General features: G+C 42.4%; 83 protein-coding genes, 3 tRNA genes and 2 riboswitches (1 of these 88 running past the window's edge). Of the genes, 52 read left to right on the top strand and 34 right to left on the bottom strand.

Annotated features, from left to right (window positions below; all coding sequences use genetic code 11):
- The 4 genes from W7W_RS0120120 to W7W_RS0120100 form a co-directional block, all read left to right on the top strand.
- Positions 1-524 carry the 3' portion of a hypothetical protein gene (locus tag W7W_RS0120120; protein WP_148660945.1) on the top strand. The gene continues 157 nt to the left of window position 1, outside the view, so 524 of the gene's 681 nt are visible here — the last part of the coding sequence; its start codon lies beyond the left edge, outside the window; its stop codon occupies positions 522-524.
- 22 nt (positions 525-546) lie between these two features.
- On the top strand, positions 547-1,260 hold the full coding sequence (locus tag W7W_RS0120115) for a hypothetical protein (protein ID WP_010665422.1): 714 nt from the start codon (positions 547-549) through the stop codon (positions 1,258-1,260).
- 183 nt (positions 1,261-1,443) lie between these two features.
- The gene (locus W7W_RS0120110) at positions 1,444-1,935 is read left to right on the top strand and encodes a hypothetical protein (protein WP_010665421.1); all 492 of its coding nucleotides are present in this window, start codon (positions 1,444-1,446) and stop codon (positions 1,933-1,935) included.
- A gap of 230 nt (positions 1,936-2,165) precedes the next feature.
- Complete coding sequence (locus W7W_RS0120100) at positions 2,166-2,750, top strand: hypothetical protein (RefSeq protein ID WP_010665420.1); 585 nt, start codon at positions 2,166-2,168, stop codon at positions 2,748-2,750.
- Between the two features lie 260 nt (positions 2,751-3,010).
- Here W7W_RS0120100 and W7W_RS0120095 read toward each other — a convergent pair whose 3' ends face one another.
- Complete coding sequence (locus W7W_RS0120095; protein WP_010665419.1) at positions 3,011-3,472, bottom strand: hypothetical protein; 462 nt, start codon at positions 3,470-3,472, stop codon at positions 3,011-3,013.
- 257 nt (positions 3,473-3,729) lie between these two features.
- Here W7W_RS0120095 and glmM point away from each other — a divergent pair, with 257 nt between their 5' ends.
- From glmM to W7W_RS0120045, 7 genes are all read left to right on the top strand, one after another.
- On the top strand, positions 3,730-5,115 hold the full coding sequence (gene glmM, locus W7W_RS0120090; protein WP_010665418.1) for a phosphoglucosamine mutase: 1,386 nt from the start codon (positions 3,730-3,732) through the stop codon (positions 5,113-5,115).
- Between the two features lie 198 nt (positions 5,116-5,313).
- Positions 5,314-6,717 carry an efflux RND transporter periplasmic adaptor subunit gene (locus W7W_RS0120080; RefSeq protein ID WP_010665417.1) on the top strand — a complete coding sequence of 468 codons (1,404 nt, stop codon included), beginning with the start codon at positions 5,314-5,316 and terminating at the stop codon, positions 6,715-6,717.
- A complete protein-coding gene (locus W7W_RS0120075; protein ID WP_010665416.1) occupies positions 6,714-8,057 on the top strand; it encodes an ABC transporter permease in 1,344 nt (447 codons plus the stop codon). The genes W7W_RS0120080 and W7W_RS0120075 overlap by 4 nt, the downstream gene beginning before the upstream one ends.
- A 50-nt stretch (positions 8,058-8,107) precedes the next feature.
- Positions 8,108-9,637: a TolC family protein gene (locus W7W_RS0120070; protein ID WP_010665415.1), complete on the top strand. Its 1,530-nt coding sequence runs from the start codon at positions 8,108-8,110 to the stop codon at positions 9,635-9,637.
- A 24-nt stretch (positions 9,638-9,661) separates the two neighbouring features.
- Positions 9,662-10,879 (top strand): efflux RND transporter periplasmic adaptor subunit, encoded by a 1,218-nt coding sequence (locus W7W_RS0120065; protein ID WP_010665414.1) that lies wholly within the window; start codon positions 9,662-9,664, stop codon positions 10,877-10,879.
- Between the two features lie 230 nt (positions 10,880-11,109).
- On the top strand, positions 11,110-12,039 hold the full coding sequence (gene mdh, locus W7W_RS0120055; protein ID WP_010665413.1) for a malate dehydrogenase: 930 nt from the start codon (positions 11,110-11,112) through the stop codon (positions 12,037-12,039).
- Positions 12,040-12,406: 367 nt separating this feature from the next.
- Positions 12,407-13,150: a head GIN domain-containing protein gene (locus tag W7W_RS0120045; RefSeq protein WP_010665412.1), complete on the top strand. Its 744-nt coding sequence runs from the start codon at positions 12,407-12,409 to the stop codon at positions 13,148-13,150.
- A gap of 37 nt (positions 13,151-13,187) precedes the next feature.
- Here W7W_RS0120045 and W7W_RS0120040 read toward each other — a convergent pair whose 3' ends face one another.
- Positions 13,188-14,360, bottom strand: coding sequence for an AI-2E family transporter (locus tag W7W_RS0120040; protein WP_010665411.1), 1,173 nt, complete (start codon positions 14,358-14,360; stop codon positions 13,188-13,190).
- 322 nt (positions 14,361-14,682) lie between these two features.
- Here W7W_RS0120040 and W7W_RS0120035 point away from each other — a divergent pair, with 322 nt between their 5' ends.
- Both W7W_RS0120035 and W7W_RS0120030 read left to right on the top strand, forming a co-directional pair.
- Complete coding sequence (locus W7W_RS0120035; protein WP_234409008.1) at positions 14,683-16,137, top strand: hypothetical protein; 1,455 nt, start codon at positions 14,683-14,685, stop codon at positions 16,135-16,137.
- Positions 16,138-16,172: 35 nt separating this feature from the next.
- Positions 16,173-17,195: an endonuclease/exonuclease/phosphatase family protein gene (locus W7W_RS0120030; RefSeq protein ID WP_010665409.1), complete on the top strand. Its 1,023-nt coding sequence runs from the start codon at positions 16,173-16,175 to the stop codon at positions 17,193-17,195.
- Here the strand turns inward: W7W_RS0120030 and W7W_RS0120025 are convergent.
- The 5 genes from W7W_RS0120025 to W7W_RS0120005 form a co-directional block, all read right to left on the bottom strand.
- Positions 17,176-18,012: a CvfB family protein gene (locus W7W_RS0120025; protein ID WP_010665408.1), complete on the bottom strand. Its 837-nt coding sequence runs from the start codon at positions 18,010-18,012 to the stop codon at positions 17,176-17,178. The genes W7W_RS0120030 and W7W_RS0120025 overlap by 20 nt on opposite strands.
- Before the next feature lie 11 nt (positions 18,013-18,023).
- On the bottom strand, positions 18,024-18,899 hold the full coding sequence (locus W7W_RS0120020) for an ROK family protein (RefSeq protein WP_010665407.1): 876 nt from the start codon (positions 18,897-18,899) through the stop codon (positions 18,024-18,026).
- 4 nt (positions 18,900-18,903) lie between these two features.
- Positions 18,904-19,770: an ROK family protein gene (locus W7W_RS0120015; protein WP_010665406.1), complete on the bottom strand. Its 867-nt coding sequence runs from the start codon at positions 19,768-19,770 to the stop codon at positions 18,904-18,906.
- 104 nt (positions 19,771-19,874) lie between these two features.
- Positions 19,875-22,517: a glycoside hydrolase family 2 protein gene (locus tag W7W_RS0120010; RefSeq protein ID WP_010665405.1), complete on the bottom strand. Its 2,643-nt coding sequence runs from the start codon at positions 22,515-22,517 to the stop codon at positions 19,875-19,877.
- A gap of 250 nt (positions 22,518-22,767) precedes the next feature.
- Positions 22,768-23,787, bottom strand: a complete 1,020-nt coding sequence (locus W7W_RS0120005; RefSeq protein WP_010665404.1) for a LacI family DNA-binding transcriptional regulator — start codon at positions 23,785-23,787, stop codon at positions 22,768-22,770.
- Positions 23,788-24,235: 448 nt separating this feature from the next.
- On the opposite strand from W7W_RS0120005, the gene panB reads away from it, so the two are divergent.
- On the top strand, positions 24,236-25,054 hold the full coding sequence (panB, locus tag W7W_RS0119995; RefSeq protein WP_010665403.1) for a 3-methyl-2-oxobutanoate hydroxymethyltransferase: 819 nt from the start codon (positions 24,236-24,238) through the stop codon (positions 25,052-25,054).
- 80 nt (positions 25,055-25,134) lie between these two features.
- Entirely contained in the window at positions 25,135-25,824 is a 690-nt protein-coding gene (locus W7W_RS0119990) for an RluA family pseudouridine synthase (RefSeq protein WP_010665402.1), read from the top strand.
- 8 nt (positions 25,825-25,832) lie between these two features.
- On the opposite strand, the gene W7W_RS0119985 is transcribed toward W7W_RS0119990, so the two are convergent.
- The gene (locus tag W7W_RS0119985; RefSeq protein ID WP_010665401.1) at positions 25,833-26,306 is read right to left on the bottom strand and encodes a flavodoxin domain-containing protein; all 474 of its coding nucleotides are present in this window, start codon (positions 26,304-26,306) and stop codon (positions 25,833-25,835) included.
- Between the two features lie 200 nt (positions 26,307-26,506).
- On the opposite strand from W7W_RS0119985, the gene W7W_RS0119980 reads away from it, so the two are divergent.
- The 7 genes from W7W_RS0119980 to W7W_RS0119945 all read left to right on the top strand — a co-directional run bounded on the left by W7W_RS0119980 (position 26,507) and on the right by W7W_RS0119945 (position 36,947).
- Positions 26,507-28,198, top strand: coding sequence for a thiamine pyrophosphate-binding protein (locus W7W_RS0119980; RefSeq protein WP_010665400.1), 1,692 nt, complete (start codon positions 26,507-26,509; stop codon positions 28,196-28,198).
- A 184-nt stretch (positions 28,199-28,382) separates the two neighbouring features.
- A complete protein-coding gene (locus tag W7W_RS0119975; RefSeq protein ID WP_010665399.1) occupies positions 28,383-29,711 on the top strand; it encodes a 2-hydroxyacyl-CoA dehydratase family protein in 1,329 nt (442 codons plus the stop codon).
- Positions 29,712-29,780: 69 nt separating this feature from the next.
- Positions 29,781-31,712 carry a PAS domain-containing sensor histidine kinase gene (locus W7W_RS0119970; protein ID WP_010665398.1) on the top strand — a complete coding sequence of 644 codons (1,932 nt, stop codon included), beginning with the start codon at positions 29,781-29,783 and terminating at the stop codon, positions 31,710-31,712.
- A 139-nt stretch (positions 31,713-31,851) separates the two neighbouring features.
- Positions 31,852-32,793 carry a hypothetical protein gene (locus W7W_RS0119965; protein ID WP_010665397.1) on the top strand — a complete coding sequence of 314 codons (942 nt, stop codon included), beginning with the start codon at positions 31,852-31,854 and terminating at the stop codon, positions 32,791-32,793.
- A gap of 28 nt (positions 32,794-32,821) precedes the next feature.
- Positions 32,822-33,307 (top strand): RNA polymerase sigma factor, encoded by a 486-nt coding sequence (locus W7W_RS0119960; RefSeq protein ID WP_025007201.1) that lies wholly within the window; start codon positions 32,822-32,824, stop codon positions 33,305-33,307.
- A 32-nt stretch (positions 33,308-33,339) separates the two neighbouring features.
- The gene (locus W7W_RS0119955; RefSeq protein ID WP_010665395.1) at positions 33,340-34,206 is read left to right on the top strand and encodes a FecR family protein; all 867 of its coding nucleotides are present in this window, start codon (positions 33,340-33,342) and stop codon (positions 34,204-34,206) included.
- A gap of 254 nt (positions 34,207-34,460) precedes the next feature.
- Positions 34,461-36,947, top strand: coding sequence for a TonB-dependent receptor plug domain-containing protein (locus W7W_RS0119945; protein ID WP_010665394.1), 2,487 nt, complete (start codon positions 34,461-34,463; stop codon positions 36,945-36,947).
- A 129-nt stretch (positions 36,948-37,076) separates the two neighbouring features.
- On the opposite strand, the gene W7W_RS0119940 is transcribed toward W7W_RS0119945, so the two are convergent.
- Entirely contained in the window at positions 37,077-38,642 is a 1,566-nt protein-coding gene (locus W7W_RS0119940) for a methyl-accepting chemotaxis protein (RefSeq protein ID WP_081485211.1), read from the bottom strand.
- Between the two features lie 412 nt (positions 38,643-39,054).
- Here W7W_RS0119940 and W7W_RS23020 point away from each other — a divergent pair, with 412 nt between their 5' ends.
- From W7W_RS23020 to W7W_RS0119910, 5 genes are all read left to right on the top strand, one after another.
- Positions 39,055-41,196 carry a P1 family peptidase gene (locus W7W_RS23020; RefSeq protein WP_010665392.1) on the top strand — a complete coding sequence of 714 codons (2,142 nt, stop codon included), beginning with the start codon at positions 39,055-39,057 and terminating at the stop codon, positions 41,194-41,196.
- 229 nt (positions 41,197-41,425) lie between these two features.
- The gene (locus W7W_RS22565) at positions 41,426-42,439 is read left to right on the top strand and encodes a histone deacetylase family protein (protein WP_010665391.1); all 1,014 of its coding nucleotides are present in this window, start codon (positions 41,426-41,428) and stop codon (positions 42,437-42,439) included.
- 36 nt (positions 42,440-42,475) lie between these two features.
- On the top strand, positions 42,476-43,345 hold the full coding sequence (locus tag W7W_RS0119920; RefSeq protein WP_010665390.1) for a glucosaminidase domain-containing protein: 870 nt from the start codon (positions 42,476-42,478) through the stop codon (positions 43,343-43,345).
- Positions 43,311-44,411 carry a polysaccharide deacetylase family protein gene (locus tag W7W_RS0119915; RefSeq protein ID WP_010665389.1) on the top strand — a complete coding sequence of 367 codons (1,101 nt, stop codon included), beginning with the start codon at positions 43,311-43,313 and terminating at the stop codon, positions 44,409-44,411. The genes W7W_RS0119920 and W7W_RS0119915 overlap by 35 nt, the downstream gene beginning before the upstream one ends.
- Positions 44,412-44,605: 194 nt before the next feature.
- The gene (locus W7W_RS0119910; protein ID WP_010665388.1) at positions 44,606-45,202 is read left to right on the top strand and encodes a transposase; all 597 of its coding nucleotides are present in this window, start codon (positions 44,606-44,608) and stop codon (positions 45,200-45,202) included.
- A gap of 222 nt (positions 45,203-45,424) precedes the next feature.
- Here the strand turns inward: W7W_RS0119910 and W7W_RS0119905 are convergent, their stop codons facing one another.
- A complete protein-coding gene (locus W7W_RS0119905) occupies positions 45,425-47,881 on the bottom strand; it encodes a TonB-dependent receptor (RefSeq protein WP_010665387.1) in 2,457 nt (818 codons plus the stop codon).
- A 42-nt stretch (positions 47,882-47,923) separates the two neighbouring features.
- Positions 47,924-48,015: riboswitch (TPP riboswitch) on the bottom strand.
- Positions 48,016-48,729: 714 nt separating this feature from the next.
- A riboswitch (TPP riboswitch) is annotated at positions 48,730-48,823 on the bottom strand.
- Between the two features lie 209 nt (positions 48,824-49,032).
- On the opposite strand from W7W_RS0119905, the gene W7W_RS0119895 reads away from it, so the two are divergent.
- The 5 genes from W7W_RS0119895 to argS all read left to right on the top strand — a co-directional run bounded on the left by W7W_RS0119895 (position 49,033) and on the right by argS (position 58,982).
- The gene (locus tag W7W_RS0119895; RefSeq protein ID WP_010665386.1) at positions 49,033-52,062 is read left to right on the top strand and encodes a tetratricopeptide repeat protein; all 3,030 of its coding nucleotides are present in this window, start codon (positions 49,033-49,035) and stop codon (positions 52,060-52,062) included.
- Positions 52,063-52,113: 51 nt separating this feature from the next.
- On the top strand, positions 52,114-53,868 hold the full coding sequence (locus W7W_RS0119890) for a TonB-dependent receptor (protein WP_010665385.1): 1,755 nt from the start codon (positions 52,114-52,116) through the stop codon (positions 53,866-53,868).
- A gap of 164 nt (positions 53,869-54,032) precedes the next feature.
- A complete protein-coding gene (speA, locus tag W7W_RS0119885; protein WP_010665384.1) occupies positions 54,033-55,925 on the top strand; it encodes a biosynthetic arginine decarboxylase in 1,893 nt (630 codons plus the stop codon).
- 421 nt (positions 55,926-56,346) lie between these two features.
- On the top strand, positions 56,347-56,670 hold the full coding sequence (locus tag W7W_RS0119880; protein ID WP_010665383.1) for a nucleotidyltransferase domain-containing protein: 324 nt from the start codon (positions 56,347-56,349) through the stop codon (positions 56,668-56,670).
- 518 nt (positions 56,671-57,188) lie between these two features.
- Positions 57,189-58,982 carry an arginine--tRNA ligase gene (argS, locus tag W7W_RS0119870; protein ID WP_010665381.1) on the top strand — a complete coding sequence of 598 codons (1,794 nt, stop codon included), beginning with the start codon at positions 57,189-57,191 and terminating at the stop codon, positions 58,980-58,982.
- Positions 58,983-59,120: 138 nt separating this feature from the next.
- On the opposite strand, the gene W7W_RS0119865 is transcribed toward argS, so the two are convergent.
- The 3 genes from W7W_RS0119865 to trxA (W7W_RS0119855) all read right to left on the bottom strand — a co-directional run bounded on the left by W7W_RS0119865 (position 59,121) and on the right by trxA (W7W_RS0119855) (position 60,707).
- On the bottom strand, positions 59,121-59,624 hold the full coding sequence (locus W7W_RS0119865; protein ID WP_010665380.1) for a hypothetical protein: 504 nt from the start codon (positions 59,622-59,624) through the stop codon (positions 59,121-59,123).
- 191 nt (positions 59,625-59,815) lie between these two features.
- Positions 59,816-60,280, bottom strand: coding sequence for a thioredoxin (trxA, locus tag W7W_RS0119860; RefSeq protein WP_010665379.1), 465 nt, complete (start codon positions 60,278-60,280; stop codon positions 59,816-59,818).
- Between the two features lie 67 nt (positions 60,281-60,347).
- Complete coding sequence (gene trxA, locus W7W_RS0119855; RefSeq protein WP_010665378.1) at positions 60,348-60,707, bottom strand: thioredoxin; 360 nt, start codon at positions 60,705-60,707, stop codon at positions 60,348-60,350.
- Between the two features lie 510 nt (positions 60,708-61,217).
- On the opposite strand from trxA (W7W_RS0119855), the gene W7W_RS0119845 reads away from it, so the two are divergent.
- Both W7W_RS0119845 and W7W_RS0119840 read left to right on the top strand, forming a co-directional pair.
- A complete protein-coding gene (locus W7W_RS0119845; RefSeq protein WP_010665377.1) occupies positions 61,218-62,633 on the top strand; it encodes a CCA tRNA nucleotidyltransferase in 1,416 nt (471 codons plus the stop codon).
- A gap of 187 nt (positions 62,634-62,820) precedes the next feature.
- Positions 62,821-63,366: a TrmH family RNA methyltransferase gene (locus W7W_RS0119840; protein ID WP_025007132.1), complete on the top strand. Its 546-nt coding sequence runs from the start codon at positions 62,821-62,823 to the stop codon at positions 63,364-63,366.
- Positions 63,367-63,379: 13 nt separating this feature from the next.
- Here W7W_RS0119840 and W7W_RS0119835 read toward each other — a convergent pair whose 3' ends face one another.
- Complete coding sequence (locus tag W7W_RS0119835) at positions 63,380-65,755, bottom strand: TonB-dependent receptor (protein ID WP_010665375.1); 2,376 nt, start codon at positions 65,753-65,755, stop codon at positions 63,380-63,382.
- A 544-nt stretch (positions 65,756-66,299) separates the two neighbouring features.
- On the opposite strand from W7W_RS0119835, the gene W7W_RS0119830 reads away from it, so the two are divergent.
- The 5 genes from W7W_RS0119830 (at position 66,300) to xseB (ending at position 73,098) form a co-directional block, all read left to right on the top strand.
- Positions 66,300-67,739, top strand: a complete 1,440-nt coding sequence (locus tag W7W_RS0119830; RefSeq protein WP_010665374.1) for a monomeric [FeFe] hydrogenase — start codon at positions 66,300-66,302, stop codon at positions 67,737-67,739.
- 576 nt (positions 67,740-68,315) lie between these two features.
- A complete protein-coding gene (gene dnaK, locus W7W_RS0119825) occupies positions 68,316-70,235 on the top strand; it encodes a molecular chaperone DnaK (protein WP_010665373.1) in 1,920 nt (639 codons plus the stop codon).
- A 397-nt stretch (positions 70,236-70,632) separates the two neighbouring features.
- The gene (locus tag W7W_RS0119815) at positions 70,633-71,481 is read left to right on the top strand and encodes a toxin-antitoxin system YwqK family antitoxin (protein ID WP_010665372.1); all 849 of its coding nucleotides are present in this window, start codon (positions 70,633-70,635) and stop codon (positions 71,479-71,481) included.
- A gap of 12 nt (positions 71,482-71,493) precedes the next feature.
- On the top strand, positions 71,494-72,882 hold the full coding sequence (xseA, locus tag W7W_RS0119810) for an exodeoxyribonuclease VII large subunit (protein ID WP_010665371.1): 1,389 nt from the start codon (positions 71,494-71,496) through the stop codon (positions 72,880-72,882).
- Positions 72,883-72,897: 15 nt separating this feature from the next.
- Positions 72,898-73,098 carry an exodeoxyribonuclease VII small subunit gene (gene xseB / locus W7W_RS0119805; protein ID WP_010665370.1) on the top strand — a complete coding sequence of 67 codons (201 nt, stop codon included), beginning with the start codon at positions 72,898-72,900 and terminating at the stop codon, positions 73,096-73,098.
- A 9-nt stretch (positions 73,099-73,107) separates the two neighbouring features.
- Here the strand turns inward: xseB and W7W_RS0119800 are convergent, their stop codons facing one another.
- Positions 73,108-73,596, bottom strand: a complete 489-nt coding sequence (locus tag W7W_RS0119800) for a cytidine deaminase (protein ID WP_010665369.1) — start codon at positions 73,594-73,596, stop codon at positions 73,108-73,110.
- Positions 73,597-74,077: 481 nt separating this feature from the next.
- Here W7W_RS0119800 and W7W_RS0119795 point away from each other — a divergent pair, with 481 nt between their 5' ends.
- On the top strand, positions 74,078-75,010 hold the full coding sequence (locus W7W_RS0119795; RefSeq protein ID WP_025007133.1) for a glucosaminidase domain-containing protein: 933 nt from the start codon (positions 74,078-74,080) through the stop codon (positions 75,008-75,010).
- Between the two features lie 95 nt (positions 75,011-75,105).
- Positions 75,106-75,519: a PAS domain S-box protein gene (locus tag W7W_RS0119790; protein WP_010665367.1), complete on the top strand. Its 414-nt coding sequence runs from the start codon at positions 75,106-75,108 to the stop codon at positions 75,517-75,519.
- Positions 75,520-75,558: 39 nt separating this feature from the next.
- Here the strand turns inward: W7W_RS0119790 and fmt are convergent, their stop codons facing one another.
- The 10 genes from fmt to W7W_RS0119730 form a co-directional block, all read right to left on the bottom strand.
- Complete coding sequence (gene fmt, locus W7W_RS0119785; protein WP_010665366.1) at positions 75,559-76,506, bottom strand: methionyl-tRNA formyltransferase; 948 nt, start codon at positions 76,504-76,506, stop codon at positions 75,559-75,561.
- A gap of 231 nt (positions 76,507-76,737) precedes the next feature.
- Positions 76,738-78,000: a bifunctional 3,4-dihydroxy-2-butanone-4-phosphate synthase/GTP cyclohydrolase II gene (locus W7W_RS0119780; protein ID WP_010665365.1), complete on the bottom strand. Its 1,263-nt coding sequence runs from the start codon at positions 77,998-78,000 to the stop codon at positions 76,738-76,740.
- 125 nt (positions 78,001-78,125) lie between these two features.
- On the bottom strand, positions 78,126-79,613 hold the full coding sequence (locus W7W_RS0119775; RefSeq protein ID WP_010665364.1) for an LptF/LptG family permease: 1,488 nt from the start codon (positions 79,611-79,613) through the stop codon (positions 78,126-78,128).
- A 628-nt stretch (positions 79,614-80,241) separates the two neighbouring features.
- On the bottom strand, positions 80,242-80,631 hold the full coding sequence (locus W7W_RS0119765) for an START-like domain-containing protein (protein ID WP_010665363.1): 390 nt from the start codon (positions 80,629-80,631) through the stop codon (positions 80,242-80,244).
- A gap of 78 nt (positions 80,632-80,709) precedes the next feature.
- Positions 80,710-82,476: an ABC transporter ATP-binding protein gene (locus W7W_RS0119760; protein ID WP_010665362.1), complete on the bottom strand. Its 1,767-nt coding sequence runs from the start codon at positions 82,474-82,476 to the stop codon at positions 80,710-80,712.
- A 42-nt stretch (positions 82,477-82,518) separates the two neighbouring features.
- Positions 82,519-84,258: an ABC transporter ATP-binding protein gene (locus tag W7W_RS0119755; protein ID WP_010665361.1), complete on the bottom strand. Its 1,740-nt coding sequence runs from the start codon at positions 84,256-84,258 to the stop codon at positions 82,519-82,521.
- A gap of 36 nt (positions 84,259-84,294) precedes the next feature.
- On the bottom strand, positions 84,295-85,656 hold the full coding sequence (locus W7W_RS0119750) for a glutamate--cysteine ligase (RefSeq protein ID WP_010665360.1): 1,362 nt from the start codon (positions 85,654-85,656) through the stop codon (positions 84,295-84,297).
- Between the two features lie 213 nt (positions 85,657-85,869).
- Positions 85,870-86,880, bottom strand: coding sequence for a glutamate--cysteine ligase (locus W7W_RS0119745; RefSeq protein WP_010665359.1), 1,011 nt, complete (start codon positions 86,878-86,880; stop codon positions 85,870-85,872).
- A 678-nt stretch (positions 86,881-87,558) separates the two neighbouring features.
- Positions 87,559-88,299 carry a LytR/AlgR family response regulator transcription factor gene (locus tag W7W_RS0119735; protein WP_010665358.1) on the bottom strand — a complete coding sequence of 247 codons (741 nt, stop codon included), beginning with the start codon at positions 88,297-88,299 and terminating at the stop codon, positions 87,559-87,561.
- Positions 88,300-88,317: 18 nt separating this feature from the next.
- Positions 88,318-89,163 carry a LytTR family transcriptional regulator DNA-binding domain-containing protein gene (locus tag W7W_RS0119730; RefSeq protein ID WP_010665357.1) on the bottom strand — a complete coding sequence of 282 codons (846 nt, stop codon included), beginning with the start codon at positions 89,161-89,163 and terminating at the stop codon, positions 88,318-88,320.
- Positions 89,164-89,540: 377 nt separating this feature from the next.
- On the opposite strand from W7W_RS0119730, the gene W7W_RS0119715 reads away from it, so the two are divergent.
- From W7W_RS0119715 to W7W_RS0119700, 3 genes are all read left to right on the top strand, one after another.
- Positions 89,541-90,695, top strand: a complete 1,155-nt coding sequence (locus W7W_RS0119715; protein WP_010665356.1) for a DUF6051 family protein — start codon at positions 89,541-89,543, stop codon at positions 90,693-90,695.
- A 234-nt stretch (positions 90,696-90,929) separates the two neighbouring features.
- Positions 90,930-91,002, top strand: a tRNA-Gly gene (locus W7W_RS0119705).
- Between the two features lie 82 nt (positions 91,003-91,084).
- Positions 91,085-91,156 (top strand) — tRNA-Thr (locus W7W_RS0119700).
- Between the two features lie 33 nt (positions 91,157-91,189).
- On the opposite strand, the gene W7W_RS0119695 is transcribed toward W7W_RS0119700, so the two are convergent.
- A complete protein-coding gene (locus W7W_RS0119695; RefSeq protein WP_010665355.1) occupies positions 91,190-95,623 on the bottom strand; it encodes a M6 family metalloprotease domain-containing protein in 4,434 nt (1,477 codons plus the stop codon).
- Positions 95,624-95,767: 144 nt separating this feature from the next.
- Here W7W_RS0119695 and W7W_RS0119690 point away from each other — a divergent pair, with 144 nt between their 5' ends.
- On the top strand, positions 95,768-96,685 hold the full coding sequence (locus tag W7W_RS0119690; protein WP_010665354.1) for a DMT family transporter: 918 nt from the start codon (positions 95,768-95,770) through the stop codon (positions 96,683-96,685).
- Between the two features lies 1 nt (position 96,686).
- Here the strand turns inward: W7W_RS0119690 and W7W_RS0119685 are convergent, their stop codons facing one another.
- Together W7W_RS0119685 and W7W_RS0119675 are read right to left on the bottom strand one after the other, a co-directional pair.
- The gene (locus W7W_RS0119685) at positions 96,687-100,133 is read right to left on the bottom strand and encodes a sensor histidine kinase (RefSeq protein WP_234408936.1); all 3,447 of its coding nucleotides are present in this window, start codon (positions 100,131-100,133) and stop codon (positions 96,687-96,689) included.
- Between the two features lie 74 nt (positions 100,134-100,207).
- Entirely contained in the window at positions 100,208-102,712 is a 2,505-nt protein-coding gene (locus tag W7W_RS0119675) for an endonuclease MutS2 (RefSeq protein WP_029510689.1), read from the bottom strand.
- 189 nt (positions 102,713-102,901) lie between these two features.
- On the opposite strand from W7W_RS0119675, the gene W7W_RS0119670 reads away from it, so the two are divergent.
- Positions 102,902-104,065 (top strand): CD0519/CD1768 family membrane protein, encoded by a 1,164-nt coding sequence (locus tag W7W_RS0119670; RefSeq protein WP_010665351.1) that lies wholly within the window; start codon positions 102,902-102,904, stop codon positions 104,063-104,065.
- Between the two features lie 107 nt (positions 104,066-104,172).
- Here W7W_RS0119670 and W7W_RS0119665 read toward each other — a convergent pair whose 3' ends face one another.
- Together W7W_RS0119665 and W7W_RS0119660 are read right to left on the bottom strand one after the other, a co-directional pair.
- Positions 104,173-104,577, bottom strand: a complete 405-nt coding sequence (locus W7W_RS0119665; RefSeq protein ID WP_010665350.1) for a hypothetical protein — start codon at positions 104,575-104,577, stop codon at positions 104,173-104,175.
- 12 nt (positions 104,578-104,589) lie between these two features.
- The gene (locus tag W7W_RS0119660; protein ID WP_010665349.1) at positions 104,590-105,156 is read right to left on the bottom strand and encodes an RNA polymerase sigma factor; all 567 of its coding nucleotides are present in this window, start codon (positions 105,154-105,156) and stop codon (positions 104,590-104,592) included.
- A 126-nt stretch (positions 105,157-105,282) separates the two neighbouring features.
- Here W7W_RS0119660 and W7W_RS0119655 point away from each other — a divergent pair, with 126 nt between their 5' ends.
- The gene (locus W7W_RS0119655; protein WP_010665348.1) at positions 105,283-105,642 is read left to right on the top strand and encodes a DUF6249 domain-containing protein; all 360 of its coding nucleotides are present in this window, start codon (positions 105,283-105,285) and stop codon (positions 105,640-105,642) included.
- Positions 105,643-106,411: 769 nt separating this feature from the next.
- Here W7W_RS0119655 and W7W_RS0119650 read toward each other — a convergent pair.
- Complete coding sequence (locus W7W_RS0119650; protein ID WP_010665347.1) at positions 106,412-106,708, bottom strand: transposase; 297 nt, start codon at positions 106,706-106,708, stop codon at positions 106,412-106,414.
- A gap of 421 nt (positions 106,709-107,129) precedes the next feature.
- Here W7W_RS0119650 and W7W_RS0119640 point away from each other — a divergent pair, with 421 nt between their 5' ends.
- On the top strand, positions 107,130-107,837 hold the full coding sequence (locus tag W7W_RS0119640) for a cytidylate kinase-like family protein (RefSeq protein ID WP_010665345.1): 708 nt from the start codon (positions 107,130-107,132) through the stop codon (positions 107,835-107,837).
- A 3-nt stretch (positions 107,838-107,840) separates the two neighbouring features.
- On the opposite strand, the gene W7W_RS0119635 is transcribed toward W7W_RS0119640, so the two are convergent.
- Together W7W_RS0119635 and W7W_RS0119630 are read right to left on the bottom strand one after the other, a co-directional pair.
- A complete protein-coding gene (locus W7W_RS0119635; protein ID WP_010665344.1) occupies positions 107,841-108,698 on the bottom strand; it encodes a fructosamine kinase family protein in 858 nt (285 codons plus the stop codon).
- Positions 108,699-108,706: 8 nt separating this feature from the next.
- Positions 108,707-109,186, bottom strand: a complete 480-nt coding sequence (locus W7W_RS0119630) for a low molecular weight protein-tyrosine-phosphatase (protein WP_010665343.1) — start codon at positions 109,184-109,186, stop codon at positions 108,707-108,709.
- 254 nt (positions 109,187-109,440) lie between these two features.
- Between W7W_RS0119630 and W7W_RS0119625 the strand changes: the two genes are divergently transcribed.
- Both W7W_RS0119625 and W7W_RS0119615 read left to right on the top strand, forming a co-directional pair.
- A complete protein-coding gene (locus W7W_RS0119625) occupies positions 109,441-109,758 on the top strand; it encodes a hypothetical protein (RefSeq protein WP_010665342.1) in 318 nt (105 codons plus the stop codon).
- Between the two features lie 350 nt (positions 109,759-110,108).
- The gene (locus W7W_RS0119615) at positions 110,109-111,425 is read left to right on the top strand and encodes a sigma-54-dependent transcriptional regulator (protein WP_010665341.1); all 1,317 of its coding nucleotides are present in this window, start codon (positions 110,109-110,111) and stop codon (positions 111,423-111,425) included.
- Here W7W_RS0119615 and W7W_RS0119610 read toward each other — a convergent pair.
- Positions 111,422-113,899, bottom strand: coding sequence for an ATP-binding protein (locus W7W_RS0119610; protein ID WP_010665340.1), 2,478 nt, complete (start codon positions 113,897-113,899; stop codon positions 111,422-111,424). The two genes, W7W_RS0119615 and W7W_RS0119610, sit on opposite strands and share 4 nt — an antisense overlap.
- 150 nt (positions 113,900-114,049) lie before the next feature.
- On the opposite strand from W7W_RS0119610, the gene W7W_RS0119605 reads away from it, so the two are divergent.
- Together W7W_RS0119605 and W7W_RS0119600 are read left to right on the top strand one after the other, a co-directional pair.
- Entirely contained in the window at positions 114,050-115,009 is a 960-nt protein-coding gene (locus W7W_RS0119605) for a J domain-containing protein (RefSeq protein ID WP_010665339.1), read from the top strand.
- A gap of 226 nt (positions 115,010-115,235) precedes the next feature.
- A tRNA-Met gene (locus W7W_RS0119600) sits at positions 115,236-115,309 on the top strand.
- Positions 115,310-115,343: the final 34 nt, after the last annotated feature.

Genomic DNA, 115,343 nt, shown 5'->3' with positions numbered 1-115,343 from the left:
GGCCCGAAAAGAGTTTCAATATTACAGGTGTTGATACGGCTTTCAGCGCACAACCTGGTGGAAAACCAAATGGTTTTGCCGAAGCATGGCCTGCTTTTATGAGTGCTTTATCTTCTCTGTTCCAGGAAGCAACAAATGCAGTTAAGGAGTGGATGGTCAAAGAGCAAGAGAGTTTAAATAAGAAACGGCGTGAAACTGGTAATAACTTTGGGTTGCCATTAAAAGAGTTTGGATTCAGGCAAGATAGTATATATAATGATAATTTAGATTCAGCTCAGGTTAGGGGGAAGAGTGCGATGGAGATGGCGGGAATGAGGATGGATGTTACAAAAATCAATTCTTATTTGCCTGATTCAGCGGCTTGGCCTGTGACAAATTTTAGAAGGCTTATAGAAGAATATCGAATGGGATCACACTTGGATTATAAAAAGAATAAAGGCCAAATAATAACTAAGGAACAGAAGGATTCGCTAGATAGATTATATCCTCCCGCGAGAAATTCAAGTGTTAATTTCTGGAAATAATAAGATATTAATTTTTGCGATTATGAGGAGTGTTATTTTATTAGTTCTGCCTATAATAAGTGTTATATCGTGTTGTAATTCCAATGGAGGACCAGAATCTTATCATAGGGACTATACTCATAAAGAAAAGACTTACTATCCAAATGGAAATGTAGAGTATGAAAAACGATGGAATATTAGACAGGAAGGCGATGATTTTTTGGATGAAGAATTATTATATTTTTCAGAAGATGGGGATACGCTAAGTCGCCGCATTGAGTTTGTTCGACAGGGTGTTTTTCTTAGATATAATCAAGATACAATTGATTACCGTTTCTTTCGAGCGTGGATGCCCAATTTCATTAATGAAATGTTAACCGTTAATAGAAACTTAAAGGTATATCCTGATGAAAGCCTTTATATGTATGTTGCTGTTCTTGAGGACTCCTTAAAGTTCAGTTTTGTGGGGAGGGACATGCTATCTTATGAAATACAGTTGTTTGAAACAACAAAAGTCAAGTTAGAAGAACCTGATTTCGTATTTATGGCAGAAGATGCAAAACCATTATTTATTCCAAAAACCACTTTAAGCGATCATCAAATTATTAGGATAGAATATTTAAGGGATAAAGTTTTTGAAGGTGATACTGGAAAGGTAAGGCAAGGTTTTACTACCCTATTTAGCCTGTATGAAAAATTGGAGTTACAAAAAATGCTGGGAATGAAAGAAATATGTGAACCATATTTGTCAAATTAAGGTTGCTTAAAACATCTGTATTTAGAAAAAAACATAACCACTTTATCACATTAAGCTAAAAGTCAATTATAATTCTTAAACGTAGAAGTGTAATATATTTATTAGAGAGTTGTAATCAATAGCCTAAGTGCTTTAACCCTTTTACTACCAAATATTTGCAGGGATTTAAAGACAGATTCTCCCATGCGTGGCGCCGGCGATCAGGCTCCTTCGTGGATGTTCAACAAAGGCGTTTTCCTACCCCTCACATTATCGCGTGGCGGAAGTGGACCGGCCATACGGGCTAGCGGTGCAGTAAAAATAAGGTTTGTGGATGTAGATACACTGCCCGGGCTGCTTGGATTAAGCAGTAAGCGATTTCCGGCCGGTAAATATACTAAACGAAATGTTAACGTTTTAATAAACATGGTAAAAGAATCGACCCGGTTCCTGCATTCGCTTAATAAACTGGCGGTGTTCAGCACCAATGTATCGGAAGCCTGGCAATCCAACAAATCGGCCAAAGAGTTGGCCGGATGGCCCAACGATTTAGAATCCGCTCAGGTTAGGGGGAAGAGTACGATGGAGAAGGCGGGAGGTGTTAAAATTCATCAGGATTCTATTGATATATGGTATGATTGTGGGACTCTGAGAAAAGAAATCAGAAAACCTGTTAATGGTATATCGATTGATTAGAAAGGTGATACTATAAAATGGACTGGTAATGGTGGTCGACTTTTTATCTTTATTGCGTCTTGATAAAAATATTAATAGTGTGTTTAGTGCAGTTGAAAGTGCCGTAAATAGAAATAAATCAAGGGATATTGAAATAAAATTAAAATGGTATACTAAATATAAAATAATTAAAATACCTTAGTCTGTGGTATAAAATATTATGATAAAAGCATCTATAAAATTTTATTACCATGATTGATAAAAGCTCATCGAAGTACATCATTTTTCTTATAATGGAAATAGGGCTATTGATTAGGTGGCTATATATAATAACAATAGATGAACTTAAATCATCATTCTTTGTGGTTCTTCTTTTTCTTTCTTTAATATTATATACAGGAGATATTTTATACAAATCCTTGCTGCGTGGATTGGTTAAAAAAAGACTGAAAAAATCAGCTGTTATTTTTTCCGAAAGATTATGTAAGATTAAAATATTTCAACCTCCCGTGCAGACAAGTCCTTTAATGAAAAATGATAATGTAGTTGTTTTAAAAAGTCCGTACAGTCAACAATGTAAGTGCCTTGAAACAAGTGAATTGTTAATTCTGTTTTTTAAACTTAGATGTTGTTTCGGAATTTCTTATACAGAAGTCTCTCCAATAGTGTTAAAAAAAAATGGTAGCGCTGAAAACTTACCTTGGTTTAAAAAGCAAAGAGTGTTCAATCTTTCAGATACCTATTTTGAGAAAGATGATTTAGTTATTAGGGCTGATGTACATATCAACAATATTCATAAAATTATCATTATAAGTTATAAGAATATTTTTAATTGATTTTTTACCTGGATGGATGATTGGGAAATAATATCAAAATAAAATTAACATTTTTCCAGAATGCTTTTCAGGATGTAATGTGAAGGATATGGTTTAGTAATGATATTCTCAGTAAATGAATTCAGAGATGGTAATTTATATAATAAGGATGCTTCCAAAATGGAATTAATGCTGATGACATTCACCTGTGTATAAAAGAAACAGGGACTTACTTTATGTGAAAGTAAATCCCTGGCTCTTGTATTAAAATAAGATGCTATTTAAAAGACTACAAAGTCAATACCGATTATTAAGCTTTTCCGTTTAATCTTCTCATAATAAAAACCTTCATTGTTTGATTGCTGAAAATTATAGCCCAAATAAACGTTAAGTCCGGTTTTATCCGAGAATGTAATTTCTCTTCCAATCATAAGTGCATATACATAGCCAGCATCTGTACTTCCTCTGTTGTTTGTGGAGTTTTTGGCAAACACGATCTGTGTCCCCAGCTCTGCTGATGCAAAAAAGCTGTTCTTACTGGGGGTGAGATAGTAATTTCCCTGCACTACCAGAGGAGCAGTGTTGGCCCCAATTCCTTCGTACCTTTCGAGTCCAAAACCTGCGTTCAGACTTAGTTTTGGCGACACAAAGTAACCGGCATATAATTTTAAACTTTTACCATATTGGTTGTCAGGAAAAGAAGGGTTTTCATCATAATCCTCAATATTCTGCCAAGTCCTCATTGCGAGCGTAGTGAAGCAAACTTAATTATTTGACCGGAGACCAATGAATTAGAATCATGCTTTTTGCTCCCTCTGAAAAATCCAACCCCCATTCCGGACAATAGTTGTCTATCTTTTCATTGCAAAACAGTTTTATATTCTGCAATTTTGCAATTATATTTTAAGAGTCGATAATCTTATGACAATAATCTGTTAAGCTTTTTTAAGTCCCCCTTGGGGGGATTTAGGGGGCCTTAAAAATCTAACTATCTAATATTATGACTTTAATTAAATCAATATCAGGAATCAGAGGAACTATTGGAGGAAAGCCCGGACAAGGGTTGAGTCCGGTGGATGTGGTTCGCTTTACATCAGCTTATGCTGTTTGGGTAAAAAAACAATCGAAGAAAGACAAATACAGGGTAGTGCTTGGCCGTGATGCCCGGATTTCGGGGCCCATGGTGAAAAATCTGGTTGCCGGTACACTTCAGGGAATGGGCATAGACGTTATTCATATCGGTCTGGCTACTACCCCTACCACCGAAATTGCCGTGGTGAAAGAGAATGCTGACGGGGGGATTATTCTCACAGCCAGCCACAACCCTAAACAATGGAATGCTCTGAAGTTGCTGAATCATAAAGGGGAATTTCTGACTGCCGAAGATGGTGCTGAGGTGTTGAAAGTGGCAGAAGATGAGAGTTTTGAATATGCAGATGTGGATGAGTTGGGAACCATCACCGAAGAAGAGGATTATACTCAGCGTCATATCGACGAGGTGCTGGCGCTGGACCTGGTGGATGTGGAAGCCATCAAAAAGGCCGGTTTCAAAGTTGCTATTGATTGTGTGAATTCTGTAGGAGGAGTTGCGCTTCCACCATTGTTGAAAGCTTTGGGCGTAAAAGATGTTCTGGAATTATATTGTGAGCCCAATGGACAATTTCCCCACAATCCGGAACCTTTACCCGAGCATCTGACCGAAATTTCTGAACTGATACGTAAAGAAGGGGCCGATGTAGGTTTTGTGGTAGATCCGGATGTGGATCGTCTGGCAATAATTAATGAGGATGGCAGTATGTTTGGTGAGGAATATACGCTGGTGGCCGTTTCGGATTATATTTTAAGTCAAACCCCGGGAAATACAGTGTCAAATCTCAGTTCTACACGTGCTTTGAGCGATGTTACCAAACAACACGGGGGGGAGTATAATGCCTCTGCTGTGGGAGAAGTGAATGTGGTGGCTAAAATGAAGGAAACCGAAGCCGTGATTGGCGGCGAAGGCAATGGAGGGGTAATCTATCCGGATAGTCATTATGGCCGGGATGCCCTGGTAGGTATTACCTTATTTCTGACCCATCTGGCAAAAAAAGGAATAAAGACCTCTGATTTACGGAAAGAATATCCCGTTTATTTTATGTCGAAAAATAAGTTGGAACTGACGCCGGAAGTGGATGTGGATGCATTGTTGTTGAAGGTGAAGGAGCATTATAAGGATGAACAAGTGAGTACAGTGGACGGAGTGAAAATTGATTTTGCTGATTCCTGGGTTCATCTGAGAAAATCCAATACCGAGCCTATCGTTCGGATTTATTCCGAAGCCGGTTCTGTGGAACAAGCCAGGTCGCTTGCAGAATCTATGATGGATGTAATGAAGTCTTTTATCTGATTTTCAGGAATTGAATTTTATCGTTTTTGAAATTATTTAGCCGCCGGAGATACCTGTTTTCGGCGGCTTTTTTGTAGTTTTGGTTTGTTTTTATGTTAGATAAAACATTGAGTGAGTTAAACCATCAAAGCTGAGGTCTGTCATATTATCCGGTTTGACTTGAAACAAATTACTTCTGAAATTTTTTTTTACAATCATATGAAGCGTTTTTTACGACCTGTTTATTATGTTCCCGCCATAATTATTGTTGCTGTTCTTCTAATATGGTCCATGGGACGATCGGTGGTATCCGATAATGTAATGATTACAGTACCTGTGCAAAAGGGGGCCTTTGTGGCTGAAGTAATATCAACCGGCCAGTTACAGGCCGAAAATGCCACCTCGATAGAGGTTCCCTCCGCATTATCGGGGCGGCGATTGGGTATTTATGAAATCCAGGTAACCGATATTGTTGAAGAGGGGACGGTTGTTGATTCCGGTGAATTTGTTGCCTCACTGGATCACAGTGCAGTAGAGGAACTTATGACTGAGGCAAAAGAAGAGTTGGAAAAAGCGATGGAAGGTTATGAGGATGCCAAGATTGATACCAACATCAATATGAGCAACCTGCGGGACGGTTTATTGGATGCTGAAGTATCGGTGGAGGAGAAAAAACTGGTGGTGGAACAGTCGGTGTACGAATCTCCGGCGGTTCAGCGTCAGGCACGACTCGATTTGGAGCGGGCAGAGCGCGATATGGAGCAGTCCATTCGAAATTATGACTTAAAGCAGCAACAGGCTAGTTATGATGTGGGAAGAGCATGGGAAGAAGTGCGGAAAAGTCGTGAGAGAATTGATGAGATTGATGCTCTTTTTGATGCATTGGAGGTTAAGGCCCCAAAACCGGGAATGGTTATTTACAGTTACGACCGGTTTGGGAATAAAATACAGGCAGGTTCTACCGTGAGCAGATGGATGCCTACCATCGCTGAATTACCTGATTTATCCTCAATGATATCCAAGACATACATTAATGAGATAGACATTTCTCGGGTGAAAACAGGGCAAAAAGCTGTTGTTGGAATTGATGCTTTTCCTGCCAAGTCCTTTGAAGGAAGTGTGATGTCTGTGGCCAATATTGGACAGGTATTGCCCGATGGGGATTCCAAGGTATTTGAGGTAATCATAAAACTCAATGAAACTGATTCTGAATTACGGCCGGCCATGACTACCAGTAATGTTATTACTACCGACTCCTTGTCAGATGTTCGCTATGTTCCACTGGAAGCCGTTTTTAGAAATGATTCCCTTCAATATGTTTTTCGCCGGGATGGGAACGATTGGGTAAAACAAATTATTGATCCCGGAAGCGAAAATGCCAATTATCTGGTGATAGAGCAAGGGCTGGCCGAGGACATGGAGGTAGCATTGACCCAACCGGGCGATGCTGAAGAATTGCCTTTTGAAGGTCTGGAAATTTATGAATTTCTGAAACAGGAGGCGCTTGAACGTGAAAAGGAGAGGGCCGAACAGCAAAAAGAAAAAAAGTCTGAAAGACGGGGGCCTCCTCCCGGGGTTGGCCCCGGGAATGAACGACCGATGAAAGGGGGGAATCGCCGATGAAAAGGTTAAAGTATTTATTTTCCAGGTATTTTCATGATGTGTTGATTGCAGTTGAGGCTATTTTGGCAAACAAACTGAAGTCTTTTTTAACAGCATTGGGCATTATGTTTGGTGTGGCGGCGGTTATCAGTATGCTGGCCATTGGTCGGGGAGCTCAGCAGGAAGTGCTGGAACAAATAAAGCTTGTTGGAGTGAACAATATTATTGTCACACCCTCCGAAGTTTCCATTGATGCGAATGCCGAAGGAGGAGGTGATAATACTACGCGGTATTCTCCCGGATTAACCCTCCAGGATGCGGAGTCTATAAAGAGAACCATCCCGACTGTTTCGGCCATTAGTCCGGTGGTTTCCATAAATTATCATGCCATCCTGGGAGGAAAAAGTTATCCTGTGGTTCTGGAGGGGGTGTCACCTGCCTATTTTGAGTTGTTAAATATCAATATTACCCGGGGAAGTGTTTTTAGCGAGCAACAGGCAGAGGGAGGAAAACCTGTAGCTATTATTGGTGACAATATCCGAAACAGATTTTTTAATACTAAAGATCCTATCGGAGAATACATCAAATGCGGCGAAACCTGGGTTCAGGTGATAGGTGTTATTGAACGTCGTGATTTTACAGCTTCAGCTTCCGATGAGCTGGGTATCAGTAGTACCGATAATAAAATAATTATTCCGGTAAAAACCATGTTGCGTCGTTTTAAAGATCGTGCACGGATCAACCCTCAGGTGCTGGAGCAGGCCTCAAGAGGCGGAGGAAACGGGGAGGACACGTCAGACGACTTTGAGTTGGACAATCAACTGGACAAAATTATTGTTCAGGTGGAGGAGACAGAGATGCTTAGCGCTTCGGCCGATGTGATAAAACGGATGTTGCTTCGCAGACATTCCGATATCTATGATTTCGAGGTAACCGTACCTGAATTGCTGCTTAAACAACAGCAGAAAACCAACGATATATTTAACATTGTCTTGGGGGCTATCGCCAGTATTTCCCTTATTGTGGGCGGTATCGGGATTATGAATATTATGCTGGCATCGGTGTGGGAGCGAATTCGTGAAATCGGTACCCGTCAGGCCATTGGTGCTTCCCGAAAAGATATTATTGTGCAGTTTCTTTCCGAATCGACTCTTATCAGTGTAACCGGAGGAATGATTGGTGTGATACTCGGGGTGGTGCTTGCGCACGCTATTCATGTGATGGCTGACATAGAGACAATTGTGACATTGTTTTCGGTGGTGGTAGCCTTCGGAGTTTCTGCAACCGTGGGTATTGTCTTTGGATATCTGCCTGCCAAAAGAGCTGCCGAACAAGATCCGGTGGAATCATTGAGGCAATAAGAATATCTGTCGGTTATGTTTTAATAATCTTACGAACTATTGAAAAAATTATGCGTTTTATCTTTTCCATTACTACCATTTTTTTGTTTGGACTGGTAACTCTGGTTTCAGCACAGGAACAGGAAAGTTTTGTTGACCCGGTGCCGGAAGATGCAGTTGTACTTCCCATGGCACTTGATGACGTGATCAATCTGGCGCACGAACAGTCGCTTTACAGCTTCAGATCTAAGAATATGTATCTGGCGCGATATTGGGAATTCAGGAGTTATAAAGCCGATCGCCTTCCGATACTCAGTTTGGAGGCTACTCCGGTTGATTATGACCGTTCGGTGGTAAACAGGTTTGATTCAGAAACAGGAACTGAGTATTTCAGTCAACGGTCCTATTTTACTTCTGATGCATCTCTTTCGTTGCGTCAGAATGTGCCACTTACAGGCGGTGTTTTTGATGTTACCTCCTCTTTGTCACGGTCCCAGAATCTTGATGACGAAGAAGATATTCAATATGCCTCGGTTCCGGTGAGCGTCGGGTTTTCTCAACCGCTAAACGGCTACAACCGTTTTCGCTGGGAAGCGCGGATTGAGCCACTGAAATTTGAGAAAGCTAAAAGAGATTATCTGCAGTCACTGGAAGGCTTAGCCATTCAGGCCACGGACTATTTTTTTGGTCAGGTAACAGCCGAGATTAATCTGAAAATAGCGGAAACCAATTATTCCAATGCAGATACTCTTTACAATATCGGTAAAGGACGTTTTGAAATAGGAACTGTGACTCAGGATGAACTTCTTGACCTGGAACTGAGTCTTTTGAATGCCAGTATGGAGGTGACCCGGGCTAAGGTTAATCTGAGACAATCACGTGCTGAACTTAGTTCTTTTCTGGGGTTGGAAGACAATGTGGTAATAGAATGTGAAATTCCTGATGAAATACCAGAGTTGAAGATTAATCCGGAAAAGGCAATGACCTTGGCCATCGAAAACAATCCTGACATACTGGATTTTCAACAACGAATGCTTGAAGCTGAGCAATCCATTGCCAGGGCCAGATCGGAAAGTGGTCTGAATGCCAATGTGCGTGCAAATTTCGGGATTAATAAAAATGCCGATGACGTGGGGGTGGCTTATGGTTCTCCGTTTGCTGACCAGCAGCAATTGAGGGTGTCACTGAGTATTCCGCTGCTTGACTGGGGGTTGCGGAAAGGGCAGATACAGATGGCCAGGTCGAATCGTGATGTTACAGAAGCTACTGTGAAGCAGGAACGTATAGATTTTGAGCAGGAGCTGTTTATTCAGATTATGGAGTTTAATATGCAGGAAAAACAGGTGGAGATATCCGCAAAGGCTGATACCATTGCCCAACGTGGTTATGACGTCACTAAGCAGCGTTTCCTGATTGATAAGGTGGATGTGATTAAACTCAATTCGGCCCGAAATTCACTGGATGCTGCCCGCAGGAATTATATATCTTCTCTTCGGCAGTACTGGAGAAGTTATTATCAGATGCGTCAATATACGCTTTTCGACTTTATTGAAAACCAGCCCTTGATGCAGGAGCTCGACTATTTGTTGCAACAAAAGTAGTCAGATTAGATAAATTTTATACGGATGAAACGAAAATTGTTATTACTCATACCACCGATCATTATTATCCTGGTTTTTCTGGGGTATCGCTTCTTCATGGCAGATTCTGTTGATAAGGATGAGCTGGTAGAAGTAGAAAAAGGACGATTTGAGTATTATGTGGTTTCAATGGGCGAATTGGAAGCTCATGAATCTAAAGATATTTTGATCCCGGATGTGTTGTTGGGCCAAACCGTTCGCATCCGTCGTATTGCCATAAATGACCTGGTGCGTGAAGGTACTGAGGTTGAAAAAGGTGATTACGTGGCAACGCTGGATCCTTCTGAAGTTGAAGAGCAGCAGAAAAGTACTCAGGAGACCCTGGATATGCTTTATGCAAATCTGGAAAATGCCAAAATGGATAGTTCGTTGAACCTTACCGATGCCAGGGATGCCATTCGTCGAAGTCATGACAATGTGCTGGACGCTGAGGTGAAGGTTGAACAATCGGTTTATGAAAGTAAAGCTGTGCAGCGACAAGCTGCAATTGAACTGGAAATGGCGCGCAGGCAACTGGAGCAAAAAAAGAGAAATTATCAGCAACAGAAAAGAAAGAATGAACTGAGTTTGCGACGTATTGAAGATAATGTCAGACAGGAAGAACAGCAGATGGTAACACTTCAGCAACTCAAGCAAGACTTGGTTATTAAAGCTCCTTCAGCAGGGGTAGTGGTGTATGTTCGGGAGTGGGACGGAGAGAAAAAGAAAGTTGGCGATATGGTAAGCCGTTGGGATCCCCGAATAGCGATACTTCCCGATTTATCTACCATTCTGTCGGTTACCTATGTGAAAGAAATTGATGTTAACGAAATTCAGGAAGGAATGCCCGTAAAGATAACCATTGATGCATTTCCCGGTGAGGAATTCAGTGGCATAGTTCGTACGGTTGCCAATATAGGACAAGAGATAGAAGGACAATTTCTCAATGGATTTAAAGTCGAAATAGAGGTGGATCCTAACGGTTTTGATCTGCTTCCGGGCATGACCTCTACCAACAGGTTTATTATTCAGGCCATTGATGACCAGTTGATGGTTCCACGCGACGTGGTTTTTGTGGAAAACAATGAACAGATTGTATATAAGAAAACTCCTCTGGGAATTGTACGGCAGAAAATTAAGATCGAAGGTGAGAACGAAAAGATGGTAAGAGTTACCGAAGGCCTTTCGCAGGGAGATAAAATATTGGAGCATCCTCCACAGTAAATGTACTGATCATCAACTTATGAACAAACCGTCATTGCCTGTGTTTTTTAGGTAATGGCGGTTTTTTGTTAATTTTTGAGGGCTTGTTTGGTTTCTTTCTTCTTTGATCTGAAGATTGAAAAAAAAATGAAGAAATTTTTCTGTAATCAGAAGGTCTTGTTTATATTTGCCCTTGAATTGAGCATGCATACTAGATTTGGATAAATATAAACTCTCAAAAGTTAGTTTTTATGAAAGTAACAGTTGTTGGCGCCGGAAATGTAGGCGCAACTTGTGCCGATGTATTGGCCTATCGCGAGATTGCCAATGAAGTTATTCTGGTGGATATAAAAGAAGGTGTTGCCGAAGGCAAAGCTTTGGATGTGTGGCAAAAAGCGCCTATTAATTTGTATGACACCCGAACTATCGGTGTAACCAATGATTATGAAAAAACTGCAGGTTCGGATGTAGTGGTAATCACTTCCGGTTTGCCACGTAAACCCGGTATGACTCGTGACGATCTGATTGAAACCAATGCAGGTATTGTTAAGTCTGTTACTGAGCAGGTTATTAAATATTCTCCAGATGCTGTTATTGTCATTGTTTCCAATCCTTTGGATGTGATGACTTACCAGGCTCATATTTCATCAAAATTACCCCGTACCAAAGTAATTGGGATGGCCGGTATTTTGGATACAGCCCGTTACCGTGCATTCCTGGCTGAAGAATTGAATGTGTCTCCTAAAGATATTCAGGCTGTATTGATGGGCGGACATGGTGATACTATGGTTCCACTGCCACGTTATACTACTGTTGGAGGTATTCCTGTTACGGAGCTTATTGATAAGGATAAATTGGATGCAATTATTGAACGCACCAAATTTGGAGGTGGTGAGTTGGTGAAACTGATGGGAACTTCCGCCTGGTATGCACCGGGTTCTGCTGCTGCCCAGATGGTTGAAGCCATCGTGCGTGATCAAAAACGTGTTTTCCCTGTATGTATCAAACTAGACGGAGAATATGGTATCGATGACTGCTACCTTGGTGTTCCTGTTATTCTGGGTAAAAACGGAGTGGAGAAGGTTATCGAACTCGACCTGGACAGTGATGAAAAAGCATTGCTGGAAGATAGTCGTCAGCATGTTAAAGAAGTGATGGCTGTTTTGGAGCGATTGAGCTAACCTGGATTATTGATAAATTAGCTATTACAATGTTCAATTACCTGCTAAATACAGGCCTCCTCAATAAAATTGATTTGAAAATAGTTCACTATTTCCTTCATTCATTTTTTTTGCGAGTGCCAGTATTTATTGTCAATTGAACATTTCATAATGAGAACTCATGAATAAACCAGGCTAAAAAATATCTCTTTATTGTCTGACCGGAATTCCCTGGAGTTCCGGTCTTTTTTTGTGCGTTTTCGTACACTGAGGTTTCGAATCCGCACAAATTTTTCAGTCAGGTTACTGCGAGCTGATATTTTATTGGCCAATATCTCAGCGTATTGTGTGCTTTGGCCCGCGTTGTGCTATAAGAAAATAAAAAAACATGGAGGGTAAAACGATGACACGTTATCTGATAATGATTGCAGCTTTTTTAATTCCGGCAGGGATGACCGGATGTTTATATGATTATTCTGATTCGGATAATCATTCCGAAAACCAGCTGAATATAAAGCATGAGACCGGAGATTTCTCTTCTGTCAAACTATCCGGAAACTATTTTGTACGATTGGAAAATGCTGAGGTCCCCTCTGTTGAGATAATTACGGATGAGGAGACGAGAAAGAATATTTTTCTGGACATTCATGAAGGCGTTTTGACGGTAAGTAATGTTGAAAAACGAAGATTCAACAACAGGAAAGAAGTTGAGTTAATTATTAAGGCACCCCGAATAATATCAATTGAAGTTAAAGAGGCAGCGACGATTACTTCTGAGCTTCCTTTCAGGTTTGATTCTCTGAATATTGAGAGTGCCGGGGCGCTGAAGATGGATATGGAACTCCTGGGTGATCGTTTAACCGGAACATTTGCCGGTGCCACCAACCTGAATCTTCGCGGATCAGTAGTTGAGGTGAAACTCAATATGCCCGGAGCCGGTAAAGTTAATGCCTTTGATCTGAAGACAGAAGAGTTGGACTTGTCCATGTCCGGTGCTGCAAAGGCAGAGGTTTTTGCCAGTAAACGTATTCATGTAGATGCTTCTGGAGCGTGTTCCATTGTCTATAAAGGGAATCCCGAACAGGTTTATACCAATGTCACCGGCATCGGAAGGGTGCATGAAGCCCGTTAAAGTGCAGAAACGGAGCGGTATTCCTTAATTACCGGCTTTAGGAATCCTCCTCCCCGGGAGGATTTTCTTTGGTTGCGAGCGGGCCTGAGTTGATCGGCTCTTTAATAATAAGTCTGCGGTAATAGGATATGAAGAGGGTAGTAAGTGGCAGGGCAAGTAACATTCCCAAAAGGCCCATGATGGATCCCCAGACAGACAAAGACAGCAAAATAATGGCAGGGTTCATGTTGTAGGCTTTTCCCATGATTTTAGGCACCAGAATGGTATCCTGAATTATCTGAACAATGGCTATTACGATGAAAACAGATAGTAATACTGACCAGAAACTGTCTCCTGTCTCCATCGATTTTAATAATGCAAGCAAAATGGCTGGTAAGAATCCAACCATTTGCAGGTACGGGATGATGTTTAACAGGCCAATAAGCAGCCCAAGGGTTATCCCCATGGGAAGGTCAATGATTTTAAACCCGGTGGCCATTAAAACACCCACCGTCATGGCAATTAAAAACTGGTTTCGAAAGTAAATCCGCATCGACAGTTTTAAATCTTCAGCTATTTCACGTGCCAGAGACCGGTATTTGAGCGGAACCAGTTTGGGCCATGAGGATTCCATCTTGGGATAGTCAATAAGGATGAAAATCAGGTATAAAAGTACAATCAGGAAACCTAATGTGCCAAAAAGAATGTTCAAGGATCCTGAGAAAACCTGTACGATTGGTTTGGAAATATCTTTTAGTGTTTCGGTAATGTCTGAGGTGTTCAGAATTTTCTGAAGATCCCGGCTTGCCAGCAAATCTCTTAACCATTCGTCGATTCTGGCCGGTAAGATATCGTGATATGATGTGTTTTTGAGGTAGGTTTTAATCAATTGAGCCATTTTATGCATCTCCTCCACAAATTGGGGGATGAGCCACCAAAGTATTAATGAAATGATAAGAGACAGAAAAAGAAGTGCAAACATTACTGAAAGTCCCCGATGCTTTATCCGCATTTTTTTCTGGATGAAGCAGACCAACGGGTCGATGAGGTAAGCCAAAAGGACAGCAATAAAAAACGGAACCAATACGTTACTTAGATAACGAACCAACAATATCATTCCTGTAATAACCAGTGCCGCAATCACCATTCTTGTGACTTTGTCGAACGTGTATGGTTTTCCGGAAAAGAAATTATCGATGTGTTGCCGGTCGTTACTTTGCTCTTTTTTCATGGTATGCAGTTAAAGATGCTTTTCCTTTTGTTGCCAGGCTCTTATGCCTGATAAGGAAATGTGAATAATCAGGGACTTTTTTATAGTGTAATTTGAAACTTAAAAGTAAAACAATCGTAGAATTTCATTGTTAATATATGTAAAAAAAAGTTTGACTTTAATAAAAAATTCTTTGTATTTTGAGTAATCCTTGCTTAATTTGCAGTATAATCCGGAGCGAAATGGTTCTTTTGAGTAGTTTGTGTTGTCAACCCGCTTTTGGAGAGGATTTTAAGGGGAGTAGATAAAGGTGATTTCATTGTAGTTGGATTGATTTGTTGATTTGAAAAAGAGAAAAAAAAATATTGTTACACGGGTTACATTTGTGCTCACTCTGCTTTCGGTATTATTGTTTGCCGGATGTGAGCGGGAGTATGTCTTTCGTGATGGGAATGAAACCCTGGCATTTAGTACCGATACCGTTGCTTTCGATACCATTTTTACCTCCGTTGGCTCCACTACCCAGAATCTGAGAGTTTACAATCCAGTTCAGGAAGATATGATGATTGAAGCCATTGAGTTGGCCGGTGGGGATAATTCTGATTTTCTGATGAATGTAAACGGAACAGCCGGCAGTATGGTTTATGATATTCCGCTGCGAGGGAATGACAGTTTGTTTGTTTTTGTAGAGGTTAACATTAATCCTACTTCCGAAAATGCTCCTTTTGTCGTTACTGATTCTTTGCTTGTTTATACTCGAAGCCGCATATACACTATACAGTTGATGGCCTATGGTCAGAATGTGGTGCCCCTCAGAAAAGAAAATCTGAAGACCACTACTTTTACCAAGGATAAACCTTATTTGATTTATGACTGGGTAGTGGTTGACAGTGCCGAAACACTCACAATAGAACCCGGAGCAAAATTGCATTTTCATAAGGATGCTTCTTTACTGGTTTTTGGATCGTTGCAAGTAAAGGGAACCCTGGAAGATCCGGTTACTTTTACAAGTGATCGTTTGGATGACTGGTATGCTGATAAAACCGGGCAGTGGGGGTATATTCAGTTGATGCCCGACAGCAAAGATCATATTATAGAAAATGCAACCATCCGGAACAGTACGATGGGGTTGGTGGTGGATTCTGTGGGGTATAAGCCTGATGACCAGCCTCTTTACCTTCGAAATGTGATTATAGAACATGTTGCTTCCCAGGGACTTATTGCTCAGCATTCTGCCATTGAGGCTTCTAATTCCCTGTTTGGTAATTGCGGAAGTGCTTCTGTAGCCCTGACACTTGGCGGCGATTACAATTTTTATCATTGCACCATTGCCAATTATTTTACGTTTAATTATCGCAGCACTCCTGCTTTGATTATTTCCAATTATTTTGTGGATGCCAATGATATGGAACAGTATTTCTCGCTGGATGCTGCTAACTTTTATAATTGCATTATAGCCGGACGAAACAACAATGAAGTTAAGTTTGATTTCCAGTCGGGCGACGATATGAAACTGGATGAACTGATTAACGTGAGCTTTGATCACTCATTGGTCAAGATTGATGAAGACCGGAAAGAGAACTATTCCGCATTTTTTGATGAGGGGGTGTTGTTCAATGAGAATCCCGGTTTTGTAGATGTTTCAAAATATGATTATCAACTCGATTCTCTCTCTGTTGCACGCGATGCCGGAAATGTGAATATCGCAAAAGAGTTTCCCGAGGATGCTTTAGGCATGAGCAGAATGGATGATAAAGCACCGGATATGGGAGCTTTTGAACGTATTGATGAGTTTTAATCAGTTGTTTTAGTTTCCTTTAACCGACCCTTATTATGTCTTTTCTTTACTTTCTTCGAGGTTTATTGTTGTTCTTATTTTTTTTAGTAGTTGTCTGTTTATTTGGTCAGAACCGGGATTCAGAACCGGCCGGAATTATGTTTTATAATGTGGAGAATCTTTTCAATCCGGAGCATAATGAGGGACAGAATGACCTTGAGTTTACTCCGGACGGTGATCGTCGATGGAACCGTTATAGACAGACTGAAAAAGAGAATAACATTTGCCGGGTAGTTCTTTTTGCAGGCCGGTGGAACCCTCCGGTGCTGGTTGGACTGTGTGAAGTAGAGGACCGAAAAGTGTTGGAAAGTCTGGTCTTTAATACCGGTTTGCAACATCTCGATTATTCCATTATTCACTTTGACTCTCCGGACAGAAGAGGGATTGATGTGGCATTATTATATCGAAGGGACCGTTTTTCGGTTCTGCATGCTGCTCCCCGACCGGTTATTTTTGATGAGGATAATCGTCCCACGAGGGATATATTGTATGTGAAAGGAATGCTGGATGAGAAAGACACGTTGCATGTGGTGGTGAATCACTGGCCATCGCGTTGGGGGGGTGAAATGGCTACAAGCAATAAACGAAAGGTGGCCTCTTCCAAACTGGCAAATATCTGTGATTCGGTTTTAAAAGAGTCTCCGGAAGCCTCAATTGTTGTAATGGGTGATTTTAATGACGGTCCGGAAGATGAGAGTATTGGTAGTCTGAAGGGGTGCCTTGTAAATCTTGCCGATAATGCAGATGGTGATGTGCCGGGCACCATAAAATACCGTCATGAATGGGACTACTTTGACCAGATTCTGGTTTCTGAAAGTTTATTGCCTTGTTATGAAGGGTGTAATTTGGTCCTTAAAAATGAAAAGATGAAAATTATAAGTGCCCCGTTTTTGTTGGAGGATGACCCGATGTACCCCGGAAAAATGTTGAACAGGACCTATCGGGGATTGAAATATCATGGCGGGTTCAGTGACCACCTGCCGGTATATGTGGAGCTTGTCAGGCCTCCTTTACCCTGATGCCATCTTTTTCCAAAACAATTTTCTTTTGCTTGTAGAGGGATCCAATCGCTTTTTTGAATGCTTTTTTACTCATTTTCAGCACTAACCTTATCTCCTCAGGTGAGGATCCGTCAGTAAGAGGCAGAAATCCATTGTTTTGGGTGAGTTTTTCCCACAACTGCTCCACATTGTCGTCAATACCTCCTGCTCCAATGGGAGACAAAGAAAGGTCTATTTTTTCGTCCTCACGGATGCGGACAATATAACCCGGCATTTTTTTGCCTGTTTCAGGAGACTCATGGGTTTGATTTTTGTAAATCAGTCCCAGATGTGTTTGGTTGATAATTGCTTTGTATCCTAATTCAGTGGCACCTGCAATGATGAGATCCACCTTGTCGCCCGGCTGATAATCATGAGAGATATTGTCCAGAAATTTTTCAATTTTGGCAGAGGCTACAATTCGTTTGGTCTCATCATCAAGATAAACATATATAAGGTAGCTGTTTCCTTCAACCATTCTTACCTTTTGCTCTCTGAAAGGAACCAGTAAATCTTTTGGAAGTCCCCAGTCAAGAAAGGCACCATAATTGGAGATGTCGTTAACTTTCAGATAGCCAAACTGACCTACTGTAACAAGCGGGTGGTCGGTGGTTGCAACCAGACGGTCTTCAGAATCCAGATAAATAAAAACTTCTATTTCCTCACCTGGTTTCAGGTCAGACGTTACATAGCGGTTGGGCAATAGAATGTTGCCAAGGTTTTCTCCGTCAAGAAAAGCCCCGAACTGAGACATTTCTGCAACCTTAAGTTTGTTGTAATGGCCAATCTGAATCATATATCGTTGTGTTAGTTTTTTCGTTGAGCGTCAAAATAGAGAGCCGCTGCTCCCAGTACTTCTATGTTCGGGCTGGAGCTGACTTCTATTTTTAGGTTTTCCACCGATTTTTCGAAAGGAAAACTGTTGAGGTTTTTTCTTAGGGAATCTTTAAAATAAGGAAAGAATTCTGCAACTGGGCCACTGATGACAATAAGTTCCGGATCAACGGAAAACATAACGGTCATGACGAAGTTGGCAAAATCAAAGCCAAATTGTTCCAGAATGGCCAGGGCAATTTTGTCTTGTTTTTGGGCTCTGGCCAACAGGGTTTTGGGTTTTATGCCGTATTTTACCTCAAAATATCCTGTGGTACAGTAATATTCGTAATTCCTGTCCTTGTAAGGAATATATCCGAATTCGCCCGCACCACAATTGGAGCCGCTGTAAAGTCGGTTGTCCATTATAATTCCCGCACCTAACCCAATGCCGGCAACAATGGCTGCCATATTTCGGTACCGGGTACCTTTCCCGTAATATTTCTCGCCAATAGCCAGACAGTTGGCATCATTGTTTACGTAAATCCCGGTCTTAAACTGCATTTTCAGAAGTTCGCCCAAGTGCACTGTTCGCCATGAGGGGATGTGTTCCACATTATACACAATGCCTTTGTGTACATCTACCAAACTGGGAACTCCTATTCCGATTCCGGCAATGTCGGGTGTGTAGAGTCTGGAAATTGCACCTATAAGTTGGTTTAAAACAACCTCTTCTTCGGCAGTGTTGTCAATTTCAACTTCCAGATATTGATCCACTTTGTCGTTAACAATCCTTCCGGCCTTGAGGTCTTTTCCTTCTAAAAAAACACCGATGACCGGTTCTTCCGGACGGGTTAAGTCTCTTATCATGACCTTATTGATTATGGTTTCTGAATTGTTCCTGTTCGTAATAGAGCGCCGCTGCACCTAAAATTGCAATGTCGGGTATTTGGGAGAGAATAATTTTCAGGTTTCTGATACTTCTGGCATACGGGAATGTTGCCAGTTCTTCCTTGAGCGTTTTCTCAAAAAAGCGATAAGAGCCTGAAACCGAACCTCCCAAAATTATAGCTGCCGGATCCACTGCAAAGATAATCGTTTTGATGGCATTCCCCAGATGATGTCCGAATTTGCTGAACAGTTCCGTGGCTTTTGGATTGTTTTGTTTGGCCAGTTGGGCAGCCTCTTTGCCACTTAAGTGGCCCTGATGTTCGAAAAACCTCCCACTGCAGTAGTGTTCATAACTATGATCCAGGTAAGGTATCATTCCAAATTCACCGGAACCGCAATTCTGATCCTGAAGAAGATGCCCGTTTTTGATTATACCGGCTCCCAGACCTGTGCCTATTATGAGACCCGTAAAATCGTCAAATTGTTTTCCCGCACCGAAAAATCGTTCACCTGCTGCAAAGCAATTTGCGTCGTTGTTGATGTAAACAGGAACTTTAAACTCTTCCTGAAGCATCTGCCCCAGAGGCACCTCTTTCCATGAAGGGATATTCTGAATGTCAAAAATTACTCCTGTCTGATAGTCCACAATTCCCGGAACACCAATCCCAATGCCAGAAATATGGGGGGTCCACACAGCTTTAATGGTTTTCCGAAGTTCCTCGTAAACCATTTCAGGATTGTCTGTTTTAGGAACAAGATTTTTGGCCACTTGCTCCATGTTGTCCCGATATACTCTGCCGGCTCTCATGTTGGTGCCGCCAAGATCTACGCCAATGATTGTTTTTTGCATTATTGCTTTGAGTTCTTTTTGTGTATTGAAGTCGGGAAATTCTCATTAATGAATTTCCCGACTTTTCTGCTAATCCCGGATGCTTGAAGTGAGATCAAAAAGGGCTATTTCCCGGATGTACTATTGATTGTGTTCAAATTTTTTAATTCTATGTTGATGTTTTCCAGTGTTAGGTTGTTTAGATCTACACTGCCCGATATGGTTCGTTTTTCACCCGGAAGCAATGTAATGTAGTTGTCTTCCCATAATACCGGGAGTATTACCTCCCCGGAGCGATTGTCAACGGCCATCAATTCATTGAAAAATGCCAGTTTCTTTTCCTTGTTCTCCAGTGTGCAATGAAATAATATTTTTTCCTTTACTTCTTCTTTCGTTACTTCAAGAGTCAATTCAGGAGTAGTAAGCTCATTGATCGCCGAGAAATCTGCAAATTCCGTGGTCGGGGTATGTACCCAGGTGGTGGCTTCGAAATCGGGAATATCCTTCTTTGTGGATAGCCAGTAGAAATTATTAGCCAGCTCTTTTCCGGTGTTATCCGTAATTCTCAGGTCCAGAAACCAGGTGGTGGACCGGTTGCTTATCTCAGGGAGTTCAAAAATCATATTCGTTTGGTTAGCTCCAATGGAGAAGGCGTGTTCTGCCGAAAATAATTTTTCGGATTCTGATGAAAAGATTTTGATTCCCAGAAACAAATCTTCAAAACCATTCAGATAGTCATTGTTTACATAAATGTTTTTGTCTTTGTAATTGTAAATTGGATGCAGTGGGGCACCGGCCTTTTTTGTGCCATAGAACGCGCCGTTGGGACGAAGGTAGTAATCGTAAAGTTGCCAGTACATTTCCGGCCAGGCTGAGTTCAGCATCCACTGAATAACGCCGGTGGCCTCGTATTTGTTAACTGCAAAGGCTTCAAACATTCCGCGTATTGCTTCGTAGCTGGATATCTGGTTTTTGAAAGCAAATTCTTTTAATGAATGGCTTTCTTCGTAGCGGTTGTTAAAAGCCCTGAGATATCTGTCTATCGTTTGAAATTCATTTCTACCAAAATGGTATAGCCACATGGAATCAACCGGCCAGTGGTGTTTTTCCGGCAACATCCTCTTGATGCTCTCGATGGGAGGGATTTGTGGTCCGGGGCCGGTTTCTGTATTAAAACCGTAGGCTCCTCCATAAAGTGTGTCAGTGTACCAGTAAACCGGGGGTACCCAGTCGTATGGTCCCAGCATTTTCACTCCCGACGGACCACTTACTTCACTGGTGTTCTGATGTCCACCAACTTCTACTCCCCGGCAGGTGGTCACAACGGGTGCACCGGGAGCAATTTCTGTCATGTGTTTATCGAGAATCTTTTCAAGATCGGGATGTGGCAATTTGTCACTTCCATAAGTCCACAAAAGCATGGCTGGATGATGACGGGTTCTTAAGACCTGCTGACGGTAGGCGTTGGATTCTCTTTCGTACTCTTCGGGATAGATGGACATATATGGTCCTTCAGGTCTGCCACAATAGCTTTCCCATTCCCATTGGCAACTCCATCCGATCATAAGCATGATTCCCTGTTCGTCGCAATAGTCGTATAAGGTGTTGTTGTTGCCCCAGAATCCTTCCAGTCTGATGGTATTCAGGTTCATGTGTTTTACATAGTCGATCTGAGCTTTTACTTTTTCATCGCTATCAGTTAACAACATGTCATCAACCCATCCGCCTCCTTTTACCAGAAATTTTTGGCCATTCACTTTAAAGCCTCTGTGTCCTTCTTCTGTGAAATAGTCCTCTACCTGGCGTATTCCGAAACGTATTTGGACCGCGTCTGAAATTTGATTGTTTTCGGTGATGTTGACTTTTAGCGAATGTAATGGTTGATCTCCCAGGTTGTTGGGCCACCAGAGCTCCGGGTTTTTAATTTGTAAAGAAGGGAAATCATCCGGGGTAAAGAATACTTCTTTTTCTTCTCCCGGAGCCAGTTTTATTTCTTTTGACAAGGTTTGATTTAAAAGTTCTGCTTTAAGAAGCCCATCCAGGGTGTCGGGCGTCAGATTTTCCGTAAAAACAGATATGGTGATTGCAGCTTCGTCCAGCGTTTCGGTATTCACTGATGAGCGAACATTTGGGTGGTTTAGGGAAATGTTTCCTGAGGTTTTAAGTCTTACCCCTCGCCAAAGCCCCATGTTGCCGTCGGGAGCTTCAGGATTCCAGTCCACAAATCCAAGCGTGAGGTCCCCTTTTTTGGGAGGAGATACTTTGAGGGCAATGATGTTTTTTCCCGGGGTGAGGAAGGGGGAAATATTGAACCGATAAATGCCAAAAGCGCCCTCTATCTGGTTGGATTTACTGATTTTTTCTCCGTTAATCCACAGGTCCGCCTTGTAATTAATGCCTTCCAGAATCAGCTGATGGTTGAGTTTTATTTCGGATTTGGAGATGGTCAGCTCTTTTCGGTACCACCAGGGCCGCTTAAATGGTTTTTTGTCTATTTTTTTCAGGGCCATGTTGAAATAAATATTCTCGTAATGGCCGTTTTGGCGAAGCCCGGAGAGTACTGTTGCCGGCAGCTTAATCTTTTCCGTTTTTTGGGGGGTAAAACTGCCTGTTGAAATGATGCTGTCGTTGCCGTTAGAGGTCGGGAAAAGTTCCCATCCTTCATTGATATAAACATCTTTGGTTACAGTTTCATTTTTATGGCAGGAGGAAAGAATGATGCCTGAGATTGTCGCTAGGGTGAGGATAATAACAGCTGTTTTCTTCATTTTTGCAGGATTTAGTTGAATGGTCAGTTTAACCTGATATTTAATTTTACAGAACTTCTTTTTTCAGTATTAATGTATTTTTGCCTTCGTTGCCTTTTGTTATGTGTTGAATTACAGTATTTAATATTATACAAACATCATAAAATTAAAAAATATATGCAAGCGTTTGCACTAAAATAATTGGTTTTTAACTTTTGTATTTAGGGTGCTGTTTAGTAATCCCTTATGGTTGGCGGATTGTAAGATTTAATTATTTATTTCTGAAAGAGCTGTTCCGGATGATGAGTTGATAGGGTTTAATGGTGGTATCGCTCTTTTGTTCTTTATGCTCAATCTCATTTAGCAGATAATCCATTGACGTTTTTCCCGTGTCCCGACCGGGAAGAGCGACTGAGGTGATTTGGGGTTCAACAAATTGCAGGGCCGGTTCAGAGGTCAAAGAGGACAGCGCAATATCTTCAGGAATTGACAGTTTTTGTTCTTTGATTAGCTTGGATACTACCAATGCCGCATAACTGGTTGCCGTAATGATAGCGTCCGGTTTAAGTCTGGAGGTTAGCCAGATTTTTATGGCTTCCATAATGTCCTCTTCGGTAAGATCCGTGGATAAGTGAAACTGAGTAAGCAGTGGAAGTCCCTCTCTTTTTAGTGTTTCCTTAAATGCTTTTGCATGTTCTGACGATATATTGCAGGTGATGGGACCTCCCAGATGAGCAATTTTCTTGTAGCCAGAACGTGCAAGATGCGCTACAGATTGTTGCATTGCGCTGTAGTTGTCGATGATGACTTTTCTGCAGGGGAAGTCGAAGCGAACCCTGTCAAACAGCACTAGCGGAATGTCATTTGCCGACAGTATTTTAAGGTGGTCAGTATTGGTGGTTTCGGTGGTTAGGCATGCAATAATTCCGTCAACTCTGGTGGCACTCATTGTGCGCAAAATTTCTTTCTCCTTATCAAAAGAGTTTCTTGTTTGGGCAATCAGAATCCGGTAACCTTTATTAAAAGCAAGTTCTTCAATGCCATTGACCACCTCGCTGTAAAAGAAGTTGTTAAGAAAAGGAATGACTACTCCAATGGTGTTGGTGCGGCTACGTGAGAGACTTGAGGCAACCATGTTCAGGTTATATCCCAGTTCTGCTGCCTTTTTAACAATTTTTTGTTTGGTCAGATCGCTTATTTTGGGACTATTGTTCAGGGCACGGGAAACGGTTGAAGGAGCCACATTTAGTTCTCGGGCGAGGTCGTTTATCGTAATTGGAGATTTTGCCATTGCTCTGTTTTTCAGATTGCTCTTATGCAAAAATAGCAAAACATATGGTTTTACAGATTGTGATTTATGATTGTCGGATGAAACTGAACGGTATTGGTTGTGACGGCATTGCTATTTGTCAATGGTTCAGCTGATATTATCTCAATGTCGGTTTAGAGTCTGTCCATACAGTACCACTTGCTGCGTTACGCTTGCCGCCAAAATACTCATTTACCCAAGTAAACTCCGTTTTTGGCGGCTTCGCAAGCCTTGCAATTGGCACTTTCTGATCAGACATATGACTTTTTACAAACTTTCCCGACTTTATAGACGCGCACTAGGCAATTTTACTTCTTTTTTGCAGGTAACGGGTTTTTGTGATTTCTTTTCCGGTGTTAATAATCTTGAAATTGGGATTTCTCTCAATTAAAGTGGTAACTTTGCCGATTGGATAAAAAATATTTTCATTATGTCAGCTGCAAATGAACGTCCCAGGAAGGTGACGACACACGTTTTAAGTGAAATGAAGATGAAAGGTGAGAAGATTTCCATGCTCACCGCTTATGATTATTCCATGGCCAGTATTGTTGATCAGGCAGGACTTGATGTGGTATTGGTGGGAGATTCGGCTTCTAATGTGATGGCCGGATGGGAAACGACCCTTCCCATCACACTTGATCAGATGATTTATCACGGAGCATCGGTCGTGAGAGCTGTCAAGACAGCCCTTGTGGTGGTGGATCTCCCTTTTGGTTCTTATCAGGGCAATAGCCGTGAAGCGTTGCACTCTGCCATTCGGATTATGAAGGAGACAGCAGCTGACGCTATTAAGCTTGAGGGAGGACTAGAGATTGTGGAGTCCGTAAAACGAATCCTTTCGGCGGGGATTCCGGTGATGGGACATCTGGGACTAACTCCTCAGTCCATCCATAAATTCGGAACTTACACCGTTCGTGCCCGTCAGGAAGAAGAGGCTCAAAAACTGATTGAGGATGCTCATTTACTGGAGGATGCGGGTTGTTTTGGGTTGGTGTTGGAGAAAATTCCTGCGAAACTGGCAGCTCAGGTGGCATCTGAATTAAAAATTCCTGTAATTGGCATTGGTGCCGGAAACGGAGTGGACGGACAGGTTCTGGTGATTCATGATATGCTCGGCATTAATCAATCATTCTCGCCGCGGTTCCTCCGTCGCTACCACAACTTGTTTGCTGAAATTACAGGTGCGGTTCAGAATTATATTGAAGATGTGAAATCGGGCGATTTCCCCAATGAGCGGGAGCAGTATTGATATAATGGGAGTAAGCAATTTTAGATTATTTATTCGGGCAGGATATTCGCGCGATTTTGATTAATAAAGAAAATTTTACCATGGACTTAGAAGTACTTTACGAAGATAATCACCTGATTGCTATAAATAAAACCGGATCAGACCTGGTTCAGGGCGATGAAACGGGCGATGAACCGCTTAGTGATAAGGTAAAGACTTACATTAAAAAGAAGTACAATAAGCCGGGGGATGTGTTTCTTGGTGTTGTGCATCGGCTCGACAGGCCCGTGAGTGGTGTGGTTTTGTTTGCCAGAACCAGCAAGGCGCTGAGTCGCATGAATAAAATGTTTCAGGAGAAAGAGGTCAAAAAAACTTACTGGGCTGTAGTAAAGAATTTACCACCTCAGGACGAAGGTGAATTGCGCCATTTTATGCTTAAAGACAGCAATAAAAACAAGTCTTATGCATTTCCGAAAAAGCGTTTGGGAGCCAAAGAAGGAATTCTCAAGTATCGCCTTATCTCCAGCACCTCAAATTATCATTTGCTTGAAGTTGATCTTCAAACCGGACGTCATCACCAGATTCGTAGTCAGCTGGCCAAAATTGGCTGCCCTATCAAAGGAGATCTGAAATATGGGTTTTCGCGTTCCAACAAAGGGGGAGGTATTTCGCTGCATGCCAGGCGTATTGCTTTTGTTCATCCGGTGAAGCAGGAGCCTGTTATGATTGAGGCACCTGTTCCCAAAGATGATAACCTTTGGCAGGAGTTTGAGAATGTGATGAAACGATAAGGGCATTTTTAACTTAACTCCTGAACCAGTTGATTGATCTTGTCGTGTTTTAGCTTTGAAACCGATTCGGTAACGCCTGTTATTTTGCGTGTCATTGTTTTTTCAATGAAATTCATTTCTTCGAAGAGGAATTCCCCTCCAACCCAATGACAGGTTTTGGCGTGGCTACGTATATCTTCGGGGAAGGCTCTGTGCATCTGTTCCTCTGCTTCCTCTTCAAACATGCAGCAAAGGAATAGTCCCAGTTGTTTTTGTAGCAGAAGGTTTCGGTTTGATTTTAAAAATTTTCTTAGTGCTTTACTGATGGTTCCTGCATGGATGGAACCACCGATGATTATTTTGTCATAGCTCCCGAGATCGGGCTCTTCCGGCTGTCCTGCCTTAATTAGTGTTACTTCATCCGTCGAAAACAGGTTGGCTATTTCTTCCGCTACTTTACGGGTTGTCCCATGCTTCGATGAATAGATGATTGCGGTCTTCATTTTCCTGAATGTTATGATTTTAAAGATGTCGATTTAATACCGGACTGATGAGGTTTGGCTGTTTCGGTGTATTCAGTTTCTTGTTCATACTAAAATAGTAAAGTTGGCCGGACTTCCTTTGTAAAGATAGTTTTTTTGTATTTACAACTCCGTTTTTTTGTGTAACTTATACCATCTAAGCCCCCTAAGTTTCTTGCTTTATGAAGAGGAGAGTTGTAAATGTTATTGCAGAGGTGCTGATCAGTAAAAAAATTGAATATGTTTTTGGTGTAACAGGAAAAACGATAGCCCCGTTTCTGGATGCCCTGCTTGATTATGAAGAAATTGATTTTATTGCCACCAAACATGAGAACGGTGGTGCTCTGATGGCTTACGGATATGCTCAGGGGAGCGGTAAGGTAGGCGTTTGTTGCGGCTCTACAGGGGGCGGCTCTACCAATCTCGCCACCGGTGTAGCTTCTGCCTTTATGAATTCTGTTCCTTTATTGGTTATTACAGGTCAGATTCCTACCTCAGACTTTGGCAGGGGAGCCTTTCAGGAATCCACCGGTTTGGGACAATCTATTGACACGGTGGATTTTTTCAGGTCAATAACTAAAGAGAGTTTTGCTGCGGTGGCCCCCGCAAAGATTGTTGAAATCATTGAGTATGCCATCAGAAGTGCCACTTCAGGCAGAAAAGGCCCCGTTCATGTCAATATTCCTTTTGATATTCAGCAGGCAGAAATAGAATATGAGCCCTTGAGCGACAATGATAAGTTACTCTCGGGTGGTTCGTTTGTGGAGAGTGCTGTACTGAAAGAGACGCTCCGGCTGATCGGTGAAGCTGAAAAGCCTGTTTTTCTTGTGGGGTGGGGAGCAGTGCAAAGTGGGGCCAGCACGGATATTTTGAAAATTGCCGAAAAGCTTAGGATCCCTGTAGCCACCACCATCCAGGGAAAAGGAGCACTTCCGTCGGAACATCCTTTGTGTTTGGGGGTGTTAGGGATTTGTGGTCACCCTGTTGCAGCGCATTATGTTTTTGATCAATCTGATTTACTTATTGCGGTGGGAACCAGTTTTGGCGAGTTTTCCACTTATGGTTGGGATCAGCGATTTTTGAAAGACAAAAAAATTATTCATGTGGATATTGATAAGCGCGAAATTGGGAAGAATTATCGTGTGGCTGTGGGGTTGAATGGAGATGCAGCGATAATTATGCACCAATTGCTGAAAATAGTGGAGCACAATGGTGTGCTTCCTAAACAATCAGGAAGAGATGCGGAGCAATTAATTGCGGAAGATGGACGATTGTTAAATCCTCACTTAATGAGGTATGAGGGACGACCGCTTAAACCTCAGAGTCTTTTTGGGGTGGTAAAGGAACTTGCTCCTGATAATACTTTATTCCTGGCCGATTCGAGTTCCCACTGGGCCTGGGCTATGCATTACCTGTCCATTGGTGAAAATGGGAACTTTTTCCCCACTCTTGGTCTGGGGGCTATGGGGGCCTCTATTAGTTCCGCCATCGGAATTAAACTTAGTCAGCCAAAGGCTCCGGTGATTTGTATTTGCGGAGACGGATCGTTTCTTATGGGAGGCAATGAGGTGGCTACAGCCGGCCAGTACCACATTCCTGTTATTTGGATTGTGTTCAACGATTCGAGATACAGTATGCCGGAGGCTTCCATCAAAAAGATGTTCAATCGTACCATCGGAGTGGAACTGGGAAGTACAGATTTTGCAAAAATGGCGAAGTCGATGGGAGTAAGAGGGTTCAAAGTGGATAATCGGGCTACTTTTTATGATGCGCTTTCGGAGGCAATCAAAATAAATGAGCCCGTTGTTATTGATGTACTCATTGATTCATCAGAAATCCCTCCCATCGGGCAACGGAAGCTTACGGCTGATTAGCATTTCTTTTGAGGTTCTGTCGCTACATACGACGGGGGGGGGAGCGCCTCTATCGGAATCTAGGCTCAGGAAGAGTCGAATAAGAGTTTTCACTACGTTCAAACTGACAAAAGACTTTAAATTCAAGACAATTTGGATGGTCTGAGGAGCTTTTTTATTGGACTTTAAAGCAAATATAATTTCCATGAAAAATTTTGATAAAGCTGATATAATAGCCGATGTAGCATACAATAAGAGTAAAACCCGCTTTCTGTTCAAAGATGAGCAGATGAGGTTGAACGATGCGATGAAAGAGAAAATCGTACGTTTTGCCAGTGAAATGATTACAGAAAAGGAGAGACCCCAAACCATGACGTTGTTTGATGAAATGATGAACGGTATGCATGGTCAGCGGGTCAAGGATCTTTACCAATACCGTCGTGAGGGGCATCACATTATGGCATTACTGTGTAATTCAATACCTCCGGAATTGATTTATGCCCTGGACGGTTTTATTCCTGTAAGTGTTTGTATGGGCGCTGGTGAGGTAGAACCTTTTGCCGATAATTATACCCGGGGTATGTGTTCGCTCACCCGCTCTATGATTGGCTTTCTACACACAGGAATGTGTGTGTTTTTCAATCTGGCTGATTATGTTCTGGGGTCAGATCTTTGCCCTTCCATTAGAAGAGCCACTGATCTGGTTGGCGAAACTTCCAATGACTTTGAGGTACATTGTCTGCAAATGACGAAAATGCCTGAGGGGAAAGTGACGTTTAATTTTGACGATTTCCATACATGGGTTATGAAAATAACAGATGGAAAAGGTCTAAATAAAGAAAAACTGGTTGGATATTCCCGTTTGTTTTGCGAAATTAGAGATGAATATCAAGCTGTTTTGGATTTTCGAAAGCATCCCAATCCTCCTATCAACGGAAAAAACAGTTTGTGGATTCAGCAGTTGGCTTTGGTTGAAGAGCCCCGAAAACTGCTTTCTGCTCTCAAAAAACTGAAAGGTGAACTTCTGTTTCGACTGCAACAGGGCATGGGTTATGATTCGGAGATGACCAAAAAAAGAGTGATGCTCATTACTCCGCGGGTGATGCCTCCTTTTGGACAAATATACCGTCTCGTCGAAAAGACGGGTGCGCTCATTGTGTGTGAGGAATCAGACATGGGAATTACCAATATCAATTATGACTTCAATACATTCCTCGACCTGGCTGGTCAGGATGAAGATCCGGTTGCGCAGGCCGTGACTTATATGATGGAGTGTGTTGATCATAATTCAAGTTCCTGCCTCTCCGGGATTGATGAAGAGCGTTTGATGCAAAAAATAAAGGAATATAAGATTGATGCTGTAATAAACTATTCTTTTCGAAACTGTCCGGTGATGGAGGAGAAAACAAACAGAATTGATTATTTGTTAAAAGAAAAAGGGATAGCATCTTTTCGACTGGTCACCGATTATATGGAAATATATGAGAAGGAAGCATATTATATAAATGAATTAAACCGTTTTTTATATACTTAGCCTGATTATTTCGCTCATTTGTTTGCTGGCATTAATAATTATTCAGGTTATAACTTTAAATTCTTGACTATGAGCATCCGGGAAGAATTAATCGAGGCTCAAAAGAATATTACCGATCTAAAGAAGCAACTTACCGGGATGCAGGCCCGCGAGGATGATCTTCTGAATATCTTAAGTAAACTGGACAACCATATTTATCGTGTTGTCAAAAAAAACGGTGAATATTATCCCCTGTTCAGTGAGGGAAGAATTGCCCTGACCTATAAATTTCAAACGCATCAACTGGAAGGAAGAACATTGAGCCAGTTACTGGGTGATGAACTATATTCTCAGTTAAAACCATATTACGACAGAGCATTCAGCGGTAAATCGTCAGAGTTCAGAGGTTTTTTGCATGATCAACGTTTTTTTTCCGTAAAATTGGTGCCTTCCCTTGAAAACGCGGATGGCGAGGTGATTGAGGTGGTCGGAATAACTCAGGATATTACCGAAATTTATCAATCAGAGGCAGAGGTTCAAAAAACGTCTGATGTTCTGAACCGAATTATTGAACACAACCCATACAGTATTCAGATTTTGGACGACAAAGGCTTTCATGTTCGAGCCAATAAAGCTTTTTTGGATCTATTTAAAACAGAACCCGACAAAGACTGGTCGATTTTAAAGGATGCTCAGATTGAAGGCGGGGGCCTGCAGGAACAGCTTGCAAAGGTTTTCAAAGGTGAGGTAATTCAAACACCCCCGATATGGTACAATGCACACCTGGTAGATGTAAAATATCCCGACAATCCTATATGTATCGGGTCTGTTATGTTTCCGGTTTTTCTGTCCGACGGAAAACTTGAGTACATCGTGTTGATGCACGAAAATATTACAGAAAGGATCAATGCTCAGGAAAATCTGAGGAAGAACAGTGAGCGAATGCGGCATATGTTGTCTTCAAACCCTGCTGTTATTTATACTTCCGAAGCAAATCCGCCGTTTCAGTGGACTTTTATTAGTGAAAATGTTTTTGTTCTTACCGGGTTTTACCCTTCCGATTTTCTGGGCAATGATAATTTCTGGACGGATCATTTACATCCGGATGATCAAAAAGATGCATTGCCTTCATTGGAGAAGTGTATTGATAAAGGGCATTGTGTGACTGAGTATCGGTTTCGGTGCAAGAATGGAAAATACATCTGGATACTGGATGAGACGCGACTTATTTTTGATAGGAATGGCGACCCTGTTGAACTGATCGGATACTGGGTGGATATTTCAAACAGGAAAAAAGCGGATCAGGAGTTGTTGCTCGCTAAGGAAAAAGCTGAAGAGTCGGATCGTCTGAAATCTGCTTTTCTGGCCAATATGAGTCATGAAATCAGAACTCCTATGAATGGTATTCTGGGGTTTACTGATTTGTTGAAAGATCCGCATCTGACAGGTGATGAGAAAGAAGAATATGTCGGAATTATTCGAAAAAGCGGGCATCGGTTAATGGGGATAATCAATGATTTGATAAATATATCCAAAATTGAATCGGGTCAGATGGAATTGAAGTTTGAGCCGGTGAATATTCATCAGCAGATTGAATATTTGTATAAGTTCTTTTCGGTAGAAGCGACAAGTAAAGGACTGGAGTTTATAAGATCCCTTCCGGCAGGGGATGCTGAAGTTATTATTACTACAGATAAGGAAAAACTGTATGCCATCCTGACCAATATGATTAAAAATTCCATCAAGTTTACCGATAAAGGAAGCATCAAATTTGGCTATACAAGGAAGGAACGTTGTTATGAGTTTTTTGTTAGGGATACGGGAATCGGGATCAGCAAAGAGAATCAACAGGCGGTGCTGGAGCGTTTTATTCAAGTTGACTCTGGCTATTCAAGTGGTTATGAAGGGGCCGGACTGGGATTGTCTATTTCCAAGGCTTATATTGAAATGCTTGGGGGAGAAATGCGAATTGAATCAGAATTGGGTAAAGGCAGTACTTTTTTCTTTACTGTTCCTGTTTGATTGTTTTTAAGTCTGTTTGAGTTTTTTTAATCATCCAGGGATGTTGAAAAAAAATGGTAAAAAAAAGGTAGGGTAAAAACTATTTCATGCGGTATCTCTATAAAAGCTATTATTAAAAACAGATTTTAAAATTAAAGCCATGAAAAAGTTGTTATTTAGCTTGATGTTGGGAACCGCGATGATTTTCACGGGATGTAATGAGGATGATGAGATCATTCCGGCAAGTGATTTTGTAACTCCTGATTTTTCTGTTACGGTTGAATCAGTGATTACCACAGATGTGGCTATTCAGGATGCCATTGAATCGGTTGATTATGAGGTGGATTTGTTTTCCGGGACAGCTGAAACCCTGGATGGTCTGAGTGCTGATGCTGGAACAATTGATGAACTGAAATCAGGTACCGGCGATCAATACCGGAACCGTTACAGATTGGGTGAGGCTCCAGATGTGAATGTGGACCAGAATGATGGTGATTTTCCCAAAACCATTACCCTTGATTATGGGGAGGAGACAGAATTGGAAAACGGAAGAATTATCAGTGGACTGGTTGAGATTGTTATCTCTGCACCCATGAATACAGAGGGGGCAACCCGTACAGTGACTTTTACCGATTTCAGTGTGGATTCTTTGATGATTAACGGTACCATCACCAAAGAAGTTGTAAGTCTGGATGATGGACGAGTGGTGCATATAGTGCGTGACCTTGTGGTTACTTTGCCTGACGGTACTGAGGTTGAATGTTATGCAGAACTGGAACGTACCTGGAATCGCGGTATGGGAACACCTTTTAATTTTGGTGATGATGAGATGAGCATTACCGGATTTGCCAACTGTGTGGATTCTGACGGAAATGAATACCGTCGTGAAATCCGTCAGGCATTGCAACTCCGAGGAGATTGTCGCTATATTGCTGCAGGTGAAGTGATGTACTCTGCCAATGGTCTTGCTTTTGGAGCGCTGAATTATGGTGACGGGACTTGTGACAATACCTGTGAAATGACTGCATCCAGAGAGCAAAAAAGGTTTGCAGTGGGTAAACGTGTCAGAGAACAAGCCAATAAAGGCAGTCAGAATCAATAAGGGGAATAATATTAATTCAATTCCGGGTGTGACACGAGAAGACTTTAAATTCTTGTTTGATGCAAATTTCGAAGGATTGCGCAACTATCTTTATTACCGGTCGGGGAACAAAGAGCTTGCCACTGATATTGCACAGGAGACTTTTCTGCGCATCTGGGAAAAACAGCCTAAAGGAGACCCTGCCAAATTAAAGGGTCTCCTCTTTAAAATAGGACACGACATTTTTATTAGTGAATACAGACACTCCAAAACTGTAGCCAATTTTGCTTTTCAATACAATGGGTACCAGGAGGAGGTGTCATCTCCACTGGCTGAATTACAGCTTCAGGAACTGGAAGCAAAATATCAGCAGGCTTTACAATCTATGTCAGATAAATTGAGGGTAGTTTTTCTGATGAGTCGTGAAGAAGATCTTAAAAACCGAGAAATAGCAGAACGATTGGGCGTTAGTGTTAAAGCGGTGGAGAAAAGCATGACCAAAGCACTTAAATTTCTTAAGGAAACACTTTTATGATACAATTACAGGTGGATTTCTAAATTTAGAACATGCAAAAGCAAAACACACATATCAGTCCTGAGAATTCCAACCGATTCAATCATCTTCCCGGGCTGGATCTCTCCTATGATAAATCTGCGGATGAGGTATGGAGTGAACTTTCGCAGGCTATCCGGTTGGAGCGAAGAATAAATTCAGAGCCGGTTTCCTGGGGTTTTTCGCAAAAGATCTGGTGGGCGGCGGCTGTTTTTATTGTATTGCTTGGAACAGGGGTGTTCATGAAACTTTATACCACTGATGTAGCGGCACCTTTGGGAGAGCACATTACCGCACAGTTACCGGATGGATCTTCGGTGGAACTGAATGCCGGTTCTGAAATAGAATATCAGCCATTTTGGTGGTTTGTGAATCGCGAAGTAGCGTTGACAGGTGAAGCTTTCTTTGATGTAAAAAAGGGGGATGAATTTAGTGTGAAATCTTCGGCCGGAACGACTTCCGTGCTGGGTACCAGTTTTAATATTTATGCCCGTGAGGGTGATTATCAGGTGACCTGTTATTCCGGGCGTGTACAGGTGGAGGCTTTCGAAAGCGGGCATTTACTGGAAATAGCACCTATGGAACAAGCAACTCTGACCAAAGAAGGAGGCTTGCGCTTGTCGACCTTGAAAAACAGAGAGGAAGTGGTATCGTGGAGAAATGAGATGTTTATGTTCACCGCTACTCCAATTAAAAAAGTATTTGCCGAAATTGAGCGTCAATATGCAGTAAAGATTCAGACAGAAAATCTTCCGGATTACCTTTATTCGGGGAACTTCTCGCGTAATCAGCCATTGGATCGGGTACTGAAAATGGTTTGTCGCCCATACGGGTTGAATTTTCAGAAAACCAGTCAGGGGTATCGAATTGTGAATGATTAAACTTGCTTTATTGACTTCGTTGATCTTCGATTCATGAATTGTTGTAATGAGATGTTCAAATATCAGGAAATACAATCAACCTCAAATAAAATGGATGCAGGAAATGATGAAACGAGCAAACTTGTGGGTTCAATACGACCATCCGAAATATTAATAGCCGTATTAATTATTTTCAAATCCATTTTGTTGAGAACGGTTGTGTTTTGCAGATAGTTGGGCGTCGGAATAAATTATTTGTTAATAAAGCAGGTAAGATGGCGGTGAGTAAAAAAGGGGTTTTGATTCTTCTTTTGATGGTTTTCCTTTGTTTGTCCGGCATGCAGGGGCAGGAATACAAGGTGGAGTTCACGGAAAAGCCGCTGAACAAGGTGCTAATTGAAATTCGTCAAAATTATTCACTTCGTTTTTCCTTCGATGACCGTCATTTGGCTGAGTATTCTGTTTCTGTTTCCGGAGTGTTTTATTCTGTGGATGAATTGCTGAATGCTCTTTTGGCAGGATTACCGCTTCAATGGGAGTTAATGGGAGATGTATATGTTATCTATCGAGATGAGAAGATTGTTCTGCCATCCCGATTTTTATTTGTCGGTCAGGTGCTGGAAAAAGGGTCGGGTGAACCTCTGGCTTTTTCGCATGTTCAGTTAGGTGATCATCGTCTTGTGACGGATGTGAAGGGTTCTTTCAGTTTTGTTTCGGAAACGGATTCTGTATTTAATCTGAAGGCATCTCATTTGGGATGTTTTGTTGTTGATACGCTTCTTTACCCGGGCAGGAATCATAAGATTTTCCTAATGCCCTTTTCTTACGATTTGCCTGAAGTGATTGTCAGGGACAATATCATTGCCCGATCGGTTCAGGTGGGAGAACGTCCGGGCCTGACCAGTCTGAATACTTATATTGCAGATTATCTGCCGGGTAATGGCGACAATTCGGTGTTTAATCTGTTACGTCTTCAGCCCGGTGTGGTGGCTGCCGGTGAACAAGCCAGCGATTTGATTATCTGGGGTAGTTATGAGGGAACCAGCCGGGTTAAGTTTGACGGAATAACTATATGGGGACTTAAGAATTTTAATGACAACATCAGTGCCATCAACCCTTTTATGACAAAAAGTGTGGAGGTTTTTAAGGGAGGCTATGATGCTTCTTTTGAGGATGTTGCCGGAGGAGTGGTGAATATTACAGGAAGAACCGGAAGGAGGCCTCAACCGGGCTTTCGTTTTTTTATTAATAATGAAACCCTAAACGGAATGGCGGAAACTCCCCTGTCTGAGAAATCATCTTTAACACTGGCATACAGACAGACATACTACGACTTGTTTGATGCGACGGATGTTGATGCTGACAACCTGCAATATCGGATAGCAGTGAAACCGGATTATCGTTTTCGGGATTTTAATGCCAAATATGCTTATCAACAGGATGACGGGAGTTTGTTTTATCTCAGTCTTTTGGGAGGAGATGACGATTTTGCATACACTGCGGAGCAGGAGCGACAACGAAATACCATTCACCAAAGTACTTCAGAAGAAAACCATCAGCTGGGAGGTGCTGTGTATTGGGGGAAGAACCGGAACAACGGTGACCGTTATCAGATTAAGGGAGCATGGTCGGGACTTTTCTCAACCTATGCCGTTGAACGTAACATCTTCAATACCCGCTTTAATGGTCAGTTTACCGGAATTGATAAAGAAACCGCAACCAATGTGGGAGAAGGGAGTCTGAAATTTGATTATAATTTTCACTTTCTGAAAAATCAAAGACTCACATCCGGCATCGAAGGCATTAATAATACGCTTTCTGTTTGGGAAGATTCGGCCAATTTCACGACCCTGGATACCGATTTTTCCGGAGCTCGAATCACTGCTTTTCTTACCGATAAGATCTCTTTGCTACCAGGAGTAAGTGTGCAGCCCGGGTTAAGATATAATTATTCTTTTTATACCTCTTCGGGATACCCGGATCCCAGGCTGGAGTTGAATTATCATTCCGGGGGAACATTCTCCGCAAATGCTGCCTGGGGGAATTATCATCAGTTTCTGGTCAAGAGTTCTCTGTATGATGAAACGGGAAATTTCAGATATGTGTGGTCTTTGGCTGATGAAAAGAATATTCCGGTGCTGGATGCGCAACATTGGGTGCTGGGGACTTCCTGGAAGACGAAAGATTTTACCGCGAGTATTGATGCTTATTACAAAACAGTGAAAGGCCTGACACGGTATGTTCGCTTTAATCAATCGGAGGAAAGTGTATATCGTGGAGATGGGCACAGTTACGGGGTGGATCTGTTTTTGAAGAAGGATTTCAATGCCAATACGATGTGGGTCTCTTACTCTCTGGCTCAGGCAAAAGAACGGTTTACTTATTTTGTGAATGATGATTATCATCGCGCACCGCATGATCAGCGTCATGAGATAAAAATAGCCGGTCTGATGAGGTTCCTGAAGCGCTTTCATTTTTCAGCTGCTTATGTTTATGGCAGTGGATTTCCGTTGTATGCCAACTATATGAGCGAGGAATATACCGAGCCCGATTATTCGCGTTTGGATGTGGCCTTGGTTTACAGGCTTAGAAAGGAATCTGTGATTGCTGAAGCCGGAATATCTTTGCTTAACGCACTTGATCATTACAATATAAAATACATTAGTTTTGAGCAGATACCACTGGAGCAGCTCTACACGGCGTATATCGATGCTGAGGCAGTGACATTTACTCCCTTGTTATTTCTGAAACTTGAGTTTTGAGAAAGAGAAGTGACAACCTGTTTCTTAGGAGTGAGTTCGTATTTTGAAAAAGCCCCCCCGGGAATGCTTATCAACACATTACCGGGAGGCTCTATTTGATGAGAACAGCTGTTTTGTCAATCAGCGTCTTTATAATTTAAAGAATTCCACCAGTTCATCAAGTGCTTTAGCCTGAGCCGTTAATTGCTCTGCGCTGGAGGCCAGTTCTTCAGATGCAGCAGCATTTTCCTGGCTCGATTCATTCAGCTCCTGCAGGGCATTGTTGATTTGCTGTACCCCGATGTTCTGTTCCTGGCTGGCACTATTGATTTCCTGAACCAGCATATGCGTGTTGGTAATTTCAGGTGCCAGATGTTGAATGATGTCCGCTGACTCTTCGGAGATTGTGTAAGTTGATTTTGATAATTTGGCGATTTCGTCTGCTGCATTTTTGCTTCGTTCGGCGAGTTTGCGAACTTCAGCAGCAACAACGGCAAATCCTTTCCCCGCCTCTCCTGCTCTGGCCGATTCTACCGCTGCGTTGAGGGCCAGAATATTGGTCTGAAAGGCAATGTCGTTGATAATAGTGATTTTTTCGGCAATATCCTGAATGGCGCGAATACTTTCCTTTCCGGCAGTTTCCATTTTGTTCATACTTTGCGTTGCTTCCAGGGCTATACGCTGAGCTTTACCTGAGTTATCTGCGTTTTGTTGAATGTTGGAAGACATCTCCTCAAGGGAAGCCGATACCTCTTCTGATGAGCTGGCTTGTTGCTGCGCTATTTGCGAAAGTGATTGTGAACTGTCGCTGATTTGGTTACTGGCACCGTTGATGTCTTGTGAAGCTCGCGAAATATTCAGAATTATCTCTTTAATCTTGATGGCCATCTGGCGCATGCTTTCAGCCAGCTGGCCCACCTCATCGTTTGAAGAATTGGTGATTTGTTCTTTCAGATTTCCTCTGGCAATTTCCCCGGCTGAGCGGGTGAGATTAATGATAGGGTTGGAGATTCTTTTTCCCATAAACCAGGCCACCCCGACACTTAAAACAATCAGGAGAGTAATTATTCCCATTATGGTGAATAGAAGTTGCCTTGTGTGCACTCTGTTTTTGGCTGCTATTTGATTAACAATTTCATTAATATCATCTATGTAATTACCGGTACCAATAACCCAATCGAAAGGTTCAACTAATATACTGTAGCTTCTTTTGGGCAGGGGCTCATTACCTCCTTTTTTCGAAAACCAGTAATCGGCGTATCCACCACCCTGGATACCCACTTTAATGATGTTTTTAATCAGATAATTTCCTTTCTCATCCTGCAGCTCATACCGGTTTGTCCCTTCACTTTCGCCACCAAGCAGTACAATATTTTGTCCTTCGCGTGTATCTGCCCAGAAATAACCCTCATCACCGTACCTTAAGTCGCGCAGAAGTTCTTGTGCAAGAGTGTCTCTTTGTCCCTTTGAAATAACCTTGTTTTTGCTGAGTTTATCAATTTTCAGAAGCATACTTTCCGCAGTCTCAACTTCGTATTTGATTAGCTGATCGAAGTTTTGATAGAGCATTGTTTCTATCTGCTCCAGATCAGTATTCTGTTTTTGGTTTAACAAGTAGGTTGTGACCAGTCCAATAGCCACTCCGATTATTAAAGCTACGATGATTGCAAGTGTGATAATCTTATTGGAGATCTTCTTCATTTTTTTTTTTTGCATGAATTATTCAGGTTAGTACCGGCTGTTAAAAAAGGAGGGACGAGGGAAAGAGTTTTATGATACGGAAACCGATGAAAGAAGATGCACTAAAAAACAGAAAAATGGTTAAATAGTATAGAACGGTGACGTGTAAACCATTTGAGAACGGGACGCAGAGTATTGACTTTTTACTCAAAAAGGGCTTAGCTTTAATTAGTGCCCGTCAATGAAGTCGGGAAAAATGGTAATTGGAGCTGTGTCGGTTCAGAAAGTTGCGTTTGCAAAGCCTGCCCCGATTTTTCTTCGGGGGCTTGGCATTCCCGAAAATGCGGAGTTTACCTGAGTAAATAAGTATTTTGGCGGCAAGCGTAACGACGCAAATGGTACTTTATGGATAGACACTAATTATGTAAACACTAAAAGGCCCTTTCTTATGCGTATCACCATTGCTTACAATCTGCGTAGCGACGATTCAGAAGCTACTGCGGAACTGATATCTGCCGAAGATATCGACCGGATATACAAAACCATCAGCAGTCTGCAACACACAGTCACTGTTGTGGAAGTGTCAGGCAAACCCAATGAGGTGATTGAGCGGCTACTGGACAGTGAGCCTGAGCTGATTTTTAACCTGGCCGAAGGGACCATCGGCAGTTCCCGAGAGGCCTTTTATCCGGGACTTTACGAGCAGATGGGGGTTCCTTTTACCGGAGGAAATGCCTCGCTGTTGCACCTGAACCTCGATAAGCATTTGGCTAAAACAGTATTGGCTTCACGAGGAATTCGTGTTCCCCAGGGTGTTTTGCTTACTCCAAAAGATAGTATTTTTCCTGATGGACTCAACTACCCTCTCATCATTAAACCCAACTCCGAGGGATCGAGCATCGGTATTTCACAGGATTCAGTGGTGGAGGCCCCCGAGGCAGCTAAAAAACGCATTCGGGAAATGCTGAACCATTATCCGGCAGGGTTAGTGGTGGAGGAGTTTATCACTGGTCGTGAGCTCAGTGTTCCTTTTTTGGAAAACTATCCCGGAAAAATTCTCGATATTGTAGAACATACCTTCGACTTGAACAAGACTGGAGGCAAATACAATATTTACGATTATGGATTGAAGCAGGGAACTTCGGCGGCTGATTCAGTCAGTGTTATTTGCCCCGCACGTATCAATGTGCAGGAAGAAAAGGTTGTGTTGGAAATGGCCCGGCAGGTGTTTGATATTATGACATGTCCCGATCTGGGGCGGGTGGATATCCGTCTGCATTCCAACGGTCAGCCCTATTTTATCGAGCTAAACCCGTTACCGAGTCTGCATCCGGATGCATCTCTTATGGTGGCTGCCAAAACCTGCGGGTTGGAATTCCGGGAGGTCATCAGGTTAATTATTCGTTCAGCTGCCCGGCGTTACAGGATTCCGTTGCGTCAGCCACGGAAAAGTGCGAAAAGTGATTATCGTGCCGGTGAACAAAGACCCACGGCCCGTGAGTTGGGGATCCAGGTAGGACGGCTGCAACCCGGAATTCAAAATGCCATTACAGATGTAAAAGGGGTGCGCGTGGGGCATTTTACACGTATAGAGGACAATGTGCAGCTCCCGGGACAGCCGGAAACGACCAGTGTGCGAACCGGAGTGACAGCCATTCTGCCTGCTGGTCATGCTTATACCAACCGACTGGTGGCCGGAGGTTTTATTCTCAATGGTGTGGGCGAAATGGCCGGATTGACACAGGTTATTGAAACCGGATGGCTCGAAACTCCTATAATGCTAACCAACTCGCATTCGGTGGGGAGGGTGCATTCAGGGGTCATCAACCAGATGATCAAAAAATATCCTCATTTGGGAACGGAAACAGATGTGGTATTGCCGGTGGTCGGGGAGGCCGATGATTCTTTTTTGAATGATGTGCGGGTAGGGAGTTGCAGTGCTCAGGATGCCTCCAAAGCAATGGAAGCCGCCACCGAAAAAATTGTCTTGCAGGGCTCTGTGGGGGCGGGTGTAGGGATGACCAGTTTCGATTTTGCGGGTGGTATCGGGACTTCCTCACGCATTATTGATATGCCGGAAGGTGGTGGTTTTACAGTGGGCGTGCTGGTGCTGTCAAATTTTGGAAAGATGCGGAACCTGACCATTGACGGGGCTGTGGTGGGGAAACAACTGGACAGTGAGTTTGATTATGCAGGACGCCGGGAAATGTCTGAGGGTTCCGTGATTGTTGTGGTGGGCACCGATGTGCCGTTGATCAGCAGTCAGTTGAACCGCCTCTCCAAACGGGCTGCCCTGGGATTGGGAAGAACAGGTAGTTATGCAGCTTCCACCAGTGGGGAGATTATCGTGGCGTTCAGCACCGGAAACCGAAAACCGAGGCCATCACCTTCAAGCAGTAATTTTATTACACTGAAATGTATCTCAGATTATCACATCAATCTGGTGTATGAGGCGGTGGTGGAGGCTACGGAAGAAGCGGTGCTTAATGCCATGTTTTGCTCGGGAGGAATGGGTGGCAGATTGCAACGCTGGTGCCCCGCCATTCCACACGATCGTGTGCTGGAGACTTTGCGCAAAGGGAGCGGGTAAACCGGGCTAAAACAAGTTGGGGTGTTCAGCAATAGAATTCTTCAGGATAGCTTGTTTTCCGACCAGGTTTGACGGATTCTGTAATCTGTAAAGTCGTGAAGAATCTCTTTGTGATTAATACTGAAGATTTCAATACGCACAGCGTTTTTTTTAAGACACTTTTGCCTTACTACTCATTATCTAACTTTAAATCTCTGACATCTATTCTCTAATTTCTAACATCTATTTCATGCTCGTCATCGAAAAATACAACGATAGCCTTCACAATCCTTACTGGAAATTTCAATTGGGACCTGAAGCTTATGAAATAAAAGATACCCCTAGGCGGGTGGAGGCAATAAAAAAAGCGCTTCGGGAAGATAAAAGGTTTCGGTTTGTTACCGCCAAAGAGTTTCCCGAGCGGTACATTACGAAAATTCATCCCTATCACGACTACATCAAAAAAACGGCTGCATCGATGAAGGAGGGTGAGGAATTTTATCCTGATTTGTTTCCGGGAGAAGGTGCCCATCTGCCCAAGGTAGTGGATTCTCCGCTGTGGGGAGGTATCTGGTGTACCGATGCGGTAACGCCCATCACTAAAAAGACGTATGATGTTGCAAAGGCTTCTGCTGAAACTGCCCTCACTGGAGCAGAGCTGTTACGTGATCAGATAGAAAGCAGGGTTTATGCTTTGTGTCGTCCCTCCGGACATCATGCCGGTCCGCGGGTGTTTGGCGGTTACTGCTATTTTAACAATGCAGCCACGGCAGCTGAATTTTTGTTACCTTCGGGTACTGTGGCGATTGTGGATTTGGATTTTCACCATGGAAACGGGACGCAGGAATTTTTTCAGGAAGTGAAGTCGGTTTTTACGGCCTCTATTCATTGCGATCCTTCCATTGAATATCCCTATTTCTGGGGTTATGCTGAAGAGAAAGGGAAGGGGCAGGCTATCGGGACCAATCACAACGAGCCGCTGCCAAAAAAAACGGAACTACAGGGCTATCTTGAGGCGGTGAAGCGAATTGTTGAAAAAATCAGGGTCTTTAATCCTGCTTATTTGATTATTGCTGCCGGTTTCGACACACATGAAGACGACCCTATTGGTGGATTTAATCTGCATACCGATGACTATTTTGAAATCGGGAAAGCATTAAATTGCCTGAATATCCCTACCTTGATTTGTCAGGAGGGAGGATACAATACATCCGCTGTTGGAGAGTGTGTGAAGAATTTCCTGCTTGCGTTTGAGGAGGAATAAGTTGGGGAATAAAGTCATGAATAAATCTGACAACAAATGCTAAATAAAATACTTAAAAATCTCTCGGGACTGAAAATTCTGTTAGCTCTGGTGTTAATTGGAGCTATAACATTTATCCTGGTCAAAATTTTGGAGACATCTGCAGGCAGCCCCGTTATTATTGCTCATATTAATACTTCTGATTCTATTGTGATTCATTCAGACAGTCTGGTGAAACCGGTACTCTATTCCAAATTGCCTGACCTGTCGGAACTGGCTGTAAAAGATCGCAAGAAGAAATTTATTCATCTGATGCTGCCTGCTGTTCTTCTAGCCCAGGAAAAACTTGCAGTCGAACGGGTTCAGGTTGAGCAGCTTCTTAAAAAAAAGAAAGAGCAGAGTTTTTCTCAAAAAGACAGCATTGAGCTGAATCACTTTTTAGAGAAGTTTAATGCTAAAAACGAAAGCGATCTGCTCAATCGCCTGCATACGCACCCCACAAGTATTATCCTTGCTCAGGCTGCTATTGAGAGTGGATGGGGAAGTTCCCGGTTTTTTAAAGAAGCCAGCAACGCCTTTGGAATCTGGTCATACAACAGCAATGAGCAGCGTATTGTTGCTGGTGAGTCGAGAGGTGAGGACGCGATTTTTCTGAGAAGCTATGACACACTTTTCGATTCGGTTTATGATTATCTGTTGGTGGTAGCAAGGGGGCATGCCTATCGGGATTTTCGAAATGTAAGGAGAAAATCTCAAAATCCGTATCGGTTGATCTGGTTTTTAAGTAATTACTCTGAAAAGCGTCTGGGATATGTGGCATCCTTGAGAACCATTATCGAATTCAATGATTTTATTCAATACGACCATTACCTGTTGGAAAAAATTGATAAAAATGATGAAAACTGGAAGAAACTGCTGGATTCATAGACTCAGAATATTCATTTTTTTGCCATTTATTTCTGCGTGCGTCGGCAATACATCAGGAAACAGCTCTTCCGATAACTCAGGGGAGCCTCTTTGGCAAAAGTTAAATGCAGATTTCGAAGTTGTATGTCTGGTTTATCATCGCTTTGGCGACTCCCGTTATCCCTCCACCAATACCTCTGTATCGGTTTTTGAAGAGCATTTGAAATATTTGTCGGAAAAGGGCTTCAAATCCTATACAGTCACGGGGTTGCTGAACGATACTTCAGTCCTGACAGATGGCAGTAAAAAGGTGCTCATCACAGTGGATGATGGCTTTGCCTCTTTTTATGAACACGGAATGCCCGTTTTGGAGAAATACAATATGAAAGCTACGTTGTATGTCAACACCGAAAGTGTGGGATGGGGCGATTACCTCAGTTGGACGCAATTGAAAGAACTGATGGACAAAGGTGTTGAAATTGGCAGTCACTCACATCAGCACAATTATTTTGTGAATGAACCCGATTCTTCAAGGGCAGGGGTTTTTGAAGAGGATTTGCTGAAAGCAGAATCTCTGTTTCAAGAACATCTGGGAATGGTGCCAAAAACCTTTGTGTATCCTTATGGAGAATTTTCTACCGAAATGGTGGAGGTGGTGAAAAATTATGATTACCTGATTGCTTTTGCTCAGAATTCAGGTGTATTGAGCAATGCATCTCATCCCTATGGGGTCCCCCGTTTTCCGGTGGCCGGCAGCCATGTTTCCATGGAGCAATTCATCAGCAAAGTTAATATGCATTCGCTCAAAGTTGGCAAGGCCGAACAGTTGCCTCTTACTGTAGCTTCAGGAGAACAAATAGATTATTCAATACAACTTATAGGGGATGGCCTCAGCGGACCGTTTAATTGCTTTATCGGTGGGCAATCCTCTCCTGAGGCCGTAGTGCATGGCGGAGGTCAACTTTCTTTTTCCTTCAAAGCGCCGGCCAACCGAAGGCGAACCCCGGTTACCATTACCACTCGTGACAGTGACGGGCAGTGGCATTGGTTTTCACGATTGCTGATAAATCCGGAGGTGGAGGAGTAGGGGTTTTTTCTGAACCATATAAGGCATATAGGAGAATGTATATAAGTACTTGCATGCGAGTTCTAGCCGGCCTTGATAAACTAATTTTATACGAATGAAACGAGCATGGCAAGGAAACCACAAAGGATCATGTATAATATTCTGACATGTGAGTTCCATCAAGCCAATAACTTAAACAAATTTTATACTGATGAATGGATACTTTCCAAAACAAATATCGTATTCCTTCTGCCCGGATGCAAAATTGGGATTATGGGTGGAATGCAGCCTATTTTGTTGCCATTTGCACGGCCAACAGGGATTTGTTTTTTGGGGATATTGTACATGGGAAAATGAGATTATCTGAAATTGGTGAAATGGTCCATAAATATTGGTTTGAAATATCGGAACATTTTCCATTCGTGAAATTGGATGTCCATATTGTTATGCCAAACCATGTACATGGAATTGTTTTAATTGACAAACCGGATGATGGGCGAAATGATGAACGTAATGGGGGACGCAACGATGAACGCGTTGTGGGACGTAACGTAGAGATGCAAAATTTTGCGTCTCTACAACCACCATCACCCCCAAAAAACAAATTCGGATTCCAATCACAAAATTTGGCATTCATCATTCGTGATTATAAAACAGGGGTTACGAAATATGCACGGAACAACAATGTTCATTTCGCCTGGCAATCCCGTTTCCACGACCATATTATCCGAAATGATGCAGAATATCAGCGAATAAAAAATTACATTATCCGCAATCCTACAAAATGGCATGATGATTCATTGAATACATAATGTAAAGACGCAGTGTGTTATGTCTCCTGATCAACCAAACTATAATGGCCGCAACCTATTGAAATTCGTAAAGAATTAATAAGAACAGTAGAATATAGATTAAAAATTGGGCTGCTGAAAATGTCAGCAGCCCCTGTGTAAACATTGCTTGAGGTAGCAAGAATTGAAAGTGGACATCCCCAATTTTCTTTTGAATTAGCTACGAACTAAGAGCTACGAACTTTAGAACTTAATGACCACCTGTCCCATAAAATACCTCCCTGCCATGGGGTAGTAATAGGCCCAGGTTTTTTCATCGCCCTGCTCGTACCAGTTACCTCCGTACGCATTACTTTCGTATTCATGATCCAGAACATTATGGATGGTCAGTTGCAAATCCAGTTGTTTGAAAGATTTTGGGAACAGTGACCAACCAAACTTCAGGTCATTCACAAAATAGGCATCCAATTTTCTTGCTTCGCTCTCGGTGTTGTCGAAGTATTGTTCACCCACATATTTGCTTAATACTGAGATGCTGAAATCTTTTAGTGGTTCAAAAGTAAGATTGCTGCTTCCTGTTATGGGTGGAGAATAGGCAATCTGGGTATCTCCATGTTCTTTGGTAATGATCTCTGAGTCCCAGACCTGCTCGCCATCTTCCATTAGGATTTCTCCGTTCACCATTACCGGAAAGCTGTTTTCAGCCGTTTCCACATAGTCACTGATAATATTTCGGCTGAGGGTGACATTGATATCCCAGTTCAGCCAGGAGGCTGGTTGGATGGCTGCCATCAGTTCCACTCCGGCACGATAACTGTTTTCCACATTGGTCATGATATCGTACCCCACACTGCTTTTTTCTCCTGTGGGCACCAGCTGGTCATTGTAGTGCATATAGAAAAGATTGATGCCACTGCTGAAAACAGCCGATTGAAAAGTGTGTCCCAATTCAATGTCCATGAGTCGTTCGGCTTTGGGTGTCGCATTGGGATCATTTTTGGCATCCTTGAAATTGGTGCGGGTTGGCTCCCGGTTGGAAATACCAGCAAAGATGTACAGACTGTTTTGCTGATTGGGAGTGAAGTAAAATCCTGCTTTGGGATTTATAAAACTGAAATCATGCTCCTGAGTCAGGGACATCAGGTCATCATCTTCACCCGACATTTCGTAATTGATGTTTCTGTATTGCAGGTCAGCAAAGGCACGTATTGCAGGACTAATCTGCCAGTTGAGTTTGGAGAAAACATTAGATTCGGTTTTCAATCCATTGTTGTAATACCAGGTGTGTTCTTTTTCGGTATTGCCGGCATAGCGCATCCAAATCAGGCGACCAAAGTGATTTCCGTCGTACCGGCTCCATCCTCCGCCGAAGGTAAAATCCAGCCCAGGCAGGAGAGACGCATTTCCCGAAAGGGTGACGCCATAGAAATCATTGCCCATCCATTTGCGGCGGATCAGATCGGTGCTTTCAATGCCGGCATTTTCAATATTGATGTTGGAGAGGGCATAATCAGCGAAAGCCTCGTCTTCTTTGTACTGCTCGTAATAGCCATCGCCACGGGTGTAGTGAAGGGCTGCAGTAAAGTGGAGCCGATCGCTGGGTGCAACGCTGTAAAAAAGCTGAGAGTGCGTTTGTTTGTAATTGTCGGTCTGGTCTTCGTAATACTGCTCCTGCCCAGACTCATCAGTGTAAACGCCGGCCGGATTGTATTTGCGGTTGGTTTCGAGCAGTTCCTGCGGTACACCCCACCAACTGATTCCGGTTTCCTGATCTCCATGAAGAACGATCATCTTCAGAAAGCTGTGATCAAAGTGCATGGTTCCGCTCAGATAAAGTGACTGATGGTCGGAAAAAGCATTGTGGATGTATCCGTCGCTTTTCAGACGGGAGTAGCGGCCTTCAAAAGAGAATCTGTCGTTGATCATACCGGTTCCCATTCTCAGGCTGTTTTTGAGGGTGTTGAATGACCCGGCAGTGGAGGACAGTTCGGCATAAGCCCGGGGCTCGCTGGTGGTGGTCTGAAAGTTGACACTTGCACCAAAGGCTGCTGAACCCTGGGTTGATGTGCCTACCCCCCTCTGAATCTGAACATTTTCCACCGAGCTGGCAAAGTCAGGCATGTTGGCCCAGAAAACACCCTGACTTTCGGCATCATTCACTGGTACTCCGTTCATGGTCACATTGATACGTGTAGGGTCAGTTCCCCGGATGCGAAAAGCAGTATATCCCAAACCTGTTCCACTTTCGGAAGTGGTGATTAGTGAGGGAGTGAGCTTCAGTAGAGAGGGAATGTCATTTCCTGCACCTGCTTCCTGCAGCTCTTCACGTCCCAGGTCGGTATGAGCTACCGGTGATTTGTTGCCGGCACGGTAGGCTGTGACTACCACTTCCTCTGTCAGATGTGAACGGGGTGTCATCGTAACTTTGATGAAGCCGGTCTCAGAAAGATCGATACTTTGCTGCCGGTTCTCGTATCCCAGAAAGGAAACTGTTAATGTTACCTGTTGTTGCTGAATGTTTGAGAGCTTAAACTCCCCTTTTTCATTGGTGACGGTTCCATGGTTGCCTGGATTTACAAGCACCGAAGCACCCGCAAGCAACTCCCCTTCGGGAGTGGTCACCATACCACTTAAATTGTTTTGTGAAAACATTTGGGTCGAAAAGAAAATCAGACCCACGATCAAAAATAATTTTTGCATGACAAAGCAGTTAAAGTTTAAAATAAAACTGAACTGCAATGAGGAAAAACATCATACATTCCCTTGTCGGCATTACCCGGCCAGGTTCAGAGGGTATGATCTCAGCCTGATATCAGGCACCCCATTGTAGTTGTATTAGTGTCTGTCCATAAAGTACCATTTGCTTCGTTATGCTTGCCGCCAAAATACTCATTAACCCAAGTAAACTCCGTTTTTGGCGGCTTGCGCCACCGCTAAAGCTTTAGGCGGCACGCGGTCGCAAGCCTTGCAACTGGCACTTTCTGACCAGACACATGATTTTTTACAAACTTACCCGTCTTTATAGACAGGCACTAATTAGTGTCAGTTCATAAGGCACCATTTGCTTCGTTATGCTTGCCGCCAAAATACTCATTTACCCAAGTAAACTCCGTTTTTGGCGGCTTCGCAAGCCTTGCAACTGGCACTTTCTGACCAGACACATGATTTTTTACAAACTTACCCGTCTTTATAGACAGGCACTAATTAGTGTCAGTCCATAAGGCACCATTTGCTGCGTTATGCTTGTTGCCAAAATACTCATCCGATTGTGCTTTTTGTTGTTTTTTTGTTCAAAAAACCTTACAAAAGCTTCTTCGGGACTTCGTCTTTTGCGACTTCGTAAGTCTTGCAACTGGTACTCTCTGAACAGCCACATAGAATTGTACAATTGCTGCTAACTCTATTCACAGCATTTTATTAGTGATTAGTTTTTAGTCAGTAGTCAATAGAATTTTCAGGCAGATGAGTTTAATCATCTATTCTCTACTGTCATTCACTAAAAACTAAACGGCCTATTCACTAAAAACTAAAACAACCGGGAATGATTATAAAAGGTGGGAACATCTCCCTGCGCCGGCATTATCCGTCTCAGGTTCAAAGGGTCTGTTCTCAGCCATTGAATGGGCACCCCCGATTTGTTGCTGCAAATATAAGCAGGTTTTTGAGAATAGAAAAGGATTCACGGGTCTGAAATCCGGAAAATCAAAACAAATCAAAAAACAATCAGGATATACACCAAATTTTCTCTATTTTCGTTGTTTAAAACAATAATGAAAACTCCTGTAAGGGATTGGTTTGTAATATTTGATTTGCTTACGAATTAATCTGATTTGAATAATCTTAGTGATACCATGATAAAACGATACATTTTTTCGGCTTTTATTTTGTTTTTGGTTGCGGTAACATATACTTCGGCACAGGAATCGTATGATGTCCGGCAGCCGGAACGGCTTTTTGATGAGGCCCTGGAGCATTACCGGAATGAGCGCTATGGAGTAGCACGATCATTGTTTGAAAATCTTGAACATAAATTTGCCCCGGGGCAGAGTAATCTGAAAGCTGAGTCGGCCTATTATGCTGCCATGTCGGCTTCCTTGCTCGAAAATGAGGATGCTGAGGATATGCTGGAGGCCTTTTTGATTGATTATCCAGAAAGCGGCATGCGCCCTTATGTCTATAAGCGTCTGGGCGACATGGAGTATGAAGATGGCAAATATCGTCAGGCGGGACGTCAGTATCGTTATGTGGATGCCCGGAAGCTGGATCGTGAAACGCGTATCGATTTCAGGTTCAAGTCCGGTTACTGCCATTTTATGGAAGGCGAAAATGAACAGGCACTATCCGCATTCTCAGAAATCCGGAATGTGGATTCAAAATGGTGGGGGGCTGCTAATTATTATTATGCACATATTCAGTATGAGCAGGGCAATTACAATACAGCATTATCCATCTTTGAGAAGTTGAAAGATGAGCCCGGTTTTGGTTCTGAAGTGCCCTTTTACATTACTCAGATTTATTATCTTCAGGAAGAATACCGGAAAGCTATAGATTATGGTGTGCCTTTGGTAAAGGATGCCCGTGGAACCCGAAAAGGAGATATGGCCCAGGCCGTCGGAAATGCTTATTATGCTGTAAATGATTATGACAAAGCCGCTGAATATTTGAGTATGGCTGTGGACTTGGTGAAAGAACCGCCACGTCAGGATTATTATCATCTGGGAATGAGTTATTACCATCTGAAGCAGTATGAAAATGCAGCCACTGCTTTTTCGCAGGTTACAGGTAAAAAGGATGTGATGGCTCAGAATGCCTTCTTTCATTTGGGGGATTGTCACCTGAAACTGAATGATAAAAAACGGGCCCGCGTAGCTTTTGAGGCTGCCTCGGAAATGGAGTTTGATTTGTTAATCACCGAGGAGGCAATGTTTAATTACATAAAGTTGAATTACGAACTTTCCTTTTCACCGTTTAACGAGATTATTGACAGTTTTACCGGTTTTATTGATCGTTTCCCCGAAAGCAGATACATCGATGAGGCCTGGCAGTACCTTGGGCAGGCATTGCTGACCAGCCGGAATTACAAGCAGGCACTGGAAGCATTGGAGCAGGTGAAGAATAAAACTGCCGATAATTATCGTGCATTACAGCGGATTGCCTACCACAGAGGTCTGGAGTTGTTTAATAATTTAAGGTTCGATCAGGCGATTGATATGTTGCAATACAGTCTTCAATACGGAGAGTATGATCGTGATCTTAAGGTAAAAGCACGTTACTGGCTTGGGGAGGCTTATTACCGTCAGGCCAGATACAATAAGGCCATCGAGAATTTTGATATATTCATTCGTACCCCTGGATCTTATGGTCTGGAGGAGTTTAATACAGCGCACTACAATATTGGGTATGCATGGTTTAAGCAAAAAAAATACGATCAGGCAGCTTCCTGGTTCAGAAAATATGAAAACCTGATGGGGAATCAGCAGAGTCCGATGTTGGGTGATGCATTGAACCGAATTGGGGATGCCTTTTTTATGAAGCGCGATTTTTCAAGGGCCATCAATTATTATGAGCGAGCCACCAATGTGCCGGGAGCCAATGCTGATTATGCGATGTACCAGAAAGCTTTTGCCATGGGGATCGATCAGGACCATCGGGGGAAGATAAATCAACTGGAAGAACTGGTGGATCGCTTTCCGGAATCATCTTATGTTGATGATGCCTATTATGAGATGGGGCGTTCTTATGTGGCGCTGAATGATCTTACCTCAGCCATAAGAATGTACAAAACCATCAAGGAGCGGTATCCGCGAAGTAATTTTTCGAAGAAAGCAATGCTGCAACTGGGACTGGTTTATTACAACAGCGACGACCTGAATCAGTCTTTGGCTTTCTATAAGCGGGTGGTGAATGAGTTTCCGGGCACACCAGAGGCGGAAGATGCCTTGCTGGGAATCAGGAATATTTATCTTGATCGTAATGATGCGGATGGTTTTATTACTTATTCACGTCAGGTTGGCGGATTTGCCAGTATTGATGAGCGTCAGGAAGACTCCCTCTCGTATGTGACCGCAGAGAAACTCTATATGCAAAATAAGTGTTTGCAGGCGATCAATCAGTTTGAATCTTATTTGAGGAAATATCCAAACGGACGTTTTGCCGTGAATGCTCATTTCTACAAAGCCGATTGTCAGTTCCGTAATGAAGATTATGAAAATGCCCGTCAGTCATTTGAATTTGTGGCTTCCCGCCCGGGTAATATTTTCATGGAAGACGCCCTGATTGGCGTGGCACGAATAAGCTATCATCAGGAACGATTCGAGGATGCTTTGGGATATTATGAGCGGCTTGAGCTGGAAGCAGAGAAAGAGGAGAGTCGTCGTGAAGCTTTAATTGGCCAGATGCGTTGTCTTGGAAAACTTGGCGATCGTCCGGGGTATGTTACCCGGTTGGCAGAACGAGTGCTTGCAGATGCCAAAACATCGCCTGAAGTGGCTAGGGAGGCTCGTTATTTAAAAGCTAAAGCGCATACAGAACTGGGAGAGAAAGATCTGGCTTTTGAGGAGTTTCAGAAATTAAAAGTCAATCCCAGTTCACCCGAAGGGGCTGAAGCCCGTTACCGGGTGGCGGATATCTTGTTTCAACGCAATAATATTGATAAGTCGGAGGAAGAAATTTTTGATTTTGTGAATGTGGGAACGCCTCATCAATACTGGATTGCCCGTTGCTTCCTGCTGCTTGCAGATATTTATGAGAAACGCGGTGAATTGTTTCAGGCCCGTCAGTACATAGAAAGTTTGCTGGAAAACTATAAGGAAACGGACGATGATATTCGCGATCGTGCCAATAAGCGGCTGAAAGAACTTGAAAAGGCACAATCAGAATAACTTTGGTAAAGCAATAATGATTAATTGATCAGGAATATTAGCAAAGAACTTATGAAGACCATCAATATTTTTACCCTGTTTGCAATATTTTTTATAGCTGTTGGTATTAATGCACAGGAGCCTTTGAGTCAGGACGTAAGAGTTGTGCGTGAGTTTGATCCCACGGTGTCGGATGCTATGAAAATCAATAGTATGCCTGACAGGGAAGATACGCTGGAAATAAATCCGCAGTTCAACTACCGGGTGGTGGGTCAACCATTGTCAGGGACTCCACAGGTGGAGTCTTTAAGTGCTGCAAGGCTGGCTGGTCAGCGCAAAGGTGAACTCTATCCCTCCTATGTTCGTGCCGGTATGGGGAATTATGAAACCTTGTTTGGTGATATCTTTTACAATATTACCCGCAACGAGAAATTTGCTTTTGCATTGGCGCTGGGGCAGGAATCGTCTTGGGGCGATATTGAACTGGAAGATGGAACTTCATCGGATGCCCCTTTGCATAAAACCAATGGAGGACTCTATCTGCGTCACTTCTTTGATGATAAAACACTTGAGTTCGATATGGATTTTAACCGCCGGGCTTATGAATATTATGGGCTTCACACCATTGATGCCGCAGAAGGCTCAACGGTTTTTTATGAAACCGAAGACGGAAGTCTGACTCGGGGTAGTGCCCTTATTCCTGACAGGAAGCAGCGACAGACTGCCTTTGATGTGCATCTGGGCTTACTCGGACAACAATCGGATGTGGACGATACCCGTTATCATCTTGGACTTGACTACGGAGCTTTTGATAATTATACAGGGGTTGGTGAAAATCGTTTTTCTTTATGGGGCAATGTTAAGCTGCCATTTGGTGGACTGGCTTTGCATATGGATGGCGATGTCAGCTATAACCAGGTGAATGCACCAAAGGGAGAGAATGAGATGCCTGCACTTCTGACTTTTGAGGAAAGGGAGCAGATTTATGTAACGCTCAATCCCAAAATGGTTATCCCCGGGGAGAAGCTAAGTGTGGAAGTTGGTGTGAATGTAACAGGAGAATTCTCAGGAACGGAAGAGTTTTTTCTTTCACCTCATGTTTTGGGAGACCTGACCATTGCAGAAGGAATTGTTTCAACTTTTCTCGGAATGACCGGAGAAGTTCGTCCGGGGTTTTATCGCGACATGATGGAAGAAAATCCTTACCTGTCACCTGATGTTCTGGTGGAGACTGCTCATTCCAATATCCGGGGATTTGCCGGTGTGAAAGGTAACTTCAGCAGTGCCACCTCTTTTACTGCTCGTCTGGATTATGAATTTATTGAAAATGAGCATTTTTATGTGAACAGATTTTTTGGTCAGAATGCGACCTCCAATTATGGGATGAGCAATCTGTTTGATGTGGCTTACGACGATGTTACGTTACTTACACTAAGTGGTGAGTTGCTGGTACGCCCCGTCCGTGAACTTGACATTGTGCTCAAAGGGGCTTACTATGGCTGGGAGATGGATGTTTTGGCTCAGGCCTGGCACAAACCGGAAATGGAAATTGGCTTGCGGGCCGGATACCAGTTTAACGAAGAGTTGAGGCTGGATGCTGCTTTTAATCTGTATGGTGATCGAAAAGCATACAATCCAAATGAAGTCAACGGAGTGAAGATGCTTAAATCGGTTCCTGATTTTAATTTGGGTGGAAATTATCAATTAAATAAAAGAATGCATTTTTTTGCCAGAATTCAGAATATATTTGCAGCCAAGTATTATCAGTGGTCCGGTTACCCCATGCAGGGTATCAACTTTAGAGTGGGCGCGGGCTATTCGTTTTAATTTAATAGGTTAGTTGTTTGCATGCAAAAAGTTGTTTTTTTGTTAAAGTACAGGTTATTAAGGCTATATGATTCTCTAATCTTTAATCTTAGCCTTTTTAGTCCCCCTTGGGGGGATTTAGGGGGCTCCAATTATTAACAATAAAAATCTATATCGCTGTCGAAATGAGAAAATGGCGTACCGAAGATTCTGTCGAACTGTATAACATCAGTGGCTGGGGAATCAACTATTTTTCTGTAAATGAGAAAGGAAATGTTGTTGCAACACCTCGGGGCGAGGGAGTTGAGGTTGATTTAAAAGAACTGGTGGATGAACTGACGCTGAGAGACGTGGAAGCTCCCATGCTTGTTCGTTTTCCGGATATACTGGACAGTCGTATTGAAACAATGCAGAGTTGTTTCACAAAGGCTCGTAATGAGTATGAATTTAAGGGACAAAATTTTATCATCTACCCCATCAAGGTAAATCAGATGCGTCCGGTGGTGGAAGAGATTGTAGGGCATGGAAAGAAGGTTAATATCGGTCTGGAGGCAGGCTCAAAACCCGAATTGCATGCTGTTATTGCTACCAATACCGACAGCGACTCCCTGATCGTGTGTAATGGATATAAGGATGAAGCGTATATAGAACTCGCTCTGCTCGCCCAGAAAATGGGGCGGAGAATTTTTCTTGTGGTTGAAAAGCTGCATGAATTGAGGATGATCATCCGCATTGCCCGGCAGTTAAAGGTTAGACCCAATATAGGAATACGTATTAAACTTGCCAGTACTGGTAGTGGTAAGTGGGAAGATTCCGGAGGTGATGTGAGCAAGTTCGGACTTACTTCCAGTGAACTAATTGAAGCACTCGATTATCTGGAAGAACAAAAGATGAAAGATTGTCTGCGTCTGGTTCATTTTCATATTGGCAGTCAGGTCAACAAAATCCGCCGCATTAAGAGTGCCCTCAAAGAGGCGGCTCAGTTTTATGTGGAACTCTATAAGCTGGGATTCAGCGTGGAGTTTGTGGATATCGGAGGTGGACTGGGAGTCGATTATGACGGGACACGCTCCGCCAACAGCGAAAGCAGTATCAATTACAGCATTCAGGAATATGTGAACGATGCCGTTTATACCATGGTGGAAGCCAGCAACCGGCACGAAATACCACATCCCAATATTATTACAGAGTCAGGACGTTCGCTCACAGCGCATCATTCTGTGCTGATTTTTGAAGCACTCGAATCGACCTCGGTACCTCAGTGGGATGAAGAGGAAGAGGTTCAGGAAGATGACCATGAGTTGGTGAAGGATATGTATGCCCTTTGGGATACGCTGAATCAGCCACGTATGCTTGAAACATGGCATGATGCCCAGCAAATCAGAGAGGAAGCGTTGGACCGTTTTAGCTTTGGTTTGATTGATCTGCGTACACGTGCCCAGGTAGAGCGGCTTTTTTGGTCCGTGGCCCGCGAAGTACAGAGTATGGCCTCAAAACTGAAGCATATTCCTGATGAACTTTGGAATCTTCGTAAGCTTCTGGCGGACAAATATTTTTGTAATTTTTCGCTGTTTCAGTCGTTGCCCGACAGTTGGGCCATCGATCAGATATTTCCGGTGATGCCCATACACCGTCTGAACGAGAAACCCGAGCGCGTGGCTACCTTGCAGGATGCTACCTGCGACTCCGACGGAAAGATTGATAACTTTATATCTACACGCAATTTCTCTTACTACCTGCCGGTACATAAGTTGAAGAGGGGAGAATCTTACTACATCGGTGTGTTTCTTGTTGGGGCCTATCAGGAAATTTTGGGTGATATGCACAATCTTTTTGGAGACACCAATGCAGTGCATGTTTCCGTAAATGAAAATGGCTACAACATTGACCAGATTATTGATGGGGAAACGGTTGCCGAGGTATTGGAATACGTGCAGTACAGTCCTAAGAAAATGGTACGTGCAGTGGAAACCTGGGTGACGTCTTCGGTTAAGAAAGGCGTAATCTCAGCGGAAGAAGGAAAAGAATTCTTGTCCAATTACCGGTCAGGTTTGTATGGTTATACTTATTTGGAGTAAGAGATAGTATTTGCTATAAAACACCAACTACTGCGTTATTCTCATTTTTGAATCAGTCATTTATCAAAAAGTAAACTCCTTAAATTCAAAAACTTCGAAAGCCTTGTGTTTGGTGCTTTATTATCAAAGACTATAGTACATTAGTTTGCTTACCTGTATTAGATAGTTTCTGTCCATAAACTAAGCGTTTTTCACGTGTTTGAGCTAGAAAGTTCAAATTCAAGGCGTGTGAAAAATCTAAACCGCAGAATACTAATGTATTTGAGGATTTAGATTTTGAGCAACAACGCAGAAGTTGGACTTTATAGACAAACACTAGATAGGGCTGGGCGTATGGTGCACTGGAGAATGCGGGTGTCTCCTCCCGGATCAAATTAAGTACAGCGGGGTTTGGTGAAAATTTATTTTGTATCTTTAGAATATGAATTCCAAAGATCAACATATTGCAAATCTGATAAAGCAGCGGATTTTGACAAAAAATCCTGATGCTCAGGTGGTGTTGTTTGGTTCTCATGTCAGAGGACAGGCAACTGCAGATTCAGACTGGGATATTTTGATTTTGTTGAACGGGTTGAAGATAGGTCGGGAAACGGAGAAAGAATACAGAGAAGAATTGTTTGAGTTGGAGTTAGAAATAGGTGAACCTATTTCAATTTTTGTTTATTCGAAGAATGAATGGGAGTCCAAATTTTCGATGACTCCTGTCTACAATAATGTTAAAAAAGAGGGTGTTCTGCTGACATGACCGGAACTAAAGAAGACTACATTAACTATCGGATAGCAAAATCAAAAGAGATTTTCTCAGATGCGCATTTGTTGGCTGATAATCGGAGGTGGAATTCTTGTATTAGCAGACTTTATTATTCTTCTTTCTATCTTGCCAGTGTTTTGTATGTTTTTCTTTTTTGCATCCTGTATAAGAGTGAAATAACTTCCGACTAATTCGCATGCAATAACTTATTATTATTTTATTGTGATTCCTGTTCCATGCTCCTTTCATCATTCTTTGCGTTTTGTTATCTTTGCACTCACTTTTTTGGCTGTAAGCATTAGCTGAAAGTCAGTTAAAATAGTGTCTGTCTATAAACCAAGCGTTTTTCACGTGTTTGAAATAGAAAGTTCAAATTCAAGGCGTGTGAAAAGTCTAAACCGCAGAATACTAATGTATTTGAGGATTTAGATTTTGAGCAACAACGCAGAAATTGGACTTTATAGACAAACACTAAATAATCAAAACCGGAACAAATAAAATAATTCATCATAATGGGAATCGAACAGCAGATCAGGGAGGCCGTAGCCCGGGCCATAAACGAATTGTACGGGGCCGAATTTGACGCCAATAATGTGCCTCTGGAACTTACACGTAAAGATCAGAACGGAGATTTTACAGTGGTGGTCTTTCCTCTTTTGCGCATTTCACGCAAAAAACCCGAAGATACTGCCAACGATATCGGAGAATTCCTGAAAAAAGAGCTCTCTTCAATTTCCTCTTTTGAGGTAATCAAAGGGTTTCTGAATTTGTCACTGTCTCACTCCTACTGGCTTAATATTCTTGAGCAGGTGGTGGGTGATGAAAATTTCGGTTTTAACCGATCCGATGAAGAGAGTCCATTGATGATGATTGAATATTCATCACCCAATACCAATAAACCGCTCCACCTGGGGCATATTCGGAATAACCTGCTCGGATATTCTCTTTCCCGCATCGGAGCGGCGACTGGTAAAAAAGTAGTGAAAACCAACATCGTGAATGACCGGGGAATCCACATCTGCAAGTCGATGCTTGCCTGGAAGAAGTGGGGAGAAGGACAAACACCTGAGTCAACCGGGAAAAAAGGCGATCACCTGGTGGGAGATTTTTATGTAAAATTTGACCAGGAGTTAAAGAAGGAACTCAAAGCATTGCAGGAAGATGGTCTCTCCAAAGAAGAAGCTGAGAAGGAATCGAAGCTGATGCAGCAGGCACGTGAAATGTTGCTTGCCTGGGAAGCGGGTGACGAAGAAGTTGTCACCCTTTGGAAAAACATGAATGACTGGGTTTACGCTGGGTTTGATGAGACTTACAAAGCCCTCGGTGTTGATTTTGACAAAATATATTATGAGTCTCAGACTTATACTGTTGGTCGCGATATGGTCCTGCAGGGGCTGGAGAAAGGTTTGTTTTACCGGCGCGACGACAATAGTGTCTGGGCCGATTTATCTGAAAACGGACTGGATGAGAAGATTCTGCTTCGTTCTGACGGTACTTCTGTTTACATGACCCAGGACATCGGAACGGCCAAAATGCGTTTTGAAGATTACAAAATCGACAAGATGGTCTATGTAGTGGGAAATGAACAGGACTACCACTTCAAAGTACTTTCTATCCTGCTGGACCGTCTCGGTTTTGAGTGGGGAAAAGATCTGGTGCATTTTAGCTATGGAATGGTTGAGCTGCCCGAGGGCAAAATGAAATCGCGTGAAGGAACTGTTGTGGATGCCGATGATCTGGTAGCCGGAATGATTGATACTGCCAGGGAGATGTCCAAAGAGCTGGGCAAATTGGATGGATACACCGATGAGGAGGCAGAGCGGATCTATCGTACCATTGCTTTGGCTGCGCTCAAATACTTTATTCTGAAAGTAGATCCCAAAAAGAATATGACCTTTGATCCACGCGAATCGATTGATTTTAATGGCAATACAGGGCCTTTTATACAATATACCTATGCACGGGTTCAGTCTGTTTTCCGCAAAGCGGGAGAGAAGGGCATCGATACTTCTTTAAAAGTGGATGCTGATATGGCATTGACTGAGAAAGAGTCCGGTCTGATTAAGCTGATTGGGAATTTCCCCAACGTGGTTAACGATGCAGGAGAATCCTACAGTCCTGCCATTGTCGCCAACTATGTTTACGATCTGGCCAAAGAGTTTAACCAGTTTTACCACGAATCGCCCATCGTTTTTGAGGAAGATGCAGCCAAGCGGTCATTGCGTCTCACATTGAGTTATGCGGTGGGACAAACCATAAGACAGGCTATGTGGCTCATGGGTATTGATGTACCGGAAAGAATGTAATTATTACTGCTCTCCTGCAAGACATTGAAGCAGGGGAGCAATCTTTTTGCTTTTCGAAATTTCTTTTTTCTCTTTTATTTCTGCTCCTTACATTATCTTCAATTCGTTGTTCATCCTTTCGGATTGTTTATCCTTCAATTATTTGATAAATTGTTTCAGGATTTTTGCCAGGAGAGCAGTTTGATACTTAGGAATTTTCTCCGAAATAATTTTCTGAATCTGTTCCTCTTGTGCCATTGCAGGGACTTCACTATTTGCAATTTTTTCAATGTCTGTCAATGTGGCATGATCCAGAAACTGGTTAATGATTTCATTTAATTGTTCTGGTTTTGCGTCTTTGGGAGGTATCTGATTGGTCTCCTTGCTGTGTTCAGCGTCTGTAAGACAAATGTTTAGAAGTTCCCGCACGCTTGCTTTCACCGGATCTTCACTTCCTGCAGTATCACGAAGTGACCAGCTGTTGTAGTGATAGTCGGTGTTTTCCAGCTCTTTTACATATAAACTCTCTTTTCCGAACACTTTTTCAAGTACCAGCAAGGTGCCTTTTTTCCACGCCGACCAGTCAAAGCTTTTCTGGTCAAGTCGCTTCAGTCGTTCCTCTAAGAGCGCGTAATTGGCGGATTTGTTTGGGTTTTCTTCCATTTGTAAAAAGTGTGAGGTTGAAAATTGCGGAGAAAAATTTTCGTTTTTCTTCCGAAAACTTTTTCCGGTATTAAATTTAATATTTTATCCTGACTTTTGCATTCGTACATCCACTTTATACAATAAAAAAAGCCGGCACTTTACAGCACCGGCTTTTGTTTCGACAAATAATAATCAAATCAGGAATAAAATTATTGTGATACTTTTAAAATATCAGTAATCATTTTGGTGAGCTGTTCTTTCGGTACGTAGCCCAGTACAGCTCTTGGTTCTTCATTCATGGGAATAAAAACGATGGTAGGAAGACTGCGAATGCCAAAAGCGGCAGCCAGCTCCTTCGATTTTTCAGTATCTATCTTGTAAACCTGCAGTTTTCCTGAATATTCGCCCTGAATTTCTTCCAGAAGCGGGGATAGTTTACGACAGGGACCGCACCAGTCTGCATAAAAGTCTAATATGGCAGGCATGTCCCCCTTGTAATCCCAGTTGTTGTTATTTTCATAATCGAACACCTGAGCCACGAAGGCTGCTTTGTCTAATGTAATAACTCCACTTTCTGAAGTTTTTCCCTCTGCCGGCTCTGTGGCATTCATCTTTTGAATTCCGGCAAAAAACAATATTGCCGAAAAAAGAAATACTGATACTTTTTTCCTCATGTCTGAAAATCTCCTGTTTTTTTAAACCTGTTATATTCATGAATAAAACAGGTAAGAAAGCCGAAAATTACTTTTCTACTTTCAATACATCTTTAATAGCACGCTCAAAAGTGTCTTTTGGCAATGCGCCTTGTGCCATCTGGGGCTGTCCTTCGGTTGGAACGAAAAGCAATGAAGGAATACTCTGAATCCCGAACATTCCGGCAAGCTCTTGCTGAGCTTCAGTATCAATCTTATAAATATCCACTTTCCCGTCGTACTCTTCTGAAAGTTCTTCCAAAATAGGTGCTACCATTTTACATGGCTGACACCAGTCGGCATAAAAGTCTATAAGACAAGGCTTTTCACCTTCGAATTTCCAGTCTTTATTGTTTTCGAAATCAAAAACTTTCTCTTTAAACGTCTCTTTTGTCAAAAATTCAACCATAATTCTTGTGCTTTAAATATTGGTACAAAATTAATAATTCTCTCGATAAATTCAAAATATCTAAATTTGTAAATACATCCATACAATCCCCGTGCCAAAAAAAAAGAGTCTGGAGGTTGTAATGAAATAAGTTGACAGTTTTAAACGATGTGATTTTGTTCTTAAACAACTTGAAAATACTGCGAATAGCGGGCTATTTAATGTCTTTTCAAGGAAGTTTTAGGGCAAAAGAACAAGATTAAAGCGTCAGGTTATTTCGGCACAATCCCTTTGTCATCCCTTAGTCTTATTGGGATATAAATTGTAATTTTGTCACGTTCTTAACTGCACCTGCAATTTTGAAATTTTCAGGTTGGGCGTACTCAGACATTAGAACTTTCGGAGTGGGGTCAAAGTTTTTAAGAACCTTTAATTGATAAACATTCAAGTTACTAAGTTGTTTGAGTGTTTTCAACTTCTTATTAAATTAATTTTAATCTTACAATACCCTTTACGGGGATTTGAAGGCTTATGAAGAAACACTTAGAATCACCGGTTTTTAAAACTATTTCCAGGGTTGCTGACAGGAATGACAATGAGGCGTATGTCATTGGCGGTTTTGTCAGGGATCTTATTTTAAAGCGTCCGACAACGGATATTGATGTGGTTGTGGTAGGCAGCGGTATTGATCTTGCCAATGAGGTGGCAAGGGAACTGGGTGGTTTAAAGGTGAGCGTGTTTAAGAATTTCGGAACTGCCATGTTTAAGTACAAAGGCATGGACATTGAGTTTGTCGGAGCACGCAGGGAGTCGTATCAGCGCAACAGCCGCAAACCCATTGTGGAAGACGGAACACTGGAAGACGATCAGAATCGCCGTGATTTTACCATCAACGCTTTGGCGCTCTCTTTGAATGAGAAGAGTTTTGGAGAACTGGTGGATCCTTTTGGAGGGCTGAAAGACCTGGAAGAGGGAATTATTTGTACACCGCTGGATCCAATGGTCACTTTTTCTGATGATCCGCTGAGGATACTCCGTGCCATCCGGTTTGCTACTCAGTTGGGTTTCCGCATCGAAGATAAGACGTATGAAGGGATTTTGGCTCAAAAAGATCGTCTCAAAATAATATCAATGGAGCGGGTGGCCGAGGAGCTCAACAAAATAATGATGTCTGACCGGCCCTCTCTCGGATTTAAACTTTTGGAGAAAACAGGACTGCTCCCCGTTATCCTGCCCGAACTTCAGGATTTGAAAGGGGTGGAGAAAGTGAAAGGAGTTGGGCATAAAGACAATTTTTATCACACTCTCGAAGTCCTGGATCAGCTGGTTCCCTATTCCGATGATTTATGGCTCCGCTGGGCAGCATTGCTGCACGATATTGCCAAGCCCCGCACCAAGCGGTTTGATCCAAAACTTGGCTGGACTTTTCATGCGCACAATTTTGTGGGGATGAAAATGGTTCCAAAAATTTTTAAACGACTGCGGCTGCCACAGAACGAAAAAATGAAGTTTGTTCAGAAGATGGTGGAGCTCCACATGCGTCCAATCGTTCTGAGCGAAGATGAAGTGACCGATTCGGCCGTGCGTCGCCTTTTATTTGAAGCTGGTGACGATATAGACAGTCTGATGACACTTTGTGAGGCCGATATTACTTCCAAGAACGAAGTGAAAGTGCGTAAATTCCTCCGGAATTTTAAGATTGTGCGCCGGAAACTGAAAGAGATTGAAGAAAAGGATCGTGTAAGAAACTTCCAGCCACCGGTTTCAGGTGAAGAGATTATGGAAACTTTTAATCTGCCACCTTGTCAGACCGTAGGGGAAATTAAAGCTGCCATTAAGGAAGCCATCCTGGAAGGGGAGATTCACAACGATTATGAAGAAGCCCGGGCGTTTATGCTTAAGAAAGGGCAGGAGCTGGGGTTGGGAATTGAGAGTTCCGGGTTTTAATTAAGAGACAGTCTGGCAAATGCTTTCGAGACAGGTTATTTACATCTCAAACGGATGGATTTTGCCACCTCGAAAGTTAAAATATTCCTGCCAATCACGCGTGATAATTATTATTCATTGGATGAAGATGCCTAACTCAGAACACAAAACCCCGAACCCCGAACACAAAACACAAAACACAAAACTCTTGTACCAGGCGAACAAATTTTTTGCAGACAATCACTACAAACCTTTCTCCGAAGATACGGCTCCCATACTCATTGCGTGGCATCTTCAGACTCCTGAGAATGCCGGACACCTGCTTCGACTGGCTGCCAATGTGGGTTGTCGGTTGGTTTTGTTTGTAAAGAATGAAGAGGAAGTGACCTTTAAAACTTCCAAAATGAAATATGTGGCAGGTCAGGCAGCTAAAAATATTGACTGGCATTATTGTTTACCAGATGAGGTGGAGCAGCTGGTTCCTGCAGATTATACATTTTTCGCTCTCGAAACCTCCCCCGGTTCTTCTAATCTGTTTTCAGTAAAGCTGCCTGCCAAAATGGCTTTAATGGTGGGGAGTGAGCGTTCCGGAATTCCTTTAGGGGTAAATTTTCCTAATCAGCAGAATATTCATATCCCCATGCATGGAATGGTGAAGTCGATGAATGTTTCACATGCAGCCAGTGTCTGTTTGTTTGAGTGGGTGAGGCAGAGGGGCGGTTTCGAAATTTCTTCATCAGGATATACAGAATGAATTTCTTCGGTTTTTACTCTTTTGAAAAACGACTTACATCCCCCATATTACCTTTAGCTTTATCTTCTACTTTCATACCTCCTGAAAATTTGTACAATACAGATAGTTTAAAATTTCTGGATTCAGGAGAAAAGCGAATGTGCTTTGTTGTCCCTCCATAATAAAGGTGCTTTATCTCATCATCGGTGTCGAAGATGTTTTCAATATCCAGCGAAATAGTTAGGTTTTTATTTTTCAGGCCTGTATAAAATATCCCTAAATCCAGCGTTTCTTTCTTATCTATGGTATATTGCGGATGCTTTCTTTTTCCAATTAATTGTCCCCATGCATAAATAGAAAACCGATCATGGAATTCATATTGCAGAGAGACCTGAACCTTGTTGGAAAAAGATCCGTTTCTGTTTTTGAGAATATTAAAATCATTTTGACTTTTTGAGTACCAATGATAGGTGAATCGGGGTTCAATTTTTCCGCTTAAGGTTTTATCAAAAAATTCAAAAGGAATGCCGATACTTGCTGCAATATTGTGTTGATCTGCGTAATTGATGTAGCGGTATTCGGTCAATTCGTCTTCCAAATTAAAGGTAATTGTTCCAAATATGTCTTTATTAAGCTGGTAATGGCTAAAAATGTAGAAATATTGATGAAATATCTGATTCCAACCAAACCGGTATATTTTGATGGGTTTCACATCAACGGTTCCTGTGGATTGCAAAAATTCATTGACATACCGTTTGGCCGGTAATATTTTTTCATAATCGGGATATGAAATTCCTGATACCAATCCAAAGGATGTTTGATAGTTTTCTCCGTTATAAGTTGTGGTAATATGGGGAAACCAATTCCTGTAGTTTACATCAATTGTTCTGTCGTCCTCCCTTAGGATGAATTCATTATTGCTGAATTCTGCCCGAACTCCTACCTTGGCGCTCCATTTTTCTGAAAAGGAGTATTTTACTCTGAAATGACTTCCCAGAATGGCCTCTCTTCCGGTGAAATCACCGTTATCAATGGGAAACGATTGTTGACCTTGGGGTGTATAAGTGACCATGTCGTCTAATTTGCCCGATTTTGCAACGAGACCTGCATCAAACGTTGTTTTTCCTTCAGGATTATATTTAATATCAGCTCTGAAGGTATGTCGGTGTCCCACCATGGAGTAATCACTTTCAAAAGAGGTTAGATCATTCGTTTCGCCGAATTGATCGAAAGAGGACGAAGAACGCAATCCACCGTAGATGATTCCATAGGAAAGCTTTGTGGAAAATGGCAACGAGTCATTTGTCCGGTATTCAAGATGCGCTGACCACAAATCATCATGCAGATTTCCCTTGCTTATCTCTGTATAATGATTCTCTTCGGGAAGGTATGTACTTGTAGGTGTTTCACTGTTTTTATTTCCTTTTTCATAATAAACAAAAAAGTTGGCATTTAAGGTATTGTTTTTAAGTTGCCAGTTAAGGTTGGTCGTTGTTGTGAAAATGTTTGAGCGTGACTCAAAGGAGTTGAATAACCGGGTTTTGTTTCCGTTCTTATATAGAGTACTGTCTTCTGAAGTAGAATATTTATATGTATCGGCGTATGAGAGGCTGGTGTTGAAAACAAAGTTGTTTTTTTGAAATATGTAAAATCCCTGCATTCCTTCCTCTGTCTCTTTATTGTCGAAACGCTTAATATTTCCGGCAATGCTGGCATAATACCCATCAATATTTCTGGTTTTTGTCTGGATGTCGATAACAACTCCTGTTGATGCATCATAACCTGCAAGGTCCAGTGAATTTATGACAATATTCCGGATTGCATCGGACGGAAGAGATTTCAGAAAGTTTAAAACCTGTTCATCATTCATGTTCTGCTTTCTGCCATCGATGTAGATACTTGCTTTTTGACCATTGAATGAAATCCCCTGCCTGCTATTGGCCGTGACTCCTGGGAGTCTGTTCAGGATTTTTTGAATATCGGTAGATTGGAAGCCGGGGATTTTGGAAATATTCGCTATGATTTTTCCATCTTCCATACGTAACGGGAGTCTTCCGGCAGTGACCTCTACATCATCAATGACATATTGTTCCTGCTTCAATACCAGATTTTTAGTTTGAGATTCTTCTGATAGGGTGAGAGCGAGAGAGGTATCTGAATACGCAACATGAGAGGTGTGAAGTGTTATTCCTCCTGATGAAGAAGGGCTTTTTATAGATAATTGATATTCACCATCATTAGTAGAGATGGTGTATGCCAATAGCACACTATCCTCATTTGATGCAGAAATTAAAACGCCAGACAATGGTTGTTGGTCAGCGTCTGTGATACTTCCATAAATAGAATAAGTCTGGCTGAAAGATAGGAGTGGGACAAAACAGATGAAAAACAGGAAAAAGTTTCTTTGCATTGGTTTGGGTTAAGGTGTTGTTATGATTTTAATTAAAGCAGGAGCTTAATGTTTCCAAAGATTATAAAATATTCTTGTATTTGCAATTGGGCTTCTGTTGTGACTGGTTTTGTATGGTCTGTGAGTGTTTGGTAGAACTGGTGTTAAAGTTTTTTTACAGGAGGGTTTTTAACTTGTTTGATTTTCAATGTTACAATTCGGGAAAGTAATTAGTTTCTGTCCATAAAGCACCACTTGCGTCGTTACGCTTGCCGCCAAAATACTCATTTACGATTAGTAAACTCTGTTTTTGGTGGCTTGCGCCACCGCTAAAGCTTTAGGCGGCACGCGGTCACAAGCCTAGCAATTGGCACTTTCTGACTAGAAACAGGACTAAAAACTAATTGTGCTTAGTTTATGGACAGGCACTAATTAGAATGCTGTTTCTATGTGAGTAAGGAATTAAAGAAATTTTTCTTTTTTAACAGCAATTACAGAACCTTTTCTTTATTAATCTCTACTTTTGCGGCCAAGTTAGTTAACCAGAAAAACTCCTTAAGTATTTATGGCCTACATCCAAAACACCATGGTGATTCGTCGTGAGATTCTTGCGCGACTCACCCGGCTAATGAAAGAAGATCAGCTAATCGAAAAGATTGACCGCATCCCCCTGGAGATGGCTCCCAAAGAGAAAGGTGCTCAGCGAAGATGCTGCGTCCACAAAGAACGGGCAGTCATCAAATATAAAACTATGCCTTTGCTGGGCTTTAGTCCCGATGATGAAAATGATGAGCTGACTCCTCTTTCGGAGTATGCCGGTGTTGCACTTCAGCGCAAGGAGGCAAGCAATAGCAACACATTGACAGTGGTGGATGAGGCCTGTACAGGTTGTGTGAAGGTCAATTATGTTGTAAGTAATCTCTGTCGCGGGTGTGTGGCCCGTTCCTGTCAGATGAATTGTCCCAAAGATGCCATTATTATAAATGCTGCCGGAAAAGCGCAAATTGTGGAAGAAGATTGTATCAGTTGTGGAATCTGCCATAAAGCCTGTCCCTATCATGCCATTATATATGTCCCCGTTCCGTGTGAGGAAGCCTGTCCGGTAGGAGCTATCAAAAAGAATGAGCAGGGAGTGGAAGAGATTGATGAGGATAAATGCATCCTGTGTGGCAGATGTATCAATGCGTGTCCTTTTGGCTCCATATTCGAAATTTCTCAGGTGGTAGATGTGCTGAAGACCATAAAAGAGGGGGGCAACTTGACTGCCATGGTAGCTCCGGCCCTGCATGGTCAGTATGGGGTAAAACCCGGTCAGGTTATAAATGCCATCAAAGAAGTTGGTTTTGCCCATGTGGCAGAAGTGGCAGAAGGTGCCGACATAACGGCTCGTGAGGAAGCTGCTGAGTTTCGTGGGCGTCTGGAAGAGGGGTGTTCATTGATGACCACCTCCTGTTGTCCCAGTTATGTGGAGGCAGTCAACAAACACATTCCTGCCATGAAAAAGCTGGTGAGTGAAACACCATCACCGATGATTTTCTCAGCCCGTTTGGCCAAAGAGCGGTTCCCTGATTCTAAAACAGTATTTATTGGACCATGTGTTGCTAAGCGCAAGGAAGCTAAAGACTCAGGACTGGTAGACTATGTGCTGACCTTTGAAGAGCTGGATGCCATATTCGAAGGTATGGGCATCGATGTGAGAAAAATGCCTGAAGAAGCCGAACTGGTGAAAGTGCCGCGTGAAGCCCGTGGATTTGCAATGAGCAATGGGGTAACCAACGCAGTGAAAAAGGCAGGTGAGGATGTTTATATTAAAGAGGTGGTGATTAACGGGCTGGATAAAAAATCTCTGAATATGCTGAAAGCGTATGCCCGCGGAAAAGCTCCCGGGAATTTCATTGAGGTGATGGCTTGCGAGGGCGGCTGTCTTTCCGGCCCCTGTTCTATTGCTGACGACCGAAAGGGTAAAAAACAGTTCAATGAATCGCTTGATTCACTGTATGAGTAGGGATATCTGTACTATATCAACTTCTTTAATTAGGTTAGAGTAAGTTTTTTCTGATTAAAATAAATTAGCAACTTGCTGTTAATTGGGATTTTTTAGGCCTGAAGATCTTTTTCTATTTAAAAGGAGCGTTGGCCTGTCCGCTTTCCGGGCCGGCGGTTGGCGGAAAACCAAAATGGGCGACTTATAAGGCCTTGTGCAATGGCCGGAAATTTTGGCTTTCGAGGGCTGATAGGTTTAAGCGGACTAGTCTTTTTGGGTTCCTTTTTGGGGCAATGCCAAAAAGAACATTAATTAATGAAGAACTAAAAGGGGGGAGTGATTTATATTGATTGAATTGAGTGTGGCCCAATGTGGAGGTTGCAGTCCATAAAAAATAATTGTTTTGTTGATGAAATACAGGTCTCACGTATTTCATTACTCTGCCGATTTGTCACCCGAATTATGACACGATTCGGGTGTTTTTGTATCCTGTTGTGTCAGAATTACATCTTTTTCCGATGAAAGTGGATTGGCACAGGCTTTGATTTAGAAGATGCAGATTTTGAAAATATTTAGAACGAAAAAATAAATTACACAATGGGAAAAATAATTGGAATTGACTTAGGTACAACCAACTCATGTGTTTCAGTGATGGAAGGTAACGAGGCTGTTGTAATACCCAACAGTGAAGGTAAGCGTACCACACCGTCGATTGTTGCATTTGTCGAGAATGGTGAACGTAAGGTAGGTGATCCGGCTAAACGTCAGGCCATCACCAACCCCGAGAAAACAATATATTCTATTAAGCGCTTCATGGGCGATCTGTATGATGATATCCCCAATGAAGTAAAGAGAGTTTCTTACAAGGTAGTAAAGGGCGAGAACAATACTCCCCGCGTACAGATTGATGACCGTCAATATACCCCTCAGGAAATTTCGGCAATGGTGCTTCAGAAAATGAAGAAAACTGCTGAAGATTACCTGGGACAGGAGGTTACAGAGGCTGTGGTTACGGTTCCTGCCTACTTTAATGACTCGCAGCGGCAGGCAACCAAAGAGGCTGGTGAAATTGCCGGACTGAAAGTTCGCCGTATCATCAACGAGCCTACTGCCGCTTCGTTGGCTTACGGACTTGACAAAAAAGGTCAGGACATGAAAGTGGCCGTTTTCGACCTTGGTGGTGGTACTTTCGATATCAGTATTCTTGAGTTGGGTGATGGCGTTTTTGAAGTGAAATCTACCAATGGTGATACCCACCTGGGTGGTGACGACTTCGACGATGTAATTATGAACTGGCTGGCTGATGAGTTCCAGAGTGACGAAGGTGTGGATCTGAGAAAAGATCCTATGGCACTTCAGCGCCTGAAAGATGCTGCAGAAAAGGCCAAAATTGAGCTGTCAAGTTCAGGTAGCACAGAAATCAACCTGCCATATATTATGCCGGTAGATGGTGTACCCAAGCACCTTGTGAAAACTTTGTCACGTTCAAAGTTTGATCAGCTGACTGAAAACCTTGTACAACGTACTCTGGAGCCTTGTAAAATGGCATTGAAAGATGCCGGAATGACTGCTTCCGACGTGGATGAGGTGATTTTGGTGGGTGGTTCTACCCGTATCCCTGCTATTCAGAAGGTTGTTGAGGACTTTTTTGGTAAGAAGGCTTCCAAAGGTGTGAACCCCGACGAGGTAGTTGCTGTTGGTGCAGCTATTCAGGGTGGTGTTCTTACCGGTGAGGTAAAAGACGTGTTGCTGCTTGACGTGACTCCGCTGTCACTGGGTATCGAGACGATGGGTGGTGTGATGACCAAATTGATTGAGTCTAACACAACCATTCCGACTAAAAAGTCAGAAACCTTTACCACAGCTGCTGATAACCAGCCGTCTGTAGAGATTCACGTATTGCAGGGTGAGCGCCCCATGGCTAAAGACAACAAGACCATTGGCCGTTTCCACTTAGATGGTATTCCACCAGCACCTCGCGGTACGCCTCAGGTTGAAGTGACTTTTGATATCGATGCCAACGGTATCCTGCATGTTCGTGCTAAAGATAAGGCGACAGGGAAAGAACAAAGCATCCGTATTGAAGCTTCTTCAGGATTGTCGGAGGACGAAATCAAGCGTATGAAGGAAGAGGCTGATGCCAATGCTGAAACAGATAAGCAGGCCAAGGAGAAAATTGACAAACTCAATGCTGCTGACAGTTTGATTTTCCAGACTGAAAAGCAAATGAAAGAGTTTGGAGATAAGATTCCTGCCGAAAAGAAAAAGCCTATTGAAGATGCTTTGGCCAAACTGAAAGAAGCTCATAAGAGTCAGGATGTTGCTGCCATTGATAAGGCTACCGAGGAACTGAATACTGTTTTCCAGGCTGCATCGCAGGAGATGTACAATGCCAGTCAGGAAGCTCAGGGTGGTCAGCAGCCCGGCGGTGAACAACAGCCAGGTGGTGATCAGTCAGGTAAAAAAGGCGGTGACGATGATGAGGTGACCGACGTTGACTTTGAAGAAGTCAAATAATCCCCACATATATCTCAATGTTTTTGAGAGCTGTTTTAATCAAAAAAAGGCTGTCCGTTGGGCAGCCTTTTTTTGTTCCCATTCATTGCAACGCCATTGCTGCTAAACTGTCCTCCGGCCGGGCCGGACCATCATGAAATGGGAAAATCAAACAGTAATTTACTCCACCTATAAATGGAAGAATATATTGTCATGCCAAAAATCCAGCCTCAGTGAAAAAAGGAACTCAACTCTCAATTCTCAACCCTCATAAACACTGCCCCAAGCTCCAAGCTCCAACCCCTATGCCCTAAGCTCCAAGCTCTTTTTTAGTTTTTTATTCAGGAACAATTAATACTTTTGTGTCAGCAAGACTTCATTTGCACAATAATTGTAATTGGATTAGAAAAACAAGGATATGATTCGTCAATTATTAATAGCTTCTTTTATACTGCTGATGTTTCAGTCAGTTCATGCTCAGGTAGGACTTTTTGAGAAACCGGAGGCCGTTCAGACAAAGGAAGAGAGAGAACAGAAATATGAAAACCTTCGTGATGAAAAAGGACGGCGGCAGGGCAACTGGATGCGCTATCATCCCAATGGTACCCCGGCGTACAAAGCCCGCTTTGTTGATGACCAACCGGTGGATACGTTGATCAGGTACTACAAGAATGGGAATAAGTATGTGGAGATTGTGTTTGATGAAAACACCAATCGGGGAAAAGGGAAATTCTACTCTGAAGGCGGAAATCTGCTGGGCGAAGGATTTTACCTTAATATGCAAAAGGATAGTGTATGGCATTTCTACGATATGGAGGGCAACCTGAAAGCCAAAGAAGAATTTCAGTTTGATGAAAAAGCCGGAAAATCCGAAATCTATTTCGATTCCGGAGAACTTGCCGCTGAAGTGACCTATGAGAAGGGAGAGAAACAGGGAACAGAGAAGCGTTATTATCCCGATGGTAGACTTCGTGTAAAGATTAGTTACAACAATGGCGATTTGCACGGACCATACTCCGTCTATTTTGAAAATGGACAGAAAGAGATTGATGGTTTTTATAAAAATAATCTGCGCGACAGTACCTGGGTCTTTTATGATGCGTTGGGGAGAAAGAGTTTTACATTGCTCTACGAAGAGGGAATTGTTCAAAATGAACATCTCCTGACAGAGAAGGAAATGAAAGAGTTTCAGCGTTATGAGGAGAATCGGAAAAAATTGAAAGATCCGGAGAATTTTATGGGTAATCCGGAAGAGTATATGCGCTAAGAAAAAAAGAGTATGGGCCAGGAAGCCATCACTTTATTTCAGTTAAATCAGAAAATCAAGGGTGTTCTCGATGATGCCATGATGCATTCAATCTGGGTAAAGGCCGAGATTGGCGAATTGAGAGTCAATCGTACCGGCCATTGTTACCTCGATTTAATTGAGAAAGATGATGCCGGTGATCAATTGGTGGCACGTTCGCGTGCTATGATTTGGGCCCGGAATTACCGTATGCTTAAGGCTTATTTTGAATCCTCTACCGGTCAGGTGTTAAGTAGTGGACTCAAAGTTCTTGTGAAGGTGACGGTTCAGTTTCAGGAGGTTTTTGGGTTAAGTCTGATCATCACAGACATAGATCCTTCTTACACAATGGGAGATCTTGCCCGAAAAAGGAGAGAAGTGTTGATGCGCCTCGAAGAGGAAGGTGTTTTGGAGATGAATAAGGACCTGGAACTTCCCGCAGTCATCCAGAAAATTGCCATTATTTCTTCTCCTACAGCAGCCGGGTATGGTGATTTTATTAATCAGCTGGAGAGTAACCCTTACGGGATAAAGTTTTATCATCACCTGTTTCCTGCAGTGATGCAGGGAGAACGTGCCGAGCAATCTATTGCGGAAGCTTTTGACCGGATTTTTAATTACATTGATTTTTTCGATGCAGTAGTGCTCATCAGAGGGGGAGGGGCAACCATTGACCTGTTGTGTTTTGACAGTTACTGGGTGGCTTATCATATAGCCCAGTTTCCATTGCCTGTGCTTACCGGTATCGGTCATGAAAGAGATGAATCGGTGGCCGATCTGGTGGCCAATACGTCATTGAAGACACCGACGGCCGTTGCAGCGTTTCTCATTGAAAAGGCCGGAGAATTTCTGGCTGTGGTGGATGATAAGGCACTGCAGGTAGCAGAAGTGGCCAGAGATTTAATTCAGGCTGAAAAGCAGCGGGCTGAGCATATTGCTGCCTCTTATGTTCCTAATGTGAAAATGGACCTGCAGCGGCGAACCAATACATTGGAGCGGTTGGTAGGGAAATTGCCGGTGATGGCGTCCCGGAGGATAGGAATTGAGAACAATCTGCTGGCCCGGTTGAAGGAAAAGATCTTTGATTACGGAGGACAAATGGTAAAACAGCAAAGAATTGCGTTGCATCATTATCAACAGAGTCTGCTTTCTTTGCCCGGACGGAGGTTTGCTGCTGAAGAAAAAAGAATTAATTATCTGGAGAATGCTTCCAGACTTAACGATCCGGAAAAATTATTGAAGAAAGGGTATTCCCTGACTTATGCCGGTGGAAAACTGGTAAAAAGTGCGGCGGAAATGAATCCCGGAGATACGGTTAATACGAGGTTTTACGATGGGGAATTGACCGGAAAAGTGGAGAAGGTAAGACTGAACAAAAAGTAATTAATACAATTGATAATGGCACAGAAAAAACTGACTTATAATCAGGCACTTTCCGAGATTGAAGAAATTCTCGAAAAAATGGAAAATGAAGAACTTGATGTTGATGAATTGTCAGAAAAAGTTAAACGGGTATCCGAATTGGTGCGCTTTTGTCGCAATAAATTAAAAAACACAGAAGAGGAGGTGGAGAAAGTCCTCAAAGAGATGGAGGAATAGAACACCGGATTAAAGAAAGTCCGACTGAAAATTAAACGGTAACAGCCAGCTTGCCTTTTCAATTCTGATGATTTTTTTCTTTCCTGCCATCAGAACAACGAATGGTTGTTTGAATCGTTTCTCCCATTCCACAAAAACCTGGCGGCAGCTGCCACACGGAGGGACAGGCTCGTCAAGTGGTTGTTTGTTGCGCAATGCTGTTACTGCGATGGCTTTAACGGCCGTGTCAGGATATTGCGAAGATGCATAAAACAATGCGACTCTTTCGGCACATAGTCCTGATGGATACGCAGCATTTTCCTGGTTACTTCCTGTGACAATTATGCCGTTTTCAAGAAGTACTGCCGCACCAACACTGAAATTTGAATATACTGCGTAAGCATCTTTGGCTATTTCTTCTGCCTTCTCTACAAGTTCTTTTTCCCGGATGTTAAGTGCGGAGGATGATTCAAACTCTTCGAATGGGAAATTAAAGCTTTGAGGTGTTTTTAAAGACATAAAGTTTTTTCTTAAAAGTAGTAGTTTTTGCCCAACACACCAAGAGATGTTTTTCATAATAATTTGTGCCCGGCAATGGGATTGAATATGAAAGGGGAAAAGCAATGCTATGCCGGACACCAATGTAAAAGAATTAAGAGTTCCCCTCTCCCTCTCTTAAAAATGGTTCATTATAATAATGCGTCCCCCAAAAGTTTATCACGATGGTTCAGGAGACAAAACTGATTTAAGGCATTTCTTGTCTTTTTTATTCATGAAACTACTTCAAGAAGTGTGGATGACACCTTAAAAACATATTTTGTATGGATGAAACGAGCATGGAAGGGATGCTATAAACAGCAATGTATAAAATCTTTACATGCGAGTGCTGTCGGGCCAATAACTTAGACTAATTTTATACTGATGAATGTTTTTATATATTTGTTGCTATTATTTTTTTGGAAACAATAGTCCTTTCAAGGGTTTACGAAATTTATTGATCATGTCGTTAAGAGTATTTTTGAGTTGCTTATTATTCTTATTCTTTTTTTCTGGTTTGTCCGGACAATCTTCTTCCCGTCTCTCACCTCAGGACTATATCGAGAAATATAATGAATGGGCTGTAATGAATATGACACGAACCGGCGTTCCGGCTAGTATTACCCTGGCACAGGGGATGCTCGAATCGGGCAATGGCAACAGCCGGCTTGCTGTGGAAGCCAATAACCATTTTGGGATTAAGTGCCATGAGTGGACCGGCGAGAAAGTTTATCACCACGATGACAGAAGAAATGAATGTTTCAGGAAATACAACTCTGTTTATGATTCTTATGCTGATCATGCAAAATTTCTGACCGGGCGCTCACGGTATGCATCTCTTTTTGAATTAGACGCAACCGATTATAAAGGTTGGTCCAAAGGCTTGAAGAAAGCAGGTTATGCCACTGATCCCAATTATGCCAAGCGACTTATTGATCTTATTGAAAAATATCAGTTGTATTTGTTTGATGAGGAGGGTGGCAGTCAGACAACCTGGAGAAGAACTGCTGAAAGAGGAACTTCGGCAGGAACTCATGAGATTGACCCCTTTTCCAGGCATGAGGTACACTTCAACAACGGGGTGAAGTACGTGAACGTTAAACCTTCCGATACGTTTTCCGGAATTGCCGAAGAGTTTGGGCTCAGAGACTGGGAGTTGCCACGATATAATGATTTGGGTGCCGAACGCGGAAAGGTGACTGATTATAAGTATCTCTACATTCAGCCTAAAAGAAAGAATGGGCATCCCAATCATAAATCACATCTGGTACGTGAAAATGAAACCATGTTTGAGATTTCTCAAATTTATGGAGTCAAAATGAAAAGTCTCTATAAAATTAATGGAATGCCCGAGGGGAAAGAACCACGACCGGGGGACAGGATTAAATTGCGATAGCTTTTGTAGAGCAAATATTGTGATTTATTGAACAAATCTACTCCCAAATGGTTATCTAAATATATAAATAGATAACCTTTAAATGAAATTAGAATATGGGACGAATCAACATTCACCGAACCAAAGAGATTAAAGCAGAGATTGCCGAGAATCCGCAGAATGCACGAGAAATTATTGACTCAGAGGACGTTCTTGGGATTTGCGTAACGGATGATAAGGGCTATTATACGCATGTGAACCCACGGTACAATGAGATTTACGGTTATGAACCGGGAGAACTCCAGGGAAAACACTTTACTTCGGTTGTCCCCACTGAAATGCATGAGAAGTTACAAACGGCTCATGATATGTTTATCAAAAATGAGTATGAGATTGTCAGATACTGGGATGTGGTAAATAAACGTGGGGAGACTATTAAAATTCAGGCTGCAGCGGCTTTTTTCAACAATATTTTTAATAATCAGGGCAAGGGCCATAAAGTAACTTTTGTTTACCATGATGAAGAATAAAGAAAATTGGGGTAGAGAAATTTCTCTGCCCCAATTCTTTTATTCAAATCTTGCTCCGGCTTCCAATTTATGACCTCTGAGAAAATCTTCAGTTTTCATTCGTTTTTTTCCTGCTACCTGGAGTTCATGGATTTTTAAAGCTCCATTGGTCGTTCCTGCCAGAATGAGTTTCTTGTTATCGCTGTATATTTCTCCGGCTTTTAATCCGTCGGAGTCGTTTTCTTCTGTTTCAAAAATTTTAACTGATGTTATAGTGCCATCAGGCAATATCATGTCTGTCCATGCTGCCGGGTAAGGGCTGAGTCCTCTTATCAGATTATGAATCTTTTCACTTTCGGTATTCCAGTCAATGCGACAATCTTCTTTGAATATTTTTGGTGCCGGTTTTAATTCTTTTTGTGGCTGGGGGACCGGTTTTATATTGTCCGAAGCTACAGCTTCCACTGTTTTAACAACCAGTCGGGCGCCAACCTCCATTAACTTATCGTGAACTGTTCCGGCATTGTCATTTTTTGAAATGGAAACTTCTTCCTGAAAAATAATGTCCCCTGTATCTATTTCATGCTTTAGAAAGAAAGTGGTCACTCCGGTTTTCTTTTCTCCATTGATCACTGCCCAGTTGATTGGTGCAGCTCCCCTGTATGCAGGCAGGAGGGAAGCATGAAGGTTAAAAGTGCCTTTGGGGGGCATATTCCAGACGACCTCAGGCAACATTCTGAAGGCAACGACAACCTGCAGGTCGGCTTGCAATGACTTCAACTCTTCCAGAAATCCTGGATCTTTAAGTTTTTCTGGTTGCAGAACAGTTAATCCGTTTTCTACAGCAAAATCTTTTACCGGTGAAGGTTTTAATTTCCTTCCTCTGCCTGCTGGTTTGTCGGGTGCTGTGATGACACCTGCAATATTGGCTCCGGCATTCAGCAATGCTTTAAGACTCTCCGTTGCAAAGTCCGGAGTTCCCATGAATACGATTCTTAAATTCTGCATAGGTTCTGTGTTTTGAACAAAAGTACGAAAAATATCGCGGCTCTTCCCGGGCTTAAAAAGTGGGATAAAAAAATGCCGGCTAAAGCCGGCATTGTATAATATTTTGAGGGATGATCTTGTGTAAGTAATCAGCCATTCATTGAGCCTCTTCTCATTCTCCGGATTAGAATTTCCTAAGAATCTTTCTTTCAATTTACTATTCGCTACTGACTATCAATTGATTGCTATAAATTACTTCTTCTTTTTAAAATTAGCCGGATGATCCATGTATTTGAAAAATTTGAGGTTATGTCCCATTCGCTCTTTCTTTGTATGCATATAGAACTCGTTGTAGGGGTTGGGTTCCACTTCAATGGGTATGTTTTCTACAATGGTCAGTCCGTACCCTTCCAGTCCTATGCGTTTGATGGGATTGTTGGTCATCAGACGCATTTTTTTTACTCCAAGTTCCCTGAGTATTTGTGCTCCAACGCCATAATCGCGTTCGTCGGCTTCAAATCCAAGGTCGGTATTGGCATCCACCGTATCGCGTCCCTCTTCCTGAAGTTTGTAGGCTTTTATTTTATTCATCAGTCCAATGCCCCGGCCCTCCTGATTCATATATACAATAACTCCTTTACCTTCTTTTTCTATGGTTTCCATAGCTTTTTGGAGTTGTTCACCACATTCACACCTCAAGGATCCGAAGATGTCACCGGTGGCGCACGAAGAGTGAACTCTCACCAAAATGGGCTCATCTTCATCCCAGGTGCCTTTAATCAGGGCCATGTGCTCCAATCCGTTGGACTTTTGTTTGAAGGGGATGAATTGGAAGTCTCCGTGAGCTGTGGGTAAATGAACTTCCACTCCTTTTACTATCAGACTTTCTTTTTGAAGGCGATAAGTTATCAGATCTTTTATGGTGATGATTTTCAGATCAAATTTTTTGGCAATTTCCATTAATTGTGGAAGCCGTGCCATGGAACCGTCATCATTCATTATTTCTACCAGCACTCCTGAAGGGGAGAGTTCTGCTAATCTTGCCAGATCAACAGCCGCTTCGGTATGTCCTGACCGTCGAAGCACTCCTTTTTCCTTTGCTTTGAGCGGAAAAATATGCCCCGGTCTGCCCAAATCTTCCGGTTTGGTGGCAGGATCGCTCAGTGCTTTTATTGTTTTTGCTCTGTCGGTAGCAGAGATGCCTGTAGTGCATCCGTTTCCCAATAAATCAACAGAAACTGTAAACGGGGTGGCGTGAAGTGAAGTATTCTTTCCTACCATTAACTCCAGTTCCAGTTCATCACAACGCTCTTCCAGCAAGGGTGCACAGATAAGGCCACGACCATGCTTGGCCATGAAGTTTACCTTTTCGGGTGTTATTAGTTCGGCAGAGGTTATGAAATCTCCTTCGTTTTCGCGGTCCTCATCATCCACCACAATAACCAGTTCCCCTTTGCGGAATGCTTCTATGGCTTCATCGATTGTATTTAGTTGAATTTCGGAAGTGTTGCCCATGGCTTTGAATAATTGTCATTTAAAGATTACAAAATTACACAAATAATTATCAGCCACAATGCCGGATGTCATTTAACCCAGATAATGAAGTGTAAAAAAAGCTAAGAGATATTTTTATTCCGGAACTAATCCCATTTCTTTTTTCGTTTAAACCTGGCCAGGAATTTCTGAAAGAAAATTACGTAGGCATCAGAATTCATAATGGCTGAATCGGTGGCTGATTTATAGGTCAAAAATACGCCCAGTGGCAGCAGTATGGCCGATGAAAGCCACATTCCCTGATATACCAGCCACACTCCTTCGCGGGCCAGTTTGGCTCCCATGGTATCGATAATGTAATAAGCGACAAAGAAAAGAACAGATATTACCACCGGCATTCCGAGCCCTCCTTTACGAATGATGGCTCCCAGCGGGGCTCCGATAAAGAAAAATATCAAACAGGCAAAAGGCAGGGTGAACTTTCGGTGCATCTCCATTTTGTGTCTGCGTAAGTTGGTGTCCTGGCGTTCGATAAATTTCATGCGTTCATCAATCGTGCTTTTGGTATTTCTGGCCTGACGCAATGCCATATCATATACCATTTGTTGCCGGCTGTTGCTAAGTTCTTGAAAGACACTGTCAATATTTATTGCTGCTGTGGAGTCTATTTCCGAAAAATCCCGATTATTGCCCGGATTGGTGGATGTTTTACGTGTTTTATGCCTGACTTTGGAGAAGTAGAAGGAGCGGGAACGTGATTCCAGATTATTTACAAACTTATCTTTTTCTCCGTTTATGGAATCCAGATCGTGGTTGATCTGGTCCAGTGTTTTCATGCGGTCACTGTGCTTGAAGAGGTTCTCGTCTGTCTTGGAGAAGTCGAAACCTTTCAATGGAATAATGGCGGTCTGGGTTTCAAAATCGTCGGTCCGGAACAGATGGTCCTGTTTCTTGCGACTGTTTTTTTCGAGTCCTACTTTTTCATCGTATCGTACTCCATTGTAAAGAATCAGTTTCAGAAATTTTTTGTCGTCCGACATGAGGAGTTTTCCGGAGTCGGCAAGTGTAACATTGCTGTTACGGGCGTAACGATCCCGATGGTCGTAGATCATAACATCGTAAAGCATATTTTTCGAAGGGTCTTTTTTCTTCACTTTAATGCTGAAGTCATCAACTCCCTGATAGAATACATTTTCTTTGATGTCCAGCTCCAGGCGGGTCTCTTTGATTCCGTGAAGAATAGATACCAGTTTCAGGTTGGCAACCGGTAAAACATTGTTGGAGAATTTATATGCTCCAAACGATGTCAGGAAAGTAAGGATAATCAGTGGGAGCATAATCCTGGGTAAGGAGATGCCTGCTGATTTGAGAGCTGTCAGCTCATAATTCTCTCCAAGGTTTCCAAAAGTCATCAACGATGCCAATAGGATGGCCAACGGAAGCGCCATGGGTACCACCTGAAGAGAAGCATAAAACAATAGCTCCGACAATACATGCCATTCCAGTCCTTTTCCCACCAAATCATCTACGTACCGCCATAGAAACTGCATGACCAGTATAAACATGGAAATAAAAAAAGTCATCAGCAACGGGCCGAGATAACTTTTGAGAATAAACAGGTGGACTTTCTTCATCTGTGTTTACTTGTGTACTTTTTGAATACTTGTAACGGGTTGGGATAAATAATTTTTAGCCCTCCCCAAATGTAAAAGCAAAAAAAAAGCATTCAAAATATGTACCACATTTTGAATGCAAAGTTAATGAAACAAGTAGTATTTTTCAGCCTGCTTTGTAGATAATTTGAATACAAGTCTTCTATTCTCAGAGATTCTTCCAAATCGTTGAAGAACAGGTTGGGTTTATCAAACACAATCAGGAAAACTACTTAGAGTCTGTCCATAAAGTACCATTTGCTTCGTTATGCTTGCCGCCAAAATACTTATTTACCCAAGTAAACTCCGTTTTTGGCGGCTTCGCAAGGCTTGCAACTGGCACTTTCTGACCAGACACATGACTAAAAACAAACATTGCTTAGTTTATGGAAAGGCACTACTTAGAAGCGGTCCATAAACTAAGCGTTTTTCGCGTGTTTGAAATAGAAAGTTCAAATTCAAGGCGTGTGAGAAGTCTAAACTGCAGAATGCTAATGTGTTTGAGGATTTAGATTTTGAGCAACAATGCTGTATAGACAAATACTACTTAATAACAGAGGTAAAAGTCGTAATGCTCCTCTTTTATGTTGTTGTTCGATAAGTTGTTAAGTCAGGATGAACCCAGTCCGTGTTTCAAAACATCTACTTGTTGATCCCAAAGCTCAATGGTGTCTTCTTTATCTTCGGGCTCCACATTGTCGGTGATAATCAGCGCCACATCTCCGGTAAGTTCATCCACATTGATGTCGAATTCAAACCAGATGTCTTCCATCCCTTCATCCAACCACTGATACCTGACCATTTTGTTTTCTTTGCGCAGGGTTTGTTCGGCTTGTTGTTCACTTCCTTCCCATATAAATGTAAAAATTTTTCCTTTTACATTTACATTGTCGGCAAACCACTCTGAAAGGCCACTGGGGGTGGCCAGCCGGTTGAAAAGAATTGCCGGCGAGGTGTTGAGAATGTACTCAAGCTCAATTTTTTCTAAATTGTCTGCCATCGTAAATATAATTTTGGTTTTCTGGTTACAATATAGTGGAATTATCCATAAAAAAAAATTGGAGTGGGTCTATTCCGCTTAAGATGCATCTGATTTCTTCTCCTCCCATGTTTTTACCAGTCCGGCATATTTACCTCCCTGACTGACAAGTTCATCGTGGTTGCCGCGTTCAATGATTTGGCCTTGTTCCAGAACCAGAATCTGATCACTGTGCTTGATGGTACTTAGCCGGTGTGCTACGGCAATGACCGTGCGTGAGGAGAAAATATTTTCTATGGCTTTCTGGATGTAGTTTTCTGTCAGAGAGTCAACCGCACTGGTAGCCTCATCCAGAATGATGAGTTCATTGTTTCCACTGATGGCACGGGCAAATGAGATGAGCTGGCCCTGCCCTTTGGAAAGGTTGTCGCCATTGTCCTGAATGACATACTCCATTTTTCCGGGTAACTGATTGATAAAGTGATCAGCATAAACAAAAGAGGCTGCTTTCCGGATGTCTTCTTCTGTCAGGTATTCACGGCCCAGAGCGATGTTGAACCGGATGGAGTCGTTGAACATAAAGATGTCCTGTTGCATCAGCGACATCATATTCCTGATTTCTGCCAGGGGAATATCTTTCAGCTCTTTACCGTTTATTTTGATGGACCCGCGGTACCCGGTATAAGTCTTGGTTAGCAGTCGGATAATGGTGGACTTACCTGATCCGGTAGTGCCAACCAGCGCAATTCGGTCGCCTTTCCGGAGGGTAAATGAGATGTTCTTTAGTACATCGGGAGCATCTTCAGTGTAGCGGAATGAAACATTCTCAAAACGTATTTCCTTTAGTTCAGAGGGTGCTTCTTTTCCTGTTTCCTTACCATCCTCTTCTGTTTCCTGTTCAAAAAGGTGACTGATGTGGTCTAACGCCGAAAGGGCCCTCTGAATAGTTGATATTTGCTGGGCAAACTGTCGTACAGGAATGAACAAACGCCCAAGAGTGGTAATGAAAACCACCAGGACTCCCATAGTGTAGCCGTAGTCCCACACCTGAATGGCGCCGTAAAACAACACCATTGCTGTGGCCACCGAGGTGATGCCTTCCACAATGGAGTACAATGCCGAATCGTAAACATTGGAGCGATTCTGGGCATTGCAATAAGTTTGGTTGAGGTTGTTGTATTTGTCCCAAGCTTCATTCTCCGCATTGTAAAGCTGAATGGTTTTCATTCCGTTCAGCGATTCCTGAAGATAAGCGGCTGATTTGGCCAGACTTGTGCGCGATTCATCGAAGGCTGCTCTTATTTTTCTTCGCAGATATCGCATTACCAGAACAATTAATGGCACTACTATTAGTAAAACCAACGTTAAACGCCAGTTGAGGTAAAACAGGTAACCAATCAGGGCGGTTGTTTTAATGCTTTCTGATAAAAGTCCCAGAATTCCTGCTGCAAAGGATTCACTGATAGATTCCATATCGCTGGTAAGCCGGCTGAGGGTAACCCCGATGGGGTGTTTGTCGTAGTAACGCATGGGGAACCGGATGGCTTTGCCAAACAATTCACGTCGCATATCCACAATGGCCAGTCCGCCTGCTTTAGAAAAGGTGTAGCTGTACAAGCCGTCAAAAAGAAGGTTTAGCAACAAAACTCCGGCAAGCAGCATCGCAAAAGTCTTCAGTCCTGTGATGTCACCGGGAACGATATAGTCGTCGATAATGCGTTCTACCAACCATAAAAACAAAATACTTGCTGTCGTGGTGACAGGGATGGATGATAAGCTGACAATGAGCCATTTTTTATGTGGAACAAAATAACGTCCGAATTTTTTGATCAGGCTCCAGTCTTTATTTGATAATAATTTGGCCATAGTACAATTTTCTATTTTACTCAACCCTTATTCCTCGATCTCTCATTTCTGCAACTCCCAGGTTTCCCGGTAAAAATTCGATTTTTTGATCAGTTCTTTATGTGTTCCCATGGCTTCAATCCGGCCCTCTTCCAGCACAATGGTGAAGTCTGTTTTTTCCAGTACACTGGTCCGGTTCGATACCACCAGTAAACTTTCTGCAGGATGCTGTTCAAAAATCTGTTTTATTAAAAAACGTTCTGTATCGGTATCTACAGCGGAGAATACATCATCGAGGATAAGCAGTTTACTGGGAGTATAGAGGGAGCGGGCGAGGCTGATGCGCTGTTTTTGGCCTCCGGAAAGCATAATTCCTTTTTCTCCGACCAGGGTTTCTTCTTGTTTGGGAAAGCGGGCCAGTTCATCCGCAAAAGCACTCTTAAAAATTACATCCTCAAAGAGGTTGGTGTGGTTGGCTTTTTTTGCACCGAAAGTGATGTTGTTTCGGATGCTGTCTGAGAAAAGAAAGACTTCCTGTGTTACAGTTTTTGCCACAGTGCGGATGTCTTCGGCATGCAGATTCGCGGCATCCATCTCATCAAAAAAGAGCTGGCCCGGGCTTGGGCGGAGATAGCCGTTAATAAGATTGACAAGGGTGGTTTTGCCTGCTCCTACTTTTCCGGTTATGCCAACTACCTGTCCTGGTTTAATGCTAAACGAAATGTTTTTGAGTGTGGGATGCTCACCATTGTGATAAGTGTAAGTGAGGTTTTTGAAGGTGATGCTTTTTTGGAACAGGTTTTTTTGGTGTTCTGCAGGTAACGGTTTTTTGTTGTCATCGGTTCCTGTGCGGTCCATGATGGTCTGAAGACTGGAAATCCCTACAAATCCCTGCTGGAATACGGTAAGGACCCAGCCCAAACCCATGACAGGTTGTGTCAGGAGGGCTGAATAGGCGATGTATTCGGTGAGTTGACCAAGGGTGAATTTGCCTTCGATGACATACAAACCGCCCACGAACAGAACCACAATTTTAAGAATCTGTTCCAGGTTGCCCAGTAACGGAATAATGAAGGACCGAATCCATGTAATGCGCATGGTGTATTTGAACAACGACACATTCTCTTTTTCAACCTTATCTTCAGCCCATCGATGGATGTTGTAGCTTTTAATAACACTGTTGCCCGACAGGAAGGAGATGGTTTTGCCTGAAAGTTTTTGCAGGGCATCCATTCGCCTGTGGGTGTTTTTTACCATTATAACCATCCCCACGCGTACGATAATGAAAACCAGCACCATCGGGATCACACAATAGAGGGTGAGGGCAGGTGACAAATTCCACATTTTATAGGGGGTCAGCGATAAGGAGAAAATGATATTACCGGTTTGTAAAAGTCCAAACCCTGTTATCATCCGGACTCCGTTGATATCATTGTTGATACGGGAAATGATGGAGCCGGTGCTATTTTGGTCGTAATAATCTTTGCCAAATGAAGAGAGTTTCCGAAACATTTTTCCTTTTAGTTGCTTCTCAATCAGCCTTCCGGGGACAAAGAACAGAATCCTGGAAAGGGTGCGGACCAATATCAAAACCAATGCCAGACCCAGAATAATCAATACATAGTGGTAGAAGCTATCCCTGCTGGCAGGCTCTCCATCTGAGATGATGTCAATGCTTTTTTGAATAAACTCAGGAATGGTTACCGACGTCCAGATGGTCAGTCCCAGGAAAATGAACCCTCCTGTGTACCACCATCTGAAACGGTGCATGTATTTAATCAGAAATAGTAATTTCGAGCGCATACAATGTTGCTTATTGATTTTTGGCAATGGTTCTGCTTACTTTCCTTGAGTCGGTTCTGCCTGTGGCCAGCATTGCATCAGCCGGCTTAGGTCACCATTCCATTCGGTCTTGTATTTTTGAAGATGTCTTTCGGCCTGAGTAACACCCGACTCTGCAATTTCCATGATGGGGACAAGGTATTGTCCTTCATCTTCTATTCCCAGCTTTTTTGACCGGCGTGAGAGTCCTGTTTCAGATATTCTAAGCATTTGAAGTGCAATATCTCTTATTTTCAGGTTTTTTGCTGATGCGTTTAGCCCTTGCTTGGGGACCCCGGATCTCATTTCCCGAAGCGTTTCAATATCCCATTGCCTTATGATTTCGTAGCTTTCATTGAGGGCATCCTCATCGTAAAGGAGTCCGACCCAAAAGGCAGAAAGTGCCGCAATGTGTGAAACACAGCTGGCATCGGCACCCCGCATCTCGATGAATCTTTTTAACCTGATATCCGGAAAGACCGTGGAGATATGTGTTTCCCAATCTTCCATGGTTGGCCTTAACTTGTGTTTTCCTGCCATAAAGGCGCGAAAAGTCATCTTTTCACTGTCGATGTACTGACCGTCTCTTAGAATAAAATACATAGGCACATCCAGCAGGTAGTCCACCCACCGTTCAAAACCAAAATCCTGATCAAAAATGAAAGGTAGAAAGCCACATCGATCCGGGTCGGTATCTTCCCATACCTGAGCACGGTAACTCAAATATCCGTTTGGGCGGCCTTCTGTAAACGGGGAATTGGCAAAAAGAGCGGTGGCGGTGCTCTGCAATGCCTGACCTACACGCATTTTTCGGATCATGTCCTGTTCATTTTGGTAATCGAGGTTGACCTGAATCGTGGCTGTTCGTGTCATCATATCAAGTCCCAATCCACCTTTGGAGGGCATGTACTCTTTCATAATCCGGTAACGCTCCTTAGGCATCCATTGCATTTCTTTTCTGGAGCATAAGGGGTCGAAGCCCAGGGCCAGCGTTACAGCACCTGTTTCCTGGCATATCTTGCTCAGATCCTCAAAGTGTTTGCGGGTTTCACAATAGGTTTGATGAATGTTGTGAAAATTTTTCCCTGATAATTCAAACTGCCCCCCGGGTTCAATAGTAATAGAAGCCCCGTCTTTTTCCAGTCCTATGATATTGTTGGCTTCCCGGATGGTTGTCCAGCCTTCTTTGGCCATCAGTTGCATCACCTGACTTATTCCCGGGGTTGTGTTGTGGCCCAGTCGTTGACGACTGTCTTTCCGATAAAGAAATTTCTCATGTTCGGTACCAATCCCCCATTGATCAGGACTCTTGCTTCCCTGTGCCAGATAGTCTGTGAGTTGGTGTTTATTCAAAATAATGGTATCGCTTATTGTTGTCATTCAATTATTGGTTTATTTAGTGTCTGTCCATAAAGTACCATTTGCGTCGTTACGCTTGCCGCCAAAATACTCATTTACCCAAGTAAACTCCGTTTTTTGCGGCTTGCGCCACCGCTAAAGCTTTAGGCGGCATGCGGTCGCAAGCCTTGCAATTGGCACTTTCTGACCAGACACATGACTTTTTGCAAATTTTCCCGACTTTATAGACGGGCACTATTTAGAGCTAAAAATGACATCCAATACATATTTTTCCACCTGGCGATTTTTTCCGATGTAAGGAAAGTCATGCATGGAGAGCATTGCCGGGGCATTGAGTTCCACCACAATGTAATTCTGTGGGGAAGGGGCTGCCTGTGGATTTTTTATGATTATGTCGATGCCTGCAATTTTGAGTCCTGCCGCCTGGGCTGCTTCAATGGCCACTTCTTTGTATAAATCCGGCAAGTCGTCGGTGACATCAATGCTGTCTCCTCCTGTACTCAGGTTCGAGTTATTTCTCAGAAATATTTTTTGACCATTTCCCGGAACTGACTGCAAAGATAAATGTTGTTTTTCAAGGTGGCGCAAAACCTCTTCATCGGTTTTTATTTTTAGAAGCGGGTGGGTGTAGTCATCTCCACGGTTTTGGTTTTTTGTTTTAATCAGACTGTCAATGGTATCTTTTCCGTTTCCTGTGATGTTGGCCGGTTCCCTGAATGCAATAGCACGTACCTGCTCATCGATGACCAGAAATCTGTATTCCTGACCAGGGTGATACTCTTCAATAATTACTTTTTTTGAGTATTTGAACGCATTTTTTACTGCTTTCTGAATTTCTTTAATGTTACCAAGGTTGGTGCTTACAGCAATGCCGTGGTCGGTATCCATAGGTTTTACCACCAACGGAAACTTAAGATCGTTTATATTTTTTAACGCAGCTTCCGATTGGAGAAGGAATCCTTTGGCATGACTGATCCCCTTCCTTTGCAGAAATTGTTTGGTCATCCATTTGTCATTGGAAATCCAATAGGCAATGAGGCTGTTGGCATCCGAAATGGTGCCTTCGTGAATGATGTATTCTTTGTTGTTATGCTTGACTGCGATGAGGTTGTTTTGGGCATCCAGAATCTCAAAAGGGAGGTTGCGGGCAATTATTTCTTTCAGAATAATTTGTGTTGTGGCCTCAAAATGCTCATATCCTTTCAGTGGCTGAAAATTGTATCCTGTTTTGTGAATGTCTGCCATACATTTGCTATTGATGAATTGAACTGCAAAGGTAAGGATTGAGAAAGAGAAAATGTTCGCTTTTTTGTGTACTCTGCTTTTTTGGTAACCAGAGTGGGGGAAATAGGCAGATTTGCAGGGGAGAAATGGAATGAGTTTATAAACGAATCATCACAATGATGCGCATCTGAAAAAAGAGGTTCTGGGCAACTAAGCCTGATTTATGAAAAAATATGGTAAGAATCTTTACATGAATCTGAAAAGAAAAACCGGGCTGCTTTTGTTAGTGCTAAGATGTTTATACCCCATTACATACATAGAAGAAAGAAACAAAAGACTACCCGGTTTTTTTTAGGGTTGGGCTTGCGGTGCTGCAAATCCATTTATAGTTTTTATCAGTCATCAAGCCTGATAATGCTTATTGCCATTGGAACAGATTCAATTGTATGCTGAATAACTGTTTATTAGAAAATCCGGACAACACTTGCTGCTTTCCCTTTAAGACCATGTCCCCCATAATCCCCATTGGGATTCTGAAAGAAAAGAAATGAGCAGGTTGTCCGGATTCAAGGGCTGGGTTCTTGCATTACAGGAGTCAAAGATGACAGATTATTTTGAGTAAAAAAAGCCAAAAATCAGTGGTTTTCTGAATGGCGTGGTTCTTTTTCTGAATGGCAGGTTTGGCACAACGAATGAATTTTACCCAAAGTATTCTTCCAATACTTTCATCCCCGATTTGGAGATGCTTAATCCCACCTCTGAAGCACCGTTGTACATGATGCATTTTTTCTGGGTGCGGTTGACTTCTCTCAAAAAGGTAGTATTAATCACATGCGAACGGGAAATTCTGACAAAGTCTTCTGAATTGATGGTAGCCAGAATTTTTCCTATGTTCTGAGCTACGTAATGGTCGCTCTCTTTTTCCATTACAATTTTGGTATAAACATGATCGGCTTCTAAAAAAACAATATCCTTTGGGTTTACCAGTAAAAATCCGGATTGTGTATTGAATCGGATGAGTTGATGCTCTTTTTGAGCGCTGATGTTTTCCGTTAATGGTTGCTCATTGCTCCGTGAAGCAAACGTTTTTTCAATTTTTTCTATGCATTTTTGTAAACGATCAGGGCTTACGGGCTTTAGAATGTAATCAATAATGTTGTATTCAAACGCTTTAAGGGCATATTGGTCATAGGCGGATACAAAAACAATCTGGGTAGTACAACGGTTTTTGTATAATTCTTTGGCGATATCCACTCCCGATCTTGTGCCCAGGTGAATGTCCAGAAAAAGAATGTCCGGTCTTAATATGGCCAGTTCATCGACCAGATTTTCAGGGGAAGAAAATTTCCCGATGACTTCAAAATTAAAAAAATCATTTACCATTTTGCTTAAAACGGCTAATGCACCGGGTTCATCATCAACAATTACAACTTTGTACATTTGTTTTCAGGTTTCAGGTTATTTGTGTTTTTGGTCAAAGAAATCTTTTACCATGGTTTGGTATCCTCTTGAGACCGGTATCTTTTCACTGTTGGGACTCTCAATTAATAGCTTCATTGCAGTGCCCTCTTTCTTCACCATGCTCACCCTTTTGGTGTTAACAATGTAGGATCGATGACATCTGAGCAGGGTTGAATTTTCAAATTTCTTTTCAATATTCTTCAGCGTATTCCGGATTAGAACCGATTTAGGTTGATTGTTGTGAAGATATTTTATGGAAACATAATTGTCGGAAGACTCCAGATAAAGTAAATCTTCAAGTTTTAATGAGATTCGAAGGATTCCCTTGTCATCATGAAATGAGATGAAATTGGAGGAGTGCCTGACCTGGTTTAAAAGGTTGTTAAGGCTCATGCTCTTTTCTTTCCAGGCAAAAAACAACAATGATATTACATAAGGAATCAATAGTATAAGAGCTGTATTTTGAAGCGCCAGGTAAAAAAGAAAACCGAAACTTCGCGGATCATGCATGGTGAATTTTTCCAGGAAAGCATACATGGCAGCCATCAGAAGTATTTCTCCTGCAATCATCAGAATGTAATAACGAATGGTAACGGGATTTTTCTTTTTTATCAGGAACATCAGGAATATCCTGCTCAGCAAAACCACAAGCATTCCCGCTATTACCAGTAGTCCTGAATAAAAAATAAACTCAGCAGAACTGATGTTGTACCATTCTCCTGACCCAAATGGTCGGTATATGTTGATGAAAATGTATGCAAAAAGAGTTGCAAACAATACCTGCAATATGGTATTCTTTCTGGTGACAAAATAATCGGGTATTCGCTTTGGCCTCCTTTGCATCCGTTTAATATTTATTGTTTTACATGAAAACGGGAGGGCTAAATTAATGATATTTGTCAGACTTTATGCAATTGATTACATGAACCGCATTTTTGGATCCTCAAAAGCATCCATGTTTTTGATCTGTTCAGAATATTTTTTCAGCCCTTTTTGGTGATTCAAAAATAGTGATCTTTTTTCTACCAACCTTTTTTTATGGCAAGGATTTGTTTTTTAATTCTGTGTGTTTTCATTTATCCCATTTGTCTCGCATTCGCCCCACCGACATTGTCAATTATCCCAAACTGCTGTTGGTGGCTACATTGAAGGAGAAGATATTTTTTTTTAATGTTTATTTGTAGTCAGAAAATGATTGTGGAAAAACAACCTTTTTAATTATGGAATTGCTTTTTGAATTGCAGGAAACACTATTGAATAAGTTTGATCTCAGGCACGCTTTTGGGAGGTTGGATCATAGGGTGGTGTTTCATACTTTTCCTTTCGAATCGCAATATGAAGGTTCTTCTGCTGATGAGTCCTCCAGTGTCAATTTGGAGGGTAATTTCTTGTCTGGTAATAGTTGCAATCGTTACTTTAGATATGCTGTTTTTGAACCGGTTCATAAAAAGAAGGATGCCCATGCCATTGTGCTTTTGCACGGACTGAACGAGCGGAAATGGGGGAAGTATCTTGTCTGGGCTTACAAACTTGCAGATTGGACCGGAGCCCCGGTGATTTTGTTTCCTTTGGCAAATCACATGAATCGTTCTCCCGAAGCATGGGCCTATCCACGAAAGATGAGTGAGTTTGTTCGCCAACGCAAAACCTTTTTTGGGCCTATTCAAAACAGTTCATTTGCCAATGTTGCTTTAAGCAGCAGGCTTGACAAAACTCCGGAGGTTTTTATCTCATCAGGGTTGCAAAGCATTCAGGATCTTGTGAAACTTACCGGAGTGATTTCTGCCGGGAATCATCCGTTGTTTTCGGAAGGAACCGAAGTTGATTTTTTTTCTTATTCCATAGGTGCCCTGGTTACTGAAATTTTGTTGATGTCTAATCCTGATAATCTTTTCTCTTCCAGTAAGGCATTTCTTTTTTGCGGTGGTTCGACCTTTGATCAAATGGACGGACGCTCCAAGAATATTCTGGACAATAAAGCTTACGAATCATTGTCTGAATTTGTGAGGAGTTTTGAGATCCGAAAGTCCTCCGGTAAATTATTTGATGTACTCAAGCCCTTTGGGAACTCTGTTTTGGAGGTTTTCCGGTCTATGGTCTCTTTTAATTATCTGCGCTCGGAGCGCGAATGGAGGCTGAAATCACTTGCACACAGGATTAAAGCACTTGGGCTTTCTCTGGATAAGGTAATTCCCGGACAAGCCATATTTAATACTTTCTGTGGGGGACAATGCAGTAATGTTTCTGTGGCCGATTTTGATTTTAAGTATTCGCATGAAATGCCTTTTCCAATTAATGATTTTTCTATCAAAGAGAAAGTGGAAAATGCTTTTAACTCAGTTTTTGAAGATGCTTCCTTTTTTTTGAAGCGTTAACAATTCGCAGGGTTGGGATGAGAGGTAAGCTGTGGATATCCAATATTTTAAAAAAGAATTTTATTTCTGCTCTCCATAAATGAAAAACCGTTGCAAAAACGTTTGCAATGGTTTTTTTCTTTTTTGAGTAAATTTTAATGGTAAATCCATTTTGCGGAAAACATTTTTTTTATACTTTTGCACCGCCTGACAGGGAAAGCCCGACAGAAGGTTGTTAAAAATATGAATTAAAATGCGAAAATAGCTCAGTTGGTAGAGCACGACCTTGCCAAGGTCGGGGTCGCGGGTTCGAGTCCCGTTTTTCGCTCAGAAAATGGGACGAGAAGTCTATCCCGATTGATCGGGAAGTTCCGTTTTTCGATCAAAAAGAGTAATTGATAATTGATGTTGCCGATGTAGCTCAGTGGTAGAGCGCTTCCTTGGTAAGGAAGAGGTCACGGGTTCAACTCCCGTCATTGGCTCAAAAAAAGCCCCGCAAAACTGCGGGGCTTTTTTTATTCTCTTTGTTTGATGATTTTCAAACGTTGAACGTTTCCTGTTTCGGATCGGAGTATCATCATGTAAATGCCCGATTTATAGGTTGAGAAGTCCCACTCTGCCGGTTCACCTCCACGAATTTGTTTTTGATCAACCTGTTTTCCCGTCAAATCGAAAAGAGCTACATTAAAAACAGTGTTCGGAAGATGCTGAATAGTGGCCTTTGATTTTACCGGATTGGGGAAAACGGTAATCTTTTCTGCAGACCTCTGTTGAATACTTGAACTGGCTACCGCCATTGTCACGTTAATTGTACTGTTGGATGTAGTGTTCACTGTATCTTGATAATCATTAAATTCCAGGGCTGAAATTATGTATTCCATACCTGTCCTTTGCGGGACTTTAGTAAAGAGTACTCTTCCGTTTTCGTCTGTTGTCTTTGATGTATTATTGAAATTTACGATAGCTCCGTCAATCGCCGCTCCGGCATCATCTTTTACTTCAAATGTGATTGTATATCCGGTTTCTGCCCAAATTACATTTGAAAACGCTGATTCCATGCCTGTATATGGATACAAAGCTTTTACTTTATATTCATAGTCTGAGAGGCCATCCACCATCTCGCTGAAGGAGGTATTGGCAAATCCGGTTCGATGTCCGATCTCAACATTGTCTCTGTAAACAGCATATTCAATATTACCTGAATAAAACACGGGACTGGTTTCTGTGTTTGATTTTTGTGTTCTGTTGGCCTTATGATCTTTGTGGCTGATCCCGCCATTTGCCTTCGGTGTTTTACTGATTTGGGCTGATGCAGGGAAGACAGGCGTTGGATCTGTATTCAATGCACCTTGTTCGGGCCCTACAAAAATGTCGTCAAGGAGTAATATGAATGTATCTGTTCCTTTGTTTTGAACAGCTATTTCAACGGATTGTCCGATGTAGGCAGCAAGGCTGTATTCAAAGCGGGTCCAGGAAACCGGTACCGAAAAGTCTGTTCCGGAAAGAGATGTCCAGGTGGATTCGCCGACAGGTCTGATTTTGATTTCAATAACCTCATTGCCCCATGTGTAGCCATCTGATGAGTTTGCCAGTGTTCTGGCAACAAGTGAGAAGAAATCTCCCTCCTTAACTTTAAACGGAGGAGATATCAGCCAGTCATCGCTTTGTACTTCTTGTGCGGCAAACGCGGCAAGTACTTTACTGCCCGACCATGCAGAGATGTTGTACTCCATCTGCAACAGGTTTTCATCATAGACATCTAGTACCATATATGCCATGGGGTTTTGTTCATTGGGCCAGGTAAGGGTGTAAATACCATAGGTAGGCGCCTGATCCCGATCTTCAAAAGTCCATCCGGTAATACTGTTAGAAAAATCCTGATAATTCTCAAAGTTTTCATTAATGACCGGTTCCCATTGCAAATTGACAGTTTTATAGTCAATCGTTGCTGTCAGGGATGCAGGGGCCAAGGGGTTGAAAGGCAACAACTCCAACGTGATGGTCTGTGACGAAGATGGAATAAACCGGGTTGCTTTTCCGTGGTAACCATTTGCGATTACATCCACGTGTGTGAATTTATTATCGTGTTTTACCTGTCGGGTGATTTTACCGGTTGCGTCCGTGAGAATGGTGTCTCCTTCAAATATTACTTTGGCATTGGGCAGTGCATTGGCTGCATCATCATTAACCTCAAAAGTAATGTCGTAAAAGACATCTTCCGTGGAAAGAATATGAGTTGCCGGATTGAGCTGATAACACAAATTATTTTCATTGTATTCATAAAACTGAAGATAATAATCTGTGGTGTGTTCCAGTCCTGAAAGGGAGACCTGATTTCCCGATCCGTTGTAAAGGACATAAGTGTTGTTTCCGATGTTGTCGCCGGCGCCGAACGCTGCACTTGGGTTGTAAATGGTTCCATTGGCTGGTAAGTCAACAATATCAGCGTCTTTGCGTGCAAGTATAAGCAGGGCATCTCCATTTCCGCTTGTCCAGGAGAGGTCGGCAGAAACTTTGGTGATATTGGATGTCTCGATGTTCGCAGGGGCAATGTCGGGTTTTGCCTGGCAACTTGTGCTGTTTATCACTTCCACCATGTCGATTCCAATTCCGTAACCGTAATTTGAGGTTCCTTCAAAGGCAATTTCACATGGTTCGGAATAGGGGAGTTCCAAGGCACGGGCTGTCCACTCTCCAATGTCATCGGTGTAGTGAACCAGTTCTTCCCAAATACCTGTACTCAATGGTCTGATAAGAACTCTAAGTTCGTCCTGATCCGGTGCCCATAGCGGCTGCAGGTGTCTGAACTTCAGGGTGTAAGTTTCTCCGGGCTCCAGATTAAAAACCGGAGATATGAGACGGGTTGTTTTGGGGATGGAAGTCCCCTGAAAAAAAGAAGCATAAACACTTCCGGAGTAGGCTGGTACCGTTACTTCTTTTACGGATAGTGTGGTTGAGCCCCAACTGTTGGTCCCGGAAATAAATTCCTGTCTCCAGTTCTGAAGTCCGGTTTCGAAATCGTCCTGCCAGGGAAATGTTGAAACAGGAGCAGACTTTGTGGAGGCACTGCTCCTCAGACTTTGCGAATAGGTACTGCCTTTGTCCGTCCAGATGGCATAATGGTAGGTGGTAGATGGATTCAGGTTATCATGGATAAATTCCTGAACCGAGTTGCCGTAATAAAGAACTGTTCCTCCTCCGTCAATGGCATCGCCGGAGTTGTATGCGGTGCCATCTACCGGTGTTCCAAAGGTGTCGGCTGTGTTCCATGCCAGTAAAACCGGTAACTCAGAATTGTCCTGTATGCCGGGAGTCCAGCTCAGGTAAATACTCTTTTCATCTGTCCCCTGTGCAGAAAATGTAAGTGGAGAGCCATCCTGGAAGGACATGAAATCAAAATGTATGGTTTCGCTGACTTGAGTAATTGCCGTGATGCTTCGGTTGAATCCTTCGCCGCTCCATGTGGTCATGGACGGATCGCTGGTATCTGTGAGTTCTGTAACATTGGCTGTTCCGGGAAAAGGACAGGAGACATCATTTATAATGTGATTTGCAGCAATGGGATAAAAGCCCTGATGCTCATCTATATTGATGGTGTTTGAGTATCTTCTGTCAGCAATCAGGTTGCCATCGGCATGATAAACCAGCATTCCTTCTGAATAGAGGTATGAATCAAAGCCTGTTTTCCGACGATTTTCAATGAGCAGGTATTCATTTTCTACCGGGCTGTTGATCCGCAACACCTCATTGGAGGAGATAACCGGTTCCAGGGAGATGGATTGGGGGGATTCGATAACGGTTACATTTACCCATCCCAAATCGGCTTTTGAAAAGGGATTGTGATGGGCAGGTGAGGAACCGTATGGGGAGCCGTTGTAGGTTCCGCCGGCCATTATATCCCAGCGACCGGTCCCGTCATATTGTCCGTCGGTGTCTTCGTTGATGTCGTAAAAATCAGGAAGTCCCAGGTTATGTCCGAATTCATGACACATCACCCCTATGGTATTCATTTGTCCGTCCGGAGATTTTAGTTCGGGCTGAACCGTGTATTGGTCCACTATGACACCGTTAAATGTCCGGTCTGTTGTTCCTATTCCTGCTGACGAAAAGGAGTAAGAGTGTGACCAGATATCATCTTCGTTGCCTGTTACTTCTTGTCCGGGTCCCTGATGCATGATGGCAATACCTTCAACAACACCGTCTCCGTCATTGTCAAACTGTGAAAAATCAACTCCCTGATTTGCTGCTGCCCTTATGGCATGTAGTGCAAATTCACTCCATTTGGTTTCCGGACCGTAATAGTCATGGTTCCCGGGCACAGTAACCCAGTCGGTTACTGTGGTGGTGATACTTAGAGCGCCCCCGCTGACTTCCTCGTAATAATCTTTAAAACTTCCGGTGCCATTGTATCCCGGCAGGTTCATGAAATCATCGAAAGAGGATTGCAGATAGGAGGGAGAAGTGTCAGAAAAGTTGACCAGTATCAATAATAGCTTGGGGCTTCCTGTGGTAGGGAAGTAGGTGGTCATTATAGAGCTTTTTAACGCTCCGGAGTATTTGGAGGATTTCTTTTCCAGATATTTTTCCCGGGAAATACCTAAGTTTTTGGGGGTGGATGAGAGAAAGTTGATTTCTGATGTTGTTCTCTTATCCGGATTGGAGGCTTTAACTCCGGAGGCTGTAATTTCACCCGATTTTAATTGTGTTGCATACTCAAAGATTCCTTCTTTATTTCTGACAATATGAAATCCGTCTGCGGTGGTTGTCCAATTATACCACTCATCGCCATGCTGTCGGATGGTAAGCACCGAACCATCGGGTTGCGTTATTTCCTGCGGATAAGGGAATGCCCCGACAGCCAGGGCACCAGATGAAATAAAGAATAATTGAAGAATTATCAGTATTGGTGTTAAAAAGAAAGTTTTTTTCCCGGTAAAAATCGCCCCCATGTTCTTTTGATTCTTAGCTGTTTAAAAAATCATTCCCACTATTTGTTGAAGAACAGATATTTTGTGGAACCTTATAAAAAGCATCAAATATATACCTTTGTAAACGATTTAGGGCAAAAAAGGTTCCAAAACAAATTAAAGCGAATGTTATCAAAATTAAAGAGTACCACTTTTCTGGCCATCCTGGCCTGTCTGCTATGGTCAACTGCATTTGTGGGGATCAAAATAGGGCTGGAATATACCACACCGATGCAGTTTGCGGGGACCCGATTCTTTCTTTCGGGTCTGATGATTTTGCCATTGGTGGCATCGTGGAAAAGATTGTGGAGGGATTTAAAGAAGCACTTCCCGGTATTTTTGAAGATTGCTTTTTTTCAAACCTTTGTGTTGTACACGCTTTTTTACCAGGGGATTAATCTGGTGGAAGGAGCTACAACTGCCATTATTATCGGCTCGCAACCGCTCTTTACGGCTCTGGTGGCACATGTAACCATGAAGAATGATTTGTTGACCATGCGAAAGTTCAGAACCATTGCCATTGGAATAATCGGAATCGTTCTGGTGGCTCTGGAAAAGGGATTGAGTTTCTCAGGCAATACACTGTTTGGGCAGTTGGCAGGAATCGGGATGCTGATATTGGCCAATGTTGCTTCCGGATATGGGAATGTGTTGGTTAGTAAGCAAAGCAGTTTGAATATCTCACCGGTAGGATTGAGCTCTGTTCAGTTGATTATTGGTGGTGCCGCACTTTTTCTGGTCTCTTTATTGGTTGAACAGCCTTTTAGCGGTTTTTCCTTCGAATGGCCATATTATGCATCCCTTTTTTGGTTGAGTTTCTTGTCTGCCGCAGCTTTTTCTTTGTGGTTTACCCTCCTGAACCGACCGGGGGTGAAAGTTTCTGATCTGAACATCTGGAAGTTTATTATTCCTGTTTTCGGGGCTTTTTTTAGTTGGCTCATTATTCCTGATGAGGCTCCCTCTGTATTACAAATATCCGGGATGCTTTTTATCGGTTTATCTTTGGTTCTGTATAATTTTCAGAATCAAAAGAAGCAAGTGTGAGTTAACCTCTTGTGTTATAGGGGATGTAAAAATAAAAAGTGGTTCCCTGTCCCGGGTAGGATCGCAAAGTGATGTCACCCCCCAGTGCAGGCAGAATGCTTTTGACAATACTTAATCCAAGTCCCATCCCTCCATATATTGATTCGGAGGTATTTTCTGCTTTGCGGAATGGTTGAAAAATATTTTTTTGTTCCTCTTCTGTAATTCCGATGCCTGTATCTTCAACCATGAAAATTAACACACGGTGCGGCGGGTCCTCGATTTCCAGATTTGGAATAAAAGAGGTTAGTTCTTTACCGCTGAATTTTCCAACAGATAGCTTTATGTAACCTTCGGGGGTGAATTTTAAAGCATTGCCCATGAGGTTTACGATTACCTGACGCAGCCTGTGTTCATCTGTGAAGACAGCTACTTCTTTCAGAGATTCGGGGATGTCGAGAACCAATTGTAAGTCTGGGCTTTTTCTGGGTTGGAATTCCAGAGTCTTCATTATGTTGTTCAGGAAAGTTCCTAATGTTACAAATTTGGGATGAAAACTCATCTGACCTGTTTCTATTCTGCTGATGTCGATGATGTCATTGATCAAAGCCAACAAATTTTCACCCGACTGCTGGATTAATGCCAGAAATTCAGCTTTGTCATTATCGGAAAGCTCCATGTTATTGAGGAGGGTGGAAAAACCTACGATGGCATTCATCGGAGTTCTGATTTCATGGGACAGGTTAGCAAGAAAAGCTGTCTTCAACCGATCTGATTCCTCCGCTTTAATTTTTGCTTTCTCTAAATCAGCTGTACGCCTGGCCACCAGTTCCTTTAAGTCGTGTCGGTGTATTTCCAGCTCCTGGTTTTGTTGCATTACTTTCCGCTGACTTTCTCTAAGTTCCGTGACTGCTTTCTGAAGATTTCGTGTTTTTTCACGTACAAGTCCGGCCAGTATAATTTTCTGACGCTTAAGAAGCCGCATGCGCATCAGGAAGATGCCCAGAATCAACAGTAAAACAAATAGTCCGAAAGTCCATGCAAACCAGGGTTGGAGATAAAATGGAGCATTCACAATGATTTGAAGAGCGTCTCCTTCTTCATTCCATACATTGTGATTGTTTGCTCCCTTGACTTTTAACTGATATTTTCCCGGAGGAAGATTGGCGTAAGAGATGATGTGTGTGGCAGGAGCTTCAGACCATTCCGAATCAAATCCTTCCAGTTTCCATCTAATCATGTTCTTCTCAGGGTGGCTGAAGTTAAGTACTGATACTCCAATGGAGAGATTGTCGCGTTCATAGGGAATTTCGATGATATCGGATGTAATCTCTTCTACATCAATAGCACTTTGTCCTCCAATCGAACTGTTGGGAATTCCGGTATAGTAACTGGAGATAAATACCGGAGGAACATAATCATTTAGTTTGATGTTTTCCGGGTCAAATTGAACAAACCCGTTGATGCCTCCCATCATTATCTCTCCTTCGGGAGTTACGTGTACTGCCCGTTCGTTAAATTCCTGACAAAAAGTTCCTTCATCCAACCCAAATTCCTGAAGATTTTTTGTTTGAATATTCAACCGTGTAATGCCGTAATCAGTGGAGACCCACAGATTATTTTCGTTGTCTGAACAGACTGCGTAGGTGTTGGTGGATAGTGTTTGGTTGGCATATTCGTCACTAAGATTAAGGGTTTGGGTATTGAGATGCAGAAGACCGCTCCCGAAAGTTGCCAGCCAGATGGAGGTATCATTTTGGGCAGTCATGGAAAGGACATAGTTTCCGCGTGAGTGTTGCCGGGTTTCGGAATTTTTCAGAATTGCCGGAACTTTCCGAAATTCTTTTGTTTCGGTGTCAAAGTGGATGAGGAATTCATTTCTGGTGCCAATCCAGCATCTTGTGTTTTGGTGGGTGAAAACCATATCGGTTACGTGCACGAATTCTGTGCCCCAGGTTTCTAATGGGAATGGGAAGACGGATTTTGTGCCATCTTCGGGGTTGAAAGTCACTATTCCGGCCTGAGAAGTTAACCAGATTTTGTGGTCGGGGCTGACTGCCATGCTGCTTAAATTATTTAAGCGATTTTTTGGGACGGAGTCATGGGAGAAGGTGTGCAATGTAAAATCATTGCTGTTTAAGTTTGATTCAAGCAATCCACCGGAGGAGGCAAGAAATATTTTTCCGTTGAGCTCAACTCCCTCCATGATAATGTTTTGCTTTTTTCCATGATCGGTGTCCAGCATTTTTTCAAATTTCTGATCCGGCCCTTTTTGTCTGAAAAGACCATCGAGGGTCCAGAACCAGGTGCGATGCTTTGAATCTTTCATCAGAAAAAACACCGAGGTGTTTTGAGCATTGGATAGCTTACGAATATCATGCCCCCTGAAAATATGCTTTTGAAAATCGATGGAAGATAATCCGGATGGCGTTCCAGCCAGTAATAGTGGTTGATGTCCGTAAAATTCAAGATCATTAATCTGATTGTTTATTAAGGCACCGTCTTTTTCGGAGGCTATATAGTTTCGAACATTTTCTCCCGATGAATTGGTTTTAAATATTCCGCTATTCACGGTTCCTATCCAGATATTGTCCTGGTGATCTGCAGTGATGCTGGTGATTTGCTCAATGTCAGTGTTTTGCGATAAGAGGGAAGATGTCATGTTTTTTTCATCCCATTTCCATAAATGATTATGAGTGGCAAGTATAATCTCTCCCGAAGATAGTTGAACGATGTCTTTTACCCACTCTTCTTTGGTAAAACCGCCGTCGAAAGATTGTATTCGCTTTAGCAGTGCTCCTTTTTCATCAAAAATAAAAAGGCCCCTTGTTGTGCCTGCATAGGTGAGGTTACCCACTTTTTTGAAGCCAAAAGCAGAGAAGTTTGTATCTCCTTCTGTGGTTGTGATGCGCTCAAATGATTCAGGTTTTTTATGATTCCCGAGATGAACTTTTAATACCCCCTGAAGACTGGTTCCAAGCAGTAAGATAGAGTCGTTTATTTCGCTGATGCTGACAATGTTGTTTAAAAAGCGTTGTCCGTCATTTTCGGATATTGCAGGAAGCCAGGAGTGAAATTTGGCAGTGTTGAAATTGAAAAAATTGAGTCCTCCGAAAACGGTTCCTATCCATAATCCGGAATTGTCGGAAGCCGGTTGCAATGCACTTATATTGTTATTACTCAGAGAGAGACTGTCCTTTTTGTCGTTCTGATAAATGGAAATCATGAGACCATCCCATTTATATAGTCCTCCGGAAGATCCCATCCATATATAGCCATTATTATCGGGAGTTATTACACGTATGTTGGATTGGATGAGCCCATACTGTCGTGTTAGATTATCGAAATAGTATGATGGGGCAGATGCATTATTTCCTTGTACTGTTTTAACCACAAACAATAACAATATGAACCACATGAGCCTTAAAAAGAGTGGTTTCTTAAAAGAGTTGTCCGGGAATAGAGACATAAGTTTTGGTCTAATAAATATGGTAGCTGAAAGGTTAAGTTACAAAAAGATTTTTGTTTTTCGATGAGTCCGGCTTATGAAATTTCTACGATGGTAATTCCGCTTCCACCGTATTGGACATGTTCATCATAATAACGTGAAACAAATGGCAGGGTTGCAATATGTTGACGAATTAATTGCCGCAATATCCCATTCCCTTTGCCATGGAGAATCTTAACTGTTTCTGCACCACAAAGTAATGCCTCGTCCAGGTGATTCAGAACTTTCGTCACTGCTTCTTCTGCACGCATACCACGCACATCTATGTCCGGACTAAAGGACAGTTTTTTGTCTCTCAATCGATCTGAATAAGTGGAACTGCTGCCAGTTGTGTTTTGCCGGAGTGATTTTTTATATTCGTTTTTACTGATGCGTTTTAGTCTGACGGCTTTAATGGTGGTAATAAGTTGTCCAAAGGCCACCACTGCATCCGTCCCATTGACTTCAATGATTTGCCCGGGTACACTTTGTCCCTCAAGAAGCACCGCATCACCCGGTTCAAGCGGCTTGTTGGGGTCTGCTTTTTTTTCGGGAGACTCCTCTGCCAAAGGAGTTTCAGTATCTGTCTCTTTTCTTTTTTTCTTTCCCGACTGTCGGTCCTTAATTTTCCTTATTTTCTTGTCCAGCTTTCTTTGTAACTCCTCATCAACGCCCGATTGTTCAACCCGTTCTTTAAATTCATTCAGGTTTTTACGAAGAGATTTTGTTTTTTCTTTCTCTGCCTGTGCTTCCCTGATTTCCCTGATGGTTTTCTCAATTTCCCGGTTAGCAGATGCCAGTATCTCGTTGGCCTCTTTTTTTGCGGATTCAAGTATTTTGTTGCGTTCGGCTTTCAATTTTTCCAGATCCTGTTCATATCTGGAGGTGATATTTTCCAGTTGTTTGTCTCTGTCGCGGACCGACTGCCGTTTCTTTTCCCAATATCTTTTGTCCCGAATGATTTCACGTAAATGTTTGTCGAAGTTGATGTGTTCTTCTCCCAGCCGGTTTTTTGCTTTTTCCAGAATATTTTCCGGAAGACCTGTTTTTCTGGCAATCTCGAAAGCAAACGAACTTCCCGGTTGTCCCATTTCCAGCTTGAAAAGTGGTTGAATAAGATGGGTGTCAAAAAGCATGGCCCCATTGATGATGCCGGCATTTTCCGAGGCAAAATGTTTCAGGTTGGTGTAATGGGTGGTGATGACTCCGTAAACCTGTTGTTTGTTGAGCTGTTCCAGTACTGCTTCTGCTATGGCACCTCCCAGCATTGGCTCAGTTCCTGTTCCAAACTCATCAATAAGAAGGAGTGACTTTTCATCACAGTGACGGATGAAGTTTTTCATGTTCAGCAGATGGGAGCTGTAGGTACTCAGGTCATTCTCAATGGATTGTTCGTCTCCGATATCCATAAAAATACTGTTGAAGAATCCCATTTGAGAATTTTCACTTACCGGAACAGGCAAGCCGCATTGAAGCATATATTGAAGCAATCCTACTGTTTGAAGACACACAGACTTACCTCCGGCATTGGGACCGGATATAAGTAAAATGCGTTGTTCTTCGTTTAGCTCAATATTCAGAGGAACCACCGGCTTGCCTGCTGCTTTGTTTTGAAGGAAAAGGAGTGGGTGCATGGCTTTTTCCCATATAAAGGCAGTGTTTTTGTGAACTTTTGGAACCGTTCCTTCTATCCTTTTTGCGAACATGGCTTTTGCCCTGATGAAATCAATAATGCCCAGGAACCTGAATGCATATAACATTTCTTCCATGTAGGGGCGAAGAAAGAGAGATAATTCGGAAAGTATTTTTACCAGCTCCCGGCGTTCGGCGTAGTTGAGTTCCCTTATTTCGTTGTTAATTTCTACAATCTCGGCGGGTTCGATGTAGGAGGTTTTACCGGTGGCCGATTCATCCTGTACAATGCCGGAAATTTTACGTTTGTTGGCTGATAAAACGGGGATGACTGCACGCCCGTCACGAATGGAAATGGTGGCTTCCGGATCTACAATTCCTTCCTGTTGAGCCCTTTTTAGTATGGCGGACATTTTACCCGATATACTGCTCTGCTTGCTTTTGATTTCCCTTCGGATGCGTTGAAGTTCCGGAGATGCATTGTCTCGTACCTGTCCGTGTTTGTTAATGATGTTATCGATTTTATCTAATACGGCGGGGTAAACCATCACGGGGTCGGCAAGCGTGTAAAGTGCCGGGAAATCCTCTTTTTCTTTCGATTGAATGAATCTTAATATTTCCCGAACGCTGCCCAGGGCCCGCCGTAGATCAAAAAGTTCGCTGACTTCCAGAAACAGTCCTTCCACCCTTAATTTTTTAAGTGGTTCTCGCACGTCAAAGAAGTTTCCAGCCGGCATCTCCTGTCCGTCATCCGAAATATGCATCATTTCATGGGTTTGCTTCAGCCAGGTGACGACATTTTCATAGTGATTCGAAAAAGTCATCTTTTCTGCGCGTTCGCGTCCCATTTCACTCAGGCATCCTTCTGTAATGAAAGTTCCTATCTTATTGAAGGCTAATTTTTGTTCAAATGTATCCGGGTATATCACAATCGTCTCTTTTGCTGCAAAATTAAATAAAAGATCGGGCTGTTCATGCACTGCGGGTTGTTAAAATGCTGATATAATTCATGTGAGAGGACTTCGAAATAATGAGAATCGTCTGTTTTTTTGAAGTTGTCACCTCCTAAATTAGCACCGATATTCAATTGTGTTTTTACTATTAAAAAATGGATAAAAATGGGGGCTGTTAGTAAACTCAGAGAGCGTGGTTTTTTGGAGCGGCGGCGATATGAAGCGGTAGTGTTTCTGTTAGTTTCGGGGCTGTTTTTCGGGTATCTGGGCAGCGAAATGGGAATGGCCAATTTGTTAAATACCCTGATGCGGACAGCGCACGATTTGTTGATGAATACTGTGTTGTTTATTTTGGGGATAACGGTGCTGACAGGTGCGCTGGGGAAATTGATGATTGAATTTGGTGTGGTACGATTGCTTGAGTTGTTGCTGGCACCTCTCATGCGCCCGTTGTTTAAACTTCCAGGAGTTGCGTCACTGGCAGGATTGATGACTTTTTTTTCAGACAATCCGGCAATTATAAGTCTTGCCAACGATAAGCATTTTAACAGGTTTTTTAAGAAAAAGGAACTGCTCTCCCTGACAAACTTTGGAACGGCTTTTGGCATGGGGCTTATTGTGCTTGCTTTTATGAGTAGCCTGGGTTTCTTTAAGGGAGCCATGATTGGATTGGTTGGAGCTGTGGCCGGTGCCATTGTCAGTACACGCATGATGCAGTATCTTCTTAGAGGTCTTCCTGAAGGAGATGAGGAAATATCAAGAAAAGATGGAAATATTGAGAAGGTAAGATTCGATTCTAAAGGACCGGTGTTTCAACGATTTTTGAATGCAGTACTTGACGGAGGAAAGTCAGGCGTTGACCTGGGATTATCCATTATACCGGGAGTTTTGGTAATCAGTACTTTTATTATGGTTGTTACTTTTTCGGTGAGTGATCCATCTGTTGGCTATCAGGGGCTTGCTTATGAGGGGGTACCGCTACTACCGCGGCTTGCGGGTTATTTTTCCGGAGTATTTGAATTTTTGTTTGGCTTTGAGCACCCGGAACTGATTGCCTTTCCGGTTACTTCCCTCGGAGCGGTGGGAGCTGCTTTGTCGATGGTGAAAGCATTTGTGGCCCAGGGTATTGCCGGGGGTAACGAGATTGCTGTTTTTACTGCCATGGGAATGTGTTGGAGTGGTTATTTGAGCACGCACACAGCCATGCTTGACACGCTGGGCTATAGGGAACTTACCTCAAAAGCTCTTTTGGCACATACACTGGGAGGAGTGGTGGCCGGTATTGTGGCTCACTTAATTTTTGTCTTAATCAGTTATTTCGGGTATTGAGTAATCCTGATTTTCTATCATTGGTGTCCGGTAAAAAGCCGGAGACAGTTTGACAGCCCAAAGTCATATTCCATGTAGTGACGTTTGGTAAAGTCAAAACCAGCAGGCTATATGTTTGATAATTTCTGCAAAAGCTGATCTATTGCCAGCAGAAGCCCTACCGCCAGTGAAGCTCCCAAAACCAGCAAATGAACAGGTTCGACCCATGAATAGAGCGATTGAAAGGCACCTCCAAAATTATCGACCCATTGAAAATGGCTTTCGCCGGTAAAAAGCCCTGCATCGTACATGAAACCCAGGGCAAAAAGCACCAATACTGCCGGGACGATCCACCAACGATTTTGCTTATCCACAATGGGCGTATAAAAACGGGGTTGTGAAACCCAATCGGCCATTACCTGGTTCATTACCCTCCGGTTAAAATCGTCTGAAGGAATGTGATCAGGTTGAAATTGCGTTTTGAAAAGGTCTCTTATTTTCCGGTCTTCTATTTCTTCTTTTTGTTTTTCCATGATATTTTCCCTTTAAATCAGTGAATCAACCTCGTTTCGGAGTATTGATTGCAACATTTTATGAAGGTTTTGTCTTCCTCTGAAAAGTTTTACTTTTACATTGGAGGGCGATAATCCGGTAATTTCCACAATCTCCTCCACCTTTTTATCTTCATAATAAAAGAGCGTCAGGATTGTGGCTTCATCTCCCTTTAATTTTTTCAGGGCCTCTTTTAAAAATTTGCTTCTGTCACCTTCCCACAGGATATCTCCGGGAGTCTCACTTTCCACTGGGTGAAAGGTTGCTTCGTTTATTGACACCTCTCTGTTTTTTGTTTTTCTCAATCTGGAAATGGCCTGTCGGTAAGCAATACGGTATATCCAGGTTGAAAAAGCCGAACGTCCTTCAAATGAATCCAGCGCTTTGTAAGCTTTGAAAAATGTATCCTGAGCAACTTCTTCAGCATCCGGTTCGTTTTTTAAAACCTGAAGTGCCAGGGTATAAACCATGTGACGGTACTTGTCGATTAGTATCGAGTAGGCACCCACGTCGCCCTGCTTTATCTTTTTTATTATTTGTTTTTCTTCTCCGGTTTTCATTGTAAGGGTAAGACGCCCCGCATTTAAAGATGGTTACAAGTTACGAATAAAAAAAAAATCAGGCCAGTTTGTAACCGAACAAAAAGAGATGGCGTCCAATGGACAAAACCAATAAAAATAAACGTTATGAGTAGTGTAGAAATAGTTGTTCCGGTAGCATTTTTTGGAATGATATTCGGAATTGTTGTGTTGGTAACTTATTACCGCAACAAAAGGATGGAACGGATGGCATTAATCTCCTCCGGGCGTGATGCATCTATTTTTAAAGAAGAAGAGAAAATAACCAAACTGAGTTCTCTGAAATACGGAATCTTTTTGGTAGGTCTGGCCATTGGGTTTGTTGTTGGCGATTTGATGGCTTTGGCGGGATCTGTAACTGAGTGGGTGGCATATATTTCCATGATTTTCCTTTTCGGAGGTGTCTCTTTGCTTGTTTTTTATTTGATTGCCCGTAAAGTTGTAAAATCAGGGAAAGAGTCTGATTAACAGAGTGGAAATATTAATCAAAATGGTGTAATTTTCAGCAAAAGAGCGATAATTAACTTTAATTAACCATTCAGGTTGTCCATTTTACACTCAATTGATCATATTTGTAATAGGGATTTTTTCATAAAACTTGGATTTAAAATGACTGGATTAAAGAAAGAAGAAAACTTCTTTCTTTTCCAGTTGTTTTTTTAACTTCATTTAACTATGATTGGGTGGTTTTTAAATGAATTATGACTTAAGTTTGTAATAGATTTTTTTTCATAGATTTGGATTTGGTTAACAAAGCTGATTTAAGGGAAAAGGACAGGTGGAATTATTTTCACTGTCCTTTTTTTTTGTCTGTATTTTTATGCGCAGTTAACCTGGTTTGTACATAAGACAGGTAAGGTGTAAACAGGTTGAAAGCCTGAGATCAATAGGGTTTTGAGGTATCCCGCACTCCCCCTCTCATTATTGGTCGCGACCAATAATGAGAGGGGGAGAATTTATTACAATTTCCCTGGGGCGTTGCCCCAGGCTATTGCTTGTGCCCCTTCAGAGCGGATGCTATGACCCGTTACAAAACTGTTTTTCATCGTGGGGTTGAGATTCATGAATTCAAAAATTGCATTTCCCTTGCGTTTGTTGAACCTTTTGAGGGATTAAAAATATGTCCATTCTGAAACCATGTTTCAACAGGCCAACGGCCTATAAGCAACAGCATAGGGCAACGACCTATGATAAATACCTAAGAATATAAGTAGAGCCCTGAAGGGGCGAAAGCAACCTAATCCCAAATATACCGCTCATCGTAGTCAATATTGTAATTTTTCAAGAACTTGCGGAATTCATCTTTAAAAGTCATTTTTTTATGATGTTTATCCTGATTTTCAATATACCTTTTTACAACATCAGCTTCTTTTGGATTTACTGAAAAAATACCATACCCTCTTTGCCAGGAAAATTTGGAAAATTTTGGATCAACCTGTTTAGCCTGTTTTATTAATGAATCTTTGTAATGAAACGAGCATGGCAAAAGATGCCACAAAAGACAATGTATAAATCTCTTACATGCGAGTTCCATCAGACCAATAACTTAGATAAATTTTATACTGATGAAATGCTTAGATACCAGTAAATACAAGAAACCGCAGACAAATATAAAGCTGGAAATAGGGAGCTGTTTTCAAATCAAATTTGGCGAGGACACTTGTATTTCGCTGATAGTTGAGCATTGGAATAGATTGTTTATGAATAAAACAGGTTGAATTAAAGCAAAAGTTTAACAAGCTTTAAACCCGTTTTAGTGTTGTTAATACAAAAAAACCCGATATTTGCATTGTAGATTTTTTTCATAGACTTGGATTTGGTTAGCAAATGCTGATTTAAAGGGAAAGGGCAGAGGATTCTGCCCTTTTTTATTTTATTTTTTCGGGAAAAATCTTTAAATTTAAAAACAGATACCAGTTTTCCTGGTTTGACAGGGCTGATAAATGACAAATGTTATGGATAATCTGTTTTTAAAATACATGCGGGAGCGCACCGGTCGGAAGAAAACCGCCCAGGGACCCAGTTTTGAATCTCCGGGACCGGTAATTACCATATCCCGTGAGTATGGCTGTCCGGGACGCCGAATTGCCCGTCAATTGGCTGAAACACTCACTGCAAAAAACCGGGCTCAGGGAAACAATCGTGACTGGAGATGGATTAGTAAGGAGATTATTGAAGAATCTGCCCGGGAACTGAAGCTTTCTCCCGGCATGATGGAGGATTTATCTGAATACAGGGAGCGTGGTTTTTTTGAAAATCTTGCGCTCTTCTTCTCTGACGAGTATTATCCTGGTGATGTAAAAATCAAAAATACGATTGCAAAGTTTATTTTTAATGCCTCTACCCAAGGCAATGTGGTTATTGTGGGGCGTGCTGCCGAGGCAATTACCAAGAACTTTGCAAATTCACTTCACATAAAAATCCAGGCACCTTTGACATGGCGTGCAGAAAGGGTTGCAGAAACGCAGGGGATGACCATTCAGGAAGCCCGTAAGGAAGCTATTGAAATGGATCATCGAAGAACCATGTTTCGCAATTATTTTGAGAAAGAACGGCCTGATATTGATTATTTCGACATTTTCTTTAATTGCTCGACCCTTCCAGATGAGGAAATTATAGAGTCTATCGTAATTTTGGCTGAATCCAGAGGTTTTGTTGTTTAAATTTCAAGCTTTCGTTAATTGTCGGAGTAATTGAATGGCCTGTCCGTAATAACTTGAGCCAAACAGGTTCAGGTGGTTCAATACGTGGTATAAAAGATAAGCAGGTTCACGTTTTGAAGCCCCCGGTTTTAGGGGGTATGCTTCTTCATACGCCCGATATAAATCTGCTGAAAAACCTCCGAATAATTTTGTCATTGCCAGATCAGCTTCTCTGTGACCATAATATACTGCCGGATCAATCAAAACGGGGTTTCCTGTTTCATCAATCATATAGTTTCCTCCCCATAAGTCACCATGCAGAAGAGCAGGCGGTTCCTCGCTCTCCTTCAGAATTTTCTCCAATACAGATTCCAGCTTTGCAATCAGTGAGGCAAGAGTAGCATCGGCATACCCGTTTTTTTCAGCAAGTCGAAACTGGTAGAGGATTCTCTTATTCCAGTAGAATAGAGGCCAGTTGTTTTCTTCCTCTCCGGAGACAATATTTTTTTGAGGAGTGGAGCCGATGAAGTTGTCTTCAAAAAATCCAAAGCCCTTTGCTGATTGCTGATGAACAAGTGCCAGACGACGGCCAAACTCCATGAAAAAATCGGTTCTCTTTATTCCGCTTTCGATGTGCTCAAGAATCAGGAAGTCCTCACCTGAAAACATAACCTTAGGAACCCTGATGGCATTGGAGCGTGCAAGTTCCTCAAGGCCGTGGGCTTCTTTCTCAAACAAACCGTTGCTAAATCCCTGCTTGAGAAAATATTTTTGTCCCGCCCGGGTGGAAATAACCTGCGAATCTGCGATGCAACCTCCTCCGACAGAGGACATGCTTACAGGTTCTTCCCCAAGAATCTTTGTTAGCTTGTCCTTATTCATATCATGGTTTATTTCTGGTTTTTCAAAAAATTAAGCAAGCCCCTGCAGGCAGATTCAAGAAGATCCAAAACCAGTTCAAATCCTTCATCACCGCCGTAATAAGGGTCCGGAACTTCCTCGTAATGGCAGTGGTTGCAGAAGTCTGTCATCTTAAATATTTTGGTGGCAGCATTTGTTCCTGCAGCCAGTTGTTCCAGGTCTCGTATATTCTGATTATCCATTCCGATAATCATATCAAATACCCTGAAGTCTGTTATGGGATCAACCGGACGACTTATGCTGGTAAGATTATACCCTCTTTTGGTGGCATGCCGTTGCATTCTTGCATCTGCCGGACCTCCCGCGTGGTAGTCCGTTATTCCCGCTGAATCTACTATGAAATATTCCTGAAGTCCTTCTTTTTCAATCAATCCTTTAAAAACTGCTTCGGCACTTGGGGATCGGCAAATATTCCCCAGGCAAACGAATAGTATTTTCTTTTTTTCCATAATTAATGAGTCTTTCTGCAAATATAGTTTTTTTAAGATTGAAGGTCGCAGAATTCCACAGTGTGTGGATATTGTTCCTCAATGCGTCAGATTTTGTTTTGGTATTGATTGATGGAGTTGTTCGTGTAAGGCTCTTGTAGTCACTGTATTTGATGGTATCTCGGTTCGCGGGGCTTTTATTGTGGCACACTCTTTTCAATACATAAGGCAACAGACAAGTATAATTTTAAATGTTTAACCAAAAAGTAAAAGTTATGAAAAGGAAATTTTTATTTGTATTGACGAGTGTGTTTTTTTTGGCAGTGACTCCGTTTGTTTCTGCAATGGCTATGGACAATGTGACAACTGCTGTTGAGCAGGAGTTGACCTTCACCGATATTGAGGTGAGCGAAGTTCCCTCAGAAGTAATCGAAGCTGCCAAAAAAGAGTTTCCCGGAACTGAAGTGGAAAAAGCACAAGTTGCTGAAGTGTCCGGAGAGAAGATCTATAAGATTGTTGTGAAAAATTCCGATGATGTTAATCAAACCGGACTTTACAACAGCAATGGGGACAGTTATGTTCCTGAGGCTTAGATTCACTTTATGACACTTTAAAACACGGTTAATTAATTGAATTTTAAAAACCAGGCCCCTTTCTGGCAATTAGCCTGCTTTATTCATAATTTATTTATTACGATGTTCAACTACCTGCGAAATACAGCCGTCCTCAACAAAATTGATTTGAAAATAATCTATTATTTCCTGCATCCATTTTGTCTGCGGTTGGTTGTATTTCCTGAAATTTGAACATCTCATCACAACAATTCATGAATAAAGCAGGTTAGGGCGTATCCGGATTTCCGGGTGCGCCTTTTTGTTGTATTTTTCGGAGGCCGGGGTAAAATTCATTATCTTTAAAGCTGTAAAATGAACTTTTACAGGGTATGCAAAAAAAAATATTAATTGTAGACGACGATACATCATTTGGCATGATGGTCAGCGGTTTTCTGAAAAAGAAGGGGCATGACTCCGTTCTGGCAGGAAATGTTTCCGGAGCTGTTGGCTTGCTTAATAGAGAGTCATTCGATTTGGTTCTTACGGATTACCGCCTGCCAGATGGCACAGGCATGGATGTATTGGAAAAAAGTAAACTGCTTGCTTCAAATATTCCTGTGGTGTTGATTACCGCCTATTCGGAAATAAGGGTTGCTGTAGATGCTATTAAGAAAGGGGCTTACGAGTATATAACAAAGCCGGTTAACGCCGATGAGTTGTTGCATGTGGTAACCAATACTCTTAAAAATAACCAAAAGAGCTCTTCTTCCAATTCGGATTATCTTTCCGGCGACGGAGAAGAAGCCCGTCGCATGGAGGAGCACCTCCGGCTGGTAGCACCCACCGAAGTGGCTGTGCTAATCCAGGGAGAAAGCGGAACAGGTAAGGAGTATGTTGCCAGGCGTATTCATGAGTTGAGCAATCATGCTGATGCACCATTTGTTGCTGTTGACTGTGGGGCCCTGACCCCCGAAATAGCCTCAAGTGAGCTTTTTGGGCATATAAAAGGGAGCTTTACCGGAGCTGTGGATAATAAAGTTGGTCATTTTGAAAATGTGGGCAACGGGACCATCTTTTTAGATGAAGTCGGAAACCTGAGTTATGAAGTGCAGGTTAAGCTTCTTCGGGCAATTCAGGAACGACGGGCACGAAGACTTGGAAGCAATACGGAATTTGCTATTGAAGCCCGTATTGTTGCCGCGACCAATGATGACTTGCGAAACAGTTCGCTTAACGGAACATTCAGGGAAGATCTTTATCACCGGTTGAATGAATTTCAGATTTCGGTGCCGCCTTTACGCACAAGGCGCGCTGATCTTTTGAAGTATTCACATTTCTTTTTGGAGAAGGCTGCAGCGGAGTTTGGAAAGGAAATTAAAGGGTTTTCCGAACCGGTACTTGGAGTTTTCGGACGTTACGAGTGGCCAGGCAATTTAAGGGAGTTGCGCAATGTTGTACGTCGGTCGGTTTTGTTGACGCAGGGCGATTATGTGGAAAGAACATCAATCCCTCCGGAGTTGGAAATACCTTCTGTAAAAACAGATCAGAAACTAAATTTATCTGATGCGCGCAATGCTACTGAAAAGCAGTTGATTGAAGAAGCACTCTTAAAAACCCGTCACAATAAAAGTGAAACCGCCCGGTTGCTGGGCATGGACAGGAAAACATTGTACAATAAAATGCAAAAACTGAATATAGAGTATTAATCTCTTTCAAATATTGCTTCCGACAACTCTTTTTCAACAATGTTCCAGTGCTTTTTCAAACGTTTCAATCCTCTTTTTAACTCGGGCGTATTTCCTGGTTTTTTCCCGAGGATTTCAATGCCCTTGAGAATTACAGATCCTTTTGATATGCCAAATTGTCTGAAGCCTGTTTGCATTTTATGAGCATGTTCGGCTATGGTTCCATGCTTTTTTGAGGAAATAAGTTTTGATAATTCAGAAAGATTCTTTTTTGTATCGGCAATAAAAGTTTCGGTTATGGTGGTCAGAAACTCCTTGTCATCTCCTGTAAATGAGGTTATCCCGGACAGGTCGAAGTTTTGCCTGTCAACAGCGATTGAAGGTGAAGCATTTTTTTTCTTTACCTTCTCCTCATCCTTTTCCTGAATTCGGGCAACTCTTTTTAGCAGGTCTTCTTTTGAGAATGGTTTAGGCAGAATGAAAACCTGGTTTGTTTTTGCCAAATCTTCTATGGAGGCATGTTCATTTACAGCTGCAGATAGCAGCAGGATAGGAGTGTTGTGATTTTCCCGAACTTTTTTAATAAACTCAATACCATTAAGACCCGGCATTCTCAGGTCCGTTACAATAAGTGAGAATTTTTCTCCGTCCAAATGCTTTAAAGCTTCAATCGCGGACCTGAAACCGGTAACCTGAGCCTTTTCTGCTAAAAATCCCTTTATGAGTTTTTCAATGAGCGGGTCATCATCCACAATCAGGATTTTCTCTTGGCTAAGTGCTTCTTTTTTAGGGTGTTTCCCTTGTTTGGTGGATCTTTTCTCTTCATGATGAGGAATTGAAAATTGAAAAGTACTTCCCTCGCCGGGTTTACTTACCACATTTATCTGTCCTCCCATGGCTTCTGTAAGCTTTTTGCTGATGGCAAGTCCCAGACCGGTTCCTTTCTCGATAGTTTTTTGAGGAGAAAACTGTTTGAATTCATCAAAAATATATGGTGCCTTTTCCTCCGGAATGCCGGGGCCAGTGTCACTCACCTCAAAAATTAATTGGTTTTTCCGGATGTTGAAACTCAGATGAACCCTCCCCTTGTCTGTAAATTTTATGGCATTACCCGTCAGGTTGAAGAGAATTTGCTTTAATCTTGTGCGGTCAGCAACAAATGCAAGATCTTCGGGGATTGCAGAGAAAGAGAAATCCAGATGCTTCTGGTCAGCTTTGGGCTTTAATGTCAGATACGTTTCCTGAAGCAATTTTCCTGAGATAATTTGCTCTTTTTGTAATTGCAGTTTTCCTTCCTGAAGTGTTGAATAATCCAGAATGTCATTAACCAGTGAAAGGAGGTGAAGAGCTGAATTGTGTATGATGGAGGCGGACTCGCTTTCGCTCTGTATGAGTTCTGAGAAACCAATGATAGCCGTTAAGGGAGTACGGATTTCATGACTCATATTGGCCAGAAATTTTTCTTTCACTTTCATAAGGGAGGAAATTTTTTCCCGGGAGGCAATGAGTTCTTCTTTGTATCGGCGACTTCTTTTTAAATCACTTCCAATCCGGATGATGAAACTTAATATGATTAGAAGACCCGATAAGCCTAATATGATGACTTTTAAGAATATGTCTGTTTTTAAGTTCTCCAGTTGCTTCTGGTGTTTTTCAGACTCTTTGATTGCTTGTTCTTCCAACTTTTTTACAAAGGTCCTGATGGTAGCGGTCAGCTGGTTTTCCAGAAGGATTAGCCCTTGTTCACGTCTGGACAAGAGACTGGTAAAGTGTTTGTCCTGTTCTTCTATTTTTTGTAATTGTTGCTTTACTTCTTTTAAAACCGGTCCTTCAATTGTTCTGGTGATGGTTGATGAATCCACGATTTGGGCTATGTTGGCCGACTTTGCCGGCGGTGAATCAGGTTCGTTCTTTTTCCCTGAGAGGAAACTGGCTATACGTCCAAAAAAACTTTTCTGGTCAGGTGTGGTATTTGTTGTCTCCACAGAATCAGAAACGTGTACGCTCGACCAGGTAATTTTGTCGATTTGAATGCTTAAGCTATCCGGCAGTAATGGAACAATTTCACCATAACGTTGGCGATATCGGTTGATTTCACTTAATTCAAAGATGTTTTGAGTTTCTTGGTGTTTTTTGTTTATCAGGTTTTCAAGAGTATCTGTATAAGCAAGATAGGAGCTGTCGGCGAACAGTTTTCGCAGGTTTTCCAGACTTTGATGGAGTGAGTCCTGTAAACCGAGATAAGCTTTTTGCTCTTTTCTAATTCCTTTGATGCGATAACTCCTGGCTTTACCATCTGCTTCCTGAAGGTGGAACATCAGTTCGTTGAGGGCCATCAGGCGTTTGTTTAGAGGGTCTTCCTTTTGGCTTTCGTGTAAATAACGGATAATGCCTGTATAGCTGATGAAGAAAGCCAGCACAGCAATAATCAGAAAAAGAAAGAAGCCTGTGGTTACTTTCCGGTTGATGCTCTTTTCAGGGAAATTATGGTGCATAATTCTGTCTTTTGAATCTCGGGTTTTGATGTCATTTTGTCAACCACAGGTGTCTGGTTTTCTGTGTTTTTGGTCATTTTGTCGGATGTTGAGTTTCTTCTTTAAACTGGCTCAGACTTTGCAATAGTTTGAAGAAAAAACCATACCAAAATGCAATATAAGAATTACTATAAAACATTAGGCGTATCAAAAAATGCTACTCAGGATGAGATTAAAAAGGCTTATCGAAAACTTGCCGTTAAATATCATCCCGATAAAAATCCTGATGATAAAGAAACTGAGAACAAATTTAAGGAAATAAATGAAGCTTATGAGGTACTGAAGGATCCTGAGAAACGTAAGAAGTACGATCAGCTGGGCTCCAATTGGAAGCAATATGAGAATGCAGGGTACGGTGGAGCACAAGGTTCAGGTTTTGGAGGTTTTGACTGGTCGCAGTTTGGAGGGCAGCCCGGAAGTGGCCGTTCTTATTCTTTTGGAGGTGATATGGGGGACGTGTTTGGCAGTTCGGGTGGTTTCTCCGATTTCTTCAATATGTTTTTTGGAGGAATGGGAGGAGCCGGAACCACCGGGTTTGGAGGTTCTCGTGCTGCTAAAGGGCAGGATTTGAAAGCCGATCTGGAATTGTCTGTTAGCGAGGCTTATCACGGAGCTACCCGTATTCTGAATGTTGATGGGAGAAAACTCAGGGTTAATATAAAACCCGGAGCTTATATGGGACAGGAGTTAAGGATTAAAGGTAAAGGAGCTCCCGGACCAGGTGGTGGTCAAAATGGGGATATTTATCTGAGAATTAAAATCCAGTCCGACACAGAATTTAGAATAGATGGCCGCAATATAATAAAAGAGGTTCCTGTTGACTTCTTTACCGCAGCTTTGGGCGGTAAGGTTCGTGTCAATACACCAGGAGGGGTGGTCAATGTGACCATCCCCAAAGGAACACAGCCCGGACGTACCTTCCGCCTGAAGGGGAAAGGAATGCCTGCTTCCAGACAAGAAGGCGGTTTTGGCGATCTTTTACTACGCTTAAAAGTAACAGTGCCTGATAATCTTTCGCCCGAAGAAGAAACGCTGGTTAAGCAGTGGAGAGAATTGCGGAAGAGAAAATAGTGTGTTCAATTGTCGATAATAGAGAGTATTAGCGGTTCGTGGATAAAAAAAAGCTGTTTTTTATGGCATTAAAATTGGAGAATATCACCAAATCACCTACATTTGCAACCGCAAAACGGAAATAAAAGGTTTGCGGAATTAATGGTGAGGTAGTTTAGCTGGTTAAAGCGTTCCGATTAAAATCGGGAAGGTCAGCTGAACAAAGCCAAGAAAAGAAAACAATAATGGCGAGGTAGCTCAGCTGGTTAGAGCGCATGATTCATAATCATGAGGTCGGCGGTTCAAGCCCGCCTCTCGCTACGAAGGGTTAGAACTTAACAGTTTTAACCCTTTT

The organism is Marinilabilia salmonicolor JCM 21150 (assembly GCF_000259075.1).
GTDB classification, from domain to species: domain Bacteria; phylum Bacteroidota; class Bacteroidia; order Bacteroidales; family Marinilabiliaceae; genus Marinilabilia; species Marinilabilia salmonicolor.
This window is presented reverse-complemented; position numbering and strand designations above follow the sequence as displayed.

What these genes read in the sequence shown, in the direction of transcription:
- W7W_RS0119845 (WP_010665377.1), top strand. Translation starts at nt 61,218, where the DNA reads ATGAAGAAACACTTAGAATCACCGGTTTTTAAAACTATTTCCAGGGTT.
- W7W_RS0120065 (WP_010665414.1), top strand. Translation starts at nt 9,662, where the DNA reads ATGAAACGAAAATTGTTATTACTCATACCACCGATCATTATTATCCTG.
- W7W_RS0119895 (WP_010665386.1), top strand. Translation starts at nt 49,033, where the DNA reads ATGATAAAACGATACATTTTTTCGGCTTTTATTTTGTTTTTGGTTGCG.
- W7W_RS0119625 (WP_010665342.1), top strand. Translation starts at nt 109,441, where the DNA reads ATGAAAAGGAAATTTTTATTTGTATTGACGAGTGTGTTTTTTTTGGCA.
- xseB (WP_010665370.1), top strand. Translation starts at nt 72,898, where the DNA reads ATGGCACAGAAAAAACTGACTTATAATCAGGCACTTTCCGAGATTGAA.
- W7W_RS0119915 (WP_010665389.1), top strand. Translation starts at nt 43,311, where the DNA reads ATGATGAAAACTGGAAGAAACTGCTGGATTCATAGACTCAGAATATTC.
- W7W_RS0120030 (WP_010665409.1), top strand. Translation starts at nt 16,173, where the DNA reads ATGTCTTTTCTTTACTTTCTTCGAGGTTTATTGTTGTTCTTATTTTTT.
- panB (WP_010665403.1), top strand. Translation starts at nt 24,236, where the DNA reads ATGTCAGCTGCAAATGAACGTCCCAGGAAGGTGACGACACACGTTTTA.
- W7W_RS0120100 (WP_010665420.1), top strand. Translation starts at nt 2,166, where the DNA reads ATGATTGATAAAAGCTCATCGAAGTACATCATTTTTCTTATAATGGAA.
- W7W_RS0119630 (WP_010665343.1), bottom strand. Translation starts at nt 109,186, where the DNA reads ATGGAAAAAAAGAAAATACTATTCGTTTGCCTGGGGAATATTTGCCGA.
- W7W_RS0119655 (WP_010665348.1), top strand. Translation starts at nt 105,283, where the DNA reads ATGAGTAGTGTAGAAATAGTTGTTCCGGTAGCATTTTTTGGAATGATA.
- W7W_RS0119640 (WP_010665345.1), top strand. Translation starts at nt 107,130, where the DNA reads ATGGATAATCTGTTTTTAAAATACATGCGGGAGCGCACCGGTCGGAAG.
- W7W_RS0119685 (WP_234408936.1), bottom strand. Translation starts at nt 100,133, where the DNA reads ATGTCTCTATTCCCGGACAACTCTTTTAAGAAACCACTCTTTTTAAGG.
- W7W_RS0119750 (WP_010665360.1), bottom strand. Translation starts at nt 85,656, where the DNA reads ATGACAACAATAAGCGATACCATTATTTTGAATAAACACCAACTCACA.
- W7W_RS0119905 (WP_010665387.1), bottom strand. Translation starts at nt 47,881, where the DNA reads ATGCAAAAATTATTTTTGATCGTGGGTCTGATTTTCTTTTCGACCCAA.
- W7W_RS0120020 (WP_010665407.1), bottom strand. Translation starts at nt 18,899, where the DNA reads ATGATAAGAGACTTAACCCGTCCGGAAGAACCGGTCATCGGTGTTTTT.
- W7W_RS0120005 (WP_010665404.1), bottom strand. Translation starts at nt 23,787, where the DNA reads ATGGCAAAATCTCCAATTACGATAAACGACCTCGCCCGAGAACTAAAT.
- W7W_RS0119615 (WP_010665341.1), top strand. Translation starts at nt 110,109, where the DNA reads ATGCAAAAAAAAATATTAATTGTAGACGACGATACATCATTTGGCATG.
- W7W_RS0120110 (WP_010665421.1), top strand. Translation starts at nt 1,444, where the DNA reads ATGCGTGGCGCCGGCGATCAGGCTCCTTCGTGGATGTTCAACAAAGGC.
- W7W_RS0119965 (WP_010665397.1), top strand. Translation starts at nt 31,852, where the DNA reads ATGAAAAAGTTGTTATTTAGCTTGATGTTGGGAACCGCGATGATTTTC.
- W7W_RS0119715 (WP_010665356.1), top strand. Translation starts at nt 89,541, where the DNA reads ATGGAATTGCTTTTTGAATTGCAGGAAACACTATTGAATAAGTTTGAT.
- W7W_RS0120015 (WP_010665406.1), bottom strand. Translation starts at nt 19,770, where the DNA reads ATGCAAAAAACAATCATTGGCGTAGATCTTGGCGGCACCAACATGAGA.
- W7W_RS0119660 (WP_010665349.1), bottom strand. Translation starts at nt 105,156, where the DNA reads ATGAAAACCGGAGAAGAAAAACAAATAATAAAAAAGATAAAGCAGGGC.
- W7W_RS0119975 (WP_010665399.1), top strand. Translation starts at nt 28,383, where the DNA reads ATGAAAAATTTTGATAAAGCTGATATAATAGCCGATGTAGCATACAAT.
- speA (WP_010665384.1), top strand. Translation starts at nt 54,033, where the DNA reads ATGAGAAAATGGCGTACCGAAGATTCTGTCGAACTGTATAACATCAGT.
- mdh (WP_010665413.1), top strand. Translation starts at nt 11,110, where the DNA reads ATGAAAGTAACAGTTGTTGGCGCCGGAAATGTAGGCGCAACTTGTGCC.
- W7W_RS0120070 (WP_010665415.1), top strand. Translation starts at nt 8,108, where the DNA reads ATGCGTTTTATCTTTTCCATTACTACCATTTTTTTGTTTGGACTGGTA.
- W7W_RS0119760 (WP_010665362.1), bottom strand. Translation starts at nt 82,476, where the DNA reads ATGGCCAAATTATTATCAAATAAAGACTGGAGCCTGATCAAAAAATTC.
- W7W_RS0120075 (WP_010665416.1), top strand. Translation starts at nt 6,714, where the DNA reads ATGAAAAGGTTAAAGTATTTATTTTCCAGGTATTTTCATGATGTGTTG.
- W7W_RS0119670 (WP_010665351.1), top strand. Translation starts at nt 102,902, where the DNA reads ATGGGGGCTGTTAGTAAACTCAGAGAGCGTGGTTTTTTGGAGCGGCGG.
- W7W_RS0119755 (WP_010665361.1), bottom strand. Translation starts at nt 84,258, where the DNA reads ATGCGCTCGAAATTACTATTTCTGATTAAATACATGCACCGTTTCAGA.
- dnaK (WP_010665373.1), top strand. Translation starts at nt 68,316, where the DNA reads ATGGGAAAAATAATTGGAATTGACTTAGGTACAACCAACTCATGTGTT.
- W7W_RS0119970 (WP_010665398.1), top strand. Translation starts at nt 29,781, where the DNA reads ATGAGCATCCGGGAAGAATTAATCGAGGCTCAAAAGAATATTACCGAT.
- trxA (WP_010665379.1), bottom strand. Translation starts at nt 60,280, where the DNA reads ATGAGGAAAAAAGTATCAGTATTTCTTTTTTCGGCAATATTGTTTTTT.
- W7W_RS0119865 (WP_010665380.1), bottom strand. Translation starts at nt 59,624, where the DNA reads ATGGAAGAAAACCCAAACAAATCCGCCAATTACGCGCTCTTAGAGGAA.
- W7W_RS0119765 (WP_010665363.1), bottom strand. Translation starts at nt 80,631, where the DNA reads ATGGCAGACAATTTAGAAAAAATTGAGCTTGAGTACATTCTCAACACC.
- W7W_RS0119610 (WP_010665340.1), bottom strand. Translation starts at nt 113,899, where the DNA reads ATGCACCATAATTTCCCTGAAAAGAGCATCAACCGGAAAGTAACCACA.
- W7W_RS0119735 (WP_010665358.1), bottom strand. Translation starts at nt 88,299, where the DNA reads ATGTACAAAGTTGTAATTGTTGATGATGAACCCGGTGCATTAGCCGTT.
- W7W_RS0119790 (WP_010665367.1), top strand. Translation starts at nt 75,106, where the DNA reads ATGGGACGAATCAACATTCACCGAACCAAAGAGATTAAAGCAGAGATT.
- W7W_RS0119775 (WP_010665364.1), bottom strand. Translation starts at nt 79,613, where the DNA reads ATGAAGAAAGTCCACCTGTTTATTCTCAAAAGTTATCTCGGCCCGTTG.
- W7W_RS0120115 (WP_010665422.1), top strand. Translation starts at nt 547, where the DNA reads ATGAGGAGTGTTATTTTATTAGTTCTGCCTATAATAAGTGTTATATCG.
- W7W_RS0119880 (WP_010665383.1), top strand. Translation starts at nt 56,347, where the DNA reads ATGAATTCCAAAGATCAACATATTGCAAATCTGATAAAGCAGCGGATT.
- W7W_RS0120095 (WP_010665419.1), bottom strand. Translation starts at nt 3,472, where the DNA reads ATGAGGACTTGGCAGAATATTGAGGATTATGATGAAAACCCTTCTTTT.
- W7W_RS0119830 (WP_010665374.1), top strand. Translation starts at nt 66,300, where the DNA reads ATGGCCTACATCCAAAACACCATGGTGATTCGTCGTGAGATTCTTGCG.
- W7W_RS0119665 (WP_010665350.1), bottom strand. Translation starts at nt 104,577, where the DNA reads ATGGAAAAACAAAAAGAAGAAATAGAAGACCGGAAAATAAGAGACCTT.
- W7W_RS0119990 (WP_010665402.1), top strand. Translation starts at nt 25,135, where the DNA reads ATGGACTTAGAAGTACTTTACGAAGATAATCACCTGATTGCTATAAAT.
- W7W_RS0119730 (WP_010665357.1), bottom strand. Translation starts at nt 89,163, where the DNA reads ATGCAAAGGAGGCCAAAGCGAATACCCGATTATTTTGTCACCAGAAAG.
- W7W_RS0119800 (WP_010665369.1), bottom strand. Translation starts at nt 73,596, where the DNA reads ATGTCTTTAAAAACACCTCAAAGCTTTAATTTCCCATTCGAAGAGTTT.
- W7W_RS0119890 (WP_010665385.1), top strand. Translation starts at nt 52,114, where the DNA reads ATGAAGACCATCAATATTTTTACCCTGTTTGCAATATTTTTTATAGCT.
- W7W_RS0120080 (WP_010665417.1), top strand. Translation starts at nt 5,314, where the DNA reads ATGAAGCGTTTTTTACGACCTGTTTATTATGTTCCCGCCATAATTATT.
- W7W_RS0120045 (WP_010665412.1), top strand. Translation starts at nt 12,407, where the DNA reads ATGGAGGGTAAAACGATGACACGTTATCTGATAATGATTGCAGCTTTT.
- W7W_RS0119920 (WP_010665390.1), top strand. Translation starts at nt 42,476, where the DNA reads ATGCTAAATAAAATACTTAAAAATCTCTCGGGACTGAAAATTCTGTTA.
- fmt (WP_010665366.1), bottom strand. Translation starts at nt 76,506, where the DNA reads ATGCAGAATTTAAGAATCGTATTCATGGGAACTCCGGACTTTGCAACG.
- W7W_RS0119985 (WP_010665401.1), bottom strand. Translation starts at nt 26,306, where the DNA reads ATGAAGACCGCAATCATCTATTCATCGAAGCATGGGACAACCCGTAAA.
- W7W_RS23020 (WP_010665392.1), top strand. Translation starts at nt 39,055, where the DNA reads ATGCGTATCACCATTGCTTACAATCTGCGTAGCGACGATTCAGAAGCT.
- W7W_RS0119940 (WP_081485211.1), bottom strand. Translation starts at nt 38,642, where the DNA reads ATGCAAAAAAAAAAAATGAAGAAGATCTCCAATAAGATTATCACACTT.
- W7W_RS0119945 (WP_010665394.1), top strand. Translation starts at nt 34,461, where the DNA reads ATGGCGGTGAGTAAAAAAGGGGTTTTGATTCTTCTTTTGATGGTTTTC.
- W7W_RS0120025 (WP_010665408.1), bottom strand. Translation starts at nt 18,012, where the DNA reads ATGATTCAGATTGGCCATTACAACAAACTTAAGGTTGCAGAAATGTCT.
- W7W_RS22565 (WP_010665391.1), top strand. Translation starts at nt 41,426, where the DNA reads ATGCTCGTCATCGAAAAATACAACGATAGCCTTCACAATCCTTACTGG.
- W7W_RS0119780 (WP_010665365.1), bottom strand. Translation starts at nt 78,000, where the DNA reads ATGGGCAACACTTCCGAAATTCAACTAAATACAATCGATGAAGCCATA.
- W7W_RS0119955 (WP_010665395.1), top strand. Translation starts at nt 33,340, where the DNA reads ATGCAAAAGCAAAACACACATATCAGTCCTGAGAATTCCAACCGATTC.
- W7W_RS0119695 (WP_010665355.1), bottom strand. Translation starts at nt 95,623, where the DNA reads ATGGGGGCGATTTTTACCGGGAAAAAAACTTTCTTTTTAACACCAATA.
- W7W_RS0119815 (WP_010665372.1), top strand. Translation starts at nt 70,633, where the DNA reads ATGATTCGTCAATTATTAATAGCTTCTTTTATACTGCTGATGTTTCAG.
- W7W_RS0119635 (WP_010665344.1), bottom strand. Translation starts at nt 108,698, where the DNA reads ATGAATAAGGACAAGCTAACAAAGATTCTTGGGGAAGAACCTGTAAGC.
- W7W_RS0119980 (WP_010665400.1), top strand. Translation starts at nt 26,507, where the DNA reads ATGAAGAGGAGAGTTGTAAATGTTATTGCAGAGGTGCTGATCAGTAAA.
- argS (WP_010665381.1), top strand. Translation starts at nt 57,189, where the DNA reads ATGGGAATCGAACAGCAGATCAGGGAGGCCGTAGCCCGGGCCATAAAC.
- W7W_RS0119650 (WP_010665347.1), bottom strand. Translation starts at nt 106,708, where the DNA reads ATGGAACTCGCATGTAAGAGATTTATACATTGTCTTTTGTGGCATCTT.
- W7W_RS0119835 (WP_010665375.1), bottom strand. Translation starts at nt 65,755, where the DNA reads ATGCAAAGAAACTTTTTCCTGTTTTTCATCTGTTTTGTCCCACTCCTA.
- W7W_RS0120040 (WP_010665411.1), bottom strand. Translation starts at nt 14,360, where the DNA reads ATGAAAAAAGAGCAAAGTAACGACCGGCAACACATCGATAATTTCTTT.
- W7W_RS0119795 (WP_025007133.1), top strand. Translation starts at nt 74,078, where the DNA reads ATGTCGTTAAGAGTATTTTTGAGTTGCTTATTATTCTTATTCTTTTTT.
- W7W_RS0119910 (WP_010665388.1), top strand. Translation starts at nt 44,606, where the DNA reads ATGGATACTTTCCAAAACAAATATCGTATTCCTTCTGCCCGGATGCAA.
- W7W_RS0119690 (WP_010665354.1), top strand. Translation starts at nt 95,768, where the DNA reads ATGTTATCAAAATTAAAGAGTACCACTTTTCTGGCCATCCTGGCCTGT.
- W7W_RS0119605 (WP_010665339.1), top strand. Translation starts at nt 114,050, where the DNA reads ATGCAATATAAGAATTACTATAAAACATTAGGCGTATCAAAAAATGCT.
- glmM (WP_010665418.1), top strand. Translation starts at nt 3,730, where the DNA reads ATGACTTTAATTAAATCAATATCAGGAATCAGAGGAACTATTGGAGGA.
- W7W_RS0120010 (WP_010665405.1), bottom strand. Translation starts at nt 22,517, where the DNA reads ATGAAGAAAACAGCTGTTATTATCCTCACCCTAGCGACAATCTCAGGC.
- xseA (WP_010665371.1), top strand. Translation starts at nt 71,494, where the DNA reads ATGGGCCAGGAAGCCATCACTTTATTTCAGTTAAATCAGAAAATCAAG.
- trxA (WP_010665378.1), bottom strand. Translation starts at nt 60,707, where the DNA reads ATGGTTGAATTTTTGACAAAAGAGACGTTTAAAGAGAAAGTTTTTGAT.
- W7W_RS0119745 (WP_010665359.1), bottom strand. Translation starts at nt 86,880, where the DNA reads ATGGCAGACATTCACAAAACAGGATACAATTTTCAGCCACTGAAAGGA.